At 72.8% G+C, this 114975-nt stretch carries 102 protein-coding genes (2 of these 102 running past the window's edge); 45 read left to right on the forward strand and 57 right to left on the reverse strand.

All coding sequences use genetic code 11. From position 1 onward, the window contains the following. The 4 genes from MF672_RS04515 to MF672_RS04530 all read left to right on the forward strand — a co-directional run. Window positions 1-1327, forward strand: the 3' portion of a protein-coding gene (locus tag MF672_RS04515) for a sigma factor-like helix-turn-helix DNA-binding protein (RefSeq protein ID WP_242372695.1). The gene continues 509 nt to the left of window position 1, outside the view; 1327 of the gene's 1836 nt are visible here — the last part of the coding sequence; the start codon falls outside the window, past its left edge; the stop codon is at window positions 1325-1327. A gap of 24 nt (window positions 1328-1351) precedes the next feature. Next, window positions 1352-2707 (forward strand): cysteine--tRNA ligase, encoded by a 1356-nt coding sequence (gene cysS / locus MF672_RS04520; RefSeq protein WP_242372696.1) that lies wholly within the window; start codon window positions 1352-1354, stop codon window positions 2705-2707. Between the two features lie 133 nt (window positions 2708-2840). Next, window positions 2841-5348 (forward strand): penicillin acylase family protein, encoded by a 2508-nt coding sequence (locus MF672_RS04525; RefSeq protein WP_242372747.1) that lies wholly within the window; start codon window positions 2841-2843, stop codon window positions 5346-5348. A 97-nt stretch (window positions 5349-5445) separates the two neighbouring features. After that, the gene (locus MF672_RS04530) at window positions 5446-6309 is read left to right on the forward strand and encodes a hypothetical protein (RefSeq protein ID WP_242372697.1); all 864 of its coding nucleotides are present in this window, start codon (window positions 5446-5448) and stop codon (window positions 6307-6309) included. Here the strand turns inward: MF672_RS04530 and MF672_RS04535 are convergent. Continuing rightward, a complete protein-coding gene (locus MF672_RS04535; RefSeq protein ID WP_242372698.1) occupies window positions 6295-6747 on the reverse strand; it encodes a hypothetical protein in 453 nt (150 codons plus the stop codon). The genes MF672_RS04530 and MF672_RS04535 overlap by 15 nt on opposite strands. 75 nt (window positions 6748-6822) lie before the next feature. Here MF672_RS04535 and MF672_RS04540 point away from each other — a divergent pair, with 75 nt between their 5' ends. After that, complete coding sequence (locus MF672_RS04540; protein WP_242372699.1) at window positions 6823-7707, forward strand: hypothetical protein; 885 nt, start codon at window positions 6823-6825, stop codon at window positions 7705-7707. 133 nt (window positions 7708-7840) lie between these two features. Here MF672_RS04540 and MF672_RS04545 read toward each other — a convergent pair whose 3' ends face one another. Further along, the gene (locus MF672_RS04545) at window positions 7841-8176 is read right to left on the reverse strand and encodes an ArsR/SmtB family transcription factor (RefSeq protein ID WP_242372700.1); all 336 of its coding nucleotides are present in this window, start codon (window positions 8174-8176) and stop codon (window positions 7841-7843) included. A 59-nt stretch (window positions 8177-8235) separates the two neighbouring features. Here MF672_RS04545 and MF672_RS04550 point away from each other — a divergent pair, with 59 nt between their 5' ends. Next, the gene (locus MF672_RS04550) at window positions 8236-8565 is read left to right on the forward strand and encodes a putative quinol monooxygenase (protein ID WP_242372701.1); all 330 of its coding nucleotides are present in this window, start codon (window positions 8236-8238) and stop codon (window positions 8563-8565) included. A 10-nt stretch (window positions 8566-8575) separates the two neighbouring features. Here the strand turns inward: MF672_RS04550 and MF672_RS04555 are convergent, their stop codons facing one another. From MF672_RS04555 to mshB, 3 genes are read right to left on the reverse strand one after another with little or no spacing between them, the layout of a single operon-like run. Next, window positions 8576-9070, reverse strand: a complete 495-nt coding sequence (locus MF672_RS04555) for a flavin reductase family protein (protein WP_242372702.1) — start codon at window positions 9068-9070, stop codon at window positions 8576-8578. Window positions 9071-9088: 18 nt separating this feature from the next. Next, window positions 9089-9505: a DUF6113 family protein gene (locus MF672_RS04560; RefSeq protein ID WP_242372703.1), complete on the reverse strand. Its 417-nt coding sequence runs from the start codon at window positions 9503-9505 to the stop codon at window positions 9089-9091. Between the two features lie 11 nt (window positions 9506-9516). Beyond that, window positions 9517-10422 (reverse strand): N-acetyl-1-D-myo-inositol-2-amino-2-deoxy-alpha-D-glucopyranoside deacetylase, encoded by a 906-nt coding sequence (gene mshB, locus MF672_RS04565; RefSeq protein ID WP_242372705.1) that lies wholly within the window; start codon window positions 10420-10422, stop codon window positions 9517-9519. 44 nt (window positions 10423-10466) lie between these two features. Between mshB and MF672_RS04570 the strand changes: the two genes are divergently transcribed. Further along, a complete protein-coding gene (locus tag MF672_RS04570; RefSeq protein WP_242372707.1) occupies window positions 10467-12542 on the forward strand; it encodes a S9 family peptidase in 2076 nt (691 codons plus the stop codon). Between the two features lie 7 nt (window positions 12543-12549). On the opposite strand, the gene MF672_RS04575 is transcribed toward MF672_RS04570, so the two are convergent. After that, complete coding sequence (locus MF672_RS04575) at window positions 12550-13662, reverse strand: ABC transporter permease subunit (protein ID WP_242372709.1); 1113 nt, start codon at window positions 13660-13662, stop codon at window positions 12550-12552. A 233-nt stretch (window positions 13663-13895) separates the two neighbouring features. Here MF672_RS04575 and MF672_RS04580 point away from each other — a divergent pair, with 233 nt between their 5' ends. Continuing rightward, window positions 13896-15281, forward strand: a complete 1386-nt coding sequence (locus MF672_RS04580) for an alpha/beta fold hydrolase (protein ID WP_242372711.1) — start codon at window positions 13896-13898, stop codon at window positions 15279-15281. Between the two features lie 185 nt (window positions 15282-15466). Here MF672_RS04580 and MF672_RS04585 read toward each other — a convergent pair whose 3' ends face one another. The 4 genes from MF672_RS04585 to MF672_RS04600 all read right to left on the reverse strand — a co-directional run bounded on the left by MF672_RS04585 (window position 15467) and on the right by MF672_RS04600 (window position 21315). Continuing rightward, the gene (locus MF672_RS04585) at window positions 15467-17308 is read right to left on the reverse strand and encodes an ABC transporter ATP-binding protein (RefSeq protein WP_242372713.1); all 1842 of its coding nucleotides are present in this window, start codon (window positions 17306-17308) and stop codon (window positions 15467-15469) included. A gap of 3 nt (window positions 17309-17311) precedes the next feature. Beyond that, window positions 17312-19654 (reverse strand): ABC transporter transmembrane domain-containing protein, encoded by a 2343-nt coding sequence (locus MF672_RS04590; protein ID WP_247815160.1) that lies wholly within the window; start codon window positions 19652-19654, stop codon window positions 17312-17314. Between the two features lie 27 nt (window positions 19655-19681). After that, on the reverse strand, window positions 19682-19819 hold the full coding sequence (locus tag MF672_RS04595; RefSeq protein WP_242372715.1) for a hypothetical protein: 138 nt from the start codon (window positions 19817-19819) through the stop codon (window positions 19682-19684). A gap of 359 nt (window positions 19820-20178) precedes the next feature. Further along, window positions 20179-21315: an MFS transporter gene (locus MF672_RS04600; RefSeq protein WP_242372748.1), complete on the reverse strand. Its 1137-nt coding sequence runs from the start codon at window positions 21313-21315 to the stop codon at window positions 20179-20181. Window positions 21316-22197: 882 nt separating this feature from the next. Between MF672_RS04600 and MF672_RS04605 the strand changes: the two genes are divergently transcribed. Genes MF672_RS04605 through MF672_RS04625 form a run of 5 tightly spaced genes read left to right on the forward strand, consistent with a single transcriptional unit; the run spans window position 22198 to window position 29193 of the window. Further along, a complete protein-coding gene (locus MF672_RS04605; protein WP_242372716.1) occupies window positions 22198-25698 on the forward strand; it encodes a nitrate reductase subunit alpha in 3501 nt (1166 codons plus the stop codon). Next, complete coding sequence (gene narH / locus MF672_RS04610) at window positions 25698-27302, forward strand: nitrate reductase subunit beta (protein ID WP_242372717.1); 1605 nt, start codon at window positions 25698-25700, stop codon at window positions 27300-27302. Before MF672_RS04605 ends, narH begins: the two co-directional genes overlap by 1 nt. Continuing rightward, window positions 27299-27847: a nitrate reductase molybdenum cofactor assembly chaperone gene (narJ, locus tag MF672_RS04615; protein WP_242372718.1), complete on the forward strand. Its 549-nt coding sequence runs from the start codon at window positions 27299-27301 to the stop codon at window positions 27845-27847. The genes narH and narJ overlap by 4 nt, the downstream gene beginning before the upstream one ends. After that, a complete protein-coding gene (narI, locus tag MF672_RS04620) occupies window positions 27844-28524 on the forward strand; it encodes a respiratory nitrate reductase subunit gamma (RefSeq protein ID WP_242372719.1) in 681 nt (226 codons plus the stop codon). The genes narJ and narI overlap by 4 nt, the downstream gene beginning before the upstream one ends. A 48-nt stretch (window positions 28525-28572) precedes the next feature. Continuing rightward, window positions 28573-29193, forward strand: coding sequence for a phosphotransferase (locus MF672_RS04625; protein ID WP_242372720.1), 621 nt, complete (start codon window positions 28573-28575; stop codon window positions 29191-29193). On the opposite strand, the gene MF672_RS04630 is transcribed toward MF672_RS04625, so the two are convergent. Genes MF672_RS04630 through MF672_RS04640 form a run of 3 tightly spaced genes read right to left on the reverse strand, consistent with a single transcriptional unit; the run spans window position 29171 to window position 31288 of the window. Further along, on the reverse strand, window positions 29171-29863 hold the full coding sequence (locus MF672_RS04630; protein WP_242372723.1) for a phosphotransferase: 693 nt from the start codon (window positions 29861-29863) through the stop codon (window positions 29171-29173). The two genes, MF672_RS04625 and MF672_RS04630, sit on opposite strands and share 23 nt — an antisense overlap. Window positions 29864-29873: 10 nt before the next feature. Beyond that, window positions 29874-30473, reverse strand: coding sequence for a DUF305 domain-containing protein (locus MF672_RS04635; RefSeq protein ID WP_247815161.1), 600 nt, complete (start codon window positions 30471-30473; stop codon window positions 29874-29876). Beyond that, window positions 30446-31288: a DUF1996 domain-containing protein gene (locus MF672_RS04640; protein WP_242372728.1), complete on the reverse strand. Its 843-nt coding sequence runs from the start codon at window positions 31286-31288 to the stop codon at window positions 30446-30448. Before MF672_RS04640 ends, MF672_RS04635 begins: the two co-directional genes overlap by 28 nt. A 173-nt stretch (window positions 31289-31461) precedes the next feature. Between MF672_RS04640 and MF672_RS04645 the strand changes: the two genes are divergently transcribed. Further along, window positions 31462-32001: a hypothetical protein gene (locus tag MF672_RS04645; RefSeq protein ID WP_242372731.1), complete on the forward strand. Its 540-nt coding sequence runs from the start codon at window positions 31462-31464 to the stop codon at window positions 31999-32001. 3 nt (window positions 32002-32004) lie between these two features. On the opposite strand, the gene MF672_RS04650 is transcribed toward MF672_RS04645, so the two are convergent. After that, a complete protein-coding gene (locus MF672_RS04650; protein WP_242372732.1) occupies window positions 32005-32625 on the reverse strand; it encodes a TetR/AcrR family transcriptional regulator in 621 nt (206 codons plus the stop codon). A 96-nt stretch (window positions 32626-32721) separates the two neighbouring features. Here MF672_RS04650 and MF672_RS04655 point away from each other — a divergent pair, with 96 nt between their 5' ends. Then, window positions 32722-33753 carry a dipeptidase gene (locus MF672_RS04655; protein WP_242372734.1) on the forward strand — a complete coding sequence of 344 codons (1032 nt, stop codon included), beginning with the start codon at window positions 32722-32724 and terminating at the stop codon, window positions 33751-33753. Between the two features lie 23 nt (window positions 33754-33776). Here MF672_RS04655 and MF672_RS04660 read toward each other — a convergent pair whose 3' ends face one another. Further along, the gene (locus MF672_RS04660) at window positions 33777-34964 is read right to left on the reverse strand and encodes an RtcB family protein (RefSeq protein ID WP_242372737.1); all 1188 of its coding nucleotides are present in this window, start codon (window positions 34962-34964) and stop codon (window positions 33777-33779) included. 175 nt (window positions 34965-35139) lie between these two features. Between MF672_RS04660 and MF672_RS04665 the strand changes: the two genes are divergently transcribed. Further along, window positions 35140-35643: a peptidase inhibitor family I36 protein gene (locus MF672_RS04665; protein ID WP_242372739.1), complete on the forward strand. Its 504-nt coding sequence runs from the start codon at window positions 35140-35142 to the stop codon at window positions 35641-35643. A gap of 22 nt (window positions 35644-35665) precedes the next feature. Here MF672_RS04665 and MF672_RS04670 read toward each other — a convergent pair whose 3' ends face one another. The 5 genes from MF672_RS04670 to MF672_RS04690 form a co-directional block, all read right to left on the reverse strand. Next, window positions 35666-36733 (reverse strand): CU044_5270 family protein, encoded by a 1068-nt coding sequence (locus MF672_RS04670; protein ID WP_302893156.1) that lies wholly within the window; start codon window positions 36731-36733, stop codon window positions 35666-35668. 105 nt (window positions 36734-36838) lie between these two features. After that, window positions 36839-37363 (reverse strand): RNA polymerase sigma factor, encoded by a 525-nt coding sequence (locus MF672_RS04675; RefSeq protein WP_242382458.1) that lies wholly within the window; start codon window positions 37361-37363, stop codon window positions 36839-36841. A gap of 153 nt (window positions 37364-37516) precedes the next feature. Beyond that, window positions 37517-38257, reverse strand: a complete 741-nt coding sequence (locus MF672_RS04680) for a succinate dehydrogenase/fumarate reductase iron-sulfur subunit (RefSeq protein ID WP_242382459.1) — start codon at window positions 38255-38257, stop codon at window positions 37517-37519. Further along, window positions 38254-40176: a fumarate reductase/succinate dehydrogenase flavoprotein subunit gene (locus MF672_RS04685; protein WP_242382460.1), complete on the reverse strand. Its 1923-nt coding sequence runs from the start codon at window positions 40174-40176 to the stop codon at window positions 38254-38256. The genes MF672_RS04680 and MF672_RS04685 overlap by 4 nt, the downstream gene beginning before the upstream one ends. Continuing rightward, window positions 40173-40805, reverse strand: coding sequence for a succinate dehydrogenase cytochrome b subunit (locus tag MF672_RS04690; RefSeq protein ID WP_242382469.1), 633 nt, complete (start codon window positions 40803-40805; stop codon window positions 40173-40175). Before MF672_RS04690 ends, MF672_RS04685 begins: the two co-directional genes overlap by 4 nt. A 250-nt stretch (window positions 40806-41055) precedes the next feature. Here MF672_RS04690 and MF672_RS04695 point away from each other — a divergent pair, with 250 nt between their 5' ends. The 7 genes from MF672_RS04695 to MF672_RS04725 all read left to right on the forward strand — a co-directional run bounded on the left by MF672_RS04695 (window position 41056) and on the right by MF672_RS04725 (window position 48427). Next, entirely contained in the window at window positions 41056-41985 is a 930-nt protein-coding gene (locus MF672_RS04695; protein ID WP_242382461.1) for a LysR family transcriptional regulator, read from the forward strand. 37 nt (window positions 41986-42022) lie between these two features. Beyond that, the gene (locus MF672_RS04700) at window positions 42023-43156 is read left to right on the forward strand and encodes a PP2C family protein-serine/threonine phosphatase (protein WP_242382462.1); all 1134 of its coding nucleotides are present in this window, start codon (window positions 42023-42025) and stop codon (window positions 43154-43156) included. Between the two features lie 25 nt (window positions 43157-43181). Further along, entirely contained in the window at window positions 43182-44357 is a 1176-nt protein-coding gene (locus MF672_RS04705) for an ATP-binding protein (RefSeq protein WP_242382463.1), read from the forward strand. Further along, window positions 44350-44799 carry a response regulator gene (locus MF672_RS04710; RefSeq protein ID WP_242382464.1) on the forward strand — a complete coding sequence of 150 codons (450 nt, stop codon included), beginning with the start codon at window positions 44350-44352 and terminating at the stop codon, window positions 44797-44799. The genes MF672_RS04705 and MF672_RS04710 overlap by 8 nt, the downstream gene beginning before the upstream one ends. A 190-nt stretch (window positions 44800-44989) precedes the next feature. Next, complete coding sequence (gene sdhC, locus MF672_RS04715; protein ID WP_242382465.1) at window positions 44990-45775, forward strand: succinate dehydrogenase subunit SdhC; 786 nt, start codon at window positions 44990-44992, stop codon at window positions 45773-45775. A 13-nt stretch (window positions 45776-45788) separates the two neighbouring features. Beyond that, on the forward strand, window positions 45789-47678 hold the full coding sequence (locus tag MF672_RS04720) for a fumarate reductase/succinate dehydrogenase flavoprotein subunit (RefSeq protein WP_242382466.1): 1890 nt from the start codon (window positions 45789-45791) through the stop codon (window positions 47676-47678). Continuing rightward, window positions 47675-48427 carry a succinate dehydrogenase/fumarate reductase iron-sulfur subunit gene (locus MF672_RS04725; RefSeq protein WP_242382467.1) on the forward strand — a complete coding sequence of 251 codons (753 nt, stop codon included), beginning with the start codon at window positions 47675-47677 and terminating at the stop codon, window positions 48425-48427. Before MF672_RS04720 ends, MF672_RS04725 begins: the two co-directional genes overlap by 4 nt. Window positions 48428-48475: 48 nt before the next feature. On the opposite strand, the gene MF672_RS04730 is transcribed toward MF672_RS04725, so the two are convergent. The 11 genes from MF672_RS04730 to ychF all read right to left on the reverse strand — a co-directional run bounded on the left by MF672_RS04730 (window position 48476) and on the right by ychF (window position 66518). Next, a complete protein-coding gene (locus tag MF672_RS04730; RefSeq protein ID WP_242382468.1) occupies window positions 48476-49825 on the reverse strand; it encodes a hypothetical protein in 1350 nt (449 codons plus the stop codon). A 2423-nt stretch (window positions 49826-52248) separates the two neighbouring features. Beyond that, window positions 52249-52644, reverse strand: a complete 396-nt coding sequence (locus MF672_RS04735; RefSeq protein WP_242384072.1) for a (deoxy)nucleoside triphosphate pyrophosphohydrolase — start codon at window positions 52642-52644, stop codon at window positions 52249-52251. Window positions 52645-52675: 31 nt separating this feature from the next. Next, on the reverse strand, window positions 52676-53770 hold the full coding sequence (locus MF672_RS04740; RefSeq protein WP_242384073.1) for a C40 family peptidase: 1095 nt from the start codon (window positions 53768-53770) through the stop codon (window positions 52676-52678). Beyond that, complete coding sequence (locus tag MF672_RS04745; protein ID WP_242384074.1) at window positions 53767-54387, reverse strand: hypothetical protein; 621 nt, start codon at window positions 54385-54387, stop codon at window positions 53767-53769. The genes MF672_RS04740 and MF672_RS04745 overlap by 4 nt, the downstream gene beginning before the upstream one ends. A gap of 633 nt (window positions 54388-55020) precedes the next feature. After that, window positions 55021-56778 carry a TrbL/VirB6 family protein gene (locus MF672_RS04750; protein ID WP_247815163.1) on the reverse strand — a complete coding sequence of 586 codons (1758 nt, stop codon included), beginning with the start codon at window positions 56776-56778 and terminating at the stop codon, window positions 55021-55023. Further along, the gene (locus MF672_RS04755; RefSeq protein WP_242383816.1) at window positions 56775-59252 is read right to left on the reverse strand and encodes an ATP-binding protein; all 2478 of its coding nucleotides are present in this window, start codon (window positions 59250-59252) and stop codon (window positions 56775-56777) included. The genes MF672_RS04750 and MF672_RS04755 overlap by 4 nt, the downstream gene beginning before the upstream one ends. 47 nt (window positions 59253-59299) lie before the next feature. Beyond that, window positions 59300-63136: a TcpE family conjugal transfer membrane protein gene (locus MF672_RS51225; RefSeq protein WP_302893158.1), complete on the reverse strand. Its 3837-nt coding sequence runs from the start codon at window positions 63134-63136 to the stop codon at window positions 59300-59302. A 57-nt stretch (window positions 63137-63193) separates the two neighbouring features. Then, a complete protein-coding gene (locus MF672_RS04775; protein ID WP_240778098.1) occupies window positions 63194-63439 on the reverse strand; it encodes a hypothetical protein in 246 nt (81 codons plus the stop codon). Between the two features lie 81 nt (window positions 63440-63520). Further along, window positions 63521-64240: a conjugal transfer protein gene (locus tag MF672_RS04780; protein WP_242376512.1), complete on the reverse strand. Its 720-nt coding sequence runs from the start codon at window positions 64238-64240 to the stop codon at window positions 63521-63523. 629 nt (window positions 64241-64869) lie between these two features. Then, window positions 64870-65223, reverse strand: coding sequence for a hypothetical protein (locus MF672_RS04785; protein WP_242376511.1), 354 nt, complete (start codon window positions 65221-65223; stop codon window positions 64870-64872). A 218-nt stretch (window positions 65224-65441) separates the two neighbouring features. After that, window positions 65442-66518, reverse strand: coding sequence for a redox-regulated ATPase YchF (ychF, locus tag MF672_RS04790; protein ID WP_242376510.1), 1077 nt, complete (start codon window positions 66516-66518; stop codon window positions 65442-65444). Window positions 66519-66609: 91 nt separating this feature from the next. Between ychF and MF672_RS04795 the strand changes: the two genes are divergently transcribed. Both MF672_RS04795 and MF672_RS04800 read left to right on the forward strand, forming a co-directional pair. Further along, entirely contained in the window at window positions 66610-67863 is a 1254-nt protein-coding gene (locus MF672_RS04795) for a DNA recombination protein RmuC (protein WP_407654700.1), read from the forward strand. A 17-nt stretch (window positions 67864-67880) separates the two neighbouring features. Beyond that, complete coding sequence (locus MF672_RS04800; protein WP_242376509.1) at window positions 67881-68393, forward strand: DUF6542 domain-containing protein; 513 nt, start codon at window positions 67881-67883, stop codon at window positions 68391-68393. 25 nt (window positions 68394-68418) lie between these two features. Here MF672_RS04800 and MF672_RS04805 read toward each other — a convergent pair whose 3' ends face one another. Further along, entirely contained in the window at window positions 68419-69390 is a 972-nt protein-coding gene (locus MF672_RS04805) for a 4-hydroxy-3-methylbut-2-enyl diphosphate reductase (protein WP_242376508.1), read from the reverse strand. A gap of 100 nt (window positions 69391-69490) precedes the next feature. Here MF672_RS04805 and MF672_RS04810 point away from each other — a divergent pair, with 100 nt between their 5' ends. Both MF672_RS04810 and xseA read left to right on the forward strand, forming a co-directional pair. After that, the gene (locus MF672_RS04810; RefSeq protein ID WP_242376507.1) at window positions 69491-70483 is read left to right on the forward strand and encodes a DUF8129 domain-containing protein; all 993 of its coding nucleotides are present in this window, start codon (window positions 69491-69493) and stop codon (window positions 70481-70483) included. Between the two features lie 27 nt (window positions 70484-70510). Next, complete coding sequence (xseA, locus tag MF672_RS04815; RefSeq protein WP_242376506.1) at window positions 70511-71710, forward strand: exodeoxyribonuclease VII large subunit; 1200 nt, start codon at window positions 70511-70513, stop codon at window positions 71708-71710. Between the two features lie 12 nt (window positions 71711-71722). On the opposite strand, the gene MF672_RS04820 is transcribed toward xseA, so the two are convergent. Continuing rightward, window positions 71723-72328 (reverse strand): TetR/AcrR family transcriptional regulator, encoded by a 606-nt coding sequence (locus MF672_RS04820; RefSeq protein WP_242376505.1) that lies wholly within the window; start codon window positions 72326-72328, stop codon window positions 71723-71725. An 83-nt stretch (window positions 72329-72411) separates the two neighbouring features. Here MF672_RS04820 and MF672_RS04825 point away from each other — a divergent pair, with 83 nt between their 5' ends. Further along, window positions 72412-72825: a nitroreductase family deazaflavin-dependent oxidoreductase gene (locus MF672_RS04825; RefSeq protein ID WP_242376504.1), complete on the forward strand. Its 414-nt coding sequence runs from the start codon at window positions 72412-72414 to the stop codon at window positions 72823-72825. Between the two features lie 34 nt (window positions 72826-72859). Here the strand turns inward: MF672_RS04825 and MF672_RS04830 are convergent, their stop codons facing one another. The 3 genes from MF672_RS04830 to MF672_RS04840 are packed head-to-tail and all read right to left on the reverse strand — an operon-like array spanning window position 72860 to window position 74259. Further along, complete coding sequence (locus MF672_RS04830) at window positions 72860-73090, reverse strand: exodeoxyribonuclease VII small subunit (RefSeq protein WP_407654701.1); 231 nt, start codon at window positions 73088-73090, stop codon at window positions 72860-72862. 19 nt (window positions 73091-73109) lie between these two features. Next, on the reverse strand, window positions 73110-73640 hold the full coding sequence (locus MF672_RS04835) for a DUF4245 domain-containing protein (protein WP_242376502.1): 531 nt from the start codon (window positions 73638-73640) through the stop codon (window positions 73110-73112). 10 nt (window positions 73641-73650) lie between these two features. Then, window positions 73651-74259: a TetR/AcrR family transcriptional regulator gene (locus tag MF672_RS04840; protein WP_242376501.1), complete on the reverse strand. Its 609-nt coding sequence runs from the start codon at window positions 74257-74259 to the stop codon at window positions 73651-73653. 247 nt (window positions 74260-74506) lie between these two features. Between MF672_RS04840 and glpX the strand changes: the two genes are divergently transcribed. Then, entirely contained in the window at window positions 74507-75535 is a 1029-nt protein-coding gene (gene glpX, locus MF672_RS04845) for a class II fructose-bisphosphatase (RefSeq protein WP_242376500.1), read from the forward strand. Window positions 75536-75560: 25 nt separating this feature from the next. On the opposite strand, the gene MF672_RS04850 is transcribed toward glpX, so the two are convergent. Together MF672_RS04850 and MF672_RS04855 are read right to left on the reverse strand one after the other, a co-directional pair. After that, window positions 75561-76211 (reverse strand): DUF1707 SHOCT-like domain-containing protein, encoded by a 651-nt coding sequence (locus MF672_RS04850; protein WP_242376499.1) that lies wholly within the window; start codon window positions 76209-76211, stop codon window positions 75561-75563. A 54-nt stretch (window positions 76212-76265) separates the two neighbouring features. After that, on the reverse strand, window positions 76266-76817 hold the full coding sequence (locus MF672_RS04855) for a TetR/AcrR family transcriptional regulator (RefSeq protein ID WP_242376498.1): 552 nt from the start codon (window positions 76815-76817) through the stop codon (window positions 76266-76268). A gap of 74 nt (window positions 76818-76891) precedes the next feature. Here MF672_RS04855 and MF672_RS04860 point away from each other — a divergent pair, with 74 nt between their 5' ends. Beyond that, window positions 76892-77599, forward strand: coding sequence for an SDR family oxidoreductase (locus tag MF672_RS04860; RefSeq protein WP_242376497.1), 708 nt, complete (start codon window positions 76892-76894; stop codon window positions 77597-77599). A 62-nt stretch (window positions 77600-77661) separates the two neighbouring features. Further along, a complete protein-coding gene (locus MF672_RS04865; protein WP_242376496.1) occupies window positions 77662-78366 on the forward strand; it encodes a DUF998 domain-containing protein in 705 nt (234 codons plus the stop codon). Here MF672_RS04865 and MF672_RS04870 read toward each other — a convergent pair. Then, window positions 78294-78920, reverse strand: a complete 627-nt coding sequence (locus MF672_RS04870; protein ID WP_242376495.1) for a TetR/AcrR family transcriptional regulator — start codon at window positions 78918-78920, stop codon at window positions 78294-78296. The two genes, MF672_RS04865 and MF672_RS04870, sit on opposite strands and share 73 nt — an antisense overlap. Window positions 78921-79013: 93 nt before the next feature. On the opposite strand from MF672_RS04870, the gene MF672_RS04875 reads away from it, so the two are divergent. Then, window positions 79014-80171 (forward strand): MFS transporter, encoded by a 1158-nt coding sequence (locus MF672_RS04875; RefSeq protein WP_242376494.1) that lies wholly within the window; start codon window positions 79014-79016, stop codon window positions 80169-80171. 16 nt (window positions 80172-80187) lie between these two features. Here the strand turns inward: MF672_RS04875 and MF672_RS04880 are convergent, their stop codons facing one another. Both MF672_RS04880 and MF672_RS04885 read right to left on the reverse strand, forming a co-directional pair. After that, entirely contained in the window at window positions 80188-81129 is a 942-nt protein-coding gene (locus tag MF672_RS04880) for a Gfo/Idh/MocA family protein (protein ID WP_242376493.1), read from the reverse strand. A gap of 50 nt (window positions 81130-81179) precedes the next feature. After that, window positions 81180-82739, reverse strand: a complete 1560-nt coding sequence (locus tag MF672_RS04885) for an aminotransferase-like domain-containing protein (protein WP_242376492.1) — start codon at window positions 82737-82739, stop codon at window positions 81180-81182. Window positions 82740-82807: 68 nt separating this feature from the next. Between MF672_RS04885 and MF672_RS04890 the strand changes: the two genes are divergently transcribed. Together MF672_RS04890 and MF672_RS04895 are read left to right on the forward strand one after the other, a co-directional pair. Further along, entirely contained in the window at window positions 82808-83698 is an 891-nt protein-coding gene (locus MF672_RS04890; RefSeq protein ID WP_242376491.1) for a DMT family transporter, read from the forward strand. A 25-nt stretch (window positions 83699-83723) separates the two neighbouring features. Beyond that, window positions 83724-85376: a fumarate hydratase gene (locus MF672_RS04895; protein WP_242376490.1), complete on the forward strand. Its 1653-nt coding sequence runs from the start codon at window positions 83724-83726 to the stop codon at window positions 85374-85376. 150 nt (window positions 85377-85526) lie between these two features. Here the strand turns inward: MF672_RS04895 and MF672_RS04900 are convergent, their stop codons facing one another. Then, window positions 85527-85721: a DUF5999 family protein gene (locus MF672_RS04900; protein WP_242376489.1), complete on the reverse strand. Its 195-nt coding sequence runs from the start codon at window positions 85719-85721 to the stop codon at window positions 85527-85529. A 580-nt stretch (window positions 85722-86301) separates the two neighbouring features. On the opposite strand from MF672_RS04900, the gene MF672_RS04905 reads away from it, so the two are divergent. Genes MF672_RS04905 through MF672_RS04915 form a run of 3 tightly spaced genes read left to right on the forward strand, consistent with a single transcriptional unit; the run spans window position 86302 to window position 90708 of the window. Next, window positions 86302-87408 carry a serine/threonine-protein kinase gene (locus MF672_RS04905; RefSeq protein ID WP_242376488.1) on the forward strand — a complete coding sequence of 369 codons (1107 nt, stop codon included), beginning with the start codon at window positions 86302-86304 and terminating at the stop codon, window positions 87406-87408. Between the two features lie 35 nt (window positions 87409-87443). Continuing rightward, window positions 87444-89276, forward strand: a complete 1833-nt coding sequence (locus MF672_RS51230) for a serine/threonine-protein kinase (protein ID WP_302893159.1) — start codon at window positions 87444-87446, stop codon at window positions 89274-89276. 43 nt (window positions 89277-89319) lie between these two features. Further along, complete coding sequence (locus tag MF672_RS04915; RefSeq protein WP_242376487.1) at window positions 89320-90708, forward strand: class II fumarate hydratase; 1389 nt, start codon at window positions 89320-89322, stop codon at window positions 90706-90708. Here the strand turns inward: MF672_RS04915 and trpD are convergent. Beyond that, on the reverse strand, window positions 90705-91757 hold the full coding sequence (gene trpD, locus MF672_RS04920) for an anthranilate phosphoribosyltransferase (RefSeq protein WP_242376515.1): 1053 nt from the start codon (window positions 91755-91757) through the stop codon (window positions 90705-90707). The genes MF672_RS04915 and trpD overlap by 4 nt on opposite strands. Before the next feature lie 332 nt (window positions 91758-92089). Between trpD and MF672_RS04925 the strand changes: the two genes are divergently transcribed. Genes MF672_RS04925 through MF672_RS04945 form a run of 5 tightly spaced genes read left to right on the forward strand, consistent with a single transcriptional unit; the run spans window position 92090 to window position 98161 of the window. After that, complete coding sequence (locus tag MF672_RS04925; RefSeq protein WP_242376486.1) at window positions 92090-92842, forward strand: 3-hydroxybutyrate dehydrogenase; 753 nt, start codon at window positions 92090-92092, stop codon at window positions 92840-92842. Between the two features lie 10 nt (window positions 92843-92852). Beyond that, window positions 92853-94703, forward strand: coding sequence for a helix-turn-helix domain-containing protein (locus MF672_RS04930; RefSeq protein WP_242376485.1), 1851 nt, complete (start codon window positions 92853-92855; stop codon window positions 94701-94703). 31 nt (window positions 94704-94734) lie between these two features. Then, entirely contained in the window at window positions 94735-96009 is a 1275-nt protein-coding gene (locus tag MF672_RS04935; RefSeq protein ID WP_242376484.1) for an MFS transporter, read from the forward strand. Then, complete coding sequence (locus MF672_RS04940; protein ID WP_242376483.1) at window positions 96006-97004, forward strand: alpha/beta fold hydrolase; 999 nt, start codon at window positions 96006-96008, stop codon at window positions 97002-97004. The genes MF672_RS04935 and MF672_RS04940 overlap by 4 nt, the downstream gene beginning before the upstream one ends. Next, the gene (locus MF672_RS04945) at window positions 97004-98161 is read left to right on the forward strand and encodes an alpha/beta hydrolase family protein (protein WP_242376482.1); all 1158 of its coding nucleotides are present in this window, start codon (window positions 97004-97006) and stop codon (window positions 98159-98161) included. The genes MF672_RS04940 and MF672_RS04945 overlap by 1 nt, the downstream gene beginning before the upstream one ends. On the opposite strand, the gene MF672_RS04950 is transcribed toward MF672_RS04945, so the two are convergent. Then, window positions 98154-100151 (reverse strand): glycosyltransferase family 2 protein, encoded by a 1998-nt coding sequence (locus MF672_RS04950; RefSeq protein WP_242376481.1) that lies wholly within the window; start codon window positions 100149-100151, stop codon window positions 98154-98156. The genes MF672_RS04945 and MF672_RS04950 overlap by 8 nt on opposite strands. A gap of 91 nt (window positions 100152-100242) precedes the next feature. Further along, on the reverse strand, window positions 100243-100854 hold the full coding sequence (locus MF672_RS04955; RefSeq protein ID WP_242376480.1) for an aggregation-promoting factor C-terminal-like domain-containing protein: 612 nt from the start codon (window positions 100852-100854) through the stop codon (window positions 100243-100245). Between the two features lie 376 nt (window positions 100855-101230). Here MF672_RS04955 and MF672_RS04960 point away from each other — a divergent pair, with 376 nt between their 5' ends. Genes MF672_RS04960 through MF672_RS04970 form a run of 3 tightly spaced genes read left to right on the forward strand, consistent with a single transcriptional unit; the run spans window position 101231 to window position 103829 of the window. Next, window positions 101231-101905 (forward strand): response regulator, encoded by a 675-nt coding sequence (locus MF672_RS04960; protein WP_242376479.1) that lies wholly within the window; start codon window positions 101231-101233, stop codon window positions 101903-101905. After that, window positions 101902-103314 carry an ATP-binding protein gene (locus MF672_RS04965; RefSeq protein ID WP_242376478.1) on the forward strand — a complete coding sequence of 471 codons (1413 nt, stop codon included), beginning with the start codon at window positions 101902-101904 and terminating at the stop codon, window positions 103312-103314. Before MF672_RS04960 ends, MF672_RS04965 begins: the two co-directional genes overlap by 4 nt. Then, the gene (locus tag MF672_RS04970) at window positions 103311-103829 is read left to right on the forward strand and encodes a hypothetical protein (protein ID WP_242376477.1); all 519 of its coding nucleotides are present in this window, start codon (window positions 103311-103313) and stop codon (window positions 103827-103829) included. The genes MF672_RS04965 and MF672_RS04970 overlap by 4 nt, the downstream gene beginning before the upstream one ends. On the opposite strand, the gene phoH2 is transcribed toward MF672_RS04970, so the two are convergent. The 12 genes from phoH2 to greA form a co-directional block, all read right to left on the reverse strand. After that, the gene (gene phoH2 / locus MF672_RS04975; protein WP_242376514.1) at window positions 103819-105138 is read right to left on the reverse strand and encodes an RNA 5'-3' helicase PhoH2; all 1320 of its coding nucleotides are present in this window, start codon (window positions 105136-105138) and stop codon (window positions 103819-103821) included. The two genes, MF672_RS04970 and phoH2, sit on opposite strands and share 11 nt — an antisense overlap. A gap of 213 nt (window positions 105139-105351) precedes the next feature. Continuing rightward, a complete protein-coding gene (locus tag MF672_RS04980; protein WP_242376476.1) occupies window positions 105352-106113 on the reverse strand; it encodes an isoprenyl transferase in 762 nt (253 codons plus the stop codon). A 51-nt stretch (window positions 106114-106164) separates the two neighbouring features. Then, on the reverse strand, window positions 106165-106698 hold the full coding sequence (locus MF672_RS04985; RefSeq protein ID WP_242376475.1) for a hypothetical protein: 534 nt from the start codon (window positions 106696-106698) through the stop codon (window positions 106165-106167). A gap of 28 nt (window positions 106699-106726) precedes the next feature. Continuing rightward, window positions 106727-107602, reverse strand: coding sequence for a DUF7064 domain-containing protein (locus tag MF672_RS04990; RefSeq protein WP_242376474.1), 876 nt, complete (start codon window positions 107600-107602; stop codon window positions 106727-106729). Window positions 107603-107621: 19 nt separating this feature from the next. Beyond that, a complete protein-coding gene (locus tag MF672_RS04995) occupies window positions 107622-108029 on the reverse strand; it encodes an SCO6045 C-terminal-like domain-containing protein (protein ID WP_242376473.1) in 408 nt (135 codons plus the stop codon). Then, window positions 108026-108898 (reverse strand): MbnB/TglH/ChrH family RiPP precursor modification enzyme, encoded by an 873-nt coding sequence (locus tag MF672_RS05000; protein WP_242376472.1) that lies wholly within the window; start codon window positions 108896-108898, stop codon window positions 108026-108028. The genes MF672_RS04995 and MF672_RS05000 overlap by 4 nt, the downstream gene beginning before the upstream one ends. A gap of 31 nt (window positions 108899-108929) precedes the next feature. Beyond that, a complete protein-coding gene (locus MF672_RS05005; RefSeq protein WP_242376471.1) occupies window positions 108930-109703 on the reverse strand; it encodes a TIGR04222 domain-containing membrane protein in 774 nt (257 codons plus the stop codon). A gap of 108 nt (window positions 109704-109811) precedes the next feature. Next, complete coding sequence (locus tag MF672_RS05010) at window positions 109812-110795, reverse strand: TIGR04222 domain-containing membrane protein (RefSeq protein WP_242376470.1); 984 nt, start codon at window positions 110793-110795, stop codon at window positions 109812-109814. Window positions 110796-110870: 75 nt separating this feature from the next. Continuing rightward, a complete protein-coding gene (locus MF672_RS05015) occupies window positions 110871-112664 on the reverse strand; it encodes a phosphoenolpyruvate carboxykinase (GTP) (protein ID WP_242376469.1) in 1794 nt (597 codons plus the stop codon). A gap of 247 nt (window positions 112665-112911) precedes the next feature. Further along, the gene (abmR, locus tag MF672_RS05020; RefSeq protein WP_302893160.1) at window positions 112912-113436 is read right to left on the reverse strand and encodes an ATP-binding transcription factor AbmR; all 525 of its coding nucleotides are present in this window, start codon (window positions 113434-113436) and stop codon (window positions 112912-112914) included. Window positions 113437-113505: 69 nt separating this feature from the next. Continuing rightward, entirely contained in the window at window positions 113506-114651 is a 1146-nt protein-coding gene (locus tag MF672_RS05025) for a C40 family peptidase (protein WP_242376468.1), read from the reverse strand. 137 nt (window positions 114652-114788) lie between these two features. Then, window positions 114789-114975, reverse strand: the 3' end of a protein-coding gene (greA, locus tag MF672_RS05030; protein WP_242376467.1) for a transcription elongation factor GreA. 314 nt of this gene lie beyond the right edge of the window; only the last 187 of its 501 coding nucleotides appear in the window; the start codon falls outside the window, past its right edge; its stop codon occupies window positions 114789-114791.

Genomic DNA, 114975 nt, shown 5'->3' on the forward strand with positions numbered 1-114975 from the left:
CGACCTCCGCGACCACGTCGAGGCGTGGCTCGCCAGCCAGGACGCGGCGCCGCTGGTCGCCCACGTGGCGTGGCTGCGCGGCCGGCTCGGCTCCGCGGCGCCCGCCGACGACCTCCAGGCCACCGTGCCCTGGCACCGCGCCGAGCTGCGCACGCTCGGCATCCCCGCCTGGCGCTTCGTGCGCACCCTGCTGACCGGCTACGAGCAGGCCGACGGCTGGCTGGTCGCGGGCGGGGCCGACGAGCTGCGGGAGAAGACCCGCCAGCTCTTCGCCGACGGCCCGCGCCCGATCGGCGAGGCCGTCTCCATGGTGTCCCAGCTCGGCGTGCGCGAGGACGTGGCCGAGCGCTGGATCCTGGACGTGCCGCAGCTCCGCGTGCTGGGCACGCACGTGGTGCCGTGGCCGCGCAGCATCAACGAGAAGGCCGAGGCGGTGCTCGCGGTGGCCGGCGCGCCGCTGTCGCCGGAGGAGATCCAGGAGCGCATCGGCGAGGACTACAGCCTGGTCGGCATCCGCAACCAGCTCACCGCCGACGACCGCTTCCTGCGCGTCGACCGCAACAAGTACGGCCTGGCCCGCTGGGGCGGCGACGAGTACCTGGGCATCAGGGAGATGATCGCCAGGGAGATCGAGCGGGCCGGCGGCGAGGCGTCGGTCTCCACGATCGTGACGAACCTGACCTCCCGCTACGACGTCAGCGAGAGCTCGGTGCGGGCCTACTCCGGCGGTCCCGGGTTCGAGCGGACGCAGCGGGGCTGGATCCGGGTGGCGGGCACCTCGCCGAGCGGGGAGGCGGCCGAGCCGTACCAGCCGCGCAAGGACGTCTCGCTGACCCGGCGCAGCTTCCGCTCCCGCGACGGGCGCTGGTGGCACCGCGTGGACGTCAACGCCGAGCACCTGCGCGGGTCCGGCTCGCCGCTGCCGACGGGGTTCGCGGCGTACCTGGGGATGGCGCCCGGCGGGCAGCTCACGGCCTCGGCGCCGTCCGGCGACGTGGTGATCAGCTGGCACAACCAGCCCACCATGGGGTCGATCCGGAACGTGCTGGCCGAGTACAAGGCCAGCGAGGGCGACCACGTCTTCCTGACCGTCTCCGACGGCGGCGAGCTGCTGACCCGCTACCTGCCGGCCGCGCCGGTCGGCATGCCGCCCGTCAACCGGGCGCTCTACCTGCTCGGCTACACCGCTCCCGTCAGCTCCGAGCTGGAGGGCCTGCGGCTGATCGGGGCCAGGATCGGGCTGCCCGACACCGCCGGGCGCGAGGAGGTGCTGGGGCGGCTGCGCGAGCGCGGCGACCGCGACATCCTCGGGTTCCTGGGGGGATGACCGGGTTGGGCTAGGCTCGGGAGAATGCTTCGGATCCACGACACGCGCGCCCGGCAGGTCGTCCCGCTCCAGCTCGGGCGGGCGGTGCGGATGTACACCTGCGGGCCCACGGTCTACCGGCGCGCGCACGTCGGCAACCTGCGCACGTACGTGCTGGCCGACCTGCTCAGGCGGGTGCTGGAGCGGGGCCGGACGCGCGTCGTGGCCTGCCAGAACGTCACCGACGTCGGCCACCTCACCGACACCGGGGTGGACAAGGTGGTGCGGGAGGCCGAGGCGGAGGGCCGCTCGGTGCGCGAGCTGGCCCGCGGCTACGAGGACGCCTTCCGCGCCGACACGACCGCGCTCAACGTCCGGCCGCCGGAGCACACGCCGCGGGCGAGCGAGAGCGTCGAGCCGATGATCGAGCTGATCGCGAAGCTGGTCGAGCGGGAGCACGCGTACACGGTGCCGGACGGGTCGGTCTTCTTCGCCGCGCGGACCTTCCCTGCGTACGGCGAGCTCTCGGGGAACCGGCTGGAGGACCTGCGGCCCGCCCACCGCATCGAGGCCGTCGACCCGCGCAAGCGCTTCCACGCCGACTGGGCCCTGTGGAAGCCCGCCGACGGCGAGCTGACCTGGGACTCCCCGTGGGGGCGCGGCTTCCCCGGCTGGCACGTCGAGTGCTCCGCCATGTCGCTGAGCCTTCTCGGCCCGGCCATCGACCTGCACCTCGGCGGCATCGACCTGCGCTTCCCGCACCACGAGGACGAGCGGGCGCAGTCCGACGCGGCCACCGGGCGCGAGGTGGTGCGGCACTGGGTGCACGGCGAGCATCTGCTGTTCGACGGGCGCAAAATGGCCAAGTCCACCGGCAACGTGGTGCTGCTGTCGGACGTGACCGAGGCCGGGCTCGACCCGCTGGCGGTGCGCCTGGCGTTCCTGGAGCACCGCTACCGGCAGCAGCTCAACCTCACCTGGGACACCCTGCGGGCCGCCGACCGCACGCTGCGCCGCTGGCGGGCGCGGGTCGCCGAGTGGGCCGAGTCGCCCAGCGCGCCGATGGCCGCCGGGCACGTGGAGCGGGTGGAGGCGGCGCTCGACGACGACCTCGACAGCCCCGCGGCGCTGCGCGTGCTGCGCGAGCTGGAGCGCGACGAGTCGGTGCCGCCGGGGGCCAAGCTGGAGTCGTTCCTGCACGTCGACCAGGTGCTCGCGCTCGACCTGTCGGTCGACATCGGCCGGGCGCCGGTGCTGCCCGCCGGGGCCGGCGAGCTGCTGGAGTCGCGTGCCAGGGCGCGGGAGGCCCGCGACTGGGCGGCGGCCGACCGGCTGCGCGACGAGCTGGCCGAGCTGGGCGTGCGGGTCGCCGACACCCCCGACGGCCAGACCTGGGCGTGAACGTCCCTTCGCGTCGTTTCTCCGGACTCGCTGCGAAGGGGCGGTGATCGTCCGGAGCAGTGATCGCGGGCTGCCAGACTTAGTGCCAGTTCTGCGAAGGGGAGGTGTCGGTCAGGTGAGGCCCTATGCGTGGATGCCGCGGCCGTTGCGGTGGTTCGCTCGGGTGGTGACCGTTCTTCTCGCGCTGGCGGTGGTGCTGGCTGGGGTGCTCGTCCATACCGTGCGGAGGTCGTTCCCGCAGGTGGACGGGTCGTTGCGACTGCCCGGTCTAAGCGGAAATGTAGAGATTTATCGCGATAAAACAGGAATTCCGCACATCTACGCCTCCAGCGCCGCCGACCTTTTCATGGCGCAGGGCTTCGTCCACGCCCAGGACCGTTTCTACGAGATGGACTTCCGCCGGCACATGACCGCCGGCCGCCTGTCCGAGCTCTACGGCCGCGCCACCCTCGACACCGACAAGGCCCTGCGCACCATGGGCTGGCGCAAGGTCGCCGAGCAGGAGCTGCCCCTGCTGTCCGACGACACCCGCGCCTACCTCGACGCGTACGCCAAGGGCGTCAACGCCTGGCTCAGCGCCAACCCCAACGCCTCCGACCGCAGCCTCGAATACTCCGTGCTGAAGCTCCAGAACGGCGCCTACCACCCCGAGCCGTGGAGCCCCGCCGACTCCCTCTCCTGGCTCAAGGCCATGGCCTGGGACCTGCGCTCCAACATGGACGACGAGATCGACCGCGCGCTCATCGCCGAGAAGCTGCCCCGCGAGCGCGTCGAGCAGCTCTACCCCGGCTACCCGTTCGACCGGCACTCCCCCATCGTCACCTCGGGCGGCCTCGACCGCGACCGCTTCGACCAGCGTGCCGACCCGCGCCTGCGGCTCGGCACCGGCGCCGTCGTCCAGGACGCGGCCGTGCAGGGCGCCGCGCGCACCCTGGACGCCGTGCCCACCACGATGGGCACCGCCGACCGCGAGGGCGTCGGCTCCAACTCGTGGGTGATCTCCGGCGCGCACACCAAGAGCGGCAAGCCGCTGCTGGCCAACGACCCGCACCTCGCGCCGCAGCTGCCGTCCGTGTGGTACCAGGCCGGGCTGCACTGCCGCAAGGTCGGCGCGGAGTGCCCGTACGACGTGACCGGGTTCACCTTCTCCGGCGTGCCCGGCGTGGTCATCGGGCACAACGCCGCGATCGCGTGGGGCTTCACCAACCTGGGGCCCGACGTCGCCGACCTGTTCCTGGAGAAGGTGGACGGCGGGACGTACCTGTACAAGGGCGAGCAGCGCAAGCTGGAGACCCGCCAGGAGCAGATCAAGGTCGCCGGGGGCTCCCCCGTCACGATCACCGTCAGGAGCACCCTGCACGGGCCGCTGATCAACGAGGTCATGAGCGACGCCAAGCCGAGCGGCGGCGCGAACGCGGTGGCGCTGCAATGGACCGCGCTGACCCCGGGCCACACCGCCGACGCCATCTTCGCGCTCAACAAGGCGGGCGACTGGGCGCAGTTCAGGTCGGCGGCGTCGCTGTTCGACGTGCCCGCGCAGAACCTCGTCTACGCCGACACCACCGGCCGGATCGGCTACCAGGCGCCGGGACGCATCCCGGTCCGCGCCAAGGGCGACGGCAGGTGGCCGGTGCCCGGCTGGACCGGCGAGTACGACTGGCTGCCCGCGCCCATCCCGTTCGACCAGCTCCCGTCCGTGGAGAACCCCGAGGAGGGGTTCGTCGTCACGGCCAACAACGCCGTCATCGACCCCGCCCGCTACCGGCCGCTGCTCACCGACGACTGGGCCTACGGCTACCGCTCCCAGCGCATCCGCGACCTCGTCGAGGAGGCCGTCGGCAAGGGCAAGGTGGACGCCGCCACCATGGCCGCCGTGCAGCGCGACACCCGCAACGGCTTCGCCGCGACGCTCGTGCCCGCGCTGATGAAGGTCGACCTGGCCGGCCCCGCCCAGCAGGCCAGGGAGCTGCTGAAGTCATGGGACGGCTCGCAGGGCCTCGACTCGGCGCCGGCCGCGTACTTCAACGCCGTCTGGCGGCAGCTGCTCGTCCTGACCTTCGACGACGAGCTGCCGGAGGGCGCCAGGCCGGCGGGCGGCGACCGGTGGTACGAGGTCGTCCGGCGGCTGCTGGAGAGCCCTGACGACCCGTTCTGGGACGACGTCACGACGAAGGGCTTCACCGAGCGGCGCGACGACGTGCTGCGGCAGGCGATGGCGTCGGCGTACCAGGAGCTGGCCGACCGGCTCGGCGACGACGTCGCGACCTGGCGGTGGGGCGACCTGCACCGGCTCGACCTGGTCAACGGCTCGCTCGGGGCGTCCGGCATCGCGCCGGTGGAGGCCCTGTTCAACCGGGGGCCGCTCGCGGTGCCGGGCGGCAAGGACGCGGTGAACGCGACCGGCTGGAACGTCCAGCGGGGCTACGAGGTGACGGCGGTGCCGTCGATGCGGATGGTGGTGGACCTGTCCGACCTGGACAAGTCGCAGTGGATCAACCTGACGGGGGCGTCGGGGCACGCCTTCCACGACAACTACTGGGACCAGGCTGAGATGTGGGCCAAGGGCGGCCTGCTGCCGATGCGCTCCAGCCCCGGCTCCGTCCGCGAGGCCGCCGCCCACACCCTGAGGCTCACCCCCTGATCCGCCTCGGGCGGCTCCGGCTACAACCCTGGTCGTAGCCACGCTCCAAACTCTGGGCTGACGCGGTCCCCGCCCCCGTCCTGCCACCATGGCGCCCATGAATCGCCTCTGGTACGTCGTCGGAGTCCTGCTGATCCTCGCGGGCCTCGTCCACCTGGGCGTGTTCGTGCTGCACGGGGGCGGCACGCCGTGGGAGGGCCCGGTGTCCTGGCGCAAGCCGTTCACCTTCGGCGTGTCCTTCGGCCTGAGCGTGCTGACCCTGACCTGGGTGTCCGGCTTCCTCGCCGTCCGTCCCCGCACCCGGGCCGTGCTCCTGGGCGCCTTCGCGCTCGCCTCCACCGTGGAGGTCGCCCTGATCACGCTGCAGGCGTGGCGCGGCGTCCCCTCCCACTTCAACATGGCGACCGCGTTCGACACCGCCGTCGCCAGGAGCCTCGCGGCGGGCGGCGCGGTGCTCGTCGCGATCGGCGTGACCATGGCGGTCGCCGCCTTCCGCGCCGCTCCCGGGGTGGCGCCCAGCATGCGGCTGGCCGTCCGCGCGGGCTTCGCCACGCTGCTGGCCGCGATGGCGTTCGGCGCCGTGATGATCGCGCGGGGCGTGGTCGCGGTCGTGACCGGTGACCAGCAGCTCGCCTACACGGTCGCGACCGCGCTCAAGCCCGCGCACGCCGTGTTCATGCACGGCGTGCTGCTCCTGCCCGCCCTCGCCTGGCTCCTGGCCCGCGCCCTGCCCGCCGAGGAGCACCGCCTCCGCCTGGTGCGCCTGGCCACCTGGACGTACGTCGGGTTCGCCACGGCCGTCTCCGCCCTCGCGGTGGCCGGCCTCACGCCGGTGAGCCCGTCCATCGCGTCGGTCATCTGCGCGGGCGCGGTCTCCGGGCCGGCGCTCGGCGCGCTCGTGCTCGGCCGCCTACGGCCGCGCTCGCTCGGCCGCCTCCGGCAGCGCTTACCCGTCTCCTGACCCCGGCGGTCCACCCGCCTCGCCGTCGCCGCCCCGCCGCCACCGTGGCGGCACCCGGGGATAACCGCCGTCCTCCAGATCGGCCAGCCGCTCGAAGAGGTTGTACGTCGCCTGGTGCCCGCACACCACCACGGAGGCCAGCATGGCGAGCAGGTAGAGCGGCAGCATGGGCAGCCCGACGCACCAGGCCCACTGCGTGGCGTGCCGCCCCTCGTGCAGGATGAGCCGTTCGCTCAGCGAGTCATGCCTGGTCAGGACGACGTTCCCGACCGTGAACGCGCCCGCGATCGGGAAGCGGTAGCGATACCCGAAGGCGAGGATGAGCCCGTCGGGGCCGCGCTGCCGGGTGGCCCCGCCGATGACCGAGATCAGCAGCCCGAACGGCGTGGCGAGATTGACGTAGTTGATCGCGCGCCGGAACCGATAGCGCCTGTCCATGTCTCTCAGCCTTGACCAATCTTGACAACTCGGAATAATGGCCAGGGTCCTGAAATCTCCCACAAGAGCAGGATCATGAAACTCTCCATCCTGGGCGCGCTGCTCGGCACCGTCGCACTGGCCGGAGCCGGTGGCATCGCCGTCACCCAGACCTCAGCGGCCGACCCCCTGCGCACCGACAGCTCTCCCATCGACGCACCGGTGGTCCTGGCCACCGACCCGATCCCGAGCGAGACTCCTCCCACCGCCGACTATGCCCTGACCACGGCGGTGGTCAAGAAGAGGGGCCACTCCTATCTGAACGTCTCCGTCGAGTATGACGGGGCCGCCGTCTTCGGCGTCAAGCAGAGAGTGTGCAAGCGCCGGTCCTGCAAGAACGTGACCACCGACATCCCGGTCACGACCGGCACCGGCCAAGCCACCAAGAGGCTGGGCTGGGGCACGTACAAGAAACGCGGCAAGCCGACCGTCACCCTGACACCGCTGCCCACGGTCACGATCACCGAGCCGGGCCCCACGGTCACGGTCACCGAGCCAGGCCCGACGGTGACGGTCACCGAGCCAGGCCCGACGGTGACGGAAACGTTCACCTGCCAGCCCGCTCCCCCACCCGCCACCCTCCCACCGACAGACACCCCGCCCGAAACCCCCACCCCGACCGACACACTGCCCGAAACCCCCAGCCAGTCCCCCACTGGTGCCCCGACGAGCACTCCCACCGACACCTCGACGGGCACCCCGACCGACTTCCCGACCGACGCCCCGACCGACACGGCGTCCCCACCGGTGTCCCCCACGGAGATCCCCGTCTGCCCGCCCCCACTCCCGGAGCAGCCCACGGCCTTCCCGACGGACACCCCGACGGACACCCCGACGGGCACCCCGACGGAAACGCCCCCGAGCACGCCGACGGACACGCCGACCGAAACCCCCACCACGCCACCGGCGCCCGCACAATAACGGCCGCCACCACGAACGACGCTCGCCGGTGACACACCCACCGGCACCGTGACCGCGCGGGCCGGGCCAAGCCCCAAGCCAGGCCCGGCCCGCCCCTTCATCCAGAGATGCCCGCCATCCAGCCGCGCGCGGCCTACGCCTCGCCCTCGTCCAACTCGCCCTGATCCAGTTCGTCCCGGTCCAGTTCGTCCCGGTCCAGTTCGTCCACGAGGAGCCGGAGCAGGCCGGGGAAGCGTCGCTCGATGTCCGTCCTGCGTAGCCGCAACGTGCTCCCGTTGCCGTGATCGCGCTGCGTCACCAGCCCCGCCTCCCTCAGCACCCGGAAGTGATGGGTGCGGGTGGCCTTCTTGACCGGCAGGTCGAAGGACCCGCAGGCCCGCTCGCGGTCCTCGGGGTCGGCGGCGAGCTCGGCCACCACGCGCCGCCGCCGGTCGTCGGCGAGCGCGGCGAGCACCTTGCCGAGATCCATCAGCACCCCCTTCAGGTACGAGTTGCATCATACCTGGCCTCTGGCTACTCTCCGAAGGTATGGAAATCGTCATACCTGAGGGTTCCGGTCCCATCGCCGTCCACGGCTTCGCCCGCCCCCGCCCCGAACGGGCCGAGGAGCTGGAGCGCCTGCTGCTGTCGTTCGTCGCGCCCACCAGGGCCGAGCCCGGCGCCTGGCAGTACCAGGTCCACCGCGACGCCGCCGACCCCACCACGCTGGTCTTCTACGAGCTCTGGCGGTCGAGGGACGACCTGCGCGCGCATCTCGCCCAGCCCGACCTGGCCCGGTTCCAGCGCGACCGCATGCACTACCTGCGCGAGGACCTGGAGATCCACTGGCTGACCCCGCTCACCGCGGAAGCCCCGTAGCCGGCCCCGGCTACAGCCGCTTGTAGCGGCCTTCGTGGTACAGGAGCGGCGCCCCGTCCGCGGGCATGTCCATCGACGTCACCCCGCCCACCACGATCGAGTGGTCACCGCCGTCGTGCACCGCGCTCGTCGCCGCCTCCAGCGTGGCGATGGCCCCGTCGAACAGCGCCACCCCCGACTCGCCCCGATGGTGCGGCCACCGCGCCAGTTGCCCGCTCAGCGGCCGCCCGCGATGGGCGAAGTAGCGGGAGGCGTCCTCCATGGAGGCGGGCAGCACGGACACCCCCCACACCCCCGCCTCCAGCACGGCCGCGTGGAACCTGGCCACCTTCTCGGCGCAGAACAGCACGAGGAGCGGGTCGAGCGAGACGGAGGTGAACGAGTTGACGGTCATGGCGTGATCGAGGTCGCCCACACGGGTCGTGACGATCGCGACCCCGGTGGTGAAGCGGCCGATGACCTTCCGATACGAGTCCGGGTCGACGTGCCGCTCAATCGAATGCACGTCGTTTACTTTATGCCGCTACGTCGGGTTCTTCGGAGGGTACCCTCGCAGAAGCCACGAACCCCCGCCTGACGAGGGCGAAAGCAGATAGGCCACGACAAGCGCCGCGAGCCCCCCGTACAGGTACACGTACCCCGGGACGCCGCTGGCGATCACCAGGTCGCCGGAGGCGAGCTGCACCGTGAACGGCATCGTCACCAGCAGCCACCCGGCCCCGGCCACGGCCGCCCCCAGCCGCGCCCGCATCAGCCTCCCCGCCCCCAGGCAGACGAGGAACAACATCAGCACCCACAACACGGCCCCGCCCGGCACCGGCCCCGCCTGCCACAGGGGATGCGTGAACCCGCCCACGACCCCCATGACGACCCCCAGCACGAACAGCATGCCGTACGCCGCTCCACCCAGCGCCGACTCGGCCTGGCCGCGATGCTCCATGCCGACTGAGGTTAGTGGATGCCCGCGAAGAGATCGTTCTCGCGGTTGTGCGGCTCGCCGAGCCCGCCGGCCTCGACGGGCGGCCCCGGCGCCGGCCGGCCCGGCACCCCGAGGGCGAGGACGAAGTGCTCGACGCCCAGCACCTCCTGCCCGATGTTGTTCGACAGCGCGAACCACGGGTCGCGGACGGTGATCTGGGTGGCGTGCGCCCGCATGGCCTCCATCTTGTTGCCGATCCACGGCCGGGCGTCGATCTCGGTGGTGACGTCCTCGTCGCGGTTGCCGAACGGCATGTCGTCGACGTCCTCCAGGAGGAAGCCGGTGCCGGCCTCGCGCAGCGACTCCGCCGACCGGCGCATGACGGACCTGGGCAGCGCCGTGTGGTAGAACTTCGCGATCTGCCAGGGCTCGCCCTCGCCGAAGGCCGGGTCGGCGGCCAGCTCGTACGCCCGCCGCGAGACCCGGTGGGCCTGGATGTGGTCGGGATGCCCGTAGAAGCCGTGGTCGTCGTAGGTGACCAGGACCTGGGGGCGTACCTCGCGGATGACCTCGACCAGCTCGCCCGCCGCCTCGTCGAGGTCGGCGCGCCAGAACGCCCTGGGGTGCTCGTTGGTGGCCGCGCCCATCATCCCCGAGTCGCGCCAGCGGCCCGGCTCGCCGAGGAAGCGGTGGTCCTCGACGCCGAGCGCCTTGCAGGCGGCGGCGAGCTCGCCGATCCGGTACGGGCCGAGCGAGTCCTCGCGGTCGGCGGCCAGGTGGGCGAGGTGCTCGGGGATGATCTCCCCCTCCTCGCCCAGGGTGCAGGTGACCAGCGTGACGTGGGCGCCTTCGGCGGCGTACCTGGCCATGGTCGCGCCGGTGCCGATGGACTCGTCGTCCGGGTGGGCGTGCACGAGGAGCAGGCGTCGGTCCGTCATGGTCACGAGCGTAACAAGGGCGTGTTGCTGGCAGGATTGGCCCCATGAGTGAGAGCTTCCCGCGTCTGTCCGCCAGGACCCGGCGGTTCACCCTGGGCGTGCCCAGGGGCTTCACGATCTCCCCGGACGGCGGCCGGGTGGTCTTCCTGCGCACGCGTTCGGGCACCGACCCGGTGACCTGCCTGTGGGAGCTCGACACCGAAACCCACGTCGAGCGGCTGGTCGTCGATCCGCGGCTGCTCCGTGGCGACGACGAGGAGAACCTGCCGCCGGAGGAGCGGGCCAGGCGCGAGCGCAGCCGGGAGGCGGCGGGCGGCGTCGTGGCGTACGCCACCGACTCGGCGGTGACGCGGGCCTGTTTCGCCCTGTCCGGCGGTCTGTACGTGGTGGACCTGGCCGGCGGCGAGGCACGCAGGCTGGAGACGCCGGGCGCGGTCATCGACCCCCGGCTGTCGCCCGACGGGCGGCAGGTCGCCTATGTCACCGGCGGCGCGCTGCACGTCCAGGACCTCCTCTCGGGCGCCGACCGCGCGCTCGCCGTGCCGGAGTCGGAGACGGTGACGTACGGGCTGGCCGAGTTCATCGCCGCCGAGGAGATGGACCGCCTGCGCGGCTACTGGTGGTCGCCGTCGGGCGACGCGCTGCTGGCCGAACGGGCCGACGAGGCGCCGGTGCGGGTCTGGCACATCGCCGACCCGGCGAACCCGGACCGCACCCCGGCGGCCCAGCGCTACCCCGCCGCCGGCACGCCCAACGCCCGCACCGAGCTGTACGTGCTGGGGCTCGACGGGTCGCGGGTGGCGGTGCCGTACGAGGAGGAGTACCTCGCCACGGCCGCCTGGGACTCCCACGCGCTGTCGATCGTGACGCTGACCCGCGACCAGAAGACCATGCGGCTGTCCACCGTCGACCCGGCGACCGGCGCCACCACGCTCGTGCGCGAGGACACCGACCCGGCCTGGGTCGACATCGTCGGCGGCGTCCCGGCGCACCTCGACGACGGCTCGCTGGTCTGGGCGGCCAACGGCGAGGGCGGCCACCGCCTCTTCGTCGGCGACCGCGCGGTGACGCCGCCCACGCTGCAGGTGCGCGCGGTGCTGGACGTCGACCACGACAGCGTGCTGTTCAGCGCGAGCGGCGACCCGACCGAGATCCAGCTCTGGACGTGGGACGGCCACTCGCTGCTGCCGGTCTCGACCCGGTCCGGGGTGTTCTCGGGCCGGATGTCCGGCGGGGTCGGCGTGCTGACCGAGCAGAGCCTCGACGCCGAGGGCGTGTCGGTGACGGTCGTGCGGCGCGACGGCATGGCGGTGCCGATCCCGTCGTACGCGGAGCGGCCTGGGCTCGACCTGCGCGTGTCGATCGGGCGTTCCGGGCGGCGCGAGCTGGCCACCGCCGTGGTGCTGCCGTCCTGGTACGAGCAGGGGTCGGGCCCGCTGCCGGTGCTCATGGACCCGTACGGCGGGCCGCACGCGCAGCGGGTGCTCAACCGGCGCGGCGCGTTCCTGGAGAGCCAGTGGTTCGCCGAGCAGGGCTTCGCCGTGGTCGTGGCCGACGGGCGGGGCACGCCGGGCCGGGGCACCGCGTTCGAGCGGGCGGTGCTCAACGACCTTGCCACCCCCGCGCTGGAGGACCAGATCGACGCCCTGCACGGCGTGGCCGAGCAGTACGGCGACGATCTCGACCTGTCGCGGGTGGCCATCAGGGGCTGGTCGTTCGGCGGGTTCCTGGCCGCGCTGGCGGTGCTGCGGCGGCCCGAGGTGTTCCACGCGGCCGTGGCCGGGGCGCCGGTGACCGACTGGCGGCTGTACGACACGTGCTACACCGAGCGTTACCTGGGCCATCCGGACGAGCAGCCCGAAGTGTACGAGAACTCCTCGCTCTTCGCCGACGCCGCCAAGCTGGAGCGTCCGCTCATGCTCATCCACGGCCTCGCCGACGACAACGTGGTGGCCGCCCACACGCTGCGCCTGTCCTCGGCCCTGCTGGCGGCCGGTCGCCAGCACACCGTGCTGCCGCTGTCCGGCGTCACGCACATGACGCCGCAGGAGGTCGTGGCCGAGAACCTGCTGCTGCTCCAGGTGGACTTCCTGAAGAAGGCCCTGGGCGTCACCGGCTGACGCGGGGTCACTGGAGGGCGTCGAGCAGCCGGCCCACCACCAGGCCGGCCATGACGACGACCGCCAGGATCACGTAGAAGACCCATACGGAGGCGTTCAGCAGGGCGAGCTGGCCCTGGACGATGGCCAGGATCAGCACGGCCAGCAGGGTGCCGGTCACCGCGCTGCGGCTGCCGTCGGGGCTGGTGCCGCCGAGCAGCACGGCGGCCAGCGCGAACACGACGGTGGACGTCCCCTGGGCGCCCGGCTGGGCGGCGCCCAGACGGACAAGCAGGACGAACCCGCCCAGCGCGGCCAGCACCGCCGAGCCCGCCATGCCCACCGTACCGGCCAGCCACATGCGCCTCGCCCCGGCGTCCGCCGCGTCGCTCAGCCGTTCGCGGACGTTCAGCGCCGCCCAGAACGCCCCGCCCGCCATCGAGATCACCGCGAACACCACGAACCACGTCACCTGCGGCGGCGACGGCGGCTGCGTCACGGGGACCGTCCGGCCGCCGGTGATCGCCAGGGACACGGCGTCGCAGGCGAGGCCCGCGCCGAGCGTGACGGCCCAGGCGGGCATGGACATCGGAAACGCCTGCGACCGCCCCGCCACCCCACCGGCCCGCCCGAGTGCCCCGCCGCTGGTTTGCCCGGGTGCCCCGCCGCTGGTTTGCCCGGGTGCCCCGCCGGCCCGTCCCGGCGCCGCGAACCCGCCCGCCGGCTCCTGGAGCGTGAGCCTGTTGCCCCGCTCCGGCAGGGGTGACGCGCCCGCCCATCCCCCCGCGCCTCGGGACGCGGTCGCGGGCTCCGACACCAGCACCGTGAACGCCCCCACGACCAGCCCCGCGACCGCCGCCACGACCAGCACCGACGCCAGCGCCGCCCCCAGGGACATCCCGCTCGCCTCCGCCATGGTCGCGACGAGCACCCCCGACAGCGTCGCCACGGCCCCCACCGCCAGGTTGGGCACCCCGGCCCGGAACGACAGGGCGAGCGCGGAGGCGATCAACCCGAGCGGCGCGGCCTGCGCGAGCACGTTGAGCACGTGCCCGGTCGGCGCCGTGACCAGGACCATGCCCAGCCCCAGGACCAGGAGCACACCGAGCAGCCCTTCCCAAGCCCACTGCCATTTGCTCACGCCGTCGATGCTGACGACCCCACCCCACCCCCGCAAGCCCCAATCCCCACCCGCGCCCCCCGCCCCCGCATCCACGCCACGCCACGCCACGCCTGACAACCCTGGCAGGACCCTGCCGTCCGACACCCCTGGTAGGACCCACCGTCTGACAAACCCTGGTAGGACCTGCCCGCCCAAAAGATCAAACCCCGGTCCGACGCGCCGTCCGCCCCCGATCCGCGATCGTGAACGCCATGTTCAAGCCCGTCATCCTCGCCCTGTCCCTCCTCACCACCACCCCCGCACCGCCGCCCCCAGCACCGCCCCTCCCATGGGCGCCCTGCCCGGCCGACAAGATCGGCATGGAGTGCGCCGACCTCCAGGTCCCGATCGACTGGCAGAAACCCGACGGCCGCAAGCTCACCCTGAAGCTGGGCCGCCTCAAAGCCACGGGCGCAGACGGCGCGAAGGGCTCGGTCCTGATCGCGTACGGCGGCCCCGGCGCCCCCGGCATCGCCCTCACGCAAACCGTCCCGGCCTGGTGGGCCGGCCTCCGCACTCGCATGGACATCATCACCTGGGACACCCGCGGCTACGGCGAGCAGTTCCAGGGCCTGAGCACGGGCCTGCCCTGCACCTGGACCCGCATCCCCATCCCCGCCCTCCCCCGCGACGACGCCGACCTCGGCCGCCTGTCCGACACCAACCGCGGCTACGCCGAGCCCTGCCGCGGCAAGGACCCCGAGCTGTTCGCCCACATGAGCTCCGCCGACCAGGCGAAGGACATGGAGGCCATCAGAAAGGCCCTCGGCGCCGACAAGCTCAACTACTACGGCGCGTCCTACGCCGGCTTCTACGGCCAGGCCTACGCCCGCCTGTTCCCCGACCGCGTCCGCACGATGGTCCTCGACGGCACCTGGAACCACAGCCCCGCCGACTGGCAGGCTGAGCTGGAGGAGACGGCCAAGGCCAACGAACGCGCCATGAACCGCTTCTTCACCTGGTGCGCGGCCAACGACTGCAAGGACGTCCCGGCCCTGTGGCGTACCCTGCTCGCCCGCGCCGGCCGCACCCCGATCCCCACCACCACGGCCAACGTGGCCTATCAGGCCCGCGACCTGCAGTCCCTGGCCCTGGCACAGGCCCGCCAGGGCCAGCAGGCCTGGCCCGGCCTCGCCACGGCCATCCGCGAGGCGGCCAAGGGCGACGCCTCCGGCTTCGTCCCGCCCCGCGGCGCCCGCTACCCCGACCAGACGACCGGCGTCACCGAGTGCACCGACTGGCCGCGCTTCACCTCGCTCAAGCAGGCCCAGACCGTCACCGCCCGCCTGCAGCGCATCGCCCCCGACACCGGCGCGGCCAACACGGTCGCCGAGGCAACGCTGGGCTGCATCGGCTGGCCGGCTTCCGTCACCAACCCGCCCGCCCCGCTCCCCAAGGGCCTCCCGCCGCTGCTGGGCGCGGGCGCCTGGGACGAGTCCGACGCCGTCACCCGAGCCCTCTCCCAGGTCCCGGGCAGCACCACCATCCGCCACGAGGGCCCCGGCCACACCTTGTACGGCACCAACGAGTGCGCCCGCGACCACATCAACCGCTACTTCACCGACCTCACCGTGCCACCCGCCGGCACCACCTGCTGACCCGGCGAGCCCCCACCGAAGTCCCGCCGGCCCCGGGCATTGCCCTGACCGCATCCCAGGGCATTCGCCAAGTGACGCCGCCACCCCAGAACATCCACCCCCGGCGACCCACCGGAGCGCCAATGGCCACGCCCGCCCACGCACCTATCGAGACGTCAGCCGACCACCGGCCACGGCGGAAAGCGTCACCCGGAAGGCCGCCCCGATGCCTCAAGAGAACCTCGAGGGCTCTGGGAGCCACGTGGGCCTTGAGTGCCACCTTGAGGACCGCCTTGGAGACCACCTTGAGGGCTGCCATGCCAGCTCGCCCAAAGAGCCGCGTACGAGCCCCCTGCCGCCACGAGCTCCTCATGCGACCCCAGCTCACTGATCCGCCCGTCCTCCACGACCGCCACCCGGTCCGCGTCGTGGGCGGTGTAGAGCCGGTGCGCGATCGCGATGACCGTCCGCCCCTCCAGCACAGCGGCCAGCGACCGCTCCAGGTGTCTGGCCGCCCGGGGGTCGATGAGCGAGGTGGCCTCGTCCAGCACGAGGGTGTGCGGGTCCGCCAGCACCAGCCGGGCCAGGGCCAGTTGCTGGGCCTGGGCGGCCGAGACGGCCAGCCCTCCGGACCCGACCTGGGTCTCCAGCCCGTCCGGCAGGGCGAGCGCCCACCCGAGGGCGTCCACGGCCGCCAGCGCCTTCCGCACCGCCTCGTCGTCGGCGTCCGGCCGCGCGATCAGCAGATTGTCCCGCACCGTGCCCTTGAAGATGTGGTGCTCCTGGGTGACCAGGGCGACGTGACCGCGCAGCTCGTCCAGCGGCAGGTCCACCAGAGGCACGCCGCCCACCGTCACCGAGCCGGTACGCGGTCCGTGGATGCCCGCGAGCAGCCGTCCCAGCGTGGACTTGCCCGCTCCGGAGGGCCCGACCATCGCCAGCCGCTCGCCGGGCTGGACCGTCAGCGACACGCCGTGCAGCACGTCGCGGCCCTCCCGGTAGGCGTACCGGACGTCGTCCGCCTCCAGCCGCTCACCGGCCGGGCGGGCGTCGGACGGCGCCCGGTCCTCTGGGACGTTCGCCACGCCGAGGAGCCGCGCCATGGCGGCCCCGCCCACCTGCAGCTCGTCGATCCACATGAGAAACCTGTCGAGCGGGTCGATGAGCTGCTGGGCGTAGAGCGCGGCTGCGGTGACCTGGGCGAGCGTGACCCAACCGCTGGTGTAGAACAGCCCGCCGACCAGCAGCGCGCTCACGACAGGGATGACGTAGCCCAGCTCGACGGCCGGATACCAGGCGACCCGCAGGCCGAGGGTGTAGCGTTCGGCGGCGAACGAACGGGCGATGTCCCCGTCCGTACGCGCCCGCCGGCGCTCCTGCAGCCGAAGCGCCTCCACGGCTCTGGCGCCCTCCACCGTCTCGGCGAGCCCTTCGGTCATGTCCGCGTAGGCGGCGTTCTCACGCAGGTAGCCGTCACGGGCGTACCTGAGGTAGCGGCGGGTGGAGAGGTAGATCACCGGGCCCGCGAGCAGCATCGGCAGCATGAGCAGGGGGCTGACGAGCACCAGCGCGCCCACCGTGATGAGGAAGGTCACCCCCGCGATGAGCGTCTCCGGCACCGCGTGCCGCACGGTGCGCGACAACGAGTCGACGTCCCGCGACGTCCTGGTGATCAGGTCGCCGGCGCCGGCCCGCTCGACCGTCGACAGCGGCAGCTCCAGCACCTGGTCCACGAACTCCTCGCGGAGCTCGGCCAGCACCTTCTCGCCCAGCTTGGCCGAGGCCAGCACGGCGTACCGCATGAGCAGCCCCTGCACCAGCAGGAACGCCCCGAGGGCGGCCGCCACGACGACGACGTTGACCTCGGCCCCGCGCTCGACGTCCTCGACCAGCTCGCCGAGCCGCCACGGCACCACGAGCCCCGAGACGGCGGCGAGCGCGTGCAGCAGCAGCGCCGAGGCGAGCCGGCGCGGGTACTTCAGCGTCAGCCGCCGGGCATAGGCCCGCACCTGCCTCCGGTCCGCGACCGGCAGGATCTCCCTGGCCATGACTCAGTCCTCCCCGCGGGTCACCGTGGACGCGTACTCCGGCGAGGTGTCCAGCAACTGCCGGTGCGTTCCCTCCGCGAGCACCCGCCCGTCCTCGACGTAGATGACGTGATCGGTACGGTCGAGCACGAGCGGGCTGGTCGTACAGATCAAGGTCGTCCTGCCGGCCCGGCTCTCCGCCAGCCGTCGCGCGATGCGCGCCTCGCTGTGCGCGTCGACCGCGCTGGTCGGCTCGACCAGGATCAGCACCTCCGGATCCGCGACCAACGCGCGGGCGAGCCGCAGTCGCTGCTGCTGCCCGCCGGAGAACTCCCGCCCGGCCTCGGCCACCCAGGTGTCCAGGCCGTCGGGCAACGCCTCGACGATGTCCTCCGCGCAGGCCACGTACAACGCCTCCCGCACCCGCTCCTCGTCACCAGCCACCGCACAACCGTCCGCCCCACCAACCACCGACCCGCGACCCACCGACCCGCGACCCACCGATCCACGGTCCGCCGCCTCACGGTCCGCCGCCTCACGGTCCGCCGCCTCACGGTCCGCCGCCTCACGGTCCGCCGCCTCACGGTCCGCCGCCCACGCGTTGCCCTCTGGCGCGTCAGACGCCGACGCCCCCACCCCCGACCCGCCACGCTCCGACCCGAAGCCCTCCGGCCCAGAGCCCTCCGGCCCAGAGCCTTCCGATCCATCACCCTTCGCCCTAGGGCCCTCCGACCCGTCGCCCTTCGACCCGCCATCCACTGGCCCATCAACCATCGACGTGCCGACTACCGTCGAGCCACCCACCGAAGAGCCACCCACCGAAGAGCCGACCGCCGCCGGGCCGACCGACGCCGCGCCAGTTGTCGACGCGCCAGTTGCCGACGCGCCGACCACCGACGAGCCGCCCACCGACGAGCCGCCCACCGGCATACCGGCTGTCGACGGGCGGGCCGTCGGCGCGTGGACCGTCGGCACACCATCCGACGACACGGGAACCGGCGGCACAGGCACCGACGGCACAGGCACCGATGGCACCCGATCCGATGGCATGGGAGCGGACGAGGCGTGGATGTCGAGTTCGTCCCTCAGACGTCCCGTGAACAGGCGGGCGTTGTTGTCGGCTACCAGGATGCGACGGCGGACCTCGTCCACCGGCAGGGTGCTCAGCTCGGCCGAGCCGAACGTCACGTCACCTTCGGCGTAGCGGCCGAGGCGGTCGGCAATGGCGATGGCGTCCTCGGGCGAGCTCGCGGCCACCGCTGTCAGGACGCCCGGCTGGACGGTGACACCGCTGTAGGAGTCGCGCAGCACCCCGCCCCCGCTGCTTGCCTTGCCGCCCTTGATCTCGGGCTCGATCGCCAGGATGCGGATCACCCGCCCGGCCGCCACGTGGCCCTTGGTGAGCTTGTCGGCCATCTCGGTGAGCGTCCGGAGAGGGCCGATCAGGAACACCGCGTACAGGTAGAAGGCGACGAGCTGACCGGTCGGGATCTCACCGGCGACGGCGAAGGAGGCGCCGATGCCCGTGACGATCGCGATGAGCAGGCCCGGCAGCAGGATCTGGGCGCCTTCGAGCACCGACTCGACCCGCGCCACGCGCACGCCGGCGTGCCGCACCCGCTGCGATTCCTCCCGGTACCGTCCGGCGAACACCTGCTCGCCACCGATGCCCCGCAGCACCCGCAGCCCCGCCACGATGTCGGCGGCCCTGGTGGACAGCTCGCCGGTCAGCTCGCGCTGCCTGGCCTGCCGCCGGTGGAGGGGCTTGAGCAGCGGCCCCACGGCGACGGCCATGAGCGGCACGCCGAACAGCACAAGCAAGCCGAGCGGCAACGAGGTCGAAATGAGGATCACGGTGACCGTGATGATCGCCACGACGGAGCCGGCGCCGCGCAGCAGGATGTCCATGGAGCTGCCGATGTGAGCGATGTCGGAATTGCCGACGCTCACCACCTCGCCCGTGGAGAGCCGCTTCGGCAGCGTGGCGCCGAGCCGCGCGGCCTGGCGCGTGGTCAGCTGGACCGTGCGGTAGGCGGCGGCCAGCCAGTTGTAGACGGCCATCCGGTGCCGCATGACGCCCGTGAACGCCTGCACCAGCCCGAGCCCGAACAGGACGGCCGCCCAGGTCAGCAACGCCTGGGTGTCCTTGGCGGTGACGGCCTCGATGCCCTGCCCGAGCACGGCCGGCATCAACGCCTGCACCAGCCACCAGAGGGTGGCGTAGCTGATGCCCGCCAGCAGGGACGGGGCCTGCCGCCGCGCGTTCCACCACAGGTAGCGGAGCGGGCTGCGGAGGTCGGGCACGCCGGGATCGGCCTCAGGAAGGGAGCGCATAGCCTGACAACCTTGACAAGGCTCCGCCTGCACCAGCAAACCATTTTCGCCGCCGCCAGCTCACCACCGCCGCCGCGAGTTCACCACCGCCGCCGCCACTGCCGCCACTGCCGTCATCGCCGCCGCCACCGCCACCGCCGCCACCATCGCCACCATCGCCACCATCGCCACCATCGCCGCCACCATCGCCGCCACCATCGCCCATCGACTCCACCGCCTCAGCGGAAGGCGCGCCACACCAGTGCCAGCCGCCGCCCGGCAAGCGCGTCCCGCTCGATCTCGTGAGGCGCGCGCCGCACTCCGCCCTGTGGCGGGAAGGGCACGCCACACTGGCGTCGCGGTGAAAGCGTCACGTTTGAGTTCGGGGAGGCGCGGCTCACTCGGTCTTGGGAAGGGGGGCCACCCGAATTCTGCGAAGGGAAGCGCGCCTCGCCGCAAGACGCCCACCTCGCCGCAGGACGCCCGCCTCACCGCAGGACGCCCACCTCGCCGCAGGACGCCCGCCTCGCCGCAGGACGTGCGCCACGTCCGTACCTGTTTGCGGTGAGAGGTGCGGTTTAGTGGATGTTGCGGAAGGCGCGCCAGGTGTACGCCAGGGCGGCCGCTGCTGTGATCGCCAGCAGTACGTAGCCGATGGTGTAGGCGCCGGTCGCCGCGTACACCACGCCCATCACGAGGGGCGGGAAGTAGCCGCCGAGGCCGCCGGCGGCGCCGACGAGGCCGGTGACCGTGCCCACCTTGGACGGCTCCACCACCTTGGCCACCAGCGCGAACACACCGCCCGTCCCGAGGCCGAGGAAGAAGGCCATGAGGACGAAGCTCAGCCCGGCGGGCACCTCCAGGGGCGGGCGGAGCATCAGCACGAGCGCCATCACGACCACCCCCGCGAACGAGGTCAGCAGCACCCGGACGGCGCCCAGCCGGTCGGAGAGCGTGCCGCCCAGCGGCCGGGACAGGACTGCCGCGATTGAGAAACCCGCCGTGCGGACGCCGGCGTCGGTCTGGGCGAAGCGGTAGACGTTCTCCAGCAGGGTCGGCAGGTACGTGGAGAAGGCGACGAAACCACCGAAGGCGACCGCGTACAGGAAGGAGCACTGCCAGGTGGCCTTGACCTTGAGGGCGTCGCGCATGCGGGGCAGGGCGGGGGCGGTCGCCGGGGACCAGCGGGGCGAGTCGCGGCTCGCACCCAGCATCAGCAGGCCGGTCAGGGCCAGCACCGCCGCCATCAGCAGGTGGGTGGCCGGACGGCCGAACGCCTCCACCAGGCGGGGCGTGAAGAAGGCCGACAGCGCGGTCCCGCCCATGCCGGCGCCGAAGACGCCGGTCGCGAAGCCGCGGCGGGCGGGGTCGTACCAGGCGTTGACGAAGGGGATGCCGATGGCGAACGTCGTCCCGGGGATGCCGAGGAGGAAGCCCCAGAACAGCAGCCAGCCGTAGGAGTCGGACCAGCCGACGAACACCACCGGGACGATCGACACGAAACAGGCGATGGCGAACATCCGCCGGCCGCCGAAACGGTCGGTCAGCATGCCCGCCGGGATCCGGCCCAGGGCGCCGACCAGCACCGGGATCGCGATGAGGAGCGAGGTCTGGGTCGGGGAGAGGCCGAGGCGGCGGGTGTAGGAGCCGGCCAGGGGGCCGATGAGGTTCCAGGCCCAGAAGGTGATGGCGAAGGCGGTGGTGGCAAGGACCAGGTTGCGGGACCGCGCGCTGTCGGAGCGTGGGGGGCGAGGGGTATCGGGCTCATGGCGGCCGTTGTCGGCCTGGGGATCGGTGGTGTCGGGCTGGGGATCGGTGGTGTCGGGCTGAGAGCCTGCGGTGTCGGGCTGGGGGCGCGTGGCGCCGGGCCCAGGACGGGCGGGATCGGGCTGGGAGTGGGCGGGGTCGGGCCGAGGGTGGGTGCTGCCGGGCGCAGGGCGAGCGGGATCGGGCCGAGGTCCGGCGGGGCCGGATTGAGGGTGGGCGGTGCCGGGCGCGAGGCGGGCGGGCTCGGGCTCAGAGTGAGCGGGGTCGGGCTCAGGACGGGCGGGTTCGGGCAGGGATTCGGCGGGGCCGGGTCGAGGGTGGGTGGCGCCGGGCGCAGGGCGAGCGGGATCGGGTTCAGTGTGGGCAGGGTCGGGCTCAGGACGGGCAGGGTCGGGCTCAGGACGGGCAGGGTCGGGCTCAGGACGGGCAGGGTCGGGCTCAGGACGGGCGGAGGCGGATTCCGGGCGGAAGGAGGCGGATTCAGGACGCGCAGGGTCGGGCCCAGGACGCGCAGGGTCGGAGCCCCGGCGGGAGGAATCGGGCTCAGGGCGGGAGGGGTCGGGCTCAGGGCGGGCGGGGTCGGGTTCAAGGCGGGAGGAATCGGGCTCAGGGCGGGCGGGGTCGGGTTCAAGGCGGGCGGAGTCGGGTTCAAGGCGGGCGGGGTCGGGCTCAGGGTGGGGGGAGGCGGAGGTCGGGTGGGCCGGGGTGGGGGGAGGTTCGGTGGGAGCGGGGGCGGGGGTGGGGTGGTCCTGGTGAGGCTGGGAACCTTTACGAAGCTCAGACATACACCCTGTGTAACAGAGAGTCACTTTCTGTGATGAAGTGGGGGTATGAGCGCCGAGGACGTCCTACTCAAGACCGGCCGTTTCCTCCGCAGATCGGCGGACACCAGCGGCGACCTGCACACCCTGCGCCTGGCCGGCGGCATGGAGGGGGACGCCTTCTACCGGGACCGGTGGAGCCATGACAAGATCGTCCGCTCCACCCACGGGGTGAACTGCACGGGTTCGTGTTCGTGGAAGGTGTACGTCAAGGACGGCATCATCACCTGGGAGACCCAGGAGACCGACTACCCGAGCGTCGGCCCCGACCGCCCCGAGTACGAGCCGCGCGGCTGTCCCCGCGGCGCCGCCTTCTCCTGGTACACCTACTCGCCGACGCGCATCCGCTACCCGTACGCGCGGGGTGTTCTGGTGGAGATGTACGCCGAGGCGCGGGAGCGGCTGGGCGACCCGGTGGCGGCTTGGGCGGAAATCACGGAAAATCCGGAAAAAAGGCGGAGCTACCAGCAGGCCCGCGGCCGCGGCGGCCTCGTCCGCGTCACCTGGGACCTCGCGACCGAGATGATCGCCGCCGCCCACGTCCACACCATCAAGACCTACGGCCCCGACCGGGTCGCCGGCTTCTCCCCCATCCCGGCCATGTCGATGGTCTCGCACGCGATCGGCTCCCGCTTCGTGTCGCTGATCGGCGGCACCATGCTCTCGTTCTACGACTGGTACGCCGACCTGCCCGTCGCCTCGCCGCAGGTGTTCGGCGACCAGACCGACGTGCCGGAGTCGGCCGACTGGTGGGACGCCGCGTACCTGCTGATGTGGGGCTCCAACGTTCCGGTGACGCGCACCCCGGACGCCCACTGGATGGCCGAGGCCCGCTACCGGGGCCAGAAGGTCGTGGTGGTGAGCCCCGACTTCAGCGACGCCGCCAAGTTCGCCGACGAGTTCCTGAGCGTGCGCCCCGGCACGGACGGCGCCCTCGCCATGGCGATGGGCCACGTCCTGCTCAGGGAGTTCTTCGTGGAGAACGAGACGCCGTTCTTCACCGACTACGTCAAGCGCTTCACCGACCTGCCCTTCCTCGTCCGCCTGGAGGAGCGGGACGGCGGGTACGTGCCGGGCCGTTTCCTCACCGCCCAGGACCTGGGTGACCGGGAGGAGGCGGCCGAGTGGAAGACGGTCCTGCTGTCGCGCCACGGCCGCCCGGTGGTGCCGAACGGCTCGGCGGGGTTCCGCTGGACGGAGTCCGGCAAGGGCCGCTGGAACCTGAACCTGACCACCGACCCCCGGCTCACGGTCATGGACGAGTGGAGCCCGGCCGCCGAGGTGCTGCTGCCCCGCTTCGACGGCGGCGACCCCATGGTGCGGGGCGTGCCGGTGACCAGGATCAACGGGCACCTCGTCACCACCGTGTACGATTTGCTGCTCGCCCAGTACGGCGTCCGCCGCCCCGGCCTGCCCGGCGACTGGCCGGAGGGCTACGAGGACGCGGCCCAGCCGTACACGCCGGCCTGGCAGGAGCCGATCACCGGCGTGCCGGCCGGGCGCGCCGCCCGGATCGCCCGCGAGTTCGCGCGGACCGCCGAGGCCACCGAGGGTCGGTGCATGATCATCATGGGCGCGGGCGCGGCCCAGTGGTTCCACGGCGACACGATCTACCGCGCGTTCCTGTCGTTGCTGCTGCTGACCGGCTGCCAGGGCCGCAACGGCGGCGGCTGGGCGCACTACGTGGGCCAGGAGAAGTGCCGCCCGCTGGCGGGCTGGCAGGTGCTGGCGAGCGCCGCCGACTGGTCGCGCCCGCCCCGGCAGACCCCGGGCACGCCGTTCTGGTACCTGCACACCGACCAGTGGCGTTACGACCGCTTCGACGCGGGCGAGCTGGCCTCGCCGCTGGGCCGGGGCGCCTTCCGCGGCCGGCACACGGCGGACCTGGTGGCCGAGGCGGTGCGCAACGGCTGGATGCCGATGGCCCCGGCGTTCGACCGCAACCCGCTGGAGCTGGGCGAGGCCGAGGACCCGGTCGCGTACACGCGGGAGGAGCTGCGCGCGGGCCGGCTCCGGTACGCGGCCGACGATCCCGACGACCCGCGCAACTGGCCGCGCGTGCTCACGCTCTGGCGCTCCAACCTGTTCGGCTCCAGCGCCAAGGGCAACGAGTACTTCCTGCACCACCTGCTGGGCGCCACCTCCAACCTGGAGCACCCGGATCCGGAGGCGGCGACCGGCAAGCTGGACCTGCTGCTCACGATCGACTTCCGGATGACGTCCTCGACGGTCTTCTCCGACCTCGTGCTGCCCGCGGCCACCTGGTACGAGAAGCACGACCTCTCCTCGACCGACATGCACCCGTTCGTGCACGCGTTCAACCCGGCGATCAGCCCGCCCTGGGAGACCCGCACCGACTTCGCCGCCTTCCACGCCATCGCCCGCGCCTTCAGCGCGCTGGCCGGCCGGCACCTGGGCGTGCGCCGGGACGTGGTGGCGGCGGCCCACCAGCACGACACGCCGTCGGAGCTCAGTCACGTCCGCGAGCCCGCGCTGCACGTCGTCGAGCGCGACTACGGGGCGGTCGCCGAGAAGCTGGCCGCGCTCGGCCCGCTCGCGGAGCGGCTGGGCCTGGCGGTCAAGGGCGTGACGTTCCAGCCGGACGAGGAGGTCGCCTGGCTCGGGACGCGCTGCGGCCTGGTGCCGCGCGGCGTGGCCAAGGGCCGGCCGCTGCTGGACACCGACGCCAAGGCGTGCGAGGCGATCCTCGCGCTGTCGGGCGTGAGCAACGGCCGCCTGGCGGTGCAGGGGTTCCGGCAGCTCGCCGAGCGCACGGGGACGGACCTGTCGGGGCTGGCGCACGAGGGCCACCGGATCGTCTTCTCCGACACGCAGGCCCGGCCGGTGCACGTGGCGTCGAGCCCGGAGTGGTCGGGCAAGGAGTCCGCGGGCCGCCGCTACGCGCCGTTCACGATCAACGTTGAGCACGGCAAGCCCTGGCACACCCTCACCGGCCGCATGCACTTCTTCCTCGACCACGACTGGATGCACGAGTACGGCGAGTCGCTGCCGACCTACCGGCCGCCGCTGGACCTGGCCGCGCTGCTCGGCGAGAGCGGCCGGCTGAGGTACCTGACCCCGCACAGCAAGTGGTCGATCCACTCGGAGTATCAGGACAACCTGCTCATGTTGTCGCTGTCGCGCGGCGGCCCCACGATCTGGATGAGCGTCGAGGACGCGGCCGGGCTCGGCATCGCCGACAACGACTGGGTGGAGGCGGTGAACCGCAACGGCGTGGTGGTGGCCCGCGCGATCGTCTCCCACCGCATGCCGCCGGGCTCGGTCTACATGTACCACGCCCAGGACCGCCTGATCGACGTGCCGCTGTCGGAGGAGACCGGCCGCCGCGGCGGCATCCACAACGCGCTGACCAGGGTGCTCATCAAGCCGACGCACATGATCGGCGGCCACGCCCAGCTCTCGTTCGGCTTCAACTACCTCGGCCCGACCGGCAACCAGCGCGACGAGCTCACGACCATCCGCCGCCGTTCGCAGGAGGTGCGCTACTGATGCGGATCATGGCCCAGATCGCCATGGTGATGAACCTGGACAAGTGCATCGGCTGCCACACCTGCTCGGTGACCTGCAAGCAGACGTGGACCAACCGGCCGGGCGTCGAGTACGTCTGGTTCAACAACGTCGAGACCCGCCCCGGCCAGGGCTACCCGCGCCGCTACGAGGACCAGGAGCGCTGGCGGGGCGGCTGGACCCTGGACCGCAAGGGCCGGCTCAAGCCCCGCGCCGGCGGCCGGCTGCGCAAGCTGCTCACCATCTTCGCCAACCCGTTGATGCCCTCCATCCAGGACTACTACGAGCCCTGGACCTACGACTACGAGAACCTCACCCGGGCCCCGCTGTCCGACGACGTCCCGGTGGCGCCGCCGCGCTCGCTGCTGAGCGGCGAGCCGACCGCGATCGAGTGGAGCGCCAACTGGGACGACGACCTCGGCGGCGACCCGTCGCCCGACCCGGTGCTGGCCGAGGTGTCGGAGCAGGTCAAGCTGTCGTTCGAAGAGGCGTTCATGTTCTACCTGCCGCGCATCTGCGAGCACTGCCTCAACCCGTCGTGCGTGGCCTCCTGCCCGTCGGGCGCGCTGTACAAGCGCGAGGAGGACGGCATCGTGCTGGTCGACCAGGACCGCTGCCGGGGCTGGCGCATGTGCGTGACCGGGTGCCCATACAAGAAGGTGTACTTCAACCACAAGACCGGCAAGGCCGAGAAGTGCACGTTCTGCTTCCCGCGGGTCGAGGTGGGCCTGCCGACCGTCTGCTCCGAGACGTGCGTCGGCCGGCTGCGTTACCTCGGGGTCCTGCTGTACGACGCCGACCGGGTCGCCGAGGCCGCCGCGGTGCCGGACGAGCGCGACCTGTACGAGGCCCAGCTCGACCTGTTCGTGGACCCGGACGACCCGGCGGTCGCCACGGCGGGGCTGCCCGCCGAGTGGGTGGAGGCGGCCCGCCGCTCGCCGGTGTACGACCTGGTCAAGAGGTACCGGATCGCGCTCCCCCTGCATCCGGAGTACCGGACCCTGCCCATGGTCTGGTACGTCCCGCCGCTCTCGCCGGTGGTGGACGCGCTGGCCGGCACCGGGCACGACGGCGAGGACGCGGTCAACCTGTTCGCCGCCATCGACGCGCTGCGCATCCCGATCGGCTACCTGGCGGGGCTGTTCACGGCGGGCGACCCGGCGCCGGTGACCGCCGCGCTGCGCCGCCTGGCCGCGATGCGCTCGTACATGCGGGCGGTCAACCTGGGCCGCACGCCGGTCCTGCCGCCGGAGGCGGGCCTGCCGGAGGAGGAGCTGGCGGCGATGTACCGGCTGCTGGCCCTCGCCAAGTACGACGAGCGGTACGTCATCCCGACCGCGTACGGCAACCAGCCCGGCGTGGTGGAGGAGGCCGGGTGCAGCCTGGACTACGACGGCGGGCCGGGCATGCAGCCGCCGTTCGGCGAGGCGTCGGGCCGTCCCGTGCCGGTCTCGATCGAGAGCTTCCACGGCCTGAAGGAGCGCCAGACCGGCGACGAGGTCACCCGCGACCGGGTGAACCTGCTCAACTGGGACGGCCGCGGCACCCCGGCGGGGTTGTTCCCGCCGCGAAGGAGGAAGCCGTGAGGGTGCTCTGGCAGGCCGCCGCCCACCTGCTGGCCTACCCGGACGAGCGGTTCTGGCGGCGGCTGCCGCTGATCAGGCAGGCGGCCGAGCCGCACTTCGCCGCGTTCCTGGCCAGGATCGCCGAGCTGGGGCCGGGCGAGCTGGCCGCGCACTACGTCGAGACCTTCGACCTGGACCGGCGCTGCTGCCTCTACCTGACCTACTACGCCGACGGCGACACCCGGCGCCGCGGCGAGTCGCTGGCCGCGCTGAAGCGCCGCTACCGGGCCGCCGGGTGGGAGCTGCTGGAGGACGAGCTGCCCGACTTCCTGCCGGTGGTGCTGGAGTTCGCCGCGCTGGACCCGGCCGGCGCCGAGGTGCTGCGGGAGCACCAGGTGGGGCTGGAGCTGCTGCGGGCGGCGCTCGGCGAGCGCGGGTCGCCGTACGCGGAGGTGGTGGGCGCGGTGTGCGGCGCGCTCCCGCCGCCGACCGCGGAGCAGCGGGCGGCCGCGCGGCGGCTGGCGGCCGGCGGGCCCCCGGCGGAGACGGTCGGGAGGCACGCGTGAGCTGGGGCGAGAGCGTGGTGTGGACCGTGGCCCCGTACGTGACCATCGTGATCTTCATCGGCGGCCTGGTCTGGCGTTACCGCTACGACCAGTTCGGCTGGACCACCCGCTCCTCCCAGCTCTACGAGCGGCGGCTGCTGCGGGTGGCCAGCCCGCTGTTCCACTACGCGCTGATCTTCGTGGTCGTGGGGCACGTCACGGGGCTGCTCATCCCGCTGAGCTGGACCGACGCGATCGGGGTGAGCAACGCGACCTATCACGCGAACGCCCTGGTCTGGGGCGGCGTCGCCGGGCTGGCCACGCTCGTCGGGCTGGCCCTGCTGATCTACCGGCGGCGGACGCGGGGGCCGGTGTTCCTGGCGACGACGAGGAACGACAAGACGATGTACCTGGTGCTGGCGCTGGCGATCGTGACGGGCGTGGTGACCACGGTGGCGGGGTTCGCGCCGAGCGAGGTGAGCTACCGGACGACGGTCGCGCCGTGGTTCCGCAGGGTGCTCACGCTGAGTCCTGATCCGGCCGCGATGGGTCACGCGAGCGGTCTTTACAAACTGCACACGGTGGTGGGGATGGCGCTGGTCGTCCTCTTCCCGTTCAGCCGCTTGGTGCACGCGCTTTCCGCCCCGTTGCCCTATTTGTTCCGTCCTTACATCGTGTATCGGAGGCGGGCGAGGTAGCGTGGCGCGGGTCCCGGGAGGGGTCCGGGTACGCCAGAATCGTCCCTTGTGAAGCACGGGTACACCAACAGCACATTCGGCGACGGCGCCCTGGTCGTGAAGTGCTACCAGGGCCCCGAGGCGGCGTTCAGGCTGAGCACGGAGAGCAGATACCTGCGCCGCCTGCGCGGCCGGGTCCCCGTCCCGCGCGTTCACAAGATCACCTCCAACAGCCTGACCACCCGGTTCGTCTCCGGCGAGCACGGCCAGGACCTCATGGACGACGGCCACGCCCTGGAGGTGCTCACCGAGTGCGGCCGCGTCCTCGGCGGCATCCACCGCCTGGGGATCGTGCACGGCGACTACGGCCCGCAGAACATGCTCTTCGACCCGGCCACCTTCCGGACCACCGCGATCCTCGACTGGGAGTGGGCGCACCCCGGCCGCCCGGTCGAGGACCTCGCGTGGTGCGAATGGATCATCCGCAGCCACCACCCGGAGCACGTGCCGCTGCTGGAGCACTTCTTCGCCGCCTACGACGGGCTCGTCCCGGTCTGGGAGGAGCGGCAGGCGGCCATGGTGGCGCGCTGCCGGGCGCTGCTCGACTTCTGCGCGCGGTGGGAGCCCGGCGGCGACGGCGAGAAGCTGTGGCTCACCAGGCTCGACGTCACCTCCGCCTGGACGGAGTGACCCCTCCCAGGTCGCGGATCAGCTCCACGGCCGCGCCGATCAGGCCGACCTCCCCGGCGGACAGCGTGACGTTCTCCGACCGCCTGCGGGCGGCCTCGTCGAGCGGGGCGCCGTAGTCCATGGCGTCGCCGAGCCCGGCGAGCAGCCCGCGCAGCGCCGGCCGCGCCACCGCCGCCAGCGGGTCGGCGTCGCTGACCGCGACCTGGGCCAGGATGACGGCCGACAGCGCGTTGTCCAGCTCGGGCGGCCCCTCGGCGGTGTTGCACCAGTCGATCACGACCGGGCCCTCGGGGGTCAGCATGACGTTGTCGGGATGCAGGTCGAGGTGCAGCACCCGGTCGCGGGGGTCCGGCGAGAGCCGGGCGGGGATGGCGTGCAGCCGCCGCAGCAGCCGGGCGCCCACCCGGCCGCCCTCCTCGGCGTCGTACGAGCCGCCGGCCACGGCCTGCAACATCGTGGGGCCGGACAGCCGGCGCATCACCAGGTCGGCCGGGCGGTCCTCGGTCAGCTCGGGGTAGACCTCGGGCACCGGGTAGCCGTGGGCGGCCACGTACGCCATGACCGCCGCCTCCTCCCGGGCGTCGTGCCCGCCGTCGCGGTAGCGGCGCAGGACCCGGTCGCCGTCGAGGGCGTACACGTCCGCGCTTCGCCCCGTGCCCAGCAGTTCCATGCGCCCCAAGCTACCGGGCGGCGGCCGCCAGGCTCCCCAGCTCGGCGGCGTGCGCGCGGGACATGGCGGCGGCGAGGGCGCGGACGTCGGCGGCCTGCCCCGAGCGCCGCTCACCGTCGGCGACCAGGACGAGCTGGCCGAGGTAGGCCCGCAGGAGGGCGGCGAAGCGGCGGTCGAAGCCCGCGCCCCGCAGGCCCTCCAGCGCCTCCAGGTCGGCGGCCGTGGGCATGCCGGGCATGTCGTGCCCGGCATGCGGGTTGGCGGCCCCGGCCACGCCCGTGCGGGCGAGCAGCGCGCGCAGCCGCTCGCGGCCCTCGCTCGTGCTCCTTCGCCAGCCGTCCGGCCAGGTCCGCGAGCGCCGGGCGGCCGGTACGGGCAGGGGCGAGCGCGAGCATCGGCAGCGCCCGCGCGTGCAGCGCCTCGGCCAGTTGCAGCCAGGCCACGTCGGTCGCGTTGAAGCCGGACGGCGCGGCCGTCGCCCTGGGGGCGCCGTTCGCCGTGCCGCAGCCGGTGAGCAGCAGCGCGAGCGCCGCCAGCAGCCAGAGCCTGAACACCGTCGTCCTCCCGCACGGGCCGGAGCCGCTAGACCGGCCGCCCGTCGGCGCCGCACTTGACGATCGGCCGGATGCAGTCGCGCACCCGGCGCTCCATCTCCGCCTGCGGCCAGGCGTTGAAGAAGTCGCCGTGCATCGTGTACCCGCCGCCCGAGGCCAGCCGGAAGTGCGACGGGTCGCCGGTCACCGGGTAGCGGATCACCTGCCGCAGCTTCGGCACCGGCACCGGGTGCGTGCTCGGGCAGTCGCCCGCCACCGGGTAGGCCATGTGGCTCTTGTGGTCGGCCGAGTCCAGGTCCCGGCCGTTCCAGCACTGCGGGAAGTCCAGGTACGACTCCAGCATCGTCCCGCTCGGGCAGGTGACGAAGTCCTTCGACGGCGGCACCTGGCCGGCGTGCAGGCACGACCACCGGGCGATCGAGGAGCCGTCGGGGCCGGTCGCCCTGGCGTTGCCGGCGACGATGCGAAGGCCGAGCGGCAGCGGCTGGGTCCGGGCGATGACGTCGTCCCGCACGCCCTCGCCGAGGTAGTAGAAGGTGACGATGGCGGGCTCGACGGCGACTCCGTCGCGGTAGAGCGTCGGCACCCAGTACGACGACCGGTCCACCGACGGGTTGCAGTTCGTCGCGCCGTTCTGCAGGTCGGCGAGCGTGGTGGAGGCGTTGGTGACCCGGCTGCCGAAGAAGCTGTGCATGTGCGAGGCGCCGGGCAGGCCGGGGTAGACGATCGGGTCGTCCGGCAGCCGGTGGCTGAACGGGCAGTCGGCGAGGAACTCCGCCACCCGGATGACCCGCGCGTCCGCCGGACGCGGGGCGAAGGCGAGCGTGCCGAGCAGCACGCACAGCAGGGCGAGCGGTCGTGAGGCGCGCATGGAACTCCCTTGCCGGTCACTGATGGACGGTACGGCCTGTGCCGGGGAGCGCTCCCTGACAGGGAGCCTGCGCGCCTTCTTGACCGTTGTCAAGAGCCATCAGCAAGGCGAGAGAACGCTCTCTCGCCCGGATCGTGGAGACGCCGGGGCCGGCGGCCTCCTAGACTCGGAGCGTGATCGGCGCTCTGGCACGCGCGACGGCGGCGGCCCTCCTGATGGCCCCGGCCCTCGCCGCCTGCTCCGCTCCCTCCGGGGACCCGCTGCTGAAGGACCCGGCCCGGTGGCCGCTCGCCCGGCTCAAGGGCGTGACCGGCGTCCCGCGCCTGCCCGACGAGGCGGAGCGCGCGCTGGCGCAGATCAAGGTCGGCCCCTACGACCTGACCGCCTGGATCCACCCCTCCGGCCTGTGCGGGCTGTCCGGCCCCGGCTGGAGCATGCACGAGGACCTGACCCGCACCGAGGGCGACCCGGCCCGCCCCGACGGCTTCTCCGGGCCGACGGAGCGGGCGTCCGGCGTCTCCAGCGAGAGCAAGGTCACCCTGTTCTGCACCCCGACCAGGATGCTGATCAGGGTCGAGGGCGAGACGCGGAAACCGTCCGTCTCGGGTGACGCGGTCGCCCAGGTCGTCGGCGGCGGGCTCAACGCGGTCGTCGGCACCGAGGAGGCCCGGCGCGAGTCCCTGCCCGGCGCGACCGTGACGCGAGGCGGCTGACGCTCACGTACGGTGCGCCCGCACGATCAGGTCGGCGCTCTCGCGGGCGATCCCGCGGCGTTCGGCGTCGGACAGCGGCCGCGTGCCGTGCAGCGAGCGCACCCGCCCCTCCGTGGCCATCAGCAGCACGAACTGGCGGGCCGCCAGCAGCGGATCGGGCACCCGCAGCGTCCCCGCGCGGTCGGCCGCCGTCAGATGGTCGGCGACCTCGGCCAGGAGCGCGTCTGAGCTGGTCTCCCGCCACGACTCCTGGAGCTCCGGATGATGGGTGAGCTCGGCGACCGTGAGCCGGTGCAGGGCCGCGACGGCCGGGGACAGCACGACGCGCAGCAGGCGCTCCCCCACCGCCTGGAGGTCGGCGCGGGGGTCGCCCGTCCGGCCCGGCGGTGACGCGTCGGCCGGCGTGGCGCTCGCGGCCGTCCGCGCCTCGCCGACGACCGCGAGGAACAGCCGCTCCTTGTTGCCGAAATGGCTGTAGACGGTCTGCTTGCCCACCCCGGCGCGGGCGGCGATCGCGTCCATGCTGACCCGGGCGTAGCCCTCGTCGAGGAACAGCTCCAGCGCCGCCCGCACGATGGCCGCGCGCTTGGCGGGCGACCGGCGGCTCCCCGCTTCTCGCTCCATGCCCGGAGCCTACCAGTTGCCTAGACGGAACCGTTCGGTCTAGAGTCCGTCCTCGAACCGAGACTAGACCGACTAGTCTTGTTAAGGAGTGCGCACATGACCGACCAGCCATGGGTCTTCGCCGGGCACAGCGACTTCGTCGCCGGGCTCGCCGGCTACGACATGAAGGCGCCGCTGACCGGCGCTCCCCCCTCCCGGCCGCCCGCGCCCGGCCTGGCCGCCGCCCACGGCCTCGGCGGCGGCCTGTTCGAAGTGATGGTGCCGCCCGTCGAACGCCCCGAGCTGATCAGGGACGACGCCGGCCTCCGGATCGCCTACCCGCCCCGGCTCGACCGCCATCACGCCCTCGACCGGACCATCACCGGCATCGCCGCCCTGCTGCGCCTCACCCGCGAGGCGCCGGACCGGGTCCGGCTCGTCCGCACCGTCGACGACCTGGACCGCGCCCGGCGGGACGGCGTCTTCGCGGCCGTGCTGCACCTGGCCGACGCCGACGCTCTCGACCCCGACCTGGAGACCCTCCACCTCCTCCACGCGGCCGGGGTGCGCTCGCTGGCGATCACCTGGAGCAGGCAGAACGACTTCGGGTACGGGGTCCCCTACCACTCCCCCGGCACCCCCGACGTCGGTCCCGGGCTGACCGAGGCCGGCGTCCGGCTCGTCCGGGCCTGCAACGACCTCGGCATCCTGGTCGACCTCGCCCACCTCAACCTGGCGGGCTTCCTGGACGTCGCCGACTGCTCCCGGGCCCCGCTGGTGGTCACCCACGGCGCCGCGCACGCCCTGTCGCCCACCAGCCGGGCGCTCACCGACGACCAGATCGCCGCCGTCGCCGCCGGCGGCGGCGTGATCGGCGTCAGCCTCGAAGGCGTGGCCCCCTCACCGGCCGGGATCGTCGCCGACGTGCTGGACCAGATCCGCTACCTCGTCGACCTGGCCGGGCCGGAGCACGTGGCGCTGGGCTCCGACCTGTACCGGGCCCCCGACGCCGGCCACCCCGGCGGGGCCGTGCTCCTGCCGGGGTTGCTGGACGCCCTGCGCGAGGCCGGCTACGGCCACGACGTGGTGACCGGCCTCGCGCACGGCAACTGGCTGCGCGTGCTGCGCGCCACCTGGCGCCCGGCGTGAGGACGCCGCGCGGGTGAGCCCGCTCAGCCCTTGACGCAGATGAGCTGGCGCAGGTGGGCGACGACCTGGACCAGGTCGGTCTGGGCGGCCATCACCGACTCCAGGTCCTTGTAGGCCCCCGGGATCTCGTCGAGCACCCCGGCGTCCTTGCGGCACTCCACCCCGGACGTCTGCTCCTCCAGGTCCTTCAGGGTGAAGGTCTTCTTGGCCTTGTTCCTGCTCATCCTCCGGCCGGCGCCGTGCGAGGCCGAGTTGTACGCCTTCCCGTTCCCGAGCCCCTTGACGATGTACGTCCCGGTGGCCATGGAGCCGGGGATGATGCCCAGCTCGCCGGAGCCGGCCCGGATCGCGCCCTTGCGGGTGACCAGCACGTCGACGCCGTCGTAGCGCTCCTCGGCCACGTAGTTGTGGTGGCAGGAGACGGGCTCGTCGAAGGCGATGCCGGGCAGGTGGCGGCGCAGGACGTCGCAGACCAGGCCGATCATGAGGGCGCGGTTGCGGCGCGCGTAGTCCTGGGCCCAGAACAGATCGCGGCGGTAGGCGTCCATCTCGGGCGTGCCGCCGAGGAAGACGGCGAGGTCGCGGTCGACCAGGCCCTGGTTGTGCGACAGGCCGCGGGCGACGCCGATGTGGTGCTCGGCCAGCTCCTTGCCGATGTTGCGCGAGCCGGAGTGGAGGACCACCCAGACCGTGCCCTCGTCGTCGGCGCACACCTCCAGGAAGTGGTTGCCGCCGCCGAGCGTGCCCATCTGCGCCTCGGCCCGCTCGCGGCGCGCCTTGACGGCCGGGGCGAGGTCGTCGAAGCCCTTCCAGAACTCGGCCCAGCCACCCGCCCGCAGCCCCGTCACCTTGTCCGGGTCGACCGGCCGCTTGTGGTGCTGGAACCCGACGGGCACCGCCTGCTCCAGCTTCCCGCGCAGGTAGGCGAGGTTGTCGGGGAGCTGCGAGGCCCGGTAGGAGGTCTTGACCGCGGTCATGCCGCAGCCGATGTCGACGCCGACGGCGGCCGGCGAGACGGCCTCCCGCATCGCGACGACCGACCCGACCGTCGCGCCCTTGCCGTGGTGGACGTCGGGCATGACGGCGACGCCGTGCACCCAGGGAAGGTCGGCGACGTTGCGGAGCTGCCGCATCGCCTGCGGGTCGACGGTCTCCGGCTCGGCCCACATCCTGATGGGCCGCCTGGTGCCGGTCACCTCGTGGTACGTCATGTCGCGTGTCGCCTCCTCTCCGCACGTCCGACGGGGAACGCGATCCATCAGGCCAGAGATCCCCTACCCCCCGCAACCGATTTAGCCCCGCCCGCCGGGCCTCAACACCGGCTCAACAGGCGCTCAACGCCGGCCCGCCTACCGTCCCCTCGTAACCACTCCGGAAGGGGACGAGATGAACAACCGGCACCTGACCCGGGCGCTCAGGACGGCGGCCGTCGCCGCCGGCGCGGCCGTCGTCATCGGCGGCGCGCCGCCCGCCCAGGCGGAGACCAGCGGCAGCGCCGCGGTGGACGCCTACATGGCGGCCTTCCCCGGCGGGACGAAGGTGAGCGACAACGAGATCGTCTGGAACGGCGGCGAGGTGCGCGTGGTGCTGGCCGCCACCGCGGCGTCCTGCAAGGCGGGCTACTACTGCGTGTGGGAGCACCAGTACTGGCGCGGCCGCATGGGGGCCTGGCGCGCCTCGAAGGCCAACTGCAAGAAGTTCGAGTTCACCTCGTTCTGGCGGGACCGGGTCTCGTCGTACTGGGCACGCGGGGGCTGCCCGGTCGACAACTACTTCCTCAAGGACAAGAAGAAGTTCCAGCCCGACCCGTTCGAGCCGTTCGTCGGCAAGAAGGCGTACGTGCGCTTCAACGACCGCTACGACTACGCGGCCCGGGGCTACACCGACTGACGGCCCCGGGCCGGGCGCCGGGTCAGCGCCGGGGGCCGGTGTCGGTCCAGCCGGCTTCCAGCACCGCGCTCGACGAGGACACCGTGCCCGGCTCCAGGCCCGCCTGGAGCCCGCCGGGCTCGACCACGACGATCTCGTTCGCGAGGGCCCGGCCGGTCGCCTCGTCGAAGATGAGCCGGTTCGCCAGCGTGGCGCCGCCCTGGGCGTGCTCCTCGATCGACACGGCGGTGCCCGCGCGGCCCTCGGCGTCGGTGACGTCCTCGGCGACCTCGACGGTGTCGAGCCCGGCCAGCATCCGGAACGCGGCGCCGCGCACCTCCGGCGTCACCGGCATGTCGGTGATCAGGCCCGCGCTGACCTTGAACAGCCACACGTCGGAGCCCATGGGGACGCTCGCCGACTCGGTGTCGTGGCCCTCGTACGAGCGCAGCAGCCACTCGCGCAGCGCCTCCGGCTCGTCCGGCAGGCCGCGCAGGTCCTTCATGGTGACGTTGCGGCCGAGCCAGAAGACCTTGTCGCCGTCCACCAGAGGGCTGTGGTCGGTGCGCACCTCGCCCGGCGCCATCGGCAGCCGCATCCGGGCCTTCTTGCCCGGCACCTCGACCCCGACCCGCTCGGGCGAGCCCGCCGCGGCCCAGGCCCGGCGGTCCTCCTCGCCGGCGGGGCGCGCGCCGAGCGTCTGGCCGCGGCTCCACTGCTCGCCGCCGGGGGCGCGGGGCGTCCACATCTCGTCGCGGGAGCGCGTCTCGACCCGGTAGCCGCCGTCGGCCACGGTGAACAGGGCGCGGCTGACGGTCGTGGTGTGCCACCAGTCGCCGGTGGTCTCGCTCTGCCGGCCGGCGTTCGCGGCGGCGGCCAGCAGCACGTCCCGCGCGGACAGCCGCACCTTCTGGGAGGCGGTGACAGCGGGCCCGGTGACAGCGGGCCCGGTGACGGCGGACGCGGGCGGCGACGGGGGCGTGCCGCCGCCCGGCAGGACGACCGCCGCCGCGGTGATCGCCGCCGCCGCGGCCCCGGCCAGGCCGAGCCCCACGCGGGCCGCGCCTGACCCCGCGCCGCGCCCGCGAGCCGCCGCGCCCGGCGGTCTCACGCGGCCGGGACATGGCGTGGGCCAGCTCGGCGGCCCTGGTGGCCGGGTCCACCGGCCGGTCGCCGAGGTGGGCGGGCCGGGCGGCCCTGAGCTCGTCGATGGGGTTCATGACCACTCCTCGCTGAGGTTGCGGACGCGGGGCAGCGACGGCGCCGCGGGCTGATCCATGGCCTGCCTGAGCCGCCTGCGGGCGCGGTGCAGCCGGACCCGGAAGGCCGCCGACGAGCAGCCCACGACCCGCGCCGCCTCCTTGGGGGCGAGCCCCTGCCAGGCGACCAGCAGCAGCACCTCGCGGTCGTCGTCGGGCAGCGTGGCCAGCGCCCGCAGCACGCCCAGCCGCTCGGCGACCTGGTCCGCCACGTCGCCCTCGGTCCAGGAGCGCAGCTCGGCCGCCAGCGCCTCCCTGCGGGCCTCGGCCCTGACGTTGTCCCGCAGCACGTTCCTCGCCACGCCGAGCAGCCACGGCAGCGCGGGCTCCGGCACGTCGCCGAGGCGCCGCCAGGCGATCGCGAACGTCTCGCTCACCACCTCGTCGGCCACCTGCCGGCCGGCGCGGCTGACCGCGTAGGCCCAGACGCGTTGCCGGCATTCGTCGTACATGCTGGTGAACCGGTCAGCATCAGCCGCCACCGCCCAGCCCCTTCGCTTCCGGATGCGTTCTCTGACACCAGGAAGTGGTCCGGGCCCGGCCGTCGTTACACCCCATCCCGGAAATCGCGCCCGACCGGGACCCCGGTACGACGACGGCCGTGACCCTCCGGTCACGGCCGTCGTCGTGTGGTCCTACTTGGCGTTCGCCTTCAGGTAGTCGGCGTTCATGCGGGCGATCGTGTCCAGCGGGATGCCCTTGGGGCAGACCGCGGTGCACTCGCCGGTGTTGGTGCAGCCGCCGAAGCCCTCGGCGTCCATCTGGTCCACCATGGCCTTGGCGCGGGTCAGGCGTTCGGGCTGGCCCTGCGGCAGCAGGCTCAGGTGGGTGATCTTGGCGGCGGTGAACAGGGAGGCCGAGCCGTTCGGGCAGGCCGCGACGCAGGCGCCGCAGCCGATGCAGGTGGCGGCGTCGAACGCCGAGTCGGCGTCCTCCTTGCGCACCGGGACGCTGTGCGCGTCCGGGGCCGAGCCGGCGGGCACCGAGACGAAGCCGCCCGCCTGGATGATGCGGTCGAACGCGCTCCGGTCCACGACCAGGTCCTTCACGACCGGGAACGGGGCCGCCCGCCACGGCTCGATGGTGATCTCCGCGCCGTCCTCGAAGTGACGCATGTGCAGCTGGCACGTGGTGGTGGCGCGCTGCTCGCCGTGGGCGACGCCGTTGATCACCATGCCGCACATGCCGCAGATGCCCTCGCGGCAGTCGTGGTCGAAGGCGACCGGGTCGTCGCCCTCCAGGATCAGGCGCTCGTTGAGGACGTCGAGCATCTCCAGGAAGGACATGTCCGGGGAGATGTCCTCCACCCGGTAGGTGACCATCCGTCCCTTGTCCTCGGGACCGCTCTGCCGCCAGACCTTGAGGGTCAGGTTCACTTGTAGCTCCGCTGGGTCATCTTGACGTACTCGTACTCGAGCGGTTCCTTGTGCAGCACCGGGCCGTCCGGGGTGCGCTCCCAGGCCGAGACGTGCGCGAAGTTCTCGTCGTCGCGCAGGGCCTCGCCGTCGGCGTCCTGGGACTCGGCGCGGAAGTGGCCGCCGCAGGACTCGGTGCGGACCAGGGCGTCCAGGCACATCAGCTCGGCCAGGTCGAAGAAGTCGGCCACCCGGCCGGCCCGCTCCAGCACCTGGTTCAGCTCCTCGGCGGTGCCGCTGACCTTGACGTTCTCCCAGAACTCCTGGCGCAGCTCGGGGATGCGCTCCAGAGCCTTGCGCAGCGACTCCTCGGTGCGCTCCATGCCGCAGTAGTCCCACATGAGCTTGCCCAGCTCGCGGTGGAAGGAGTCGGGCGTGCGGGTGCCGTTGACGGCGAGCAGCCGGTCGATCTTGTTGCGGACCTTGATCTCGGCCTCGGCCACGGCCGCCTCGTCCACCTCGCCGAACGGGCCGTCGGCGAGGTAGTCGCCGATGGTGGTGGGCAGCACGAAGTAGCCGTCGGCCAGGCCCTGCATGAGGGCGGAGGCGCCGAGGCGGTTCGCGCCGTGGTCGGAGAAGTTGGCCTCGCCGATGACGAACAGGCCGGGGATCGTGGACTGCAGGTCGTAGTCCACCCACAGGCCGCCCATCGTGTAGTGCACGGCGGGGTAGATGCGCATCGGCACGTCGTACGGGTTCTCGCCGGTGATGCGCTCGTACATCTCGAAGAGGTTGCCGTACTTCTTCTCGACCGCGTCGCGGCCGAGCCGGTTGATGGCGTCCCGGAAGTCGAGGTAGACGCCGAGGCCGCCGGGGCCGACGCCGCGGCCCTCGTCGCAGACGTTCTTGGCGGCCCGGGAGGCGATGTCGCGGGGCACCAGGTTGCCGAACGCCGGGTAGATGCGCTCCAGGTAGTAGTCGCGCTCGTCCTCGGGGATGTCGCCGGGGGCGCGCTCGTCGTTCTTGCGCAGCGGCACCCAGACCCGGCCGTCGTTGCGCAGCGACTCCGACATCAGGGTCAGCTTCGACTGGTAGTCGCCGGAGACCGGGATGCAGGTCGGGTGGATCTGCGTGTAGCAGGGGTTGGCGAAGTACGCGCCCCGCTCGTGCGCCCGCCAGATGGCGGTGGTGTTGCAGCCCTTGGCGTTCGTGGACAGGAAGAACACGTTGCCGTAGCCGCCGGTGGCGAGCACGACGGCGTCGGCGAGGTGCCGCTCGATCTCGCCGGTCACCATGTCGCGGACGATGACGCCGCGCGCCCGCCCGTCGGAGACGATCAGGTCGAGCATCTCGTGCCGGGTGTGCATGGTCACCGTGCCGGCCGCGATCTGCCGCTCCAGCGCCTGGTAGGCGCCCAGCAGGAGCTGCTGCCCCGTCTGGCCGCGGGCGTAGAAGGTGCGCGAGACCTGGGCGCCGCCGAAGGAGCGGGTGTCGAGCAGGCCGCCGTACTCGCGGGCGAACGGCACGCCCTGCGCGACCGCCTGGTCGATGATGTTCACCGAGACCTGGGCGAGGCGGTAGACGTTCGACTCGCGGGCGCGGAAGTCGCCGCCCTTGACGGTGTCGTAGAACAGCCGGTAGATCGAGTCGCCGTCGCCGCGGTAGTTCTTGGCCGCGTTGATGCCGCCCTGGGCGGCGATGGAGTGGGCGCGGCGCGGGGAGTCCTGGTAGCAGAAGGACTTGACGTTGTAGCCCAGCTCGCCGAGCGTCGCGGCGGCCGAGCCGCCCGCGAGGCCGGTGCCGACCACGATCACGTTGAGCTTGCGCTTGTTGGCCGGGTTGACCAGGCGGGCGGAGAACTTGCGCTTCTCCCACCGCTCCTCGATGGGCCCGGCGGGCGCCTTGGTGTCCCGGATCGGCGCGCCTTCGGTGTACTTCACTTCACAACTCCGAACGTGATCGCGAGGGGCGGGGCCAGGAAGCCGATCACCAGGACGGCCGAGACGAGCGCGGCGGTCCTCTTGAGCGCCGGGTAGCGCCTGCCGTTGGCCCAGCCGAGCGTCTGCACGGCGCTCCAGATGCCGTGGTGCAGGTGCAGGCCGACCAGGACGACCGCCACGACGTAGACGATCGTCACCCACCAGCGCGACGGGTCGAACCCGGCGATCATGCGGTCGGCCGGGGCGGAGTCGAAGCCCTTGGGGTTGACGACGCCGAAGGTCAGGTCGAGCAGGTGCCAGACCACGAAGAGCGCGATGGTCAGGCCGCCCCAGCGCATGATGTGCGTGGCGTAGCCGCCTGCCTGCGACTTCTTGGCGACGTACTTGACCGGGCGGGCCTTGCCGGCGCGGCGGGCCAGCGAGATCGCCGCCCACATGTGCGCGACGACCGAGACGACCAGCACGATCTCCAGGATGGTCAGGGCGGTCCGGTACGGCAGCAGCGGCTCGAACAGGGTGCGCAGCGCGTGCGCGTACTCGTTGAAGGAGTCGCGGCCGAGGAAGATCTTGAGGTTCCCGATCATGTGCGCGATGAGGAACAGCACCATCACCGCGCCAGTGACGGCCATCACGACCTTCTTGCCGTTCGACGAGCCGAGGAACCCGCCGGCCGGCTTGCGCGTTGGGGTGCTCTTGCGAGCGGGAACTGGCGCGGTGGCGGAGCCGCGCTCAATCGTGGCAGTCACGTCTTCGAACGGTAGGTACGCAGGTACGATCCGTCCAAGTCATCAAGGATCTGGTTTCGATAGCCATAAGCTATGATGCTGGTCCGGACGGTCTTTTCACCACCATACGGCTGGCCGGTGCGAGGAAAATCACATGCAGCTGCAACAACTCGCCTATTTCGTCGCCGTCGCCGAGACCAGGCACTTCACCCAGGCCGCCGAGCGCATGCGGGTCGCCCAGCCCTCGCTCAGCAAGCAGATCAAGGCCCTGGAGGGCGACCTCGGCGCCCCGCTGTTCTCCCGCGCGCGCGGCAACGTCACGCTCACCCCGGCCGGCGAGGCGCTGCTGCCGCTGGCCCGGCGCATGCTGGCCGACGCCGACACCGCCCGCCAGGAGGTCGCCCAGCTCGCCGGGCTGCGGCGCGGGCGGGTGCGGCTCGGGGCCACGCCGTCGCTCTGCGCGGGGCTGCTGGCCGACGCCCTGGCCCGCTTCCACCGCACGTACCCGGGCATCGAGCTGCTGGTCGAGGAGGGCGGCTCGCGCGACCTGGTGCGGGCGCTGGCGCGCGGCCAGCTCGACCTGTCGCTGATCATCATGCCGCTGCAGAGCGACGACCCCGCCCTGGTCACCGAGGAGATCCTGCGCGAGAACCTGGTCGTGGTCTCGCCCTCGCACGAGCCGGCGCGGCGGCCGTACATGGAGATCGAGGAGCTGCGCGGGCGGCAGATGGTGATGTTCCGGCGCGGCTACGACCTGCGCGAGGCGACGCTCGCCGCGTGCCGGCAGGCCGGCTTCGAGCCGCGTTTCTCGGTGCAGGGCGGCGAGATGGACGCGGTGCTGCGCTTCGTGGAGGCGGGGCTGGGCGTGGCCGTGGTGCCGTCCATGGTGCTGGACGGCCGGCCCGGCCTGGCCGGCACGCCGCTAGCGCCGCCCGGCCTCAGCAGGACGGTCGCGCTCGCCCACCGCAAGGACGTCGAGCCCACCACCGCCGCGCAGGCGTTCCGCGAGACCCTGCTGTCCTTCGTCGTCGAGGCCGGGGTGGAGGGCACGCTTCCGCAAGGGGTGGAACTCATCGCAGAATGAGCAGCAACGATCCCGATCGTGGCGGTGAGGCGGTTAGGTGACGGCACATCTGTCCGAGACGCTGACGCTGCTCCTCGTGGAGGACGACGACGGCGACGCCTTCCTCGTCGAGGAACTGCTGGAGCAGGCCGAGGCGCCGCCGCGGATCTTCCGCGCGCGAAGCCTGGACGAGGCCAGAACGAAGCTGACCCCCACGATCCAGTGCGTGCTGGTCGACCTGTCGCTGCCCGACGCCACCCGGCTGGAGGCGCTGGAGGAGGTCCTGGCGCTGGCGCCGCACGCGGCCGTGCTGGTGCTGACCGGGCTCCGCGACGCGCACGTGGGCGTCGCCGCCGTCCAGGCCGGCGCCCAGGACTACCTGGTCAAGCAGGACATCGACGCCCCCCTGCTGACCCGGGCGATCCGCTACGCCATGGAGCGCAAGCGCGCCGACCAGACCCAGCTCCGCCTGGTCCAGGCCGAGCTGATCGCCAGGGAGAACGCCCGCACCCAGCGCGGCCTGCTCCCCAGCCCCCTGCTGCGCACCGACGCGGTCGAGCACCTCACCCGCTACCTGCCGGGCAGCGGCGGCACCCTCGCCGGCGACTTCCTGGACGCGGTGCAGACCCCGGACGGCGCCATCCACGTCGTCGTGGGCGACGTGTGCGGGCACGGCCCCGACGAGGCCGCGCTGGGCGTGGCGCTGCGCATCGCCTGGCGCACGCTGGTGCTGGCCGGGCAGACCGACGACACCCTACTGCGCACGCTCGACACGCTGCTGCGCGCCGAGCGCAAGGCGCCGGAGATCTTCACCACGCTCTGTCTGGCGACGATCGCCCCCGACCTGCGGCGGGCCCTGATGCGGGTGGTCGGGCACCCGCCGCCGGTGCTGGTCCGCGACGGCGCGGTGGAGGTGCTGGAGGGCGCGCCCTCCGGGCCGCCGCTCGGCATCTTCCCCGACGCCGAGTGGTCGGTGATCGACGTCCCGCTGGGCGACAAGTGGTCGATCATGCTCTACACCGACGGGCTCATCGAGGCGGCCGTGGGCGACCGCGACGAGCTGCTGGGCGTTGAGGGCCTGGTCGGCCTGGTACGCGAGCACGGCGCGGTCGACCTCGACCGGCTGATCCGGCACGCGGGCACGCTGAGCGACGACCTGGCCGTGGTCGTGTTGAGCAGGAGGACCGAATGAGCACCCGCCGGCTCCGGAGGACCGCATGAGCATCCACCCGCTGCCGCCGCCCAAGGAGCCGACCGGGCTCGGCCGGCTGCCGCTGGCCCGCTGGTTCCTGTTCACCGGCGCCGTCGCCACGGTGGCGTTCGTGGCCGGCGCGGTGGTCGTCATGCTGATGATCGCGCGCACCCGGGCGCTCCGGCCGCGTCCCGACGTGGCCGAACAGCTCGGGCAGCTCAACGCGGCCCTGATCGTGCTGTTCTCGGTGCTGCTGGCCTGCGGCGTGGGGCTCACGGTCATCGTCCGCTACGCCGTGCTGAAGCCCATCGACCAGCTCACCGAGCAGGTCCGCACGGTGGCGGCCGGCGACTTCGACCACGCCCTGCACGTGGACCGGCCGGCCGAGCTGGCGGAGCTGTCCAGCCACGTCGACGCCATGCGCGGCCGCATCGTCTCGGCCTGGCGGGTGGCCAGCGACCAGGCCGAGGAGCTGCGCCGCTCCAACGGCGAGCTGGAGCAGTTCGCGTACGTGGCCAGCCACGACCTCCAGGAGCCGCTGCGCAAGGTCGCCAGCTTCACCCAGATGCTGGAGCAGCGCTACGGCCCCCAGCTCGACGGGCGCGCCCGGCAGTACATCCACTACGCGGTGGACGGCGCCAAGCGCATGCAGCTGCTCATCAACGACCTGCTGGACTTCTCCCGGGTCGGCCGGGTCACCGGCGAGAAGACCGTGACCGACTCCGGCGCCGCCCTCGACCGCGCCCTCGACAACCTCTCCGCCGTCCTCGAGGACACCGGCGCCACGGTCACCAGGGACGAGCTGCCCCAGGTCAGGGGCAACCGGACGCAGCTCACCCAGCTCTTCCAGAACCTCATCGAGAACGCCGTGAAGTTCCGCTCGGAGGAGCCGCCGCGGGTGCACGTCGCGGCGCGGCGGCGGGGCGAGGTGTGGGAGTTCGCCTGCTCCGACAACGGCATCGGCGTCGAGCCCAGGTACGCCGACCGCATCTTCCTCATCTTCCAGCGGCTGCACCCACGGGACGTGTATCCGGGGACCGGCATCGGGCTGGCGCTGTGCCGCAAGATCGTCGAGTATCACGGGGGGCAGCTCTGGCTGGACGACACCGGGCCGGGCGGGGGCGCGACGTTCCGGTGGACGCTCCCCGCGGCGGCGGACGGCGGGAGCACGCACGGCGAGGCGGGAGACGGCGATGGGTGACTGGCGGCCGATCGAGGTGCTGCTGGTGGAGGACGACCAGGGCGACATCCTGCTCACCAGGGAGGCGTTCGACCTCAACAAGGTGCGCAACCGGCTGCACGTGGTCAACGACGGCGAGCAGGCGATGGCGTTCCTGCGGCGCGAGGGGGGTTACGCCGAGGCGCCGCGCCCCGACCTGATCCTGCTCGACCTCAACCTGCCCCGGATGAGCGGGCTGGAGGTGCTGAGCGAGGTCAAGGCGGACGAGGCGCTGGCCACGATACCGGTGGTGATCCTGACGACGTCCGAGGCGGAGGAGGACATCCTGCACAGCTACCGGCTGCACGCCAACGCATATGTCACCAAACCGGTCGATTTTGAGCAATTTATCCGGGTTGTCCGCCAGATAGACAATTTTTTCGTGACTGTGGTTAAGTTGCCGGCCCACGGGCAGCGACTCTGACGGGCTACGTGACAGGAATCACAGCCGGTCATCGAAAAAGTGAGTGACCCCGCTCACAAATGTCGATGCGACCGTCGTAACGTATCCCCCACCAATGCGCGCCTGAGCGAGTACCGCCCGCACGCGCGCCCAGCGAAACGAACCACGGACCCCCTGCGCGAAGGGTCCGCGGGAGGTGGAGAGGTCCGCGATGACCCAGACGACGCCCGAAGCTCCGGTCCGAAGGCAGCGTGCGCAAGTCAAGGTACGCACCCTGCGCACGGACAGATGGTGGCTGGCCCCGCTGCTGACGTTCCTCGGGCTCAGCTCGTTCCTCGTCTACGGGGTATGGGCGATCATCGACAACAGCTACTTCGTCGAGCCGTACATAGCCCCGTTCGCCTCGCCCTGCCTGTCGACCTCCTGCGAGGAGGGCGCACGGCTGTTCGGGTGGGCGCCGATCGGCGACTGGTACACCCTGCCGCCCGGGCTGCTGATCCTCGGGCTGCCCGGCGGGTTCCGGCTCACGTGCTACTACTACCGCAAGTCGTACTACCGCTCGTTCTGGCTGTCGCCGCCCGCCTGCGCGGTGCAGGAGCCGCACGGCAAGTACACCGGTGAGCGGCGCTTCCCGCTGATCCTGCAGAACATCCACCGGTACTTCTTCTACGCGGCCATCGTGATCGGGCTCATCCTGGCCTACGACGCCGTCCTCGCGGTCGTGCACAAGCCGCTCGGCCTCGGCTCCTGGGTCCTGATCGTCAACGCCGTGCTGATCAACACGTACACGCTGTCGTGCCACTCGTGCCGGCACATCACCGCGGGCAGGCTGAACCACTTCTCCCGTCATCCGCTGCGCTACCGGGCCTGGACGTTCGTCTCCAAGCTCAACGCCAAGCACCAGCAGCTCGCCTGGGCCTCGATGTTCTCGGTCATGATCGCCGACTTCTACGTCCGCATGGTCGCCAAGGGCATCCTCGCCTTCCCGTTCGCCTAAAAGGATCAACCACGTGGAAATCGAACGTCACGAATACGACGTCGTCGTCATCGGCGCGGGCGGAGCGGGGCTGCGCGCCGCGATCGAGGCCCGGCAGCAGGGCAAGCGCACGGCGATCGTCTGCAAGTCGCTGTTCGGCAAGGCGCACACCGTCATGGCCGAGGGCGGCGCCGCCGCGGCCATGGGCAACGTCAACCCGGACGACAACTGGATGGTGCACTTCCGCGACACCATGCGCGGCGGCAAGTTCCTCAACAACTGGCGCATGGCCGAGCTGCACGCCAAGGAGGCGCCGGACCGGGTCTGGGAGCTGGAGGCCTGGGGCGCGCTGTTCGACCGCACCAAGGACGGCAAGATCAGCCAGCGGAACTTCGGCGGGCACGAGTACCCGCGGCTCGCACACGTGGGCGACCGTACCGGCCTGGAGCTGATCCGCACCCTCCAGCAGCGCGTGGTGGCGCTCCAGCAGGAGGACTACGACAACCACGGCGACTACGAGGCCTACATCAAGGTCTTCGCCGAGTGCACGGTCACCCGGCTGCTCAAGGACGGCGACCGCATCTCCGGCGCGTTCGGCTACTGGCGCGAGACCGGCAACCTCGTGCTCTTCGACGCCCCGGCCGTGGTGCTCGCCACCGGCGGCATCGGCAAGTCGTACGTCGTCACCTCCAACTCCTGGGAGTACACCGGCGACGGCCACGCCCTGGCCCTGCTGGCCGGCGCGAAGCTGATCAACATGGAGTTCATCCAGTTCCACCCCACGGGGATGGTCTGGCCGCCGTCCGTGCGCGGCATCCTCGTCACCGAGTCCGTCCGGGGCGACGGCGGCGTGCTGCGCAACTCCGAGGGCAGGCGCTTCATGTTCGACTACATCCCCGAGGTGTTCAAGGACAAGTACGCCACCACCGAGGAGGAGGCCGACCGCTGGTACACCGACCAGGCCAACAACCGGCGCCCGCCCGAGCTGCTGCCCCGTGACGAGGTGGCCCGCGCGATCAACGCCGAGGTCAAGGCCGGTCGCGGGTCACCGCAGGGCGGCGTGTTCCTCGACGTCTCCACCCGGCTGCCGGCCGAGGAGATCAAGAAGCGGCTGCCGTCGATGCACCACCAGTTCAAGGAGCTGGCCGACGTCGACATCACCGCCGAGCCCATGCAGGTCGGCCCGACCTGCCACTACATCATGGGCGGCGTCGAGGTGGACGCCGACACCGGCGCGGCCGACGTGCCCGGCCTGTTCGCGGCCGGCGAGGTGTCCGGCGGCATGCACGGCTCCAACCGGCTCGGCGGCAACTCGCTGTCCGACCTGCTGGTGTTCGGCCGGCGCGCGGGCGCGGGCGCGGCGGCGTACGTGGACGGGCTCCCCGCCCGTCCCAAGGTCGCGCCCGAGTCCGTCGAGGCGGCCCGCGAGGAGGCGCTGGCCCCCCTCGGCCGCGGCGGCGAGAACCCCTACGAGGTGCACCAAGAGCTCCAGCGCACCATGAACGAGCTGGTCGGCATCATCCGCAAGGCCGACGAGGTCGCCGAGGCGCTGCAGACCGTGGAGAAGCTCAAGGAACGCGTCCGCATGGTCGGCGCGGGCGGCTCGCGCATCTACAACCCCGGCTGGCACCTCGCGCTCGACCTGCGCAACATGGTGCTCGTCTCGGAGTGCGTGGCCCGGGCCGCGCTGCTGCGCGAGGAGAGCCGCGGCGGGCACACCCGCGACGACTTCCCCGGCATGAACCCGGAGTGGCGCCGCAAGCTGCTCGTCTGCTCCAGCGAGGACGGCTCCTCCGTGCAGGTGACCGAGAAGGTCCAGCCCGCCATGCGGGACGACCTGATCACCCTGTTCGACCGCGACGAGCTGAACAAGTACCTCACCGACGAAGAGATGGCCGAGTTCGACGGGATAGCGAAGTCATGAGCTACAAGGCAAAGTTCAAGGTCTGGCGCGGTGAGGGCGGCGAGGGCAGGCTCGAGGACTTCACCGTGGAGGTCAACGAGGGCGAGGTCGTCCTCGACATCATCCACCGGCTCCAGGCCACGCAGGCGCCCGACCTGGCCGTGCGCTGGAACTGCAAGGCCGGCAAGTGCGGCTCGTGCAGCATGGAGATCAACGGCAAGCCGCGGCTGGGCTGCATGACCCGGATGTCCACCTTCGCCGAGGACGAGACCATCACGGTCACGCCGATGCGCACGTTCCCGGTCATCAAGGACCTCGTCACCGACGTGTCCTTCAACTACCAGAAGGCCCGGGAGGTCCCCTCCTTCACGCCGCCCGCCGACGTGCGGCCCGGCGAGTACCGGATGAAGCAGGTCGACGTCGAGCGGTCCCAGGAGTTCCGCAAGTGCATCGAGTGCTTCATGTGCAACAACGTCTGCCACGTGATCCGCGACCACGAGGAGAACAAGGCCAATTTCTCCGGCCCCCGCTTCCTCATGCGGATCGCCGAGCTGGACATGCACCCGTATGACGTGGCCGACCGGCAGGAGGCCGCGCAGTCCGAGCACGGGCTCGGCTACTGCAACATCACCAAGTGCTGCACCGAGGTCTGCCCCGAGCACATCAAGATCACCGACAACGCGCTGATCCCGATGAAGGAGCGCGTGGTGGACCGCAAGTACGACCCGCTGGTGTGGCTGGGCAACAAGATCTTCCGACGCGCCAAGTAGGACACAGCGGAAGGGGCCGGGAGCTGATCCCGGCCCCTTCCGCTTGTGCTAACCGTCCTTCTTCTTGTGGCGGAAGCGGCGGCGCTTCTCCTCAGGCATCTCCCTGGTCGGCCCGAGGCCCTGGTCGGGCTCCGGCCGCGGCGGCAGGGGCTGCACGGTCGTCGCCTCCCCGTCGGCGGGCACGTACGGCGCCTCCCCGTCGGCGGGCACGTACGGCGGCGGATCGTACCCCTCGGCCCCGCGCGGCCCCTCGGCCCCGCGGGACGCCGGCTGGAACAGCGAGCCCGGGGCCTGCTGCCACGGCTCGGAGTCGCCGGGCTCGGCCGCGGCGGCCGCGCCGAGCGGGTGCTCGTGGCCCTCGTCGAGCGGCGCGCCGCCGCCCGGCGGGATGTCGGGGGCCGGCGGGGCGGGCGGCACCAGCGGCTCGAACGGGTCGCGGAACTCCTTCTCCGCGGCCGGCGGCTCGTGGTTGAAGGAGTCGAACTCGTCCGGGTGCAGCACCACGGGCGGCGGCTCGGACGGGGCGACGGGCGGCTCCTGGTCGTAACCCTGGGGCGGGTACGGGTGGCCGGGCTCCTGGTACATCGGGGCGTACTGGACAGGGCCGCTCGGGTACGTCTGCACCGGCACGAAGCTGATGATCGGCGCGTACGCCGTGCCGCCCGGGTAACCGGGGGCGGCGAAGCCCGCCGAGGCATAGCCGGGACCGGCCGGGTACCCGCCGCCGGGCGGCGGCACCGCCGCGCCGGGGCCCGCCATCGGGCCCGCCTTGCGCACGGCCGCCGCGTGCGCCATCCGGCGGAGCCGGCCCTCGAAGATCAGCACCGCGAACAGCGCGAGCAGCACCAGCACCAGCGCCGGGATGCTGAGCTTCTGCGTCAGCGCCTTCTGGTCGAACTCGGGCGCGGCGGCCCGCAGCTCGACCGGCACGTCCTCCGAGGAGGCGACCTGGGTCTCGCTCGGCGTCACCGGCGCCGGCGTGGTCTGCGCGACGGAGGGGATCTGGATCGACTCCTCCTGCGGCGGGCTGGAGGAGGTGGTGACCGGGGGCGGCTCGACGTTCTGGGACGGCGGCTGCACGTTCTGCGTCGGCGGGGCCGGCGGCTGCGTGCTGGCCGGGGCCGAGCTGGTCTTCGTCTTCTTCGGGGTGGGGCTGGCGGTCTTCTTCGGGGGCGCGGTCACCGTCTTGGTGATCGTCGTCTCCGGCTGGTCGGTGGGCGTCGGCGTGCCTAAGGTCGTCGTCACCGTGACCGTGGTCTGCGGGTCGCTCTGGCACGAGGTGTCGCCGGCGTCGCACGGCTCGACCGGGTCGAACGCGGTCGAGGCGCTGGCGCTCTGCACCACGAACGGCGTCGCGCCGACGCCGGCCAGGCCGAGCGCCAGGACGATAGCGGACACGGCTGTCGCTCGCGTGCGTGCCACCGGTGCCCTCCGCGTAGTCCCGGAACCATGGTCAAGGGAATACTAGTCGGGTCAAAGTAACAGTAAAGACCGTTTTACAGCACCATCTTACGCTTCCTACGCCTTTGTACCGTGACAATGACCCAGAGACCCCCTAGGAGGGTAGCAACGGCGGACGTGGCGAGCACGGCTCCCAGACTTCCCTTCAACGGATTCACGGCGGCGGCCACCGGCTTCGGGTGACCGGTCGCGACCCGGAGCTCCAGCGGGAGGGGCACGCCGTTCCCGGCGACGGGCGGCGCGGCCGCCCTCGGCGACGGCACCCCCAGCGCCCCGCCCGCGCCGTACGGGCTCCCCTCGTCCCCCGGATTCACCGCGCCCGGCCCGAACGTACTCACCGCGTTCGGCCCGAACGTACTCACCGCGTTCGGCCCGAACGAGCTCGCCGCGCCCGGCCCGAACGGACCCGCCGCGCCCGGCCCGAACGGATTCGCCGCGCCCGGCCCGAGCGGCAGGGCGCCGCCGCCCGCGCCCGGCGCCACTCCGGACGCCTCCGGCAGCACCAGCCTCGGCAACCGCGGACTCACCTGCGCCGACGCCCCAGGCCCCACCGGCCCCGGCCCCGCCAGCCCCCCTCCCCGCTGCCCGACTCCAGCCTGCCCAAGCCCCGACTGCCCAACTCCGGCCTGCCCGAGCCCGGACTGCCCGAGCCCGGACTGCCGCCCAACTCCGGCCTGCCCAAGCCCGGACTGCCCGAGCCCCGACTGCCCGAGCCCGGACTGCCCGAGCCCGGACTGCCGCCCAACTCCGGCCTGCCCAAGCCCGGGCTGCTGCCGGACCCCGGGCCGCCCCCCGAGCCCCGGCTGCCCAAGCCTCGGCCGCACGACTCCCGGCAGCCCCGGCATGGGCGCCTGCGGCGCGGCCTGCCCGGCCACCCCTGGCACGAGCCCCCGGGCACGCCCGCCCTGAGCCCCCGGGATCCCCGGCGCTGCCGGGGCCACCTGCGCAGCCGCCCCGGCCCGCTCACGCGCTCCCTGAGCCGCCCGCCCGGTCACACCGCCCCCGGCCCTCCCCTGCCTCCCAGGAGCGGCCTGCACCCCAGGCACACCCCGCCTCCCCGGGAGGGCCTGCGCCCCGGGAGCGGTCCGCGAGCCAGGGACCGGCTGCCTCCCAGGGGCGGCCTGCGCCCCAGCGACGGCCCGACTCCCAGGGGCCGCCTGCGCTCCAGGAGCGGCCTGCGCACGGGGCAGGGCTCCAGGAGCGGCCTGCGCACGGGGCAGGGCTCCAGGAGCGGCCTGCGCACGGGGCAGGGCTCCAGGAGCGGCCTGCGCGCGGGGCTGGGCTCCGGAACCTCCAGGGCCGAAGGGGCGCTGCGGGAGCGCCTGTGGCACCGGCCTCGAACCGCCGCCCGCCCGGCCCCCGACCGGCCCGCCACCGATGACCGCACGCCCGAACCGATCCGGCCGCGCGCCCCCCACCTGGGCCGCGCCCATCTGTCCCGCGCCCACCTGGGCCGCGCCCACCTGTCCAGCGCCCACCTGGGCCGCGCCCGCCTGTCCAGCGCCCCGCCGCACCCGCCGCGCGGGCCGGGCCGGCGGCACGGCGTTCGTCCTGTCGGACAGGTGCCAGCGCCCCCCGTCGATCACCGTCGCGCTCTCACCGCCGCCCGCACCTTCCTGAGCCGCGGCGGCACCCCGGCCGTCGGCCCCCACGACAGGGGTGGTGACCGTGTTCTCCACCGTCTCTGCGCCCTCGTCCGACCCGGGACGGACCTTGGCGACGGCGGCCAGCACCACCTTGCCGGCCCCTTCCGGCGCCGTGAGGGTCACGTCCACCGAGCGCGGCCCCGCCGCCGCCTTCCCGAGCCGGCACACCCGCGCCTCGGGCAGCACCGTGGCGCCACCCCGCTCGACGGCCCCCGCCAGGGTGAGCGCCCGGCCGGCGAGCCGCGCCGCCCCCCGGTCCGCCGCCCCCCGCTCCGCCGTGCCCGCCGTGCCCGCCGCGACCACCGCAGCGCCCTCAGACCGGCCCTCGTCCCCGCCCGCGCTCCCGGCCCACGGCCCCGCGGACGGTTCCGGCGCCACCGGCCCAGCGGCCGTGCACGTCACGGCCGACAGCGCCGCCACCGGGCTGGCGGCCACGGCCACCCGCCCGCCCCCTCCGGCCATCCCGTTCACCCGGATGCGGAAGCGCTGCATGTCCCCGGTACGGAGCCACTTGCCCGCCCCGCCGTCCTCGGCCGCCCCCACCCGCTCCAGCACCAGCGACACGCCCGCCGCCGCCACCGGCACGGCAGGCGCCGCCGCCAGGATCACCACCCCGGCCAGCATCCAGCCCCGACGCATCACGCCAACTCCCCCGCTGCGACAGATCACCCGTAAATCACGCCTAGTAACCATTGTGTCACAGAGAGGGACGTCTTAATCAGCCAGGAGGATGCTCTCCACGGTCTTCATGATGGGCAGGTCGGCCCCGAGCCACTCGACGTCGTAGTACTCGCCCGGCCCCAGCCACCGGAGCTCCAGGTGCTCCCGGGGCTCGGGCGTGCCGGAGGCGAGCGTGGCGAGCCAGACCCGCATCACGTACCCGGCCGACAGCGGCCAGTCGCCGCCGACCCGCTCACCCACCGTGACCTCGACGCCCAGCTCCTCGCGGCACTCCCGGACCAGCGCCTCCGCCTCGCTCTCCCCCGGGTCCACCTTCCCCCCGGGGAACTCCCACCCGCCGGCCAGCGCGGGGGGCTCGGCCCGCTGGGCGGCCAGCACCCGGCCGCCCGAGTCGACGATCACCGCCGCCACGACCACGATCACGCTCATGCGCCGCGGCTCCTCATCAACGTCGTTCGCCTCACAGGGTGGGATTCTGCAGCTTCTTGAGCTGTTCGAGCACATCGGGGTTCTGCAGGGGACGGGTGAAGCCGACCCGGTTGGTACGCGCCGAGTAGCTGGTCACCTTGATCGGACCGCACCGCGTGCACCGGGCCTCCAGCATCTTCCCCTTGGAGACGACCAGCCCGACGTGCCCCGGGTTGTTCGCCGAGGTGCCCGGCCCGGCGTTGAAGAACACCAGGTCGCCGGGCTGTTCCTGGCCTTCTAAAACACGCGCCCCGAACGGCCACTGCCCGAACGTGGTGCGCGGGATCTGCAGCCCCGCCGACCGGTACGCGGCGTAGATCACGCCCGAGCAGTCGAAGGCGTCCGGCCCGGTGCCGCCCCACAGGTACGGCTTGCCGCGCTGCGCCAGCGCGTACTGCAGGATCTTGGCGACGACGGTGGTCGGCGCGGCGTCGATCAGCGGCTCGTCGCACTCCGGCTCGGCCTGCGGCGGCACCTTGACGTCGCCGGACTTGGCGTACTTCCTGGCGATCTCCTCGACCTGGTCCACGTACCACCAGGCGCGGTTGTAGACGAACAGCGCCTGCCGCACGTTCTCCGGCGCGCCGTTGCGCTTGAGCATGCGGGCCGCGCCGAGGATGGCGTCGGCGGGGTTGTAGACGTCGCCGATGCCGTCGCCGTCGCCGTCGGAGGCGTAGCCGGTGAACGGGGTGTTCACCGGCACCCGGGCCTTGCCGCCCCAGGTGGAGATGAGGAACTGCATCGGCCCGGCCGCGCCCGCGGAGTTGGTGCCGCTCTGGACGCCGGGCAGCGTGGAGCGGCCGTGGTCGGTCTCGCGTTTGCCGACGGCGGCCAGGATGTTCCACTGGACGCCGATCTCCTTGCCGTACTCCTTGTAGTACTTCAGGTAGTCGGCGGGGATGTCGGAGGCGCCGGTGTCGGAGACCTCCTCGACCTGCTTCTGGTCGTCGCAGTCGATCGAGGTGCGGCCGTCGCTCAGGAACGAGGGCATCGACATCAGCAGCATCGGCGAGACGATGACCGCCACCAGCAGGAGCGCCCCGGCCAGCCCGAGCAGGAGGGCGAGGCGCGTGCGCGAGAGGTTCACCCTGTGTCACCGTCCTGGCCCTCGCCGGCGGGCATGATGTCGAAGATGCGCCAGTCGTTGCCGTCCTCGCTGACGGTGACCGCGTACTCCTCGGTGAGCCGCTTGTCGCCGCTCCTGGCCGTGACCTGCCGGGTGCCGGTCACGACGAAGATGATGGAGTCCTTGCCGACCTGCCGGATCTCCTTCAGCTTGGCCGTGGCCTGGGAGACGATCTCGTCGTCGCGGTTCTGCTCGACGGTGCCGGCGGAGGTGAGCGTGCGTTCCAGCAGGTTGCCGAGCTCGGGCGTCGCGTACGCCTTGAGCCGGGCCGCGTACGCCGCCGGGTCCTCGTCGTAGCGGAAGGTGCCGTACGCGGCGGTGAACCGTTCGGCGAGGTCCGCCGCCGCGGCGAGCTGTTCCTTCTTCATCGGCAGGTAGCTGTAGACGTCGAACGGCGCGTCGCTCGCGGTCGCCAGTGGCGTCGGCGTCGCGATGGCGACCCGGGTCGGCTGCGCGGCCTGCGCCGCCTGCTCGGGCGGATCCTCCCAGTCCGCCCACATCAGGTAGACGCCGACCGCGGCGATGACCACGACAATGGCGGCGAAGGCGGCTCCCCGCCTGTCACCTGGCTGCGCCATCTTCCGTCCTTGTTCAATCCTTGTCGGGGCTGTTCGGCTTGAGCCAGAACGGCACGGACGTCTCCTCCGAGCCGCCGCTCCGGCCGCTGCTCCGCAGCCACAGAGGCGGAGCCTCGGACGCGCGCGAGGACGGCTCGTCGGAGCCGCCGAAGATCCGCGAGCCGCCGCCGGAGGAACGCGGCGACCCGCCCGGCGAACGCGAACCGCCGGCCGGCCTGGCCCCGTTGCGGGAGCCGCCGCCGAACAGGCCGCCGCCACCGCCCGAGCCGCCCGAGCCGCCGGAACCGCCCGAGCCGCCGCCGAACAGGCTGCCTCCGGAGCCGCGCGACCGCGTGCCGCCGCCGCCCGAGCCCGGCGACCCGCCGAACCTGGAGCTGCGGGAGGAGCCGTTGCGCGAGCCGCCCGACGAGCCGCCGCGCGAGGCCCAGCCGCCGCCCGACCCGCCGCCGAACCAGCCGCCGCCCGACCCGCCGGAGCCGCCCGACCCACCGGAACCGCCGGAACCGCCGGACGAGCCGCCCGCCGCGGACGCCGCCCCGGCCGCCCTGGCAGGCCGCCCTGCCGCCCGTCCGCGGGCCGGCGCCGCCCACCAGGGCCCTGCCGCGCCGCCGGTGCGGGACCGCCCGCGCCCGGCTACGGGCCGCGCCGCCCAGGTTGAGCGGGGCGCGGTGCCCCGGCGCGGCTCCAGCGGCGCCCGCGCGCCCGCCTTGCCCTGGGCGTCGGTGTCGAGCGGCGCCGCCGTGGCGGGATGCGGGTGCCGGCGGCCGTGCCGTCGCCCTCCTCGGCCCGTACGCGCGCCTGCCCGGCCGCCGAGGCCACCGCGGCGCCGGCCGCGCCCGCGCCGCTGGCCGCGCCGGCCGCCCGGATGAGCGGTTCGGCCTTGCGCAGCCCCCAGCGGCCGATGCGGGCCGAGGCGACCGGCGGCAGCATCGCCGCCGAGCGCTCCAGCACCGACGAGCTGGCGGCCTCGCCCAGCATGCGGGTGGCGACCGTGTGCCCGTTCATCGAGGCGAACAGGTGCTGGAACGGACGCCGGTAGAAGAACACCGCGATCGTCAGCAGCGCCATGAACAGCACCTGCATGCCCCACGGCATGGCGGTCGAGATGATCAGCGCGTACCCGTACACGAGCACGCTGAGCACGAGCGTCAGCACGGCCTGCCGGAGCAGCGTGCCGACCAGCATCTCCACCCAGCGCATGGCGATGATGCGGCCGCTGCCCGGATGCACGCCGATGAGCAGGAACACCGGGCCGAGGATCAGCAGCAGCAGGAAGCCCACCTTGAGCACCAGCAGCGAGACCGCCACCAGGAAGATGAGCAGCCCGGCCACGATGGCGGCGATGAACGCGCCGACCGCCACGCCGAGCCGGTTGGACCAGTCGCGGCCGGAGAAGACCGTGTAGCGGGGGTCGTTGCGCAGCTTGTCGGCCAGCGAGGCGTACTCCTGCTGCCGCGCGCCCACGTCGGGGGCCGGCTGCCCGGCCACGGCGGGCGGGATCGACTGCATCTCCAGCACCTTGCGGCCCCAGTCGCGCACGATCGGCTGCTGCGGGTCGGCGGTGCCGAACAGGCCCACCAGCCACGGCTTGCAGACCAGCGTGGACCACAGCGCGTCGGCGTTCTGGTCGATGCCCGGCGTGCCGACCTGGCCGTAGCCGCCCGGCTTGACCACGGCGGCGCTCTGGCCGGGCGGCGGCAGGCAGGAGGCCCCGCCCGCGCCGGGCAGGCCGGAGAAGGCCGAGTTGACGACCTCGCCGGTCTTGTCGGTGACGACCTTGCCGAGCCCGGTGAAGTCGCCGGGACGGCTGAAGAACCAGGTGGCGACGGTGACCGCGAGCACCATCCAGATGACGCCCTCGGCGGTCGTCGTGGCGCGCTTGCGGATCAGCCCGTACCAGGCCAGCCAGATCGCGCCGAGGATCACGATCGGCCGCAGGAACGGCCAGTACATGGCGTTGGCCAGGTTCGTGACGATGTCATCGACGACGTCCTTGATGGCCTGCAGCGGCCCCTCGGTGGCGGCCGCCTGGTACGTGGTGATCGTCAGCCGGTCGACGGCCTTGGCGGCGGTGAAGATGCCGTTGGCCCACATGTTGCCGAGCACCGCGACGTAGTCGCCGCAGCCCAGCTCGTGCGTGTGCCAGAACTGGCCGCTCATGCCGAACTGGGTGTAGTTGGTGGTCGGCGCCTGCTGGGGGCCGGCCGGCGCCGGGGCCTGCATGAGCCCGTCGGTGCCGCCGCCCACCACTTCGGGCGTGAGCGGCCCGGACAGGTCACAGGGCGCCGCGGCGGCCGGCGCGGACAGCCCGCCCACGACCAGCGGCACCACGAGGATGCCGGTGACCAGCGCGAGTGCCAGCGCGAGTCGTCGGGATAGCCGGATCTTCATGACCGTACCTCCTGCGGCCTGCCCACGCCCCCTTGAAGATCATCATGCCCGTCGCGATCGGGTTTGTCGTGTGTCGGGTTCGTGTCGAGCCAGCGGAGAAGCTCCTCGGAGATCAGGTCTACTCCGATGCGGCCTGCCCTGCCATCCAGATCGCGGAAAATGCATTCCCCGTTGCCGAGCGAGCGCAGCACGGCCTTGTGCTCCTCCGACGCCTCCACCCCGAGCAGGGACATGACGTGGTCCACCTCCACCCGTTCCGTGGACCGGAACGCGAAGACCGACGACAGGCAGTTGGTCACCTGCTCGTTCAGCAGGTCGCCCGCGTTCTGCGAGACCAGCACGAGCGCGGTGTTGCGGGAGCGGCCCATCCGGCTGACCTCGGGCACCAGCTTGGCGCCCTCGGGCGTGGAGGTGATCGCCCACGCCTCGTCCAGGAAGATCGCCTTGGGGGCGCGCCGGTCGAGGCCGTTCATCAGCCTGCGCGCGAACTGTGACACCAGGTAGAGCAACGCCACCGACAGGCGCTGCTCGTAGGAGTAGTCCTCCCGGCTCGTGGCCACGTCGGGCAGCGTGAGGCCGCCCAGCGTGAACACTGTCGTCCACCCCTCGCTGTCGATCTGGTCGCCACCGGACGGGTCGAAGCAGAGCCGGGCCAGGTGCATCTCCGACATGGAGCGCAGCACCGCGCCCAGGTTCTTCGAGGCCGCGTCGTCGGCCTGCTCCAGGAAGTCGACGACCTTGCCGAGCGACGGGTCGGGCTGGTTGGAGACCGCGGCCACCGCCTGGATCATCGCCGACTCGCGCTCCTCCGACATGCGCGGCAGCAGCAGCCGCAGCGTCTCGGTGGCCATGGTCTTCTTCGCCGCGATGTCGTCGCCGAACGAGAACGGGTCCAGCAGGCCCGGCGCCGCCGAGCCGAGCGGGATGATGCGCGCCTTGCGCCCGCGCTTCTCCAGCAGCCGCACCAGAGACTCGGCGTCGCCCTTCGGGTCGATGACCGCGACCGTCACACCGCGCAGCGCCATCTGGTAGATCATCAGCAGCGCGAGCGTGGTCTTGCCGCCGCCCGGCTCGCCCGTGACCGCGATGGCCGTCGGCCGGTTGCGGGTGGCCGCCACCAGCGGGTCGAAGTGCACGATGCTGCGGGCCCGGCCGATGGTCTCGCCGATGTACGGGCCCAGCCAGCCCTCGCTGCCCTCCCCCAGCCGGTCGCCGAGGTCGACGGTGGCCGTGGCCATGCCGCCCGCGATCGTGCGCAGCGGCTGCCGCTGCGCGTAGGCGTTGACCCGGACCTTCTCGCCCGGCAACGACTCGCAGAACAGCGAGAACTGGTCGCCGGTCGAGTTGACCACGTCGATGCCCATGTCGCGGTAGTGCTCGACCACCGCCTCCACCCGCTGCACGCAGATGTCCTCGGTCGGGGCCGAGACGATCAGGCGGTGCCAGCCGTAGACGAACGGCAGGCGCTCCTTGGTGATGCCGTGCTCCAGCATGCGGGCCGCGTCGATCTGCTCGGCCAGCGCCAGCGGCGCCTCCGCGCCGGCCTCACGGATGTGGTGGTCCATGTCGCGGGCGTGCGCCAGCTTGCGGGCCACGTCCTTGGACGCCTTGACCGGCGGGATCAGCCGCATCCTGGAAGAGACCTCCACCGGGAACGGGAGCTGGTCGGCGAAGTGCAGCCACGGCTCGCCGTCCGGGAACGGCATGAGATCGGGGAAGCGGGCGAACGACAGGTGGGCCACGTACGAGTCGCCCTGCGGCTGCACGATCCGCAGCAGGCTCCTGCCGTTGTGGATCTCGCCCTCGACCAGCGACTCGATCTCGCCCCTGCCCCACCGCCTGCGCGGGCTCGCCGACGGCGGCGCGTCACCCGACGCGCCCGCCGCCGCGTGCTGGAACAACCACGCCACCTCGACGGAGGTGGCGTGCCGGGCGTACAGCGCGCTCGACGCCAGCGCCCGGCCGAGCCGCTCCGCCTGCTCCGTCCAGCGGCCGATCTCGCTGTCGGGGACGTGGTCGTCGGTCATGCCGAGTGACTTCTCGGTGCGCTGGTAGAAGCCGAGGAGCTGGGCCAGCACGCCGCTGCCGAGCTGCTTGCCGCGCGGGCCCAGGCGGACGCCGAGATAGACCTCCTTCGTCCAGAAGTCCTTCGCCCAGACGTGGCGGTACATCTCCTCCAGGTAGTCGCGCCAGCCGGGGCCCTCGTCGGAGGTGGCGTTGAGCGCCATCGCCCACTCGGCCGCCGGGTACGTGCGGTGCGCCACCCGCAGATGAACCTCGGCGTCGGGCATCCGGATCGCGGCCAGCGCGATCGTGATGTTGGTGGCCAGAGCCTCGCGCTCGTCAGGGGTGACGAACTCGTAGCTGACCGTCGGGAGGCGGAAGTACGCCCATGCGCAGGTGTCTGTGAGCAGGATGCGGTCGTCGAAGTAGCGGACCGCGAGGCGCTGGTGCGCTCGGGACGCCCTGCTCATGCCGCCCCCTCGGCGCATGAACGGGCCAGGCCTGCTCGCTTGTTCACTTAGCGCTCACCGATTCTCGTGCCCGGGGGGTCACTCGCCAACTCCTCATCGCTCGCTCGTACGCTGTGCGCCGACTGCGCTGTCCGCGCTGTCTGGGCCGACCGGGCGGCGAAGCCCGCGACCACCACGCCCGCGAGGGCGAGGTAGGCCCGTCGCCCGGCCGCGCGCAACTGCCCGGGCTCGACGACCTCCGACCCGCCAGGGGCCAGGTCGTCCTCCCAGGGGACCCTGACGATGGCCCGGCACCTGCCCCTGGCCACCGACTCAGCCTGCTCGACGTCGGTCATCGAACGCCTGCTCACGCCGTTCACGACCATCACCGCCCGCCTGCGCAGCTCCGCGCAACCGTGGCCGTCGAGCCATTCGTACGTCATCGCCACCGCCTCCGGCGCCTCCTCGCTCGCCGGGACCACCAGCACGAGCTGGTCGGCGTACGGCAGGAGCCGGGCCGCCAGCGCGGCGGCCGGGTCGATGACGGCCAGCTTGTAGTGGCGGTCGAGCAGCCGCATGGACTCGCCCAGGCGGTGGTCGGAGAAGAGCGACCGGTCCGCCAGGCGCTGCTCGGCGCCCGCGTCGGTGTCGGCGCTGATCACCTCGAGACCGGAGGCCGTCCTCGTGGTGTAGCCGCGCATCGTCAGGTAACCGCTGACCCGGTCGAGGCCGGACAGCAGCGAAGTGAGCGTTTCCGGAGTCTCTGGTTCGATCCTGCTGGTCAGGGTGGTGCCGCCGGTGTTGGCGTCGACGGCGACCACCCGGTCGTCACGGTAGTGGGCGAAGGTGTGGCCCAGCATGAGGGCCGTGGTGCTCTGGCCCGCGCCGCCGGTGCAGCCGAGGACGAGGACCCGGCGGCTGCCGCTGAAGACGGCCCTGGCCCTGGCCTCGTCGATCTCGGAGCCGTCGGTGCGTACCGAGGGGCCGCCGACCACGACCTGCGCGATACGGCGCCAGCCGCCGGAGTCGCGGCCCACGACGGACTCGACGCGCCGCACCCGGCCCTCCCCGGGCCGCGGACCCGGCACAGGCCCAGGCACAGCCGCCCCACCGGGCCGCCCCTCAGCGGACGCTCCGGGCCGCCCCTCAGCGGGCGCTCCGGTGCGACGGTCGGCGGGGGCTTCGGTCCCTGCCTCAGCGGAGGCGCCGCGCCCGGCCCCAGCGGGAGCCCCGGTGGGAGCTTCGCTGCGGGCCTCAGCGTAAGTGCCGGTGCGGCGGTCGGCAGGGGCGCCGGCGCAGCGGTCGGCGGGAGTGCCGGCGCGGTGGTCGGTGGTGCCGGTGCGCGCGTCGCCCCGGTCCTGGCCGCTGGGCGCCGCGCCGGGCCGGGCGGAGGCGGCCGGCCGCTCGGGCCGCTGCCCGCTCCCGGCGTCACCGGCCGTCACAGCGTCACCGGCGGTCACTGCGTCACCAGCGCTCACGGCGTCACCGGACGGGCTCTGCTCGCCGGAAGCACTCGCCCGGCTGCCCGTTCGGCCGTCGGGCCGGGCCGAGGTGTCCCGGGCCGAGGTGTCGTCGTGCGAGGGCGAGCCGTCGTCGTCGTGCGAGGATGAGGCGTCGTCCTGCAGGGGCGAGCTGTCGTGTGACGACGGGACCGCCATCAAATGCGGGCGGCCCGCACCGGCCCGCTCACGCTCCACTTGACCGGTCCGGCCCACGCTGGCCGAGCGCCCCGTCCCGGCGGCCTCCCGCGAAGAGCCCGCACCCGCCGTCACGCCATCTGCCGCCACGCCCTCCGTTGCTCCGTCACTCGCCGCCGCACCGCCAGCCGCCGCACCGCCAGCCGCCGTATCACCAGCCGCCGTATCACCAGCCGCCGTGTCGCCAGCCGCCGTGTCACCGGCCGCCGTGTCGCCAGTCGCCCTGTCACCGGCCGCCGTGTCGCCAGTCGCCGTGTCGCTGGCCACCGCGCCACTCGCCGCGTCGCCGCTCACCGCGGCAGTCGGTGCCGCGCCGCGGGTCTCCATGCCGCCGACGGGCGCGCTACCCGAGGCCGCAGCACCGGAGGCCGTGTCGCCCGCGACCGGGCCGGTCGTGGCCGGGCCGGTCGTGGCCGCGTCGCCCGCGACCGGGCCGCCCGTGGCCGCGCCACCCGTGGCCGCGCCACCCGTGGCCGCGCCACCCGCAACCGCGCCACCCGCAACCGCGCCACTCGTCGTCGGGCTGTCCGCCGTCACGTCGTTCGGTGGGGTGTCGGTCGGTGGAGTGTCGCATGCGGTAGGGGAGTGAGAGGGGCCGGTCGTGGGTGTGACCTCGGGCCGGCGTGCGGGGCGGTCGTCGCCGGCGGTCGCCGGGGTGCCGTTGCCGCCGGTCGTCGTGCCGGGAGTGGGGTGGCCGGGGCGGGGGGGCGCGGGGCGGGGCAGGGGCTTGGCGTCGGGGTTGAGCGGGGGCCAGGCGCGGGGGGCGCCGCCGACCAGCAGGGACGGGCTCAGTCTCGGGGGCTGGCCCTTCCTGTGCTGGTCGCGGGCGAGCTCGTCCTCGTGCCGGTCGCGGTCGGGCCGGTCGGCCCGGTCGGGGGCGGCCGTGCGGGCCTCCGTGCGGGCGTCCGTACGGGCGTTCGTGCGGGCGTCCGTGCGGGCGGTCGCGTCGGCCGGGGCGTCGGCGCTTGCGGCGAGCTTCCTGAGCCGTCGCAGTGCCTCGGTGTCGATCGGCTTGGCGGTCGCGGAGCGGCGTCCCTGGCCCGCCCGCATCGGCACGACCGTCCCGTGGGCGTCCCGCGTCTCGCCCTGCTCGGGGGCGTGCTCCTGGGGGGCGTGCTCGTCGGCCGTCCGCGTCTCGCTCCGCTCGCGGGCCACGTCGTCGGGGCTGGGGGCTGCTTCCGGTGACCCCTGGGCGGAGGCGAGTTCGGCGGCCTCCTGGTGCTCCTGGTCGTCTTCTTGGCGCGTGGCCTCGCGGAGGGCGGCCTCGCGCAACGCCGTCTCGCGGAGGGCGGCCTGCTGGGTGGCGGCCTCCTGGATCGCGTCGTCGCGGGCGAAGAGCCGGCGGCCGCCGCCGGCACGCCGGCCACCCTTACGGGGAGCATCCGCTTCCGAGGCGATCCCGGCGTCGCCGGTGCTGGTGTCGCCGGCGACGCCGGTGCCGGTGTGGGCGTCGCCGGCGCGGCCATCGGCGTAGGCGCCGTCGCGGACGTGGCGTTCGGGGTCGTCGCGGCGGGCGGAGGCGGGCTGCCGTGCGGCCTCCGGCGACGGGTGTCCGTGGGGCTCGTCGCCCGGCGGGAGGGCCAGGGGACGGCCGGAGCCGGTGGGGAGCGCTTCCGCGGCGCCCTGGCGGGCCCGGCCGCGGAGGGCGGGGGCGGCGCCGCGGCGGGCGCCCCATCCGCTGCGTCCGGTCGTCGCCGGCTCGGCCACCGGGGCCTGGCCGGCCGCGGCGGCAGCGGCGGCGACGGCCGGGCGGACCTGGCGGGGGCCGGCGGCGCGCTGCGCCTCGCGGCGGCGCTCCGCCTGGCGGACCTTGGCGGGACGCCGGGCCTTGACGCGGGCTGGCGTGGTGCGCCACACCCGGGCCGAGAAGGTGACGCACTCGGGCTCGGCCCCGGGCGCGAGGCGGTACCAGGCCTTCGGCTCACCCAGGTAGCGGAGCTGGGACTCCATCAGCTCGGTGAGCCGCTTGCCCTCGATGACCGGACGGGTGGACAACCACGTCACGATGCCTGGCGGCACCAGGAACAGCACGTGCCACGGCATCGCCACCGGCACGCCCACCAGGATCAGCAGGAGGGACCACGGGACGAACACCCCGACGAAGACGCCGATCCAGACGATGGGCAGCGGCATCGGCAGGCGCAGGTCGTACAGCTTGTAGAGCCGCTTCTCGATGCGCCAGATGTTCGTGTACGTGGGCAGGTCCACCCGGTCCTCCTCTCGCCACCCGCTGCTGTATGACCGCCGCCGGACGGTCTCAACCCTTTACTTGATGCCCAGTGCGCCGGCGATTGCCTTCGCCGTCACCTCGATGATGTTGGGAACGTAGAAGATCACCCCGATGGCCACGGCCAGGATCAGGAACTGGACGAACCGGGTGATCTCCCGGGTGAAGAGGAAGAAGAGCGCGACCACCGACACCACCACGAGGAACAGCGGAGCGAAGAACGCCCGCAGGAAGTCGGCGAGCCCTCCGGTGTCGATGCCGGTCGACGTGGGCGCCGGCGTCATCTGGATCACGGAGAGCACTATGGTCTTCAAGGTCACTTCTCGTCCTCCCGGGGGGTACCGTTCGGCGGCGCGGACCGGCCTTTAGTCAACGACCCGCCCGGCGCCGCGGATGTCGGCGACGAACCATTTGTCGCCCTGCTTCTCGACGGTGAGCCGGTAGGCCTGTTCCAAACGCGCGCCGACCGCCGCGGGGTCGGTGGTGTTCGGGGTGGGCGGGGCGTCGCCGTTCGGCACGACCCACACGACCACCGCCTGGATCTCTCTGGTGGCACCCCCCACAGGCACCACGACCTTCTTGAGCTCGGCGAACTTGAACGCGCCGCCGAAGCTGGGCAGGCTCTTGCCGGCGGCGACGTAGCGCTGCAGCCCGGCGGCGTCGCCGTTGGCGTAGTCGGTGAAAAAGCCTTCGAGCTGGGGCTTGAGCTCGGCGGCGGCCGCGTCGTCGGTCTCCGGCGGGGCGATCTGGGGCAGCTCGGCCGGGGCGGGCGCGGGCAGGATCGCCGGCCGTCCGGACACCACGAACCGCTTGCCGGCCTCGTCGCCGGAGTAGTAGATCGGCACCGACAGCATCATCCGCCGCGGCCCCGACTGGAAGGCCACGCTGACCACCGCGTTCTGGGCGTCGACCGCGTCCACGTCGTACGGCTGGATGGCGACGGCCGCGAGCTTGCCGAAGCCGTCCCAGCCCATCTGGGGGTCGGAGGCGTCGGGCAGGAACGCCGCGAGCTTGCGCGACCTGCTGTCCGCGTCCTCGGGGCTGAAATTGAGATAGACCCCGGCGAACTGCGCAGCGAAGGCCATCCCCCGCTCGGTGGGGAAACCCTTCTCGGACGCCGGGACGCCCTCATTGGGCGTCGCGGTGTCTTGCCCGGTAAACCGCTCAAATGGGGCACGAATCCCATTCACCACGATAACCACAATAAGCGCCCAGAGAATGATGCGGCCCACCCAGACGAGCCACCGGCCGCCGCCACCGGACCAGCCGCCCCGGCGCGGCCTGCGCGGTGGCGGCACGTCGTAGTCGGCCGGGTCCAGGGTCGCGGAAAGCCCGGGCCCGTCAGCGATCCGAGGATCGTGCTGGACGGTAGACCTACGAGCCATCACGCCTCCGCTCGCGCCGATCCCCCCGGCTGGCGCGGTGTCGTCCGTTGCCGATCCCCATCATCCGCGGTGAAGTAGTCACCCTATCCGGTCTCCGCCATTGTTCCAGGAAAGCCACGCCCATGCTGCAGGCACGACCGCCCTCACGGCAAACTGGGGCCTGATGACAGGCCCCAGTGCCGATTCCTGTCACTTCCCGGTAGAAACGGCTTTTGACCAGGCCAAACGCCTAAAATCGCCTAGCGGAACGGCCACGGATTCCTGTCCAAAATAGGCATGGACCTCTCACGACCTGCGCATTCGGCATGAGTCACGGACACGCCCCCTCGTCAGGCGGGCTCCGGATCCTGGGACGACCGGGCCTGCCGCCGGCTCTGGAGGTCGACGACGCCGGTGCGGCCCTGCGGCTCGGCGGCGGCGGCCCCGCTCCGCAGCTCGACGACCGTGGGGCGCACCGCCCGCTCCAGCGAGCCGCGGAGGTCGGCCAGCATCTCCGCGGCGTCGCGGTCGCGCATGCGGCTGGCCATCTCGTTGCGCTCGTCGACCTTCCTGCGCAGGTAGGCCTCCCGGTTGACGCGCAGGCCGTACATGAGCTCGACCCTGATCAGGGCGAGCTCCTCCTCGAGGCTGATGCCCGCGAGCGTGGGCGCGGGGCGTCGTTTCCGGATGATGCGACGGATCATGAGGGGCCTCCCGAGTCAGCGTGAACGCCGTGACGATTCGACGCGCGGGGGCCCAAAGTGGTTGACGCTTAACTTGTCCCGGGATCAGACATCGGAGCATTACCGGAGTCAGACACCGTACGCGGGCGCGCCGTCATCCTCTCGTCGGGCACCCAGCGTAGCGAAGCATCACTCATCGCGACCGGAGACGCGCGGAGGCCCGGCCGCGACGAACGGGATCACACGTTGAAGCGGAACTCCACGACGTCGCCGTCGCGCATCACGTAGTCCTTGCCCTCGATGCGGGCCTTGCCGGCGGAGCGGGCGTTGGCGATCGAGCCGGCCTCGACCAGGTCGTCGAACGAGACGACCTCCGCCTTGATGAAGCCCCGCTGGAAGTCGGTGTGGATGACGCCGGCCGCCTCGGGCGCGGTGGCGCCCTTGCGGATCGTCCAGGCCCTGGTCTCCTTGGGCCCGGCCGTGAGGTAGGTCTGCAGGCCCAGCGTCTCGAAGCCGACCCGGGCGAGCTGGCGCAGCCCGGACTCCTCCTGGCCGACCGACTGCAGCAGCTCCAGCGCCTCCTCCTCGTCGAGCTCGACCAGCTCCGACTCGATCTTGGCGTCGAGGAAGACCGCCTCGGCGGGGGCGACCAGCGTCGAGAGCTGCTCGCGCAGCGCGGTGTCGGTGAGCTCGTCGGCGTCGAGGTTGAAGACGTAGAGGAACGGCTTGGCCGTCAGCAGGTGCAGCTCGCGCAGCTCCTCGCGGTCGAGCCCGCTCTCGAAGACGGTCTTGCCGGTCTCCAGGACGGCCAGGGCGGCCTCCGCGGCCTCCAGCGCGGCCTTCTTGTCCTTGTTGTTGCGCGCCTCCTTCTGCAGGCGCGGGATCGCCTTCTCGACCGTCTGCAGGTCCGCCATGATCAGCTCGGTGTTGATCGTCTCGATGTCCCGCTTCGGGGAGATCTCGCCGTCGACGTGCGTGACGTCGGGGTCGCTGAAGACCCGGATCACCTGGCAGATCGCGTCGGTGTCGCGGATGTTGGCGAGGAACTGGTTGCCCCGGCCCTGCCCCTCCGAGGCGCCCTTGACCAGGCCCGCGATGTCGACGAACTCGACCTTGGCGGGCAGGACGCGCGCCGAGTGGAAGATCTCGGCCAGCACGGGCAGGCGGTCGTCCGGCACGCCCACGATGCCCACGTTGGGCTCGATGGTGGCGAACGGGTAGTTCGCCGCGAGCGCGTTGCCGGTCTTGGTCAGCGCGTTGAACAGCGTGGACTTACCGACGTTGGGCAGGCCGACGATGCCGATGGAGAGACTCACGGACAGCGAGTTTACTTGCCGCGGCAGACCGGCGGTTCGCCCGTAGCGTGTCGGGACGATCCGGGCCCGCGCTCCTGCAATCATCGATCAGGTGGACCTCGTCGCGCTCGTCATCGGCCTGGCCGTCGGTCTGGTCGTCGGCTTCCTCGTCGCCCGCACCCGCGCGGCGGTGCGGGTGGCCGAGGCCGACGCGCGCGCCAAGGCGTCCGCCGACAAGCTGGTCTACGTCGAGGAGCAGCTCGCCGAGCGGTTCCAGGCGCTGTCCACGCGCGCGCTCGACGTCAACAACATCCGGTTCCTCGAGCTGGCCGAGACCCGGCTCGCGGCCACCAGGGCGGAGGCCGCGGGCGACCTCGACCAGCGCAAGCAGGCCGTCGAGCACCTGGTCGAGCCGCTGAAGGACGCGCTGGCGCGGGTCGAGGCGCAGCTCCGCGACACCGAGTCGGGGCAGCGCGCGGCGCGGGCCGAGCTGGCCAAGCAGATGGAGTACGTGCGCGAGAGCAGCGAGCAGCTCCGCTCCCAGACCAGGGCCCTGGTGCGGGCCCTGCAGCGGCCCGAGGCCCGGGGCCGGTGGGGCGAGCTGCAGCTCCGCCGGGTCGCCGAGATCGCCGGCATGCAGCGCTACTGCGACTTCGACGAGCAGGTCGCCGAGGGCTCCATGCGGCCCGACATGGTCGTCCGGCTGGCCGGCGGCAAGAACATCGTGGTCGACTCCAAAGTCTCGCTGGCGGCCTACCTGGAGGCCGCGGAGGCGTCCGACGAGTCGCTGGCCACCGTCCGGCTCGACGCCCACGCCCGGCACGTGCGCGAGCACATCGACCGGCTGGCCGCCAAGGCGTACTGGCAGGCGTTCAACCCGTCGCCGGAGTTCGTGGTGCTGTTCATCCCCGGCGAGGCGTTCCTCGCGCCGGCGCTCGAACGCGACCCCGGCCTGCTGGAGCACGCGATGGCGCGCCGGGTGCACATCGCCACCCCGACCACGCTGATCACGATGCTGCGCACCGCGCACTACGCCTGGCAGCAGGCCGCGCTGAGCGAGAACGCGCGGGCCGTCTTCGAGCTGGGCAAGGAGCTGTACGAGCGGCTGTCGTCGCTCGGCCGCAACGTCGACTCGCTCGGGCGGGCGCTGACCCGGGCCGTGGAGGCGTACAACAAGTCGGTCGGATCGCTCGAAAGCCGCGTGCTGGTCACCGCGCGCAAACTCAACGAGCTGGGCGTCGTGGACGGCGACCTGGACGCGCCGGAGATGCTCGAAGGGCTCCCCCGCCCCCTCGCCTCCCCCGAACTGCTCGAAACCCCGTCACTGTTCTCCCACTCGAACGGTAAGTTGGCCAACGGGACGTAGTGAACGGGGGTGGACGGGTGGCAGAGAAGGGCAGGCAGCCCGCCGTCAAGCTGACCGCGCGGGGCGCGGTCGCGCTGACCCTGGTCGCCACCCTCGCCGGCTACGTGCTGGCGGCGCTGCTCGGCATCCAGCAGGTCGTCGGCGCGGCCTTCGTGGTGGCGAGCCTGCTGGGCGTGCTGCTGGTCAACCGGCGCGAGCTGCTGTCGCTGGTGGTGTCGCCGCCGCTGGTGTTCTTCAGCGCCACGCTCTTCGTCGAGCTCGGGCGGGCGTTCGGCTCGGTGTCGATCGTGCAGTCGCTCGCGCTCGGCCTCTACACGTCGCTGACCCGCGGCGCGCCCTGGCTGTTCGCGGGCTCGGCCGTGGTGCTCGGGGTGGCGCTGCGGCGCGGCCTCTGGGACAACGTCCGCGAGCTGCGGGCGGAGCTGAAGGCGGGCGCGGAGGTGCCGCGCCCGCGGCAGCCGACGTTCGTGCCCGAGCCCGAGGGCTACTTCGAGCCCAAGGTGTACGGGACGCCGCGCGGCGAGGACTGACCGCGCGGCCTCCGGTGAGCTCGGGTCACGAACTGGCGACCCGGAGGTCCTTGCGCAGCTCGTGGGGCAGGGCGAAGCGCATCTTCTCCTGCACCGGCTCGACCTCGGTGACGTCGCCGAAGCCGAGCCCGGCCAGCCGCGCCAGCACCTCCTCCACCAGCTCCTCGGGCACGGACGCGCCGCTGGTGACGCCGACCGTGGTGACGCCCTCCAGCCACTCGTCCTGGATGAAGTCGGCGTTGTCGACGAGGTAGGAGGCGTCGGCGCCGTAGTCCTTGGCCACCTCGACCAGGCGCTTGGAGTTGGAGGAGTTCTCGGAGCCGACGACGATGACGAGCTGCGCCTCGGCGGCGATCTCCTTGACCGCGATCTGCCGGTTCTGGGTGGCGTAGCAGATGTCGTCGCTCGGCGGGTCGATGAGGCCGGGGAAGCGCTGCTTGAGCCGGGAGACGGTCTCGGTGGTCTCGTCGACCGAGAGCGTGGTCTGCGAGAGCCACACGAGCCGGCTCGGGTCCTTGACCTCGACCCGGTCGACCGCGTCGAGCCCGTCGACGAGCTGGATGTGCTCGGGCGCCTCACCGGAGGTGCCCTCGACCTCCTCGTGGCCCTCGTGCCCGATGAGCAGGATCTCGTAGTCCTGGCCGGCGAAGCGCCTGGCCTCGTTGTGCACCTTCGTCACCAGCGGGCAGGTGGCGTCGATGGTGCGCAGGCCGCGCTGTCTGGCCTCGTCGTGCACCGCGGGCGAGACGCCGTGGGCCGAGAAGACCACGATCGAACCCTCGGGGACCTCCTCGGTCTCCTCGACGAAGACGGCGCCCCTGGCCTCGAGCGTCTTGACGACGTGGGTGTTGTGGACGATCTGCTTGCGGACGTAGATCGGGGCGCCGTATTGCTCCAGCGCCTTCTCGACCGCGACCACGGCTCGATCGACTCCGGCGCAGTAGCCCCGTGGCTTGGCTACGAGGACTCGGCGGGAAGAGGGGGTCTGGGGCTCCATACTTCTTATGCTACGTGGAGCGGCCATCTGGCCCGCCCGTGCGTGGTAGCCCGCGGTTTGCCAGACTGGCCGTCCAATACAGACCTCCCAGGGAGACGTCATGTCCCTCAGCGACGTGATACGCAACATCGCCAGAACCGTCACCAACAAGGACGAGCTCAAGGAGAAGGCGAAGGACCTTCCGCTGCTCGTCATCCAGACCACGCTGAGCGCGGCCGGGCAGGCGCTGCTGGTCGTGGACCGGGTGAAGAACTCGATCAAGGGGCTGGGCGGCAAGGAGGAGCGCGAGGAGGAGTACGAGTCGCGTCCCTCCGCCGCCGACCAGGTCGCCGCGGCGCCGGCCGGCAGCGAGGAGGACAAGCCGGCGCGCAAGGAGCCGGTCATCTTCGCGCCGCGTACGGGGGCGGCCGAGCCGAACGGCGCCGCCAGGACCAAGCCGGACCCGGTCATCTTCGCCCCGGCCAAGCCCGCCGCCCAGCCGGAGCCCGCCGCCAAGACCGAGCCCGCCGCCAAGACCGAGCCCGAGCCCGCTTCCAAGGCCGAGGCCCCCGCCACACCCGAGGCTCCCATCAAGACCGAGGCCCCCGTCAAGACCGAGGCTCCCGTCAAGACCGAGGCGAAGGTCGTCGAGGAGCCCGCGGCCAAGGTCGTGGAGGAGCCCGCGCCCGCCCCGGAGCCAGCCCCCGCGCCCGAGCCGGTGGCCGCGCCCGAGCCCGTCGCCGCCGCCGAGCCGGTGGCCGCGCCCGAGCCCGTCACCCCCAAGCCGGTGTCCATCACGCCGGAGCCCGCCGAGCAGCCCGCCGCCAAGAAGCCGGCCGCCAAGAAGCCCGCCCCCAAGAAGCCCGCCGCCAAGAAGCCGGCCACCGAGCAGCCCACCACTGAGGCGCCGACCACTGAGGCGCCCGCCGCGGCTCTCGTCGCGCCGCTCGCCGGGTACGACGAGCTGACCGTCGCCTCCCTCCGCGCCCGCATGCGCGGCAAGACCGCCGCCCAGATCGGCGACTACCTCGCCTACGAGCGCGCCACCCGCAACCGCACCGAGGTCGTCCGGATGTTCGAGAACCGCCTCGCCAAGCTGCAGGCCGGCGAATAGGCCGGACGGAGCCCGTAGTCTTCCGCCATGACCTCGAAGACCACACCGGAGTCCCCCCTGCCGATCCGCACGGTCCTGCAGATGGTGGGCGGCTGGATCGGCAGACTCGGCACGGTGTGGGTCGAGGGCCAGATCACCGATCTGAGCGCGCGCGGCGGCACGGTGTTCCTGACCCTGCGCGACCCGGTCGCCAACGTCTCCGCCAGGGTTACCGCCCCTCGCGGCGTCTACGAGGCGGCCGTGCCGCGACCGGCCGACGGCGCGCGGGTCGTGCTCCAGGTGAAGCCGGACTTCTGGGTCAACAAGGGCACGTTCGCGTTCACCGCGCTGGAGATCCGCCCGGTCGGCGTGGGCGAGCTGCTGGTCCGGCTGGAGCGGCTGCGGCAGCTCCTGGCGGCCGAGGGGCTGTTCAACGCCGACAGGAAGCGGCGGCTGCCGTTCCTGCCGGGCACGATCGGGCTCATCTGCGGCCGCGAGTCGGCGGCCGAGCGTGACGTGCTGGAGAACGCCAGGCGGCGCTGGCCCGCGGTGCGGTTCAAGGTCGAGGAGGTGGCCGTCCAGGGGCCGTACGCGGTGGGCGAGGTCACCGAGGCCCTGCGCAAGCTGGACGCCGACCCTGACATCGAGGTCATCGTCGTCGCCCGCGGCGGCGGCTCGATGGAGGACCTGCTGCCGTTCTCGGACGAGACCCTGGTCCGCGCGGTCGCCGCGTGCCGCACGCCGGTCGTGAGCGCCATCGGCCACGAGCAGGACAGCCCGCTGCTCGACCTGGTGGCCGACGTCCGCGCGTCCACCCCCACGGACGCCGCCAAGAAGGTCGTGCCCGACGTCGGCGAGCAGCTCGCGCTGGTCCGGCAGCTCCGCGACCGGGGCCGCCGGGTGCTGGGCGGCTGGCTGGACCGGGAGATGTCGTGGCTGACGTCGGCGCGTTCGCGGCCCTCGCTCGCCGACCCGGTGCGCGAGCTGGAGCGCCGCGCCGAGCAGGTCGACGCGCTGCGCGAGCGGGCCAGGCGCTGCCTGTCCGGCTCGCTCGACCGCGCCGCCGACGACCTGGTGCACCTGCGGGCCCGGCTGGTGGCGTTGTCGCCGGCGGCCACGCTGGAGCGCGGCTACGCGATCGTGCAGCACCCGTCGGGTGAGGTGGTCCGCCTGGCCAAGGACGTGACGTCCGGCTCGCCGCTGACGGTCCGCCTGTCCGACGACCGGCTGTCCGTACGCGCCGAGTGACGTTCCAGGGCCTCAGGCGCGCAGAGCCGCCGCGGCGAGCGCGGCCAGCCCGTCCTTGATCTGCCGCACGCTCATCCCCCGCTCCGCCCGCTGGAACGCGATCAGCCCGGCGTTGACCGGCGCGAGCAGCGCGTCGGCGAGGTAGGCGGCGTCCGCGCCGGGCCTGGCCTGCCCGATGAGGGCGGCCAGGTGGATGTGGTGCACCCGGTACGGCCCGCTGAACGAGCCCGCCCGGCCGCCGCCCTTCTGCAGCAGCAGGAACAGCTCCTCCTGCGCCAGGATGCGGTCGACCAGCGCGCACAGGAACGCGGTGACGCGCTCGGCCGCCGGCGCGCCGGGCCCGAGCGGCGGCGGCCCGGAGAAGAACGCCGTCTGGAAGCGCCGCTCCCCCTCGTCCAGCAGCGCGAAGACCAGGCCGGCGCGGTCGCCGAAGCGCCGGTAGACGGTGCCGACGCCGACGCCCGCGACCCGGGCGACCTCGTCGAGCGAGAGGTGGGCGGCGCCGCGTTCGGCGATGAGCTGGGCGGCCACGTCGATGATCTTCTGCCGGTTGCGCGCGGCGTCGGCGCGCTCGGGCTGGGGTTGCCCGAGGACGGGAAGGATTCGGCGGCCGCACACGGTTGAAGCATATCGGTTGTATCCGGAGAGTTCTCCGGTTAATCTCCCAAGCGGAGATTCCTCCGATTACTAAGGAGCCGAACATGGCGAACGACTTCAACCAGCAGGTGATCGACGAGTTCCGCGCCAACGCGGGACGCGTGGGCGGCATGTTCGAGGGCGCGCCGCTGGTGCTGCTCACCACCACGGGCGCCAAGAGCGGCAAGCAGCACACCACGCCGGTGATGTACCTGGCCGACGGCGACCGTTACGTGGTCATCGCCTCGTACGCCGGCTCCGACCAGAACCCCGCCTGGTACCACAACCTCAAGGCCAACCCGGTGGCCACCGTCGAGGTCGGCACGGACACCTTCCAGGTCAAGGCCGTGCAGATCGACGGCGAGGAGCGCGACCAGCTCTACGCGCGCATGGTGGCGCAGGCCCCCGGCTTCGCCGAGTACGAGCGCAAGACCAGCCGCCGCATCCCGGTGGTGGCCCTGGTGCCCGAGAACGCCTGAGGCTCGCCAGGAACGCCGGGATCGCCGGGAACGGTCAGAAAGGCGTGTCGTCGCCGCCGGGCTCGGCCCGGCGGGCCATGGCGGCGGCGAGCTTGACCCGGGCCCCCTGCAGCCATTCCTCGCAGACCGCCGCCAGCCGCTCGCCGCGCTCCCAGAGCTCGATCGACTGCTCCAGGGTGAGCCCGCCGGCCTCCAGGCGGCGCACGACCTCGGTCAACTCCTCGCGGGCCTGCTCGTATGAGGGCGTCTTCTCGTCTGCTGCCACGGGCACCACCCTAGACGAGCTACGCCTGGGGTCGCTGCTGGAGCAGCCCCGCCAGCTCGGCCAGCTCGGGCCAGTCGGCGGTGCCGGTGACCACGAGCGTGACGTCGGGCAGGAAGCGGACCAGCGTGCGCTGGTTCTTGTCCTCGCGGTAGCGCTGCTCCCAGGCGACGCCGCCGATCTGCTGGGTGCCGACCGCCTTGTCGCGGTTGGCCATGCGGGCGGCGAAGGCGGCGGCGGGCCGCTCGTCGCTCTGGATGAACATCGCGTGCTGGCGCTTGGCGGTGGCGTAGCCGAGGTAGAGGACCTGGGCGCCGTTCTCGCCCTTGGCGATGCGGTTGCTGTTGGGCACCCAGCCCGCCGGGTCCTGCCGCGGGGCCCACACGCGGTAGGGGACGTCGTGGCTGAAGTTGGCGACGGTGATGGAGTACTCCCGCCGCGGGATGTGCTCCTCCCGGCTCTGCGGTGTGATCATGAGGAACACCGCCGCCCCCGCCAGGCAGACGAGCAGCGCCACCGCGTAGCCGTAGAAACCTTCCGTGAACCGTCGCACGCCGCCGAGGTTACCCGCTGGAGGAGGCGGTCGCCGAAGTGGCCGGCCGGATCTGCCCGATGATGGCCAGCACCTCCTCGGCCAGCGCCCGGTCGCCGGTGCGCACGACCTCCGAGACGGCCGCGGCCAGCGCGCCGGTGATGACCACGACCAGCGCGGCCTCGTCCTCGAACAGGGCGGCGTTGCGCTGCGCCCACTTGCGCAGCCGGTCGCGCATGACCACCTCGAAGCCGGGCGGCCCGTCGCCGCGCAGGAACAGCGCGGCCAGCTCGCGCTCCTCCAGGCAGCCGTCGAGGTAGGCGCGGGCGGCGCTGACGAAGACCCGCATGCGGTCGCTCTCGCCGCCCGCGCGGGCCTCCCTGGCCGCCTGCTTGGTGCGCTGCGTCTGGCGGGCCTGCCACTCCTCGAAGAGCGTGAGGTAGAGGTCGGCCTTGCCGGAGAAGTGGTGGTAGAGACTGCCGACGCTGGCGTCGGCGCGGGACACGACGTCGGTGACGCCGGCCTCGGCGAAGCCCTTGGAGACGAAGACCTCCCTGGCGGCGGCGAGCAGCGAGCTGCGCGTCGCCGCGCCCCGTTCCGACGTGCGCGGCTGGGTCACGACGGGTTCCACTTCGCTCATTCGCTCTCCTCCACGGCGCGGCGCCCTGCTCCATGGTGAAGGCGAGATCCATGACGCGCACGTGATTGGCGCAAAATCCGTTCTCCGCTCCGCAGGCGCAAGTCGAAGCTTACCGACTGCGTGACCGGGGCAGGCGTCCGGTCGCGGGCAGGGCAGAGGAGTAAGCCGGAGGCGCCAGATTATCCCCCTGAGGCCGGGAAAAGAAGGGCAACTACCATCGAGACAGTCGTCTTCGAGGAGGCCAATGATGTCCGATTCGGTCCCGGCGCCGCTCGCCACCAGCGAGCACGCCCCTGATCGCAACCTGGCGCTGGAGCTCGTCCGCGTCACCGAGGCCGCCGCCATGGCCGCCGCCCGCTGGGTCGGCCGGGGCGACAAGAACGGCGCCGACGGCGCGGCCGTGAACGCCATGCGCCAGCTCATCAACACCGTCTCGATGAACGGCGTGGTGGTCATCGGCGAGGGCGAGAAGGACCACGCCCCCATGCTCTTCAACGGCGAGCACGTGGGCGACGGCAGCGGCCCCGACTGCGACGTCGCCGTGGACCCGATCGACGGCACCCGGCTCACGGCGCTGGGCATGCCGGACGCGGTGTCGGTGATCGCGGTGAGCGAGCGTGGCTCGATGTACGACCCGTCGGCCGTGTTCTACATGGAGAAGCTGGTCACCGGGCCCGAGGCGGCCGACGTCGTGGACATCGAGGCCCCCGTGTCGGCCAACATCGAGGCCGTGGCGCGGGCCAAGCACTGCTCGCCGTCCGACGTGACGGTGGTCGTGCTCGACCGGCCGAGGCACGAGCGCCTGGTCAAGGAGATCAGGGAGACCGGGGCGCGCATCAAGTTCATCACCGACGGCGACGTGGCGGGCGCCATCATGGCGGCGCGCACCGGCACCGGCATCGACCTGATGCTGGGCATCGGCGGCACGCCGGAGGGCATCGTGGCGGCGTGCGCGCTGAAGTGCCTCGGCGGCGTGATCCAGGGCAAGCTGTGGCCGCGCGACGAGGCCGAGCGGCAGCGGGCCATCGACGCCGGGCACGACCTCGACCAGGTGCTCACCACCAACGACCTGGTCCGCTCCGACGACGTGTTCTTCGCCGCGACCGGCATCACGCAGGGCGAGCTCATGCAGGGCGTCCGCTTCCGCGCCGGCGCGGCGATCACGCAGTCGCTGGTGATGCGCGGCCGGTCGGGCACGATCAGGAAGATCGAGAGCGAGCACCAGCTCTGGAAGCTGCGGGCCTACAGCGCGATCAACTTCGACACCGCCGGCTGAGCCCCGGCGCGGAGGAAGGGAGCCGTCAGCGGCGGCGCTTGCGGCGCGGCGGCTCCTTGACCTTCACCTCGCCGGCGAAGTTCGTGGTGCGCACCTCCACCACGGGCGCGCCGGGCTCGGTGGGCTGCTTGGTGAGCCGCACCGTCTTGCCCTTGGCGACCCTGATGACCTCGAGGTCCTCGGGCACCTCGATCTCCAGGCCGCCGAAGACCAGCGTGGCGTTGATGACCACCCGCCGGTTCTGCAGGATGGCGTCGCGCAGGTCGAGCTTGGTGGTGCCGAACATGGCGGTCACCGCGAGCTCGGCGGGCACCACCCAGCGCCCGCCGCGCTGCTCCTTCTTGAAGATGGCCGACACCGGCCGGCCGTCGAGGTTGAGCGGCTGCTGGTCGGCGGGCAGGAGGTCGGCGGTGAGCCCGGCGAGGTCGCCGAGCGTGCGCGCGGAGTAGAGCACGCCGAGCCGCTCCTCCAGCTCCTCCAGAGTGAGGCGGCCGTCGGCGTGGGCGTCCTGGAGCACCTGCGCGACCCGTTCGCGGTCGGCGTCGGAGGCGCGCAGCTCGCGCGGCGCCGGGAGGTCGCCGGCGGCGGGAGGCCGCCGGGCGGCGACGAACTCCTCGGCGAGCCGCTCACCGACTTCCTGCAGCTTCGGCAACCAGGATCCCGCGCGTTCGTTCACATCTCCGACGATATCCCCCGGCAGGGCGTTTCGCTCGTCCCGGAGGGGACGTCGTCACCGGATTCGCCCGAGCAGCCCGGCGATCTCCTCGGCCAGGTCGACGTTCACCTCGGCGTGGCGGTTGAGCAGGCGGTACCACATGACGCCGAAGACGACGTCCACGGCCAGCTCCAGGTCCACGTCGGGGGGCAGGGCGCCGCGCGCGAGCACCGCGCGCAGGGCGTCCCGGCGCGGCCCGATGATCTTCTCGCGCAGCTCGGCGGCGAGCGCGGCGTCCGACTGGGCGTCGGCCATCAGCCCCACGACGATCTGGCCCGCGACGCCGCGCGCCAGCGTGAACGTCTGCTCCAGGAACGCCACCAGGTCGGCGCGCGGGTCACCGCTGTCGGGGGTGGGCGGCAGGTCCTCGGCCATGATCCCGGTCAGGGACTCCAGCAGCACCTGGGCCTTGGTCTGCCACCAGCGGTAGACGGTCTGCCGCCCGCTGCCCGCGGCCTCGGCGATGCCCTTCATGGTGACGTTCTGGTAGCCGTCGCGGGCGCACAGGTCGAGCGCGGCCCGGAGGATCGCCTTCCTGGCCACTTCGCTGCGTGGTCTGCCTGCCATGGCCGCCACTTTACAAGACACTGTGCCTCGTTTATATTCGAGGCAAGATGTCTCGTATTGAGAAGGAGCAGGACATGCGCGTAGTGATCGTGGGCGGCACGTCGGGCATCGGGCTGGCGGCGGCCGCCCGGTTCGCGAGCGAGGGCGCCGAGGTGCTGGTGACCGGCCGTTCCGAGGAACGGGTGCGGGCCGCCGTGAAGCAGCTCGGCGACCAGGCGCGGGGCGAGGCCGTGGACGCGCGCGACACCGGGGCCATGCGTGAGCTGTTCGCCCGGTTCGGCGCGTTCGACCACCTGATCATCACCGTGACGGCCCGGGGCGGGGCGGCGCCGCTGAGCGCGCTGACCCGCGAGGGGCTGCTCGCGGGCGTCGAGGGCAAGCTGCTGCCGCACCTGCTGACCGCGCAGGCGGCGCTGCCGACGCTGAGCCCGCAGGGCTCGATCACCTTTGTGACGGCGGCCTCGGCGGGGGCGGCCCTGCCCGGGGTCGCCGCGCTGGCGGCGGTCAACGGCGCGATCGAGGCCGCCGTGCCCGGCCTGGCCGTCGAGCTGGCGCCGATCAGGGTGAACGCGGTCTCCCCCGGGGTGATCGACACCGACTGGTGGTCGGAGATCGGCGAGGAGGCGCGGGCCGCGTTCCTGGAGAGCGCCGGCGCCGCCCTGCCGGTGCGCCGGGTCGGCACGGCGGACGACGTCGCCGCCGCGATCGCCTTCGTCGCGGGCAACGGTTACACCACCGGCACCGTGCTCACCGTGGACGGAGGCGGCCGGCTCAAGGCGTGAATCAGCCGATCTCGGAATCATCCGGTACGCCTCTCCGTTGGTCCGGCAAAAGGGAGGTGAGCGTGCATCAGCCGGCACGGTGGGGGCTGGGGGTCGCGGGCGCGGGCATCGCACTGATCATCGGCCTGGAGCTGACCAGCCTCGACGAGATCAACCCGCTGCGGCGGACCATCAGCGAGCACGGCCTCGGCCCCGGCGGCTGGGTCTTCGGCCTCGGCGTGGGCCTGCTCGCGGCCGGATCGGCGGCCATCGCGGTGTCGCTGGCCCGCAAGCGGCTCGCCGGGATCGTCGGCACGCTCGCGCTCCTGGGCTGGAGCGCGGGGCTGATGCTCACCGCCTGGTTCGAGAAGCACGACTGGTCGGTGGGGCCCAGCACGAGCGGGAGCATCCACCGGGTGGGCAGCTTCGTCGCGTTCCTGTGCCTGCCGCTGGCGGTCGTGGTGATCGCGCGGCCGTGGCGGCGTCCCGGGCGGTCGCGGGCGACGCTGGTCGCCTTCGCGCTCGGCGTCTGCTCGGTGCTGTGGGTGGCCGGCATCGGGACGATGATGCTCATCGGGGCACGGCACGGGCTGCCTTGGTACCGGGTCATGCCGCTCGGGCTGGTGGAGCGGGTGCTCGCGGTCACCGAGGTGGCCGCGCTGCTCGCCCTCGGCGTGTGGGCGGCCGCCGGGCGGCTCGACGCGGCGCCGGCCGGTCAGGGCGCGGCGGCCGTCCCCGGTCCTGGCGCGGCGGGCGGGGCCAGCAGCGCGACCAGGTCGTCCACGTAACCCCGGAACACGGCGGCCATGTCCACCCGCTCCGGGTCGATCAGCCACTGCGTCTGCAGGCCGTCCATCATCGCGATGAGCCGATCGGCGTGCGCCTCGGTGTCGAGCCCCGCTCTGAACTCGCCGCGTTCGACGCCGAGCCGCAGCGCCGCCGCGACCTGCGCGCGCAGCCTGCGGTAGCGCCGCCTGGCCCACTCGTGCCCGGGGTGGCCGGGGGTCACGGCCTCGCCGCTGATCACCGAGAAGAGCTGCACCAGGCCGGGCACCCTGGCGTTGTGCCCGACCACGGCGGCCATCGCGTGCAGCGCGTCGACGCCGCCGGCGGACGCCAGGTCGAAGCGGCGCGCGTCGAGCTCGTCGCGGTGTTCGAGCACGGCCACGAGCAGGCGCTCCTTGCTCCTGAAGTGGTGGAGCAGGCCGGCCTGGGACAGCTCGACGCGCTCGGCGATGCGGGCCAGGGACGCGCCCCGGTAGCCGTTCTCGGCGAACTCCAGCAGTGCGGCGGCCAGGATGCGCTCTCTGCGCGCCTGTCCCGTCGCGTAGCCCCGTCTCACGTCCGGCACCCTATCTCCTGGTGGCGCGACGGCCGGGTGGGCAGCTAACCTGACCCAGCCTCACGTTTGATCTCCCCCCATCAGGAGGCCGCCGTGCCCTCCCCGCGCGACTTCGAGGCCCGTGTGGCCACGTACGTCGTCTACGCCGTCCAGGGGCTGTCCTTCGCCTCGCTGCTGGTCCAGGTCGCCAACCTGCAGGCCAGGCACGGCATCGACGACGGCACGCTGACGCTGCTGCTGCTCATCGTGCCGGTGTTCGCCGGCGTCGGCAGCGTCGCGGCCGGCGCGTTCGCCGCCCGGCACGGCAGCAGGCCGCTGCTCCGCCTCGCCCAGCCGGTGGTCGCCGCCGCCGTGGCGCTGGCCGGGCTGGCGCCGAACGTGCCGCTGCTGATCCCGGCGCTGCTGGTGTTCGGCATCGCGGTCGGCGCGGTGGACGCCGGCATGAACATGCAGGGCGTCGCGGTCGAGCGCCGCTACGGCATACAGGTGCTCAACGGCTTCCACTGCGTGTGGAGCTTCCTCAGCATGCTCGCGGCGCTGTGGGCCTCCCTCGCCGCCGGGCTGCCGCTGCCGGTGACCGTGGCGGCCCCCATGGTCCTCGCCGTGGCCGGCTCCCTGTGGGCCGGGCGCAACCTGTTCGGCAAGGAGGAGGAGAAGCCGGACAGCGAGGTCTCGCCCATCGGCGGCTCCTTCCCGTGGCGGCCGCTCATCCCGCTCTGCCTGGCCATGGCCTTCCTGTACGTCGGCGACGCCGCGGTCTCCAACTTCAACACCGTGCTGATGAAGAACGTGCTGCACGCGAGCGCCGAGGTCATCCCGCTGGCCTACGCCGCCTACCAGGCCGCCACGCTGGGCGTCCGGCTCGGCGGCGACTTCGCGGCTCGCGCCTACGGCCCGGCCGCGATCGTGCGCATCGGCGGCGTGCTCGCCACGCTCGGCTTCCTCGGCGTCGTCCTCGCGCCGAACGCGGTGCTCGGCATCGTCGCGTTCGGCCTGACCGGGATGGGCCTCGCGGTCGTCGCGCCGCAGTCGTTCTCGGCGGCGGGCCGGCTCGACCCGGCCGGCACCGGCGTCGCCATCGCCCGGGTCAACCTGTTCAACTACGTCGGTTTCATCGTCGGCGCGGCCCTGGTCGGCGGCATCGCGGACGCGACGGACTTCCGGGTGGCGTTCGCCGCGCCGCTGGTGCTGGCGGCGGCGATCATCGTGCTGGCGCCCGCCTTCCAGCCCAGGGCCGCCGCCACGGCCTGACCGCCCGGCCCGCCGGTCAGCGTCGCCGCACCTCCGCGACCTCGACGGGACGGCCCTCGCGCAGCGACAGGTCGGCGGCCTCGGCGACGTACAGGGCCTCCAGCGCGTCCCCGATCGGGCACGGGCTCTCCTCCGACCGCAGGAACGCGTCGATCTCGGCGCGGTAGGCCTGCTCGAAGCGGGTGACGAAGTCCGGCCACGGGTCGGCGGGCTCGCCCAGGCCCTCGGCGCCGCGGAGCGGGGCGCGCGGGCCGAGGCCGACCGCCTGGGTGCGCAGCGTGCCCGCCAGCTCCATGCGCACGTCGTAGCCGGCGCCGTTGTAGCGGGAGCCCTGGAGGGTGGCGAGCGTGCCGTCGTCCAGGGTGAGCAGCGCGGCGCTGTTGTCCACGTCGCCTGCCGCGGCGAAGAACGGGGCCCCGCGGTTGGCGCCCCTGGCGTAGACGGAGACCACCTCGCGGCCGGTCACCCAGCGCAGCGCGTCGAAGTCGTGCACGTGGCAGTCGCGGAAGATCCCGCCGGACAGCGGCAGGTAGGAGGCGGGCGGCGGCGCGGGGTCGGCCGTCACCAGGTGGACGCGGTGCAGCTCGCCCAGCTCCCCGGCGCGCAACGCCGCGCGGGCCGCCGCGTACCCGGGGTCGAACCTGCGCTGGAAGCCGATCTGCACCCGGTGCCCCTCGGCGGCCTCCAGCACCTTCAAGGTCTCCTCCACGGTCCCGGCGGCCGGCTTCTCGCAGAAGACCGGGACGCCCAGCTCGCACGCCCGGACGATCAGCTCGGCGTGGGTGCTCGTCGGGGTGGCGATGACGACGGCGTCCGACTCGAACGGGTCGCCCGGCGCGCCGTGCGGCGAGCTGCGCACCGGATCGGCCACGACCAGCTCGTCCACCAGCGGGTGCGCGGCCAGGGTGGCGGCGTGGAAGGCGCCGATCCGGCCCAGGCCCAGCAGTCCCACGCGCATGGCGCCTCCAGAGTCGGGATGGACCCTCTTTCTAAGCGAGGTTCTCAGCCTCAGTCAACGTTTTGTCCTGACATTCGGACTTTCAACCCGCGTACGACCTCCACCGACCGATGCGCGGGCAACCGCGCGAACCCCACCACCACGGCCGCCGGGCCCGGCAGCTCCCGCATCGGGCCCACCGCCTCCGCCGACAGCCCGAGGTCCCGCGCCGCCCGCACCACCGCCTGCTCCGCCCAGCCCTCCGGCAGCTCCAGGTACACGTGCAGCCCCGCGTCGATGCCCTTCACCCGCACCCGGGGCAGCTCCTCGGCCAGGGCCGCCACCAGGGCGTCCCGGCGGCGGCGGTACTCCCGCCGCATGCGCCGCAGGTGCTTGTCGTAGCCGCCGGTACGCAGGAAGTGCGCCAGCGCGTACTGGTCGATGACCGGCGAGCCCAGGTCCAGCTCGCCGCGCGCCCGCCGGATCGCTTCGGCCAGCTCGGGCGGCGCGGCCACCCAGCCGAGCCGCAGCCCCGGGGCCAGCGCCTTGCTCACGCTCCCCGACAGGATCACCCGGTCCGGCGCGAGCCCCTGCAGGCATCCGACCGGGTCGCGGTCGAAGCGGAACTCGGCGTCGTAGTCGTCCTCCAGCACGAAACGGCGGCCCGCGTGCGCCCACTCCACGAGCGCGGCCCGGCGCGGCGGGGACAGCACCACGCCCGTCGGGAACTGGTGCGCCGGGGTGACCAGGGCCGCCTCGCCCGTGAGCCGCCGCACGTCCAGGCCCTCCTCGTCGACCGGCACCGGCACGAGCCTGGCTCCCGCCCGGCGCAGCAGCGGCACCTGGCGGTGACTCGTCGGGTCCTCCACGGCCAGGCGCAGGGCGCGCTGCCCGCCGCCGGACAGCACGTGCAGCACCAGGCTGAGGCCCTGGGCGACGCCGCCGACGATGACCAGGCCCTCCGGGCGCACGTCGGCCGCGCGGACCCGGCGGAGGTAGCCGGCCAGCTCCTCGCGCAGCTCGGGGACGCCGCCCGGGTCGCCGTAGTCGAGCGCGTCGGAGGGGACGGTGGTCAGGACGTGGCGGACGGCGGCCAGCCAGCGCTGGCGGGGGAAGTGGGCCAGGTCGGGCGACGTGGGCCGATGCCCGTAATACGTCCCCCGCCCCTTCGCCCGGGGACCGCTCACCTGAGCCTGCACCCGTGGGCCGGTCGCCCCGTCCGCCGCGGGGGCCGCCCGTTCCGAGGTCACGCGCGACCGGTCCCCCAGGGGCGACCCCGTCCAGCGGACGCGGCGGGCGCCCGGCCGGCCACCCGCCCCGGCCGGCCGGGGCGGGCCGGCGTCCAGGCGCGCCTCCGCCGTCACCGCCCCCGCGGCCGGCCCCAGGGGCCGCGGGCTGACCCGCGTCCCGGCCCCCACCCGCGAGACCAGGAACCCTTCGGCGACGAGCTGCTCGTACGCCTCCACCACCACCCCCCGCGATACCTGCAGATCGGCGGCGAGATCGCGGGTGGCGGGCAGCCGGGTGCCGGGGGCGAGCCGCCCGTCCCGGACGGACGCGCGCAGCTCGGCGGCGATCTGCCCGGCGATCCCACCCTTCGCGCGATCGATCCGGATCAGGAGGTCAGCCATATTGGTCCTGTCTTCCAGCGGGACATTGGACTGTTTCCGCGAACCATTGCCTTCCTACCATCCTTCACATGAAGCACGGCACCCTCGGCGCCGCCTCGGCCATGTTCCTGGTGGGAACCCTGGCCGGAGTCTCCGGGCTCATCGGCGCATACCCCCTATACGGCGGCCAGGCGGTCCGGTATCTCCTCGCGGCCGTCATCCTGCTCCTCATCACGAAACCGCTCGGCCTGCGGTTCGTCCGGCTGACCGGACGCGAGACCCTCTACCTCGCCGCTCTCACCCTGCTCGGCCTGGTGCTGTTCAACGTGTGCGTCATCGAGGCCACCCGCGCCGCCGGCCCCGCCCTGGTCGGGACCGTCCTCGGCACGGTGCCCCTGTGGCTCGCCCTGGCCGGCGGCCGGCCCGCGCCCCGCCTGCTGATCGGGGCCGCCGTGGTGGTGGCGGGCGCCACCCTCGCCACCGGGCTCGGCAGCGGCACCCTGCCCGGCCTCCTGTGGTCACTCGGCGCGCTGGCCGGCGAGGTCGCCTTCTCCCTGCTGGCCATCCCGCTGCTGCCCAAGCTGGGGGCGATCCGGGTGTCGGCGTACTCGACCACGCTGGCCGTCCCCATGCTGCTGGCCATCGGCCTGGCGGCGGAGGGCACGGCCATGTTCCGGATGCCGACGCTGCCGGAGGCCCTGGGCTTCGGCTACCTGTCGGTCGTGATCACGGTGCTCGCCTTCTTCCTCTGGTACACGGCGCTCCCCCGGCTCGGCCCCGGCCGCGCGGGCCTGTTCGCCGGCCTCATCCCGGTGGGCGCGATCGTCACCGGGACGGTGCTGGACGTCGCCGTGCCCTCCGCGTACGACCTGCTGGGCGCGGCCCTGGTGATCACCGGCATCCTCATCGGCCTCACCGCCCCCGCGCCCGCCCGTGAGCGCGCCCCGGAGCCCGTACGGGCCGCCGAAGGAGGCGCGTAATCTACAGGGCGACGAAAGGATGGACATGGGCGAGTTCGACTACACCGACCTGCTGCCGCTGGGAGCCGATGAGACCGAGTATCGGCTGATCACGACGGAGGGGGTGCGGAAGGTCGAGGCGGCCGGGCGGACGTTCCTCGAGGTCGAGCCCGAGGCGCTGCGGCTGCTCACCGAGACGGCCGTGCACGACATCTCCCACTATCTGCGGGCCTCCCACCTCGCCCAGCTCAGGAAGATCGTCGAGGACCCCGAGTCCAGCGGCAACGACCGTTTCGTGGCGCTCGACCTGCTGAAGAACGCCTCCATCTCGGCGGGCGGCGTCCTGCCGATGTGCCAGGACACCGGCACCGCCATCGTCATGGGCAAGCGCGGCCGGCACGTGCTGACCGACGGGCGCGACGCCGAGCACATCGCGCACGGCGTGTACGACGCCTACACCCGCCTCAACCTCCGCTACTCCCAGATGGCCCCGCTGACCATGTGGGAGGAGAAGAACACCGGCAACAACCTGCCGGCCCAGATCGAGCTGTACGCCGAGGACCCGCACGGCCACCCCGACGAGTACAAGCTGCTGTTCATGGCCAAGGGCGGCGGCTCGGCGAACAAGTCGTTCCTGTACCAGGAGACCAAGGCCGTGCTCAACGAGAAGCGGATGATGGCTTTCCTGGAGGAGAAGATCCGCTCGCTGGGCACGGCGGCCTGCCCGCCGTACCATCTGGCGATCGTGGTGGGCGGCACCTCGGCCGAGTACGCGCTGAAGACCGCGAAGTACGCGAGCGCCCGCTACCTCGACTCGATCCCGACGGCGGGCTCGCCCGCCGGGCACGGCTTCCGCGACCTGGAGATGGAGGCGAAGGTCTTCGAGCTGACGCAGAAGCTGGGCATCGGGGCGCAGTTCGGCGGCAAGTACTTCTGCCACGACGTGCGGGTCATCCGGCTGCCGCGGCACGGGGCGTCCTGCCCGGTGGCGATCGCGGTGTCGTGCTCGGCGGACCGGCAGGCTCTCGCCAGGATCACGCCGGAGGGCGTGTTCCTGGAGCAGCTGGAGACGGACCCGGCGCGGTTCCTGCCGGACACCACGGACGAGCACCTGTCGGACGACGTGGTGCAGATCGACCTCAACCGCCCGATGCCGGAGATCCTTGCCGAGCTGACGAAATATCCGGTCAAGACCCGGCTGTCGCTCACCGGCCCGCTCGTCGTGGCCCGCGACATCGCGCACGCCAAGATCGCCGAGCTGCTGGACAACGGCGGCGAGATGCCCCAGTACCTGAAGGACCACGCCGTCTACTACGCGGGCCCGGCCAAGACGCCCGAGGGGTACGCCTCCGGCTCGTTCGGCCCGACGACGGCGGGACGGATGGACTCCTACGTCGAGCGCTTCCAGGCGGCGGGCGGCTCGATGGTGATGCTGGCCAAGGGCAACAGGTCGAAGCAGGTCACCGAGGCCTGCCAGAAGTACGGCGGCTTCTACCTGGGCTCCATCGGCGGGCCGGCGGCCCGGCTGGCGCAGGACTGCATCAAGAAGGTGGAGGTCCTGGAGTATCCCGAGCTGGGCATGGAGGCGGTGTGGAAGATCGAGGTGGTCGACTTCCCGGCCTTCATCGTGGTGGACGACAAGGGCGACGACTTCTTCACCGACCGCACCGGGCCCGTGCTGAGCATCGGCCGCCGCTGAGCATCGGCTGCAGCTGAACTCGTGGCCGCTGGGTGCCGGGTGGGGTCTGCTCGCCGCTCGGCACCGGCGTCGGGGGTGTACCGGGATGGGGGGTTTCCCGCCGCTCGGCACTCGGCGTGCGGGGGGTGGTCGGGCCAGGCGTACGAGGGGTCAGGCCGCGAGCTGCATGGGCGCCCGGTGCGGCGGCACCATGGTGCCGTCGGGCAGCAGCAGGCCGGTGTCGTCGAACAGCACGACGCCGTTGCACAGCAGGCTCCACCCCTGGTCGGGGTGGGCCGAGACGACGTGCGACGCCTCGCGGTCAGGGGCGTCGGCACTCGGGCAGAGCGGGTAATGACTGCACATCGCGCACCTCTCTGATGGCGCTCCAGTGGTCTTGTCGTGGTCGGACACGGGTCAGAAGGGGAGCTTGCGGCCCGACGGCGTGCGAAGGTCCAGCGCCTGGGCGCTCGGCTTCCTCGGCCGGCGGCGAACCTGGGTCTGGCGCATCTTCATCACGTCCTTCGGGTGCTCGTGCTGCTGGTCGGTGTACCTTGTGGCGTACGCCCAGTGTGACGATCGGCACCGACACTTTCGGCGGCCCTCGAGCGATTGCCTCTTGTTGTTGGCTTTACCATGCCCCCGCCCCCTTACGGCACCCTTACAAGTCGCTGACCGACCCCTGTTTCCCCTGGTGGCGGCTCAGCGCTTGAACTGAACGTCCCCTACAAGGCATCATGCCCGTTTTCGGGCGACATGAGTGTGCCGACCGACACAGCCCGTGGCCGCGCGCTCTCGACGCCCGGGGGACCCTCGTACTACCTTCGGACAGAGGCCCGGCGTGGATGTGCTGACGTGACGAGTCAGGCAGGTTGACTTAAGTTCGCAACAATTTATCGGCCGCGCCTCTACTGGTCGGTTTACACAAATAGGTAAGCTGCCAGGCATGCGTGCGCCCTCCGGTTACCTTCTCGCCGCGCGCTATCGGCTTGTGGAGCCGGTCGGACGCGGCGGCATGGGCACCGTCTGGCGGGCGCATGACGAGCTGCTCAACCGCTACGTCGCGGTCAAGGAGGTGCGGCTGCCCTCCGTGCTCGACGAGGAGCTGCGCGCCGAGCTGTGCGCGCGCACCGAGCGCGAGGGCCGGGCCACCGCGATGGTCGCCCACCCGTCCGTCATCACGGTCTTCGACGTCGTCACCGAGGACGACCGGCCCTGGATCGTCATGGAGCTGCTGCGCGCCAAGTCGCTGGAGCAGCTCATCCAGGAGGAGGGCCCGCTGGAGCCGCGCCGGGCCGCCGAGATCGGCCGGCAGATCCTCGGCGCGCTGCGCGCCGTGCACGCCAAGGGCATCCTGCACCGCGACGTCAAGCCCAGCAACGTGCTCGTCACCGAGGACCGGGCCGTGCTCACCGACTTCGGGCTGGCCGCACTCGAAGGTGACGTTTCCATCACCCAGGCGGGCATCGTCCTCGGGTCCGCGGGTTACATCGCTCCAGAGCGGGTGCTCGGCTCCAAGGCCAGCCCCGCCGCCGACCTGTGGTCGCTCGGCGCGACGCTCTACACCGCCGTCGAGGGCCGCGGCCTGCACGGCCGCCGTACGGCCGCCGCCGCGCTCGCGGCGCTCACCAGCGGCGAGCCGATCCCGATGACCAAGGCCGGGCCGCTCGCGCCGGTGCTCGACGCCCTGCTCAGGATCGATCCACAGACCCGCCTCGACTCGGTGCGCGCCTCGCTGATGCTGGCCAGGGTCGCGGCCGGCGGCTCGGCGGAGGAGCCGCTGACCCCGCACCGGCCGCCGCGATCGGGGCAGGGCATGGCGCCGCCCGCGTTCGCGCGCCGGCCCACGCACCGCGGGCTGCACCGGGCGGACGTCACGGCCACCGCGGCGGTCAACGTGCCCAGGCAGGAACGGCGTCCCGGCGAGGGCGTCCATCGCAAGCGGGTGGAGCAGCGAGAAGCCCCTTCCGCTTATGCCCGATTGAAAGCCACGGTGATAAAGTTGTGCCTTCCTCGGCGGTTCTGGCCAAGAGAACTTCGCAAGCGAGGGTAAAGCACTTCCCAAGCGAGAATCGATATCTTCTTCGTATGCCGGAACAGCAGACACGCCTGCTCGCGGAGCGCTACGAGCTCATAGCCCCGCTGGGCCGGGGCACCATGGGCACGGTGTGGCGCGCGCGCGACCGCGCGCTCGGGCGCGAGGTGGCGGTCAAGGAAATCCGCCAGGACCCCGGGCTCACCGAGGAACAGCGGACCGAGCTGCGCGAACGCATGGTGCGCGAAGGCCGCATCGCCGCACGGATCAACCACCCGTCGGTCGCCGCCATCCACGACGTGCTGATCGACAACGGCAGCCCGTGGATCATCATGGAGCTCGTCGAGGCCCGCTCGCTGGAGCAGGTGATCGAGGAGGAGGGGCCGCTGCCGCCCCGGCTCGTGGCCGAGATCGGCGTCGACCTGCTCGGCGCGCTGCGCGCCGCGCACGCCCAGGGCATCACGCACCGCGACGTCAAGCCGGGCAACGTGCTCATCACCGAGAGCGGCCGCGTCGTGCTGACCGACTTCGGCATCGCCAAGGCGGAGGGCGACTCGCGGCTCACCAAGACGGGCATGGTGATCGGCTCCCCCGGCTACACCGCCCCGGAACGCGCCAGGGGCGAGTACACCGGGCCGGAGTCGGACATCTGGTCGCTCGGCGCCACGCTGTACTTCGCGGTGGAGGGGCGGCCGGCGTACGAGCGCTCCACGATCGCCGAGACGCTGGCGGCGCTGCTCACCGAGAGCGCCGACCCGCCCACCCAGGCGGGGCAGCTCAGGCCCGTTCTGAACGGGCTGCTCAACAAGGACTACCGGCAGCGGCTCAACGCTGCCAAGGCGGAGACCCTGCTGCGCATGGTCGCCGACACCCCGACGAGCGAGATGCCGGTGCTCACGGCCGAGGCTCTGATGGCGCAGGAGGCCGCTTTGCCCGACCCGTTCGCCACCCCCCAGACCCCCTCCGGAAGACCGGCCGGCGCGCCGCAGGCCGCCGCCGGGCCGCAGGGACCGGCTCCGCGCCCGCAGGGGCCCGCCGGGGCGGCGCCGCCTGTTCCGGGCTCCAAGGCCCCCACGGTGCCGCAGAACGCCTCCCAGAGCCATCACCAGGGACCCCAGCCAGGACCGCAGCGGGGACCGCAGGCCGGCCCCCAGCCAGGACCGCAGCCGGGACCGCAGACCGGCCCCCAGACCGGCCCCCAGCGCGGCCCGCACGCCGCTCAGCAGCCGGGTCGGCAGCCGGCCCCGCACTCCGGCGCCCAGCCGGGCCCGCACTCCGGCCCGCAGCGGACACCCGCCCAAAGCCCGGGCGCAGGCCCGGGCGCAGGCCCGGGCACGGGCGCAGGCCCGGGCACGGGCACGGGTGCGGGCGCGGGCCACGCGTTCGCCTCCCCGCCCTCGCCCCCGCCCGCCTCCCAGGACGGCGGCTTCGACCCCGACCGCACGGTCAGCGTCGCCCGTCCCAAGGGCCCGTACCCGGCGCCGCCGCCGCAGCAGCCCGCCGACGAGGGCGCCATCAACACGATGCGCATCCAGTCCCCGATCGGCTCCCCCGGCCAGCAGGTCTACCCGCCGACCACCCCGGCGCCCGCCGGCCGCCAGCCGAACACGGCCCCCCACCAGCTCCCGCCCCAGGGCCCCCCGCCGGGCCCCGGCCCGCAACAGCCGCAGCAGCAACAGCAGACGGGCCCGCAGTTCGGTCCCCAGCAGGGCGGCCCCCAGGTCCCCTTCGAGGGCCAGGGCCTCGGCACCGACCTGTTCGCCATCGCCGGCCCGCCCGAGCAGAAGCAGCCGGGCAACCGCAACGGCATGCTCGTCCTCATGGCGGTGGCCGCCGCGGCCGCCGTCGTGATCGCCGTCCTCATCGTGGCCCTGTTCAGCAGCTGACGCCCCGCTGACCGGCGGGTGCCGTGGGGTAAGACTGGGAGTCATGAGCGAGTTCAGGATCGAACATGACTCGATGGGTGAGGTGCGCGTGCCGGCGGGGGCCAGGTGGCGCGCGCAGACCCAGCGGGCGGTGGAGAACTTCCCGGTGTCGGGGCGGCCGCTGGAGCCGTCCCACATCGCCGCGCTGGGCCTGATCAAGGCGGTCGCCGCCGAGGTCAACGGCGAGCTGGGCGTGATCGACAAGGACCTGGCCGAGGCGATCGCGCAGGCCGCGGCCGACGTGGCGGACAACGAGCACGACGAGCATTTCCCGATCGACGTCTTCCAGACCGGTTCGGGCACCTCGTCCAACATGAACGCCAACGAGGTGATCGCGACGCTGGCCGAGGAGCGGCTGGGCCGTCCGGTGCATCCGAACGACCACGTGAACGCCTCCCAGTCGTCCAACGACGTCTTCCCGACCTCGATCCACGTGGCGGCGGCGACGGAGGTGACCTTCCACCTGATCCCGTCGCTGCGGCACCTGGCGGAGGCGCTGCGGGCGAAGGCGGCGGAGTTCGAGGGCGTGGTGAAGTCGGGGCGCACGCACCTGATGGACGCCACGCCGGTGACGCTGGGCCAGGAGTTCGGCGGCTACGCGACGCAGGTCGAGCACGGGGTCGTGCGGGTGACGGCGGCGATGGACCGGGTGCTGGAGCTGCCGCTGGGCGGCACGGCGGTGGGCACGGGCATCAACACGCCGCCCGGGTTCGCCAAGGCGGCCATCGCGAAGCTGCGGGAGGCGACCGGCATCCCGTTCGCCGAGGCGGTGGACCACTTCGAGGCGCAGGGCGCGCAGGACTCCATTATGGAGCTGTCGGGGCAGCTCAAGGTGGTGGCGGTGTCGCTGAACAAGATCGCCAACGACCTGCGGTGGATGGGCTCGGGGCCGCGCGCCGGGCTGGGCGAGATCAACCTGCCCGACCTGCAGCCCGGCTCGTCCATCATGCCGGGCAAGGTCAACCCGGTGATCCCCGAGGCCACGGCCATGGTGGCGGCGCAGGTCATCGGCAACGACGCGGCGATCACGTTCGCGGGGGCGTCCGGGAGCTTCGAGCTGAACGTGCAGCTCCCGGTGATCGCCCGCAACATCCTGGAGTCGATCCGGCTGCTGGCGAACGTCTCGCGGCTGCTCGCCGACCGCTGCGTCACGGGAATCACGGCGAACGTGGAGCGCCTGCGCGAGTACGCCGAGTCGTCCCCGTCGATCGTCACGCCGCTGAACAGGTACGTCGGCTACGAGGAGGCCGCGAAGATCGCCAAGCAGGCCCTCGCGGAGCGCAAGACGATCCGCGAGGTCGTCCTGGAGCGCGGCCACGTGGCCGACGGCACGCTGACCGAGGAGCAGCTCGACGCCGCGCTCGACGTCCTGTCGATGACCCGGCCGGGCTAGGCCGGGCGGGCGGCGCGGGTGGCGTGGGCCCAGCGGGTGAGCAGGGTGAGCGCGGCGCCGGAGTCGACGGCGTCGGCGGCCCGCTTGTAGGCGCCGGCGAGGGCGGGCACGAGGTCGTTGGCCCGCGGCGCGCCGTCGGCCGCGACCACGGCGGCGGCGGCGTTCAGCAGGACGACGTCGCGCACGGGCCCGCGCTCGCCGGCGAGCACGGTGCGCGCGACCTCGGCGTTGTGCCGGGCGTCGCCGCCGCGCAGGTCCTCGGGCCGGGCGCGGGCGATGCCGAGGTCGGCCGGGTCGAAGGTGGTGCGGGTGACGGCGCCGAGCCGGACGACCCAGACGGTCGAGGGGCCGCACGTGGTCAGCTCGTCGAGCCCGTCGTTGCCGCGGAAGACCAGCGCGGAGCCGCCGCGCTCGGCCAGCACGCCGGCGATGACGGGCGCCATCTGCTGGTGGAAGACCCCGACCGCCTGCGCCGGCGGCAGCGCCGGGTTGGTGAGCGGGGCGAGGAAGTTGAAGACGGTGGGGACGCCCAGCTCGCGGCGCGGCCCGGCGGTGCGGCGCAGCGCCGGGTTGAAGGCGGGCGCGAAGCAGAAGGTGATGCCGATCTCGTCGGCGATGTCGACGACGGCGGCGGGCGGCAGGTCGATGACCACGCCCAGCTCCTCCAGCACGTCGGCGGCGCCGGACCGCGAGGAGGCGGCGCGGCCGCCGTGCTTGACGACTTTGACGCCGGTGGCGGCGGCCACGACGGCGGCCATGGTGGAGATGTTGACGGTGTCGGCCCGGTCACCGCCGGTGCCGACGAGGTCGACGGGGTCGCCGGAGACGCGGATCGCCGCCGACCGGGACAACATGCCGTCGGCCAGCCCCGCGACCTCCTGCACGCTCTCGCCCTTGGCGCGCAGCGCGACCGCGAACGCGGCGATCTGGGCGTCCGTGGCCTCGCCCGCCATGATGCGCTCCATCGCCCAGGCGGCCTGGCGGGCGGTGAGCGACACGCCGTCGAGGAGCAGGGACAGCAGCTCGGCCCAGGTCGTGAGCCCGGCCATGGACTCGCCTCCGGGGCCGGCGGCTGCGGCGGTCTTGGCGGTGCTCTCGGCAGACGTCTTGGCGGTGCTCTTGGCGGCGGTGCTGGTCACGGGAAGCGCCCCTTTCCTGCTCGAAATGCTCGACGGGGGCGCGTGCAGATGCCGACGGCCGCCTCGTCGAGGCGGCCGTGTGCGTGTGCGCTGGAGGGTCCGCCTAGGAGGCGGGCCACCACTGCTGCGCATACGCGATCATGCTGACAACATAGCAGACGCACTGATCCACATAGCGCAGCACACACTTATGTCGCCTGCACCCATGCGTGCCGGCGCGGGGAGCGCCTAGGGTGCGGGGTATGGCGAAGGAGCTGACTGGGCGGACCGCGCTGGTGACGGGGGCGGGCGGCGGGATCGGCGCGGCCTGCGCCCGCCGGCTGGCCGCCGACGGCGCCAGGGTGCTGGTCGTGGACCTGCGGGCCGAGCCCGCCGAGAAGGTCGCCGCCGAGGTGGGCGGCACGGCGGTGGTGGCCGACCTGGCCGATCCCGGGTTCGTCGCGGCGCTGCCGGGCGAGCCGGTGGACATCGTGGTGAACAACGCCGGGTTCCAGCACGTGGCGCCGATCGAGGAGTTCCCGCCGGACGTCTTCGCGGCGATGCTGCGGGTCATGGTGGAGGCGCCGTTCCTCATCGCGCGGCGGGTGCTGCCCGGCATGTACGAGCGGGGCTGGGGCAGGTTCGTCAACATCTCGTCGGTGCACGGGCTGCGGGCCTCGCCGTTCAAGTCGGCGTACACGACGGCCAAGCACGCCCTGGAGGGCTTCTCCAAGGTGGTCGCGCTGGAGGGGGCGCCCCACGGGGTGACCTCGACGTGCGTGTGCCCGGCGTACGTGCGGACGGGGCTGGTGGAGGCGCAGATCGCCGACCAGGCCCGGGTGCACGGGATCGCGCCCGAGGAGGTCGTGGAGGACATCATGCTGCGGCCGGCCGCGGTCAAGCGGCTGATCGAGCCGGAGGAGGTGGCCGAGCTGGTCGCGTACCTGTGCGGGCCGAGCGGCTCGTTCATCACCGGCGTGTCGCTCCCCATGGACGGAGGGTGGACGGCTCATTAGCAAACACTTCTTGGAGTTGCTGGCGCGGGAGGCGTCGGCGGTGGAGTTCGAGGGGCCGATCGTCGAGGCGCGGGCGCGGGGGGCGGATCCGGCCGAGATCGAGGCGCTGGAGCAGGCCAAGGTGGAGGCGTTGAAGGTGCGCGCGCTGCTGCGCCGCCGCGCCCGGCGCGAGGCGGAGCTGTCGGCCCTGTACGACACCGCCGGCGACCTCGCGGCCCTCCGCGACCTGGACGCCGTCCTGGAGGCGATCGTGCACCGGGCCAGGCAGCTGCTCGCGACCGACATCGCGTACATGACGCTGCACGACCCGGAGCGGGGCGACACCTACATGCGGGTGACCGACGGGTCGATCTCGGCGAAGTTCCGGGCGTTGCGGCTGGCGATGGGGGCGGGCCTCGGCGGGCTGGTGGCGCAGACGGCGACGCCGTACGCGACAGCCGACTACTTCGCCGACCCGCGTTTCCGGCACGAGGGCCACATCGACGAGGCGGTCAAGGAGGAGGGCCTGGTCGCGATCCTCGGCGTGCCGCTGCGGCTGGGCCAGCGGGTGATCGGCGTGCTGATGGCGGCCAACCGCAGCGCCCGGCCGTTCCACCAGGAGGAGGTGTCGCTGCTGGCGAGCCTCGCGGCGCACGCGGCGGTGGCGATCGACAACGCGCGGCTGCTGCAGGAGACCAGGAACGCGCTGGAGGAGCTGTCGCAGGCCCACCGCGCGCTGCGGGAGCACGGCGAGGCGGTGGAGCGGGCGGCGCTGGCGCACGACCGGATGACCTCGCTGGTGCTGCGCGGCGGCGGCATCGAGGACGTGGCGGCCGTGGTGACGGACGTGCTGGGCGGCTCGCTGGCGGTCCTGGACGACCTGGGCCGGCCGCTCACGGGGCACGTCGGGGAGCTGGACGCCGGGGTGTTCGAGGCGGCGCAGGCGTCGCGGGCGCTCGGCCGCACGGTGCGGCGGGGCGAGCTGCTGGTGGCGTCGGTGGACGTCGGCGGCGAGCCGTTGTGCACGCTCCTGCTGCGCAGCGACGACGCCGACGAGCGGATCCTGGAGCGGGCGGCGCTGGTGTGCGCGCTGCTGCTGCTGTTCCGGCGGAGCGTGGCCGAGGCGGAGGGCCGGGTGCGCGGCGAGCTGCTGGACGACCTGATCGCCCGGCCGGGCTCCCCCGGCCTGGCCGACCGGGCGCGGCGGCTCGGGGTGGACCTGGGCGCGCCGCACGTCGTGGTGGTGGTCAAGCACGGCGGGCAGCGGGAGCGGGCGGCGTTCTGGGCGTCGTCGCAGGCGGCGATCAGGCACGGGCTGGCGGCGGGCCGGGGTGACGAGGTGGTGCTGTTGCTGCCGGGCGAGCACGCGGGGGCGCTGGCGGGGCGGGTGGCGGCGGAGCTGAGCGCGTCGCTGGGCGCGCCGGCGACGGCCGGCGCCTCCCCGGTGACGACGGGGACGGTCGCCGCCGCCTACCAGGAGGCCCGCCGGTGCGCGGAGGCGCTGATCGCGCTGGGCCGGGCCGGCGACGGGGCGAGCGCGGCCGAGCTGGGCTTCGTCGGGCTGCTCGTCGGGGAGGGCCGCGACGTGCGCGGCTTCGTGGACCGGGTGCTGGGCGCGGTGATCGACTACGACGCGCGGCGCGGCACGGCGCTGGCCGACACGTTGTCGGCGTACTTCGGCACCGGCGGCTCGCCGTCGCGCACGGCGGAGGCGCTGCACATCCACGTGAACACGGTGACGCAGCGGCTGGAGCGGGTCGGGCGGCTGCTCGGCGACGGCTGGCAGGAGCCCGAACGCGCCCTGGAGCTCCAGCTTGCGCTGCGGCTGCACCGGCTCGGCCACACATCCATCCAGCAGACTGTGGGCCCGGACTCCATATGAGTGACGCCGGTCACTCCTTACCGTGACCGGCATGGCCACTTCCATCAAGAAGATCGTCGCCGCGAGCCTGATCGGCACCACCATCGAGTGGTACGACTTCTTCCTGTACGGCTCGGCAGCCGCGCTCGTGTTCAACAAGCTCTTCTTCCCCGGGTCCGATCCGCTGACCGGCACGCTGCTGTCGTTCCTCACCTTCGCCGTCGGTTTCATCGCCCGCCCGCTCGGCGGCCTGGTCTTCGGCCATTTCGGCGACCGGCTGGGCCGCAAGACGCTGCTGGTCATCAGCCTGCTGATGATGGGCACGGCGACGTTCCTCATCGGCTGCCTGCCGACGTACGCGACGCTCGGCCCGTCCGCCGCCCTGCTGCTGACGGCGCTGCGCCTGGTGCAGGGCTTCGCGCTCGGCGGCGAGTGGGGCGGCGCGGTGCTGATCGTCTCCGAGCACGGCGACGACGCCCGCCGCGGTTTCTGGGCCTCCTGGCCGCAGGCCGGCGCGCCGGGCGGCAACCTGCTGGCGACCGGCGTGCTGGCGATGCTGGCCGCCTGGCAGTCGGACGAGGCGTTCCTGGCGTGGGGCTGGCGGGTGCCGTTCCTGCTGTCCGGGGTGCTGGTGCTGATCGGCCTGTGGATCCGGCTGACGATCTCCGAGTCGCCGGTCTTCCAGCAGGCCCCGCCGGAGCCCAGGGCGCCGATCGTGGGCGTCCTGATGCACCACTGGAAGGACGTGCTCGTCGCCATCGGCGCCCGCCTGGCCGAGAACATCTCCTTCTACCTGCTGACCGTCTTCGTCATCACCTACGCCAAGAGCACCGGCGTCGCCAACTCGACCGTGCTGACCGCGGTGCTCATCGCCTCGGCCGTGCACTTCGTGACGATCCCGATGTGGGGCGCGCTGTCGGACCGGGTCGGCCGCCGCCCGATCTACCTGGCCGGCGCGGCCGGCATCGGGGTGTGGATCTTCGCGTTCTTCCCGCTGGTGGACACCGGCAACATCTTCGCGATCACCCTCGCCGTGATCGTCGGCCTGCTCTTCCACGGCATGATGTACGGCCCGCAGGCCGCGTTCTTCTCCGAGCTGTTCGGCACCAGGATGCGCTACACCGGCGTGTCGATCGGCGCCCAGCTCTCGGCGATCGTGGCGGGCGCCCTCGCCCCGATCATCGCCGTGTGGCTGCTGAAGGTGTACGACAGCAGCCTGCCCATCTCCGTCTACCTCGGCCTGGCCGCGGTGCTGACGCTGGGCGCGGTCTACGCTGCGCGGGAGACGCAGGGCCGCGACCTGGCCGAGAGGACCCACGTGCGATGAGAGTCACCACCCCCCGCCTCACCCAGAACGTCCTGACCGTCCCGGGCAGGGACACCGGCGAGCCCGTGCTGTTCGTGCACGGCAACGTCTCCTCATCCGCCTTCTGGCGCGACGCGATGGCGGCCCTGCCGGACGGCTACCGCCCGCTCGCCGTGGACCTGCGCGGCTTCGGCGACACCGACCCCGCCCCCGTGGACGCCACCCGCGGCCTGCGCGACTACTCCGACGACGTGCTGGAGTTGGTCGAGGCCCTGGGCGCGGAGCGGGTGCACCTGGTCGGCTGGAGCATGGGCGGCGGCGTCGTGCTGCAGGCCCTGCGCGACCGCCCGGCCGTGGTGCGCAGCGTCACCCTGGTCAACCCGGTCTCCCCGTACGGCTTCGGCGGCACGGAGGGCCCGGACGGCCGGCTCACCCACCCCGACGGCACGGGCGCCGGCGCCGGCGGGGCGAACCCCGACTTCGTGGCCCGGCTGCGGGCCGGCGACCTGTCGGACGAGGCCCCCACCTCGCCGCGCAACGTCTTCCGCGCCTCCTACGTCAAGAATCCCGTCCCTGACGAGGACCACTACGTCCGCGCCATGCTGACCACCCGCACCGGCGAGTTCCACTACCCGGGCGACGCCGTCACCTCGGCCGCCTGGCCGGGGGTCGCGCCGGGCAAGAGCGGGGTGCTCAACACCATGGCGCCGACCTACTTCCGGCTCGACGACCTGCCGGAGATCGACCCCAAGCCGCCGATCCTGTGGATCAGGGGCGCCGACGACGTGATCGTCTCCGACACGTCCCTGTTCGACCTGGCCCACCTCGGCGCGCTCGGCGTGGTGCCCGGCTCCCCCGGCACGCCGGCCCAGCCGATGGTGACGCAGACCAGGGCGGTGCTGGAGCGTTACGGCCGGTACCGGGAGGCGGTGCTGGACGACTGCGGCCACAGCCCGCACCTGGAGCACCCGGACGAGTTCGGCCGCCTGCTGGCCGCGCACCTGAAGGAGGCGTGATGCTGGTCGCCCTCACCCTCGTCGCGAGCCTGCTCACGCCCGCGCAGCCCGCGCAGCAGTCGCGGCTCACCGTGCCCGGCGCGGAGAAGCAGGTCGTCGCCCACCTGGACGACCTGACCACGGCCGGCACCACGGCCACCGGCCACACCGACCCCGCCGACTGGGCGGGCCTGCACTCGGCCGCCACGGTCAACCCGACCGGCGTGCCCGGCACCCAGATCGACGGCTACTTCCCCGACACCTCCACCGGCAACGCCACGCACGGCTGGAACCACGACTCCCAGTTCGTGATCAGGCTCCCCGACCGCTGGAACGGCGGCCTGGTGGTCAGCGGCACCCCGGGCAACCGGGAGCAGTACGCCAACGACTACACGATCGCCGACTGGGTGCTGGCCAAGGGCTACGCCTTCGCCGCCACCGACAAGGGCAACGTCGGCGCCGCCTTCCACGAGGACGGCCGCGAGCCGGGCGACGCCATCGCCGAGTGGAACCACCGCGTCACCCAGCTCACCGTCGCCGCCAAGGCCGTGGTCCGCCAGCGGTACGGCAGGCAGCCGGCGCGCACGTTCGCGGCCGGCATCTCCAACGGCGGCTACCTGGTGAGGTGGCAGCTGGAGAACCGCGGCCGGCTCTACGACGGCGGCGTGGACTGGGAGGGCACGCTCTGGCGGCTCAAGGGCGACAACCTGCTGACCTTCCTGCCGCCGGCGCTGAAGGCGTACCCGGACGAGGCAGGGGTGCGGGCGGCCGGGTTCGCGGCCGGGTCGGAGTTCCTGTGGCCCTTCCACCGGCAGTACTACTGGGAGCTCACCCAGCAGCTCTACCAGAAGGAGCTGGACCCGTCCTACCAGGGCGCCCCGGCCGACTACGACTACGCCGCGCGCAAGCCGTACGCGGCGATGGCCAAGATCGCCCTGACCGGCCGCATCACGAAGCCGCTCATCACGATCCACGGCACGCTCGACACGCTGCTGCCCATCTCCCGCGACTCCGACGTGTACGCGAAGATGGTCGGCCCGCACCGGCCGTTCCGCTACCACCGGATCGAGGGCGGCAACCACCTCGACAGCCTGGTCGACCTCTACCCCGACCGGCTCAGGCCGATGCTGCCCGCCTTCCGCGACGCGTTCGAGGAGCTGGAGGGCTGGGTCAGGTGAGGTAGCGGTGCCTGCCCGCGCGCGCCAGGCGCACGATGTGCCGCGCGCCGGGCACCCGCCGGCCGAGCCGATGCAGCGCGGTGTCGCGGCCGAGCGGCGAGGGCCGCTGCGGGTCCACGGCCGCGGACGGGCGCACCTGCACCCGCCCCCTGCGCACGCTCAGCGCGAAGCGCAGCCCGACCTCCTCCTCGGCGGAGCGCAGGAAGGCCAGCCAGCCGCCCGGCCCGAGGTGGTCGGCGGCCGGCCAGACGCGCCGCACCGGCAGCTTGGCCACGAGCTGCCCGGCGAGCTTGCCCGGCACCCCGGCCTCGGCCAGCGCCGGGGCGCTCACCTCGCGCTCGCGGCCGCGCCGGGTGCTGCGCAGCACCAGCTCCAGCGGCGGGCCGCCGCTCGGCGGCACGTACGGCACCGGCAGCACGACGTAGGCGTGCCCGTCGAGCTGCTTGACCTCGGCCCCCGACGACACCAGCGCGATCGACTCGGCGAACGAGCGGGGCTCGACGGCGAGCCCCAGCTCCCCCTGGTCGGACCAGCAGGGCACGACGAGCCGCATCCGGGGCCGCTGGGCCAGCACGCCGAGGCAGTTGAGCGGGCCCTCGGGCCTCCGCACCCGGCTGCGCGCCTGGTTGGCGCCGCCGTACATGCGCACGTGCACCTCCCAGTGGCCGGGCTGCAGCGGCTCGCCGAGGGCGGCGGCGGTCACGTCGATGCGGGCCTCCGCCTTGATCTGCACGCGGGCCCGGCGGCGGCCGTCGGGGACGACCTCGACGCGCTGGGCGAGCGGCAGGAAGTGGATGACGCCGGTCTCGGCGTGGCGCACGTAGACCTCGATGCGGGCCCGCTCGACGGCCTCGCTGACGTTGGTGACGCTGGGGTGCAGCAGCTTGGCGTCGATGGAGCGCGGCGGCATCCAGTGCAGGCGCGGGCCCTCCACGCGGTAGCGGTCGGGCCGGCCGTCGCCGCCCTTGACCTCGACGGTGAGCTCGAGCACCAGGACGTGCGCGTCCCAGCGCACCTCGGTCAGCTCGGAGCGGAGGCCGCCGCGGCGCGTGGAGTTGGACATCAGCACGATCTGGTCCAGGCGGCCCATCCGCACGAACGCGGCGACCGCGCGGAGCTGGACGGGCAGGTGGCGGTCCAGCTTCTCGGGGAAGCGCTCCTTCATGAGGTCCTGGACCAGCCGGAAGTGCCGGCCCCGGTCCACGGAGGAGTCGGCGAACCTGCTGGTCAGCAGCGGGCGCAGGACGGCGTAGCGGTACCAGTAGGCGTACATGCGGTCGCGCTGGCGGCCCTCGCCGACGTAGGTGTCGATGTCGTCGAGCAGCGTCCGCAGCTCCTGCACCATCGCGTGCGGGTCCTCGGCGGCCGGCGGCCGCTCGCCGAGGTGGCAGCAGACGTGCTCGGCGAGCACCGCGATGACCTTGGCCTGGAGGTAGGCCCGCATGACGAACGCCTGCTCGGCCAGCCGCCCGCCGGCCACGGCGAAGCCCAGCTCGTGCTCCTCCAGGAAGGCGCGGCGGTAGAGCTGCTGGGGGCCGAGCAGGGAGAGCAGGCGGTCGCGCAGGATGTCGGCGCGGGCGGTGCTGCGCGCGAAGGCGATCATCGGCGGGCCGTGGTCGCGCACCAGGCGGCCGATCAGCACGTCGGCGTCGGTCTCGACGGCCCGCTCGTACATGCGGGCCAGGGCGTCGCGCTCCAGGCGGTCGCCCTGGTCGAGGAAGAAGACGTAGTCGCCCTGGGCGCCGGCCAGCCCCACGTTGCGGCCGCGCGAGGGCGAGCCGGTGTACGGCAGGTGCAGCGCCCGCACGTTGGCGCGGGCCCCGGCTATGGCGTCCAGGCGCTCGGCCGTGCCGTCCGTGGACCCGTCGTCCACGAGCAGCACCTCGAAGTCGTCGGCGGGCATCGTCTGCTCCATGGCGGAGCGGATGCACGCGTCCGCGACGTCACCCGGATTGCAGACATTGACGATCACACTGACCTTCACACCCATGCGGCCAGCCTGTGCCCCGCCCGCCGGTCCTGACGTGACGGCTTGCCGATTGCAGGAGGAAAGTTGACCTTGCCCAACGTCCCCTTGGGGGCTAGTACCAGCCGGTGGACTGCGAGTGGCCCCAGGCGCCGCAGGGCGTGCCGTAGCGGCCCTTGATGTAGCCGAGGCCCCACTTGATCTGGGTGGCGGCGTTGGTCTGCCAGTCGGCGCCCGCGCTCGCCATCTTGCTGCCGGGCAGGGACTGCGGGATGCCGTACGCGCCGGAGTAGCGGTTCATGGCCCGCTCGTTCCAGCCGCTCTCCTTCTGCCAGAGCGCCTCCAGGCAGCCCCACTGGTCGGCGCCGAAGCCGAAGCTCGCCAGCAAGGCCTTGGCGGTGGCCTTGTTGCTGCCGGGCGAGGGGTCGCTGCCGGGCGGGAAGTTCCTGGCGGGGAAGCCGTCGCCGCCGGGCGCCTTCTTGGGCACCACCCACGACAGCTCGTCCTCGTGGTCGCCGGCCCCGTCGCGGTTCTTCTTGAGCTGGGCGGCCCGGTAGGCCCGCTCGGCCGCCGCCTTGAGCGCGTCGGTCTCGGGGTCGGGGGCCGACAGCTCGCCGCTGGCGAGCTTGCCCATGTCCTCGATCGTGAACGCGGGCGTCACCGGCTTGTTCGCGTTGTCGATGGCGCGCAGCGCGATGAAGGTGCCGCCGCCGCCCACGACGGCCACCGCGACGACCGTGATGACGACGGTCTTCGGCTTGACGCGGCGCCTCTGCCGGCGCGCCGAGGGGACATCGGTTGCAGGGGGGCGCTCACTCAAACGCGGACCGGGACTCACGATCCCTGAGCTTGCCCTGTCATGGGGGGTGCTGCGCAACCGAAACGCGGTAATCGCTTGGTGTTCCCTTGCCTAACCAGCACGTTAGCGCGGCATTTCGGGATACTGTGACATTGATCACACTATAGGGACTCCCCTTCGTGCCCCCGTTGACCGAAGGGAAGCCGCTTTCAGGGTGTCGGCGCATCTTCCCGATCGCTTCAACTTGACGTCACAGTTTGGTGACACAACCCGGCTATACGGGACATGGAATAATAATGTGCGCGTGGCAGGCATCCTTCTCGTCGAAGACGACCCCTCGGTCCGCACCGCTCTGGAGCTGGCGCTGACCCGGCAGGGGCACTCGGTCACGTCGTACGCGACCGGCGAGGAGGCCCTCGACCACATCAGGGCCCGCCGCCCGGAGATCGCCATCCTCGACGTCATGCTCCCCGGCATCGACGGCGTCGAGGTGTGCCGCCGGGTGCGCAAGCTGGACCAGCTCCCCGTCATCCTGCTCACCGCCAGGGGCGACGACCTGGACATCGTCGTCGGCCTGGAGGCCGGCGCCGACGACTACGTGGTCAAGCCCGTCGAGCCCCGGGTGCTGGACGCGCGCATCCGGGCCATCCTGCGCCGCGCCGAGTCGGCCGCCTCCGACCGCATCACCTTCGGCGACCTCGTCATCGACCGCGGCGCGCTGAAGGTCACGCTGGCCGGCAAGGAGATCCACCTGACGCCGACCGAGCTGCGGCTGCTGCTGGAGCTGGTCCGCCACCCCGGCCAGGTGCTCAACCGCCGCTACCTGCTGCGCGCCGTCTGGGACCACACCCACATCGCCGACTCCCGGCTGGTGGACGCCTGCGTGCAGCGCATCAGGGCCAAGATCGAGCCGAAGCCCGCCGAGCCCGTCTTCATCCACACCGTGCGCGGCTTCGGCTACCGGTTCAGCCCTCCGTGATCCCGCTGCCGACCGGGCTGCGCGCCCGCCTGGTCATCACGTTCACGCTCGTCGCCGTCACCGCGTCCACGCTGGTGGCGACGATCGGCTTCGAGCTGGCCAAGACCGCGCTGGTCACCAGGACCGAGCGCACCTCGATGGACCTGGTCACCCGCGAGCTCGGCGGCGTCGACTTCCCCGTCGGCCGGCTGCGGCCGGGCGAGGCCGCGCCCACCACCAACGAGCTGAACCGGCTGGCCCAGACGCTCAGCGCACCCGGCCGCGGCGTGGTGGTCGAGTACGGCGACCTGGTCTCGGTCACCGGCCCGATGACGCTCGGCGACGTGCCCAACGAGCTGTACGGGCGGGCCAAGCAGAGCGTCGTGACCCAGCGCCGGGTCATCAGGAACGAGCTGTGGCTGATCGTCGGCGCCGAGGTCTACCGGGACGCCAGCGGCGTGCCCGAGGCCACCGGCCTGCGCGCCTTCGTCTTCTTCCCCATGCGCGCCGACGTGAGCCAGCTCGACACCCTGCGCGTGCGGCTCTTCCAGGGCGGCATCGCCATCGTGGTGATCGCCCTGGTCGTGGCGCTGCTGTCGGCCCGCCAGGTGCTGCTGCCGGTGCGCCGGCTGAGCGCCGCGGCCCAGGCGCTCGGCGAGGGCCGGCTGGACACCCGCCTGCCGGTCCACGGCCAGGACGAGCTGGCCGGGCTGACCGCCCGCTTCAACGACGCCGCCGCCGCGCTGGAGCTGAGCGTGTCCGAGCTGCGCTCGCTGGAGGCCATGTCGCGCCGGTTCGTGGCCGACGTCTCGCACGAGCTGCGCACGCCGCTGACCGCCATGACGGCCGTGGCCGACGTGCTGTCGGAGGAGGCCAGCCGGCTGCCCGAGGCGCCCGCGGAGGCCGTCCGGCTGGTGCTGCGGGAGATCGAGCGGCTGCGCGAGCTGGTCGAGCACCTCATCGAGATCAGCCGCTTCGACGCCGGCACCGCCACGCTCAACCTGGAGCCGGTCAACGTGGCCGACGCCATCGCCGACTGCCTGGAGACGCGCGGCTGGAGCGATCAGGTCAAGGTCAACGCCTCCCAGGGGCTGACCGCCAACCTCGACCCGAGGAGGTTCGACGTGATCGTGGCCAACCTCGTCGGCAACGCGCTCAAGCACGGCGGCCCCCCGGTCGTGGTCAACGCCAGGAGCACGGAGAACGGGCTGGAGGTCAAGGTGCGCGACCACGGCAGGGGCATCCCGCGCGAGGCGCTGCCGCACGTCTTCGACCGCTTCTTCAAGGCCGGCGCGGGCCGGGCCCGCAGCCAGGGCAGCGGCCTCGGCCTGGCCATCGCCCGCGCGAACGTGCACCTGCACGGCGGCACCATCTCCGTGCGCGCCCAGGACCCCGGGACCCTCTTCACGGTCTGGCTGCCGCACTCATGAGAGCCGTCCTCGCCCTCCTCGCCCTCCTCGCCCCGCTGGCCGCCGCCGCCTGCGGCATCTCGCCCACCGACGTGCAGGACCGGGGCAACGCGCCCACCATCAGGATCCCGCCGCCGTCCAAGACGATCTACCTGATCCGGGACGGCAAGCTCGCGCTGGAGCCGGCCGACGTCGGCGACGACACCGTGGAGAGCCTGCTCGGCGCGCTGTTCGACGCCTCCTCGCAGCCGCTCGGCGACCGGGAGACGGCGCTGCGCGGGTTCACGTACCTGCGGACCAAGGACTCGCTCAACCCAGTGCAGCGCGACGAGATGCAGCTCCCGCGCACGCTGACGCTGACGGTCTACATCCGGGGCGAGGGCACGCTGAGCGACCTCGCCAAGGCGCAGATCGTCTGCACGGCGCAGCAGGACGCGGCGTACGAGCAGGTCAAGATCGTCCGGGACAACGAGAACCGCCCCCCGAAGGACGAGGGGCGGTACACCTGCGGCGATCTGCGCGGCGCTACATCGTGATGTCCTCCAGCATCTCGGTGACCAGCGCGGCGATCGGCGAGCGCTCGGAGCGGGTCAGCGTCACGTGCGCGAACAGCGGATGGCCCTTCAGCTTCTCCACCACCGCCACCACGCCGTCGTGCCGGCCGACCCGCAGGTTGTCGCGCTGGGCGATGTCGTGGGTGAGCACGACCCGCGAGTTGGCGCCGATCCGGCTCAGCACCGTCAGCAGCACCCCGCGCTCCAGCGACTGGGCCTCGTCCACGATCACGAACGCGTCGTGCAGCGAGCGGCCGCGGATGTGCGTCAGCGGGAGCACCTCCAGCATGCCCCTGTCGAGCACCTCCTCGATCACCTCGGGCGTGGTGACCGCGCCCAGCGTGTCGTAGACCGCCTGCGCCCACGGGCCCATCTTCTCGCCCTCGGTGCCCGGCAGGTAGCCGAGCTCCTGGCCGCCGACGGCGTAGAGCGGGCGGAAGACGACCACCTTGCGGTGCTGGCGGCGCTCCAGGACGGCCTCCAGCCCCGCGCAGAGCGCCAGCGCCGACTTGCCGGTGCCGGCCCGGCCGCCCAGCGAGATGATGCCGATCTCCGGGTCCATCAGCAGGTCGAGCGCGATGCGCTGCTCCGCGGAGCGGCCGTGCAGGCCGAACACCTCGCGGTCGCCGCGCACCAGGCGCACCGACTTGTCCGGCAGCACCCGGCCGAGCGCCGAGCCCCTGGCCGACAGCAGCCGCAGCCCGGTGTGCGTGGGCAGCTCCCTGGCCTCCTCGATGTCGGCCGTGCCGTGCTCGAAGAGCGTCTCGACGTCCTCGGCGGTGACCTGGATCTCGGCCATCCCGGTCCAGCCCGACTCGTGCACCAGCTCGGCGCGGTACTCCTCGGCGGTCAGGCCGATGGAGGCCGCCTTGACCCGCATGGGCAGGTCCTTGGAGACCAGCACGACGTCGCAGCCCTCGGCGGCCAGGTGACGGGCCACCGTGAGGATGCGCGTGTCGTTGTCGCCGAGGCGGAACCCGACGGGCAGGATGGAAGGATCGCTGTGATTGAGCTCAACCCTGAGCGTGCCGTCCCCCGTCGGCGTCGGCATGGGCTCGTCGAGCCTGCCGTGCTTGATCCGCAGATCGTCGAGATAACGCAGGGCCTGCCTGGCGAAATAACCGAGCTCTGGATGGTGTCGCTTGCCTTCCAGCTCGGTGATCACGACGATCGGCAGAACCACGTCGTGCTCGGCGAAGCGGGTCAGGGCCGCCGGGTCGGCCAGGAGGACCGACGTGTCGAGCACGTAGGTACGCTTGGCCGGCTGGGTCGTAGGGTTGCTCGAGGACACTGCCACACGTTCTCCCCCGGGCGCCCCACGCGCGGGCGCCCTGCAGACGAGGCGGGAATCGGACCGGACCCGCGTTCCCCGACCGTGACGTGCCGGTGGTGCCGGGTTCCGGCCCCCCTCGGCAAGTCATCGTGCAAAGGCGGGCCCTCTCCGGAGTGTCCGACCTGTGGCCGGACACTTTCAACGTTACGTCCTCGATACCCGAATGTCGTGTCAAGAACCGTAACGTCGATGTCTCGCAGCGTAATCGCGCAGCGCCCGCAGGAAATCCACCCTGCGGAAGTCGGGCCAGTAGGCCTCGTGGAAGTAGAACTCGGAATGAGCGCTCTGCCAGAGCATGAAGCCCGACAGACGCTGCTCGCCCGAGGTCCGGATGAGGAGGTCCGGGTCGGGCTGGCCGCGAGTGTAGAGATGCTCGGCGATGTGCTCGACATCGAGTACCTCGACGAGGTCCTCGATGCTCGCCCCCTTGCTCGCTTGCTCCTGGAGCAGTGAGCGCACCGCATCGGCAATCTCACGTCTTCCTCCATACCCAACTGCAACGTTCACAATCAGGCCTGGACGGTGTGATGAAGCTTCTTTTGCATTTTTCAGGACATTCGCCGTGCGGGCGGGGAGCAGATCGAGCGCCCCGACGGGGATGATCCGCCAGCCCTCGTCCACCAGCTCGCGCGTCACGTCCTCGATGATGCGCAGAAGCGGCTCCAGCTCCTCACGCGGCCGGTTGAGGTTGTCGTTGGAGAGCATCCACACGGTGACGACCTCGACGCCCGTCTCCCGGCACCAGCCGAGCAGCTCGGAGATCTTGTCGGCGCCCTTGCGGTGCCCGGTGGAGACGTCGCTCATGCCCATGGCGCGCGCCCAGCGGCGGTTGCCGTCGATGATGACCCCGACATGCCGGGGGATGCTGTCCCGGGACAGCTTGGCCTCCAGCCGGCGCTCGTACAGCCGGTAGACCAGGTCGCGCAGGCCCACGGAGTGTCCTCCCCAGCGGTATGCCTTCGTCAATGACCCAACAGGCAATTATCACCGCGTTTCGCCCGTGCCTGCTCCCTCTATCGCATTCCTCGCCAGATCTCCGCCTTCCAGACATCCTTCGGCCTCCCGCACGAGACCGCGCACGAACGACGACAGCTCGGCGGAGGTCAGCACCGCCCGCAGGCCGACGCCCGTGGCGCCCCACGCCTCCACGTAGGCGCGCCTGGTCACCCGCCACCGGCCGCCCTCCCACAGCGGGATCGTGCGCAGGCGGCAGCTCAGCTCGCCGCCCGCCGGGCCCGACCTGCTGCGGTAGCGGAAAGAGAACAGCTCGCCGTCCGGCTCGTCGCCGGGGAAGCGGTCGTCGGGGTCGGCCCAGGACGGGGCCGCGCCCTCGCGGGCCTCGTCCACGCCGCGCGCCAGGCGGCTCAGCAGCCAGCCGCAGCGCTCGCCCACGCTGCCGTACGGGTCGCCGTCACGGTGCAGCTCCAGCGTCACCTCGTACGGGGCGCCGACGCTGTCGCGGCACGCCACCGGCGTGACGCTCAAGTAGGAGCCGTCGAGGCAGCGCAGTCCCCCCATGCACCCTGCGTTTCCCGGGCGTCACCCGCTAAACCCAGGCGTGCGAGCGCCATCCCGGCGGCTGGTGCCACTCCGTCCAGCCGTGCCCCGAGCGGCCGTCCTCGGCCTCGAACCGGCACAGCGCGCGCGGGAACGCCGCCACCGCGTTCTCCGGCGACACCAGCGTCACCGGCGCGAACGCCACCGGCCGCGCCGTCACCGCGAGGCCGGGGAAGCGCAGCACGGTCTCCGCCGGCCGGTCGCCGTCGAACGTGGTGGCCGCCGCGAAGCCGCCGGCGTGCGCGAGCTCGCCGCCCGGCGGCACGGTGAACGCCGGCCACGGCAGGTCGAGGCCGAGGTTGGCGCGCATGCCGTGCAGGAAGGTGCCGTCGGACAGCCGGGCGCTGCTCCACATCCAGGAGATCGACCACCAGTCGCGGACGCCCCAGCTGTGGTCGCGCTCGCCGTGGCCGCGGAAGGGGCGGCCGTCGATCGTGCCGGTGACCTCGCAGGGGATCTCGTAGCGCGGGGTCAGGGAGTAGCCGTAGACGCCGCCCGCCGTGCGCCACTCCAGGTCGAGCGAGAGCGCGTCGGAGACCAGCCGGACCCGGGCCGCGCCGAACGGCTCGCCGGCCTGCTGGGACGCCTCGTAGCCCGCGCCCCGCACGGTCAGGGCGGGGTCGCCGCCGGCGGGGAGCGGCGCGTCGTGGTCGATCACGGACGCGGCCAGGCCGCCGGGGGTGACCAGGCAGGCCCAGTACCAGGCGCGCTTCCAGTTGGGGTAGAGGCCCAGCCGGACGTAGCCGGCGAGCTCGCCGTCGCCGGCGACGAAGTCGAAATAGTAGGACTCGTTCCACAGCGGCTCGCCGCCGGGCTCGTGGACGTGCTCGTCCAGTGGCCACTCGCCCATGTTGACGATGCGCATGTCGCCTCCCGGGCGCAGCTTACGGCACGAGCCTGGACCACCAGCGGGACCTGCGGCGGGGCCGGTCCTCCGCCGCCATCAGGCCGCGCTCGCGCAGCCAGGCGGCGAAGTCGTCGGCGTCGGCGCGGTAGCCGGGCGGCGGCTCGGTGCGCGCGCGGGCGTACGCGGCGAACTCGGCGGCCAGCTTCGGCCCCGCCGCCACGGCGGTGTCGGGACGGATGCGCGCCACGATGGCCCGCCGCTTGGCGACCAGGCTGGCCGCCTGGGCGCGCATCCGGGCCTGGTCGAAGCCCTCGGGCACCTCGCCCGCCGCGACCAGCGCCCGCACCACCCGGGCCTGCGCCTCCGCCAGCCGGGCCTGCGCCTCCGCCAGTCGCTCCTCCTCGGGCCGCTCCTCCTCGGGCCGCTCCTCCTCGGGCGGGCTCATCGGACCCGCTCCGCGCCCGCGGCCATCGCGGCCCTGATGCGCCCCAGCTCGGCGGCGAGAACCGCGTCGCTCGGGAACTCGTCGTCCCACTCCAGCAGCACGCCGGGCGGGGCCGCGCGGGCGCACAGCTCGGTCAGCAGGTCGAGGACCGGCTCGGGCGCGGCCGTGGTGTGGGTGTCGTGCCAGATGCCCTGGTGCTCGTAACCGCCGGCGACGTGCACGTACGCCAGGCGCTCCAGCGGCAGGTCGTCGAGCGCGGCCACCGCCGACAGGCCCAGGTTGACCTGGTTGGTGTAGAGGTTGGCCACGTCGACCAGCAGCCGCACCCCCGTCCGCTCGACCAGCTCGGCGAGGAAGCGGCCCTCGGTCAGCTCGTCGTCCGGCCAGCCGAAGATGGCGGCCACGTTCTCCAGCGCCAGCGGGACGGGCAGCGCGTCCTGGGCCCGGCGCACGTTCTCGGTCACCACCCGCAGCGACTCCCGGGTGCGCGGGATCGGCAGCAGGTGCCCCGCCTCCAAACCGCCGCCCCTGACGAACGCCAGGTGCTCGCTGACCAGCGGCGCGTCCAGCGCCTCCGCGCAGGCGGCCAGGTGCGCCAGCCGGCCGGGGGACGGCGGCTCGGCCCCGCCGATCCCGAGCGACACCCCGTGCGGGATCACCGGCACGCCCTTGGCCCGCAGCAGCCGCAGCGACTCCGGCAGGTCGCCGGGCCGCAGGTTCTCGGCGATGGCCTCGACGAAGTCCACGCCCGCCAGACGCTCGACGGTGAGGTCCAGCTCCGACCGCCAGCCGATGCCGACGCCCAGCTCCGTCCGCCCGTTCCCGTCGTCCCGCTCCCCCGTCATGCCGCCGCTCCTGTCTCCCCGCACCTCGGTTCTCCTTCCCGTGACGATCCCGTCGTCAGCCGCCGCCCCGGTCGCCCGCCGCCAGCTCCACCTGGAGAGCGGGGTCGCGGACCGCGCCGAGGCCGTACAGCGCGACCGCGTACGCCTCCTCGGCCGTCCCCCGCGGATGCCCGGCCCGCGCCGCCTCCAGCGACTCCAGGCCCGCGCCGGTCACCGTGGCGCGCGCGGCCCGCCGCTGCCGCCCGGCCGCGACCAGCGCGAACACCCCCGTCGCCGCGAGCACGGCCAGTGCGGCCACCGCCGACCGGCGCACGCCCTGGACCACGATCGTCACCAGCGTCAGCACCTCGCCGGCGAGCACCACCACCGCGGCCCACCGCAGCCGCCCGGCCAGCCGGGCGGCCCGCTCGAAGGCGCCGGGGGCGAGCACCAGGCCCGCCCCGGCGAGCCGGCGGGCGAGCGCGTCCATGGCGAGGGTGCGGCCGGTCTCGACGCGGAGCGCGGTCACCGGCAGCCCCGAGCGGGAGGCGAGCACGCCCAGCACCGCCTCCTCCACCGGGTCGCGCCCCGAGGCAGGGGCGTGCACGCGGTGCACGGTGCCGCCGCGCGCCACCCGTACGTGACCGGCCCCGGCCAGCACCGCGAGCGCCGTGTCCGCCACCCGCCGCGCCCCGCCGGCCACGTACGCCAGCTCGTACGGCCCGAGCGGCCGCGGCCGCGCCCCGGCCCCGGCCGCGAGGGCGGCGGCGTGCTCCCCCCGCAGCTCCAGGGCCGTGCGGAGGACGAACGCGGCGACCACCGCCGCGGAGCCGAGCAGGACCAGATCCATCCGAGCCCTCCCTCCGAAGGCAGCCCGACGGGCCGGGTACCCGGAAGACGAGTGGAGCGGGCGGGAAGGTTCCGCCTCCGGGGCCACACTTCCGTCCACGCCGGGAAGTCAGTCGCCGCCCCCGCCGCAGCCGCCGCCGCAACCGCCGCCGCCGCAGCTCGACCCGCCGTCCGACCCGCTCCCGCAGCCGGAGGAGCCGCCCGAGTCCGAGCCGCCGAAGTCCGAGCCGCCGTAGGAGTCGCCGTAGGACGGCCCGTCGCCGCCGCTGTACGTCCCGCAGGCGCCGGCGCAGTCGCCGCCCGGGTCGCCGGCCGCCAGCTCGTCGCAGAGCGCCGGGTCGCCCGCGTCCGCCAGCCCGTACAGCGCCACCGGCACCCCCACGGCCAGCGCCAGCGAGCCCGGGTCGCGCACGCCGCGCGGATGGTGGGCGCGCGCGGCCCGCAACACCTCGCGGCCCTCCCGCGTCACGACGTTCCGCAGCCGCCTGCCGTGCTTGCGGCAGGACCCGAAGCCGACGATCACGGCGAACACCCCGAACAGCACCGTCCCGCCGAAGACCTCGTCGCCGCTCAGCGCGCCGGTCACCTTCAGCGTCACCACCAGCGCCACGAACCCCGCCGCCAGCCACGTGACGGCCGCGAGCTGGTCGCGCCGCCGCCACGCCGTCGCGAACGCCCCGCGCGGCACGAGCAGCCCGCGCGCCTCCAGCTCGGCGGCGAGCGCGGCCAGGGCGGGCTGCGACTCCAGCTCGCGCCGCAGCTCGGCGGCCCGGTAGCCGCCGGGGCGGGAGGCGAGCGCGTCCAGCGCGGCCTGCTCGATCGGCACCGGCGAAGGCCGCGCCCCGTGCACGGCGGTGACCCGGGAGCCCCTGGAGACGCGGACGGCGCCGGCCGTCGCGAGGACGGCCAGCGCCGTGTTGATGGCCCTGCGGGGCCCGCCCGCCAGGTACGCCAGCTCGTACGGGCCCAGGAAGTGCCCGCCGCCGCCCGGCGGAGCCTCGGCGACGCGCCGCCTGGCCTCCTCGACCCGGCCGCCCGCCACGTTGACCAGCACGACCACGGCGAGCGCGGCCACGAGCAGGACGAACCCCACGATGCCCCCCAATGCGTCGGTACGGCGGCAGGCGCCAAGGTAGGGCCAGGCCGCCGCACCGCACAAGGGCGGCCGCTACCCGAGCCGGTCGAGCAGCGCGTGGTACTCCTGCCACAGCTCCTTCGGCAGGTGCTCGCCGAACTTCTCGAAGTGGGCCGGGATCAGCTTGGCCTCCTCGCGCCAGATCTCGCGGTCCACGCTGAGCAGCGTGCGCAGGTCGTCCTCGGGCAGGTCCAGGCCCTCGGTGTCGAGGTGGTCGGGCAGCAGGCCGATCGGGGTCGGCACGGCCTTGGCCTCGCCGTTGAGCCGGTCGACGATCCACTTCAGCACGCGGGCGTTCTCGCCGAAGCCCGGCCACAGGAAGCGGCCGCCGGCGTCCTTCCTGAACCAGTTGACGTAGTAGACGCGCGGGAGCACGGCGCCCTCGCGCCGGCCGATCTCCAGCCAGTGGCCGAAGTAGTCGCCCATGTTGTAGCCGCAGAACGGCAGCATGGCGAACGGGTCGTGGCGCAGCTCGCCGACCTTGCCCTCGGCCGCGGCGGTCTTCTCGGAGGCGACGTTGGCTCCGAGGAAGACGCCGTGCTCCCAGCTCAGCGACTCCGTGACCAGAGGCACGGCGGTGGCGCGGCGACCGCCGAACAGGATCGCCGAGATGGGCACGCCCTTGGGGTCCTGCCATTCGGGGGCGATGGTCGGGCACTGCGCGGCCGGGGTGGTGAAGCGGGCGTTCGGGTGGGCGGCCGGCTCGTCGCTGTCCGGCGTCCAGTCGCGGCCCTTCCAGTCGGTCAGGTGCGCGGGCGGCTCGTCGGTCAGGCCCTCCCACCACACGTCGCCGTCGTCGGTGAGGGCGACGTTGGTGAAGATGCTGTTGCCCCAGAGCGTCCTGATCGCGTTGGCGTTGGTGACCTCGCCGGTGCCGGGGGCGACGCCGAAGAAGCCGGCCTCCGGGTTGATGGCGTACAGGCGGCCGTCCTCGCCGAAGCGCATCCAGGCGATGTCGTCGCCGATGGTCTCGACCTTCCAGCCGGGGATCGTGGGCTGGAGCATGGCGAGGTTGGTCTTGCCGCAGGCGCTCGGGAAGGCGGCGGCGATGTAGCGGGTCTCGCCGGAGGGCGGGGTGAGCTTCAGGATGAGCATGTGCTCGGCCAGCCAGCCCTCGTCGCGGGCCATGACGCTGGCGATGCGCAGCGCGTAGCACTTCTTGCCGAGCAGCGCGTTGCCGCCGTAGCCGGAGCCGTAGGACCAGATCTCGCGGGTCTCGGGGAAGTGGCTGATGTACTTGGTGGAGCTGCACGGCCAGGGCACGTCGTCCTGGCCGGGCTCCAGCGGGGCGCCGACGGAGTGCACGCACTTGACGAAGTCGCCGCGCTCCTCGATGAGGCGCAGCGCCCGCTCGCCCATGCGGGTCATGATCCGCATGGAGACGGCCACGTACGGGGAGTCGGTGATCTCGACGCCGACCTGCGAGATCTCGCCGCCGAGCGGGCCCATGCAGAACGGGACGATGTACATGGTCCGGCCGCGCATGCAGCCCTTGAACAGCTCGCCGAACGTCCGGCGCATCTCCGCCGGGGCGATCCAGTTGTTGGTGGGCCCGGCGTCCTCCGGGCGCTCGGAGCAGATGAAGGTGCGGTCCTCGACCCTGGCCACGTCGCTCGGGTCGGACTTGGCGTAGAAGCTGTTGGGGCGGGCGGCGAGCCGGATGAACGTGCCCTGCTCGACGAGGAGGTTCGTCAGGCGCGTCCACTCCTCCTCGGAGCCGTCGCACCACTCGATCCGATCGGGCTCGGTCAGGGCTGCTATCTCTTTCACCCACGCGGCCAATTCGCTATTGCTCGTCGGCGCGGGCACTTCCACGGTAAGGGACACGACTGCGACTCCTCCACTCTCTCAGGGCCCAGTCATCATTAACGACGAAGCGGCCCGAAAGCCAATTGGCGTAGACCTGTTGGCTGGGCCGTCGTCGCAGGCAGGGGCCCTGGCGATTGGGGGAGCCTACCCAACCGCGGAGGATTTAAAAGAGAATTAACATTGACTGGTCCAGTCCAATTCCGCTGGTCTAAACCAATTTCCGCAGTGGTTTAGTCCATTGCTCCGGCCGTTTGCCCTGGACGCTCTAGGAATTGACGTCCGGGCCGGCGGCGCGCACGCGGTCGACGTGCTGGAGAGCATCGCGGAGCTCGGCGAGCCAGGTGTCGGCGTTGCGGCCGACCAGGCGGACGCACCAGGCGAGCGCGTCGCTGCGGCTGCGGGCCACGCCGGCGGCCACGAGCGTGTCGAGGACCTGCCGCTCCGACTGGCGCAGCCGGGTCATGACCGGCACCGACAGTGTGGTGAACATCACAGTGAGGCCGCCGCAGGAGACGCCCCAGGACACCTTCTGCCGGAACCTGCGCTCGGCCTCGCGGGCGATCTCGATGCGCCGCTCGCGGGTCTCCTCCCTGAAGCGCCGCGCCAGCCCTTCGACGAGGGCGGCGCGCTCGTTGTCCGGGGTGTCGCCGGGCGGGTCGGGCAGCGCGCCGATGACCGCGATCTCCTCGCGGTCCCTGATGATCTGCGGGGCTCCGGTGAACCAGCCCTCGGGGAGCCGTCCGGTGAACCAGCCCCGGACCTCCGACGTCACGTCATCGTCTGTAGCCATGTAATCAACATTACACAGTTGCAGGCGACGCGCACGGGAGGGAAGGAAGGTGTCGCCCGGTGGAGATGCCTAGCGGACCTGCGCGGCGGCGATCGGGCTCACCCGCACGACGCCGGCCAGGTTCCTGGTGTAGACCTTCGAGATCTTGACGACGTCGCCGGTGCGCGGCGCCTGGATCATCTGCCCGTTACCCCAATAAATCGCCACATGGGAGATGTAGTCCGGGTTCGTGGGGTCGGACCGCCAGAAGATGAGGTCGCCCGGCTGCGCCTGCGACAGCGGCACCTGCGCCCCGGTCACCCACTGCTGGTGCGTCACGCGCGGCATGCGCACGCCCGCCTGCGCGAAGGCCCACTGGACGAGGCCCGAGCAGTCGAAGGTGTCGGGGCCCTCGGCGCCCCACACGTACGGCCGCCCCAGCTTGGAGGCGGCGGCCCGGAGCGCCACCTGGATCTGCTCGGCCGTCATGAACGAGCCCGCCGGCCAGTTCCTGGCCGTCTGCTGCCGCGGCTGCGGCAGCACCGGGTTGACGGTGGCGATCTGCGTGCCCTTGGGCAGCACCTTGAGTATGCGGCCGCGCAGGGTCGCGGAGTTGGCGTCGGGGGCGCTGACGATGAGCGCGTTGTCGTGCGGCAGACCGAGCACGCGGCCGACGTCCTTGGAGACGACGGCGTCCACCGCGCCGAAGCCGGTGGTCGCGTACGCGCCGATGCGCAGCGGCCCGGCCGGCCCGCGCACCTGGCGGTGCAGCGACAGCCCGCCGTCGGTGCCGAGCACGAACGACACCGCGACGTCGCCCGCCGCGACGTTCTGCCACAGCGCGTCGGAGGAGGCGGTCACCTTGGGGGTGTAGGACCGGAACGTGGACGGGTCGACGGCGAGGGTCTGCACCCGCTTGCCGTCGAGCGTGATGGAGGCGGCGTCGGCCAGCTCCAGCGCGCGCACTCCGCGCAGCTTGGCGACCTTGCGTAAGAGCGCCTCGGTGAAGGGCTTGCGGGTCAGCACGAACAGGTTGGGCTTGTGCAGCTTCTGCAGCGGCGCCACCGGCCGCGCGGTGCGGGCCGGCTCCGCCTGCCGCTCCTGGGTCTGGCGCTCGGCCAGCAACGTCTGCTTCGGCGCGGCGCGGTGGGCGGCGGACCCGGCCCCGGCCTGGAGCGCCGCCTCGGGCTGCACGAGCAGCAGCACGTCGGCGGTCAGCACCGCTACCAGTGCCACCACGATGAACGGCACTAACTTGTACGAATTACGGCGCTTACGGGTTTGTACGAGGAAAGTGAGATCCTGCCGGATTCCGGCCCCATGCACGAAATCCGCCGGACCAGCGTGGGCCCGGCGGTTCGTCTCCAGGGGGGTCAGTTGCCGATGTACGGCACGGCCTCCAGGATCTCGACGGTGTTCTGGCGCCCGTTGGGCAGGGAGTAGGTCGCCTTCTCACCGATCTTTTTACCGTTGATCGCCGCTCCGAGGGGGGACTTCGGCGAATAGACGTCGATCGGCGCACCGCTCTCCTCGCGCGAGGCGAGCAGGAACGTGACCTCC

This window comes from Actinomadura luzonensis, assembly GCF_022664455.2.
GTDB classification, from domain to species: Bacteria; Actinomycetota; Actinomycetes; order Streptosporangiales; family Streptosporangiaceae; genus Nonomuraea; species Nonomuraea luzonensis.

Bases quoted from the DNA above. Each gene is read 5' to 3' on its own strand.
- cysS (WP_242372696.1), top strand. From the start codon at position 1,352: ATGCTTCGGATCCACGACACGCGCGCCCGGCAGGTCGTCCCGCTCCAG.
- MF672_RS04525 (WP_242372747.1), top strand. From the start codon at position 2,841: ATGCCGCGGCCGTTGCGGTGGTTCGCTCGGGTGGTGACCGTTCTTCTC.
- MF672_RS04530 (WP_242372697.1), top strand. From the start codon at position 5,446: ATGAATCGCCTCTGGTACGTCGTCGGAGTCCTGCTGATCCTCGCGGGC.
- MF672_RS04535 (WP_242372698.1), bottom strand. From the start codon at position 6,747: ATGGACAGGCGCTATCGGTTCCGGCGCGCGATCAACTACGTCAATCTC.
- MF672_RS04540 (WP_242372699.1), top strand. From the start codon at position 6,823: ATGAAACTCTCCATCCTGGGCGCGCTGCTCGGCACCGTCGCACTGGCC.
- MF672_RS04545 (WP_242372700.1), bottom strand. From the start codon at position 8,176: ATGGATCTCGGCAAGGTGCTCGCCGCGCTCGCCGACGACCGGCGGCGG.
- MF672_RS04550 (WP_242372701.1), top strand. From the start codon at position 8,236: ATGGAAATCGTCATACCTGAGGGTTCCGGTCCCATCGCCGTCCACGGC.
- MF672_RS04560 (WP_242372703.1), bottom strand. From the start codon at position 9,505: ATGGAGCATCGCGGCCAGGCCGAGTCGGCGCTGGGTGGAGCGGCGTAC.
- mshB (WP_242372705.1), bottom strand. From the start codon at position 10,422: ATGACGGACCGACGCCTGCTCCTCGTGCACGCCCACCCGGACGACGAG.
- MF672_RS04570 (WP_242372707.1), top strand. From the start codon at position 10,467: ATGAGTGAGAGCTTCCCGCGTCTGTCCGCCAGGACCCGGCGGTTCACC.
- MF672_RS04580 (WP_242372711.1), top strand. From the start codon at position 13,896: ATGTTCAAGCCCGTCATCCTCGCCCTGTCCCTCCTCACCACCACCCCC.
- MF672_RS04585 (WP_242372713.1), bottom strand. From the start codon at position 17,308: ATGGCCAGGGAGATCCTGCCGGTCGCGGACCGGAGGCAGGTGCGGGCC.
- MF672_RS04595 (WP_242372715.1), bottom strand. From the start codon at position 19,819: ATGGTGGCGGCGATGGTGGCGGCGATGGTGGCGATGGTGGCGATGGTG.
- MF672_RS04605 (WP_242372716.1), top strand. From the start codon at position 22,198: ATGAGCGCCGAGGACGTCCTACTCAAGACCGGCCGTTTCCTCCGCAGA.
- narH (WP_242372717.1), top strand. From the start codon at position 25,698: ATGCGGATCATGGCCCAGATCGCCATGGTGATGAACCTGGACAAGTGC.
- MF672_RS04630 (WP_242372723.1), bottom strand. From the start codon at position 29,863: ATGGAACTGCTGGGCACGGGGCGAAGCGCGGACGTGTACGCCCTCGAC.
- MF672_RS04640 (WP_242372728.1), bottom strand. From the start codon at position 31,288: ATGCGCGCCTCACGACCGCTCGCCCTGCTGTGCGTGCTGCTCGGCACG.
- MF672_RS04650 (WP_242372732.1), bottom strand. From the start codon at position 32,625: ATGGAGCGAGAAGCGGGGAGCCGCCGGTCGCCCGCCAAGCGCGCGGCC.
- MF672_RS04655 (WP_242372734.1), top strand. From the start codon at position 32,722: ATGACCGACCAGCCATGGGTCTTCGCCGGGCACAGCGACTTCGTCGCC.
- MF672_RS04660 (WP_242372737.1), bottom strand. From the start codon at position 34,964: ATGACGTACCACGAGGTGACCGGCACCAGGCGGCCCATCAGGATGTGG.
- MF672_RS04665 (WP_242372739.1), top strand. From the start codon at position 35,140: ATGAACAACCGGCACCTGACCCGGGCGCTCAGGACGGCGGCCGTCGCC.
- MF672_RS04690 (WP_242382469.1), bottom strand. From the start codon at position 40,805: ATGGCCGTCACTGGCGCGGTGATGGTGCTGTTCCTCATCGCGCACATG.
- MF672_RS04695 (WP_242382461.1), top strand. From the start codon at position 41,056: ATGCAGCTGCAACAACTCGCCTATTTCGTCGCCGTCGCCGAGACCAGG.
- MF672_RS04705 (WP_242382463.1), top strand. From the start codon at position 43,182: ATGAGCATCCACCCGCTGCCGCCGCCCAAGGAGCCGACCGGGCTCGGC.
- MF672_RS04710 (WP_242382464.1), top strand. From the start codon at position 44,350: ATGGGTGACTGGCGGCCGATCGAGGTGCTGCTGGTGGAGGACGACCAG.
- sdhC (WP_242382465.1), top strand. From the start codon at position 44,990: ATGACCCAGACGACGCCCGAAGCTCCGGTCCGAAGGCAGCGTGCGCAA.
- MF672_RS04725 (WP_242382467.1), top strand. From the start codon at position 47,675: ATGAGCTACAAGGCAAAGTTCAAGGTCTGGCGCGGTGAGGGCGGCGAG.
- MF672_RS04735 (WP_242384072.1), bottom strand. From the start codon at position 52,644: ATGAGCGTGATCGTGGTCGTGGCGGCGGTGATCGTCGACTCGGGCGGC.
- MF672_RS04745 (WP_242384074.1), bottom strand. From the start codon at position 54,387: ATGGCGCAGCCAGGTGACAGGCGGGGAGCCGCCTTCGCCGCCATTGTC.
- MF672_RS04750 (WP_247815163.1), bottom strand. From the start codon at position 56,778: ATGAAGATCCGGCTATCCCGACGACTCGCGCTGGCACTCGCGCTGGTC.
- MF672_RS04755 (WP_242383816.1), bottom strand. From the start codon at position 59,252: ATGAGCAGGGCGTCCCGAGCGCACCAGCGCCTCGCGGTCCGCTACTTC.
- MF672_RS04775 (WP_240778098.1), bottom strand. From the start codon at position 63,439: ATGACGCCGGCGCCCACGTCGACCGGCATCGACACCGGAGGGCTCGCC.
- MF672_RS04780 (WP_242376512.1), bottom strand. From the start codon at position 64,240: ATGGCCTTCGCTGCGCAGTTCGCCGGGGTCTATCTCAATTTCAGCCCC.
- MF672_RS04785 (WP_242376511.1), bottom strand. From the start codon at position 65,223: ATGATCCGTCGCATCATCCGGAAACGACGCCCCGCGCCCACGCTCGCG.
- MF672_RS04805 (WP_242376508.1), bottom strand. From the start codon at position 69,390: ATGGAGCCCCAGACCCCCTCTTCCCGCCGAGTCCTCGTAGCCAAGCCA.
- MF672_RS04810 (WP_242376507.1), top strand. From the start codon at position 69,491: ATGTCCCTCAGCGACGTGATACGCAACATCGCCAGAACCGTCACCAAC.
- xseA (WP_242376506.1), top strand. From the start codon at position 70,511: ATGACCTCGAAGACCACACCGGAGTCCCCCCTGCCGATCCGCACGGTC.
- MF672_RS04825 (WP_242376504.1), top strand. From the start codon at position 72,412: ATGGCGAACGACTTCAACCAGCAGGTGATCGACGAGTTCCGCGCCAAC.
- MF672_RS04840 (WP_242376501.1), bottom strand. From the start codon at position 74,259: ATGAGCGAAGTGGAACCCGTCGTGACCCAGCCGCGCACGTCGGAACGG.
- glpX (WP_242376500.1), top strand. From the start codon at position 74,507: ATGTCCGATTCGGTCCCGGCGCCGCTCGCCACCAGCGAGCACGCCCCT.
- MF672_RS04855 (WP_242376498.1), bottom strand. From the start codon at position 76,817: ATGGCAGGCAGACCACGCAGCGAAGTGGCCAGGAAGGCGATCCTCCGG.
- MF672_RS04860 (WP_242376497.1), top strand. From the start codon at position 76,892: ATGCGCGTAGTGATCGTGGGCGGCACGTCGGGCATCGGGCTGGCGGCG.
- MF672_RS04880 (WP_242376493.1), bottom strand. From the start codon at position 81,129: ATGCGCGTGGGACTGCTGGGCCTGGGCCGGATCGGCGCCTTCCACGCC.
- MF672_RS04885 (WP_242376492.1), bottom strand. From the start codon at position 82,739: ATGGCTGACCTCCTGATCCGGATCGATCGCGCGAAGGGTGGGATCGCC.
- MF672_RS04890 (WP_242376491.1), top strand. From the start codon at position 82,808: ATGAAGCACGGCACCCTCGGCGCCGCCTCGGCCATGTTCCTGGTGGGA.
- MF672_RS04895 (WP_242376490.1), top strand. From the start codon at position 83,724: ATGGGCGAGTTCGACTACACCGACCTGCTGCCGCTGGGAGCCGATGAG.
- MF672_RS04900 (WP_242376489.1), bottom strand. From the start codon at position 85,721: ATGTGCAGTCATTACCCGCTCTGCCCGAGTGCCGACGCCCCTGACCGC.
- MF672_RS04905 (WP_242376488.1), top strand. From the start codon at position 86,302: ATGCGTGCGCCCTCCGGTTACCTTCTCGCCGCGCGCTATCGGCTTGTG.
- MF672_RS51230 (WP_302893159.1), top strand. From the start codon at position 87,444: ATGCCGGAACAGCAGACACGCCTGCTCGCGGAGCGCTACGAGCTCATA.
- MF672_RS04915 (WP_242376487.1), top strand. From the start codon at position 89,320: ATGAGCGAGTTCAGGATCGAACATGACTCGATGGGTGAGGTGCGCGTG.
- trpD (WP_242376515.1), bottom strand. From the start codon at position 91,757: ATGGCCGGGCTCACGACCTGGGCCGAGCTGCTGTCCCTGCTCCTCGAC.
- MF672_RS04925 (WP_242376486.1), top strand. From the start codon at position 92,090: ATGGCGAAGGAGCTGACTGGGCGGACCGCGCTGGTGACGGGGGCGGGC.
- MF672_RS04935 (WP_242376484.1), top strand. From the start codon at position 94,735: ATGGCCACTTCCATCAAGAAGATCGTCGCCGCGAGCCTGATCGGCACC.
- MF672_RS04940 (WP_242376483.1), top strand. From the start codon at position 96,006: ATGAGAGTCACCACCCCCCGCCTCACCCAGAACGTCCTGACCGTCCCG.
- MF672_RS04945 (WP_242376482.1), top strand. From the start codon at position 97,004: ATGCTGGTCGCCCTCACCCTCGTCGCGAGCCTGCTCACGCCCGCGCAG.
- MF672_RS04950 (WP_242376481.1), bottom strand. From the start codon at position 100,151: ATGGGTGTGAAGGTCAGTGTGATCGTCAATGTCTGCAATCCGGGTGAC.
- MF672_RS04970 (WP_242376477.1), top strand. From the start codon at position 103,311: ATGAGAGCCGTCCTCGCCCTCCTCGCCCTCCTCGCCCCGCTGGCCGCC.
- MF672_RS04985 (WP_242376475.1), bottom strand. From the start codon at position 106,698: ATGGGGGGACTGCGCTGCCTCGACGGCTCCTACTTGAGCGTCACGCCG.
- MF672_RS04990 (WP_242376474.1), bottom strand. From the start codon at position 107,602: ATGCGCATCGTCAACATGGGCGAGTGGCCACTGGACGAGCACGTCCAC.
- MF672_RS04995 (WP_242376473.1), bottom strand. From the start codon at position 108,029: ATGAGCCCGCCCGAGGAGGAGCGGCCCGAGGAGGAGCGGCCCGAGGAG.
- MF672_RS05005 (WP_242376471.1), bottom strand. From the start codon at position 109,703: ATGGATCTGGTCCTGCTCGGCTCCGCGGCGGTGGTCGCCGCGTTCGTC.
- abmR (WP_302893160.1), bottom strand. From the start codon at position 113,436: ATGGCTACAGACGATGACGTGACGTCGGAGGTCCGGGGCTGGTTCACC.